General features: G+C 64.7%; 83 protein-coding genes and 2 tRNA genes. 41 read left to right on the forward strand and 44 right to left on the reverse strand.

Annotated features, from left to right (window positions below; all coding sequences use genetic code 11):
* Positions 1 to 9 precede the first annotated feature (9 nt).
* Entirely contained in the window at positions 10 to 762 is a 753-nt protein-coding gene (locus tag BH95_RS02985; protein ID WP_037180918.1) for a maleylpyruvate isomerase family mycothiol-dependent enzyme, read from the reverse strand.
* 128 nt (positions 763 to 890) lie between these two features.
* Between BH95_RS02985 and BH95_RS02990 the strand changes: the two genes are divergently transcribed.
* The gene (locus tag BH95_RS02990; RefSeq protein ID WP_020111680.1) at positions 891 to 1697 is read left to right on the forward strand and encodes a hypothetical protein; all 807 of its coding nucleotides are present in this window, start codon (positions 891 to 893) and stop codon (positions 1695 to 1697) included.
* Positions 1698 to 1739: 42 nt separating this feature from the next.
* Here the strand turns inward: BH95_RS02990 and BH95_RS02995 are convergent, their stop codons facing one another.
* Entirely contained in the window at positions 1740 to 2537 is a 798-nt protein-coding gene (locus BH95_RS02995) for an Fpg/Nei family DNA glycosylase (RefSeq protein ID WP_020111681.1), read from the reverse strand.
* A 3-nt stretch (positions 2538 to 2540) separates the two neighbouring features.
* Entirely contained in the window at positions 2541 to 3032 is a 492-nt protein-coding gene (locus BH95_RS03000; protein ID WP_019664755.1) for a ribose-5-phosphate isomerase, read from the reverse strand.
* A 16-nt stretch (positions 3033 to 3048) separates the two neighbouring features.
* Here BH95_RS03000 and BH95_RS03005 point away from each other — a divergent pair, with 16 nt between their 5' ends.
* Complete coding sequence (locus tag BH95_RS03005) at positions 3049 to 3726, forward strand: DUF429 domain-containing protein (RefSeq protein WP_080737940.1); 678 nt, start codon at positions 3049 to 3051, stop codon at positions 3724 to 3726.
* 72 nt (positions 3727 to 3798) lie between these two features.
* On the opposite strand, the gene BH95_RS03010 is transcribed toward BH95_RS03005, so the two are convergent.
* Entirely contained in the window at positions 3799 to 4416 is a 618-nt protein-coding gene (locus BH95_RS03010) for a mycothiol-dependent nitroreductase Rv2466c family protein (RefSeq protein ID WP_026347738.1), read from the reverse strand.
* 162 nt (positions 4417 to 4578) lie between these two features.
* Here BH95_RS03010 and pepN point away from each other — a divergent pair, with 162 nt between their 5' ends.
* Positions 4579 to 7155, forward strand: coding sequence for an aminopeptidase N (gene pepN / locus BH95_RS03015; RefSeq protein ID WP_094725838.1), 2577 nt, complete (start codon positions 4579 to 4581; stop codon positions 7153 to 7155).
* A gap of 75 nt (positions 7156 to 7230) precedes the next feature.
* Here pepN and BH95_RS03020 read toward each other — a convergent pair whose 3' ends face one another.
* The 3 genes from BH95_RS03020 to BH95_RS03030 all read right to left on the reverse strand — a co-directional run bounded on the left by BH95_RS03020 (position 7231) and on the right by BH95_RS03030 (position 8548).
* Positions 7231 to 7707, reverse strand: coding sequence for a DUF5130 family protein (locus BH95_RS03020; RefSeq protein ID WP_019664759.1), 477 nt, complete (start codon positions 7705 to 7707; stop codon positions 7231 to 7233).
* Positions 7694 to 7948, reverse strand: coding sequence for an aa3-type cytochrome oxidase subunit CtaJ (gene ctaJ, locus BH95_RS03025; RefSeq protein WP_019664760.1), 255 nt, complete (start codon positions 7946 to 7948; stop codon positions 7694 to 7696). The genes BH95_RS03020 and ctaJ overlap by 14 nt, the downstream gene beginning before the upstream one ends.
* A 72-nt stretch (positions 7949 to 8020) precedes the next feature.
* Positions 8021 to 8548 (reverse strand): HNH endonuclease, encoded by a 528-nt coding sequence (locus BH95_RS03030; protein WP_020111685.1) that lies wholly within the window; start codon positions 8546 to 8548, stop codon positions 8021 to 8023.
* Positions 8549 to 8879: 331 nt separating this feature from the next.
* Between BH95_RS03030 and BH95_RS03035 the strand changes: the two genes are divergently transcribed.
* Entirely contained in the window at positions 8880 to 9854 is a 975-nt protein-coding gene (locus tag BH95_RS03035; RefSeq protein ID WP_037180921.1) for a mechanosensitive ion channel family protein, read from the forward strand.
* Positions 9855 to 9906: 52 nt separating this feature from the next.
* Positions 9907 to 10302 (forward strand): globin, encoded by a 396-nt coding sequence (locus tag BH95_RS03040; protein ID WP_019664763.1) that lies wholly within the window; start codon positions 9907 to 9909, stop codon positions 10300 to 10302.
* A gap of 10 nt (positions 10303 to 10312) precedes the next feature.
* Here BH95_RS03040 and BH95_RS03045 read toward each other — a convergent pair whose 3' ends face one another.
* Positions 10313 to 10801, reverse strand: coding sequence for a cupin domain-containing protein (locus BH95_RS03045; protein ID WP_019664764.1), 489 nt, complete (start codon positions 10799 to 10801; stop codon positions 10313 to 10315).
* A 263-nt stretch (positions 10802 to 11064) separates the two neighbouring features.
* On the opposite strand from BH95_RS03045, the gene BH95_RS03050 reads away from it, so the two are divergent.
* Positions 11065 to 12648, forward strand: coding sequence for a glycoside hydrolase family 13 protein (locus BH95_RS03050; RefSeq protein ID WP_037180923.1), 1584 nt, complete (start codon positions 11065 to 11067; stop codon positions 12646 to 12648).
* A 7-nt stretch (positions 12649 to 12655) separates the two neighbouring features.
* On the opposite strand, the gene BH95_RS03055 is transcribed toward BH95_RS03050, so the two are convergent.
* The 7 genes from BH95_RS03055 to BH95_RS03085 all read right to left on the reverse strand — a co-directional run bounded on the left by BH95_RS03055 (position 12656) and on the right by BH95_RS03085 (position 23830).
* Complete coding sequence (locus BH95_RS03055) at positions 12656 to 13342, reverse strand: hypothetical protein (protein ID WP_037180925.1); 687 nt, start codon at positions 13340 to 13342, stop codon at positions 12656 to 12658.
* Positions 13335 to 13799, reverse strand: coding sequence for an acyl-CoA thioesterase (locus BH95_RS03060; RefSeq protein WP_051104874.1), 465 nt, complete (start codon positions 13797 to 13799; stop codon positions 13335 to 13337). Before BH95_RS03060 ends, BH95_RS03055 begins: the two co-directional genes overlap by 8 nt.
* Positions 13800 to 13845: 46 nt before the next feature.
* Positions 13846 to 18714 (reverse strand): NAD-glutamate dehydrogenase, encoded by a 4869-nt coding sequence (locus BH95_RS03065; RefSeq protein WP_037180927.1) that lies wholly within the window; start codon positions 18712 to 18714, stop codon positions 13846 to 13848.
* Positions 18715 to 18850: 136 nt separating this feature from the next.
* Positions 18851 to 20530: an energy-dependent translational throttle protein EttA gene (ettA, locus tag BH95_RS03070; protein ID WP_019664769.1), complete on the reverse strand. Its 1680-nt coding sequence runs from the start codon at positions 20528 to 20530 to the stop codon at positions 18851 to 18853.
* 152 nt (positions 20531 to 20682) lie between these two features.
* Positions 20683 to 21219 (reverse strand): single-stranded DNA-binding protein, encoded by a 537-nt coding sequence (ssb, locus tag BH95_RS03075; RefSeq protein WP_019664771.1) that lies wholly within the window; start codon positions 21217 to 21219, stop codon positions 20683 to 20685.
* Positions 21220 to 21390: 171 nt separating this feature from the next.
* Positions 21391 to 22014 carry an IMPACT family protein gene (locus tag BH95_RS03080; RefSeq protein ID WP_037158226.1) on the reverse strand — a complete coding sequence of 208 codons (624 nt, stop codon included), beginning with the start codon at positions 22012 to 22014 and terminating at the stop codon, positions 21391 to 21393.
* 52 nt (positions 22015 to 22066) lie between these two features.
* A complete protein-coding gene (locus BH95_RS03085; protein ID WP_037180929.1) occupies positions 22067 to 23830 on the reverse strand; it encodes an ABC transporter ATP-binding protein in 1764 nt (587 codons plus the stop codon).
* Between the two features lie 117 nt (positions 23831 to 23947).
* Here BH95_RS03085 and BH95_RS03090 point away from each other — a divergent pair, with 117 nt between their 5' ends.
* On the forward strand, positions 23948 to 24376 hold the full coding sequence (locus tag BH95_RS03090) for a MarR family winged helix-turn-helix transcriptional regulator (RefSeq protein WP_020111695.1): 429 nt from the start codon (positions 23948 to 23950) through the stop codon (positions 24374 to 24376).
* 18 nt (positions 24377 to 24394) lie between these two features.
* Here the strand turns inward: BH95_RS03090 and BH95_RS03095 are convergent, their stop codons facing one another.
* The 3 genes from BH95_RS03095 to BH95_RS03105 form a co-directional block, all read right to left on the reverse strand.
* Positions 24395 to 26428, reverse strand: a complete 2034-nt coding sequence (locus BH95_RS03095; protein ID WP_037180931.1) for a cytochrome c oxidase assembly protein — start codon at positions 26426 to 26428, stop codon at positions 24395 to 24397.
* A 92-nt stretch (positions 26429 to 26520) separates the two neighbouring features.
* Positions 26521 to 27672 carry an XdhC family protein gene (locus BH95_RS03100; protein ID WP_037142065.1) on the reverse strand — a complete coding sequence of 384 codons (1152 nt, stop codon included), beginning with the start codon at positions 27670 to 27672 and terminating at the stop codon, positions 26521 to 26523.
* 121 nt (positions 27673 to 27793) lie between these two features.
* Positions 27794 to 27866, reverse strand: a tRNA-Arg gene (locus BH95_RS03105).
* Between the two features lie 220 nt (positions 27867 to 28086).
* Between BH95_RS03105 and BH95_RS03110 the strand changes: the two genes are divergently transcribed.
* The gene (locus BH95_RS03110) at positions 28087 to 29205 is read left to right on the forward strand and encodes a N(5)-(carboxyethyl)ornithine synthase (RefSeq protein WP_051127759.1); all 1119 of its coding nucleotides are present in this window, start codon (positions 28087 to 28089) and stop codon (positions 29203 to 29205) included.
* A gap of 90 nt (positions 29206 to 29295) precedes the next feature.
* Here BH95_RS03110 and BH95_RS03115 read toward each other — a convergent pair whose 3' ends face one another.
* The 4 genes from BH95_RS03115 to BH95_RS03130 all read right to left on the reverse strand — a co-directional run bounded on the left by BH95_RS03115 (position 29296) and on the right by BH95_RS03130 (position 33303).
* The gene (locus BH95_RS03115) at positions 29296 to 30474 is read right to left on the reverse strand and encodes a PucR family transcriptional regulator (RefSeq protein ID WP_020111699.1); all 1179 of its coding nucleotides are present in this window, start codon (positions 30472 to 30474) and stop codon (positions 29296 to 29298) included.
* A 216-nt stretch (positions 30475 to 30690) separates the two neighbouring features.
* Positions 30691 to 30918, reverse strand: coding sequence for a hypothetical protein (locus BH95_RS03120; RefSeq protein ID WP_033190614.1), 228 nt, complete (start codon positions 30916 to 30918; stop codon positions 30691 to 30693).
* 46 nt (positions 30919 to 30964) lie between these two features.
* Entirely contained in the window at positions 30965 to 32143 is a 1179-nt protein-coding gene (locus BH95_RS03125) for a fatty acid desaturase family protein (protein ID WP_019664781.1), read from the reverse strand.
* A gap of 47 nt (positions 32144 to 32190) precedes the next feature.
* Complete coding sequence (locus tag BH95_RS03130) at positions 32191 to 33303, reverse strand: ferredoxin reductase (RefSeq protein WP_052059962.1); 1113 nt, start codon at positions 33301 to 33303, stop codon at positions 32191 to 32193.
* A 199-nt stretch (positions 33304 to 33502) separates the two neighbouring features.
* On the opposite strand from BH95_RS03130, the gene BH95_RS03135 reads away from it, so the two are divergent.
* Together BH95_RS03135 and BH95_RS03140 are read left to right on the forward strand one after the other, a co-directional pair.
* Positions 33503 to 34129, forward strand: a complete 627-nt coding sequence (locus BH95_RS03135; protein WP_019664783.1) for a TetR family transcriptional regulator — start codon at positions 33503 to 33505, stop codon at positions 34127 to 34129.
* A gap of 42 nt (positions 34130 to 34171) precedes the next feature.
* Positions 34172 to 35005: an alpha/beta hydrolase gene (locus BH95_RS03140; protein WP_019664784.1), complete on the forward strand. Its 834-nt coding sequence runs from the start codon at positions 34172 to 34174 to the stop codon at positions 35003 to 35005.
* Positions 35006 to 35007: 2 nt separating this feature from the next.
* On the opposite strand, the gene BH95_RS03145 is transcribed toward BH95_RS03140, so the two are convergent.
* A complete protein-coding gene (locus BH95_RS03145; RefSeq protein ID WP_033190415.1) occupies positions 35008 to 36330 on the reverse strand; it encodes an MFS transporter in 1323 nt (440 codons plus the stop codon).
* 94 nt (positions 36331 to 36424) lie between these two features.
* Here BH95_RS03145 and BH95_RS03150 point away from each other — a divergent pair, with 94 nt between their 5' ends.
* From BH95_RS03150 to cmrA, 3 genes are read left to right on the forward strand one after another with little or no spacing between them, the layout of a single operon-like run.
* Complete coding sequence (locus BH95_RS03150; RefSeq protein ID WP_019664786.1) at positions 36425 to 36952, forward strand: PadR family transcriptional regulator; 528 nt, start codon at positions 36425 to 36427, stop codon at positions 36950 to 36952.
* Positions 36922 to 38985 (forward strand): NADPH-dependent 2,4-dienoyl-CoA reductase, encoded by a 2064-nt coding sequence (locus BH95_RS03155; RefSeq protein ID WP_052059946.1) that lies wholly within the window; start codon positions 36922 to 36924, stop codon positions 38983 to 38985. The genes BH95_RS03150 and BH95_RS03155 overlap by 31 nt, the downstream gene beginning before the upstream one ends.
* Positions 38986 to 39037: 52 nt before the next feature.
* Positions 39038 to 39841, forward strand: a complete 804-nt coding sequence (gene cmrA, locus BH95_RS03160) for a mycolate reductase (RefSeq protein WP_019664788.1) — start codon at positions 39038 to 39040, stop codon at positions 39839 to 39841.
* A gap of 4 nt (positions 39842 to 39845) precedes the next feature.
* On the opposite strand, the gene BH95_RS03165 is transcribed toward cmrA, so the two are convergent.
* The gene (locus BH95_RS03165) at positions 39846 to 40457 is read right to left on the reverse strand and encodes a hypothetical protein (protein ID WP_037180935.1); all 612 of its coding nucleotides are present in this window, start codon (positions 40455 to 40457) and stop codon (positions 39846 to 39848) included.
* Between the two features lie 113 nt (positions 40458 to 40570).
* On the opposite strand from BH95_RS03165, the gene BH95_RS03170 reads away from it, so the two are divergent.
* Entirely contained in the window at positions 40571 to 41083 is a 513-nt protein-coding gene (locus BH95_RS03170) for a DUF3558 domain-containing protein (RefSeq protein WP_019664790.1), read from the forward strand.
* A gap of 31 nt (positions 41084 to 41114) precedes the next feature.
* On the opposite strand, the gene BH95_RS03175 is transcribed toward BH95_RS03170, so the two are convergent.
* A complete protein-coding gene (locus BH95_RS03175) occupies positions 41115 to 42881 on the reverse strand; it encodes a helicase HerA-like domain-containing protein (RefSeq protein WP_019664791.1) in 1767 nt (588 codons plus the stop codon).
* Positions 42882 to 42986: 105 nt separating this feature from the next.
* On the opposite strand from BH95_RS03175, the gene orn reads away from it, so the two are divergent.
* From orn to BH95_RS03190, 3 genes are all read left to right on the forward strand, one after another.
* Positions 42987 to 43589 (forward strand): oligoribonuclease, encoded by a 603-nt coding sequence (gene orn, locus BH95_RS03180; RefSeq protein WP_026347744.1) that lies wholly within the window; start codon positions 42987 to 42989, stop codon positions 43587 to 43589.
* Positions 43590 to 43676: 87 nt separating this feature from the next.
* Positions 43677 to 43752: transfer RNA gene (locus BH95_RS03185), tRNA-His, on the forward strand.
* A gap of 304 nt (positions 43753 to 44056) precedes the next feature.
* A complete protein-coding gene (locus BH95_RS03190) occupies positions 44057 to 44797 on the forward strand; it encodes a M23 family metallopeptidase (protein ID WP_019664793.1) in 741 nt (246 codons plus the stop codon).
* Here BH95_RS03190 and BH95_RS03195 read toward each other — a convergent pair.
* The 8 genes from BH95_RS03195 to uraD form a co-directional block, all read right to left on the reverse strand.
* Positions 44794 to 45987, reverse strand: coding sequence for a L,D-transpeptidase (locus BH95_RS03195; protein WP_371828027.1), 1194 nt, complete (start codon positions 45985 to 45987; stop codon positions 44794 to 44796). The two genes, BH95_RS03190 and BH95_RS03195, sit on opposite strands and share 4 nt — an antisense overlap.
* A gap of 189 nt (positions 45988 to 46176) precedes the next feature.
* On the reverse strand, positions 46177 to 47658 hold the full coding sequence (locus BH95_RS03200; protein WP_019664795.1) for a flavin-containing monooxygenase: 1482 nt from the start codon (positions 47656 to 47658) through the stop codon (positions 46177 to 46179).
* 28 nt (positions 47659 to 47686) lie between these two features.
* On the reverse strand, positions 47687 to 48547 hold the full coding sequence (locus BH95_RS03205) for an SDR family oxidoreductase (RefSeq protein ID WP_019664796.1): 861 nt from the start codon (positions 48545 to 48547) through the stop codon (positions 47687 to 47689).
* A gap of 105 nt (positions 48548 to 48652) precedes the next feature.
* Positions 48653 to 49402, reverse strand: coding sequence for an IclR family transcriptional regulator (locus BH95_RS03210; RefSeq protein WP_019664797.1), 750 nt, complete (start codon positions 49400 to 49402; stop codon positions 48653 to 48655).
* Positions 49403 to 49467: 65 nt separating this feature from the next.
* Positions 49468 to 50901, reverse strand: coding sequence for a nucleobase:cation symporter-2 family protein (locus tag BH95_RS03215; RefSeq protein ID WP_157773031.1), 1434 nt, complete (start codon positions 50899 to 50901; stop codon positions 49468 to 49470).
* Between the two features lie 11 nt (positions 50902 to 50912).
* On the reverse strand, positions 50913 to 51803 hold the full coding sequence (gene pucL, locus BH95_RS03220) for a factor-independent urate hydroxylase (RefSeq protein ID WP_020111709.1): 891 nt from the start codon (positions 51801 to 51803) through the stop codon (positions 50913 to 50915).
* A gap of 2 nt (positions 51804 to 51805) precedes the next feature.
* Complete coding sequence (gene uraH / locus BH95_RS03225; RefSeq protein ID WP_019664801.1) at positions 51806 to 52138, reverse strand: hydroxyisourate hydrolase; 333 nt, start codon at positions 52136 to 52138, stop codon at positions 51806 to 51808.
* Positions 52139 to 52669 (reverse strand): 2-oxo-4-hydroxy-4-carboxy-5-ureidoimidazoline decarboxylase, encoded by a 531-nt coding sequence (gene uraD / locus BH95_RS03230; protein ID WP_052059947.1) that lies wholly within the window; start codon positions 52667 to 52669, stop codon positions 52139 to 52141.
* Positions 52670 to 52889: 220 nt separating this feature from the next.
* Between uraD and BH95_RS03235 the strand changes: the two genes are divergently transcribed.
* Genes BH95_RS03235 through allB form a run of 6 tightly spaced genes read left to right on the forward strand, consistent with a single transcriptional unit; the run spans position 52890 to position 59177 of the window.
* Positions 52890 to 53282, forward strand: coding sequence for an allophanate hydrolase-related protein (locus BH95_RS03235; protein WP_019664803.1), 393 nt, complete (start codon positions 52890 to 52892; stop codon positions 53280 to 53282).
* A gap of 14 nt (positions 53283 to 53296) precedes the next feature.
* Complete coding sequence (locus BH95_RS03240; protein WP_037180939.1) at positions 53297 to 54124, forward strand: hydroxypyruvate isomerase family protein; 828 nt, start codon at positions 53297 to 53299, stop codon at positions 54122 to 54124.
* A 9-nt stretch (positions 54125 to 54133) separates the two neighbouring features.
* Complete coding sequence (locus BH95_RS03245; protein ID WP_033190409.1) at positions 54134 to 55033, forward strand: 2-hydroxy-3-oxopropionate reductase; 900 nt, start codon at positions 54134 to 54136, stop codon at positions 55031 to 55033.
* A 1-nt stretch (position 55034) separates the two neighbouring features.
* Positions 55035 to 56825 (forward strand): glyoxylate carboligase, encoded by a 1791-nt coding sequence (gene gcl, locus BH95_RS03250; protein ID WP_020111714.1) that lies wholly within the window; start codon positions 55035 to 55037, stop codon positions 56823 to 56825.
* Between the two features lie 11 nt (positions 56826 to 56836).
* On the forward strand, positions 56837 to 57889 hold the full coding sequence (gene alc, locus BH95_RS03255; protein ID WP_019664807.1) for an allantoicase: 1053 nt from the start codon (positions 56837 to 56839) through the stop codon (positions 57887 to 57889).
* Entirely contained in the window at positions 57879 to 59177 is a 1299-nt protein-coding gene (gene allB / locus BH95_RS03260) for an allantoinase AllB (protein ID WP_037180941.1), read from the forward strand. The genes alc and allB overlap by 11 nt, the downstream gene beginning before the upstream one ends.
* 66 nt (positions 59178 to 59243) lie before the next feature.
* On the opposite strand, the gene BH95_RS03265 is transcribed toward allB, so the two are convergent.
* From BH95_RS03265 to BH95_RS03290, 6 genes are read right to left on the reverse strand one after another with little or no spacing between them, the layout of a single operon-like run.
* On the reverse strand, positions 59244 to 60320 hold the full coding sequence (locus BH95_RS03265) for an XdhC family protein (protein WP_037180943.1): 1077 nt from the start codon (positions 60318 to 60320) through the stop codon (positions 59244 to 59246).
* Positions 60320 to 61756, reverse strand: a complete 1437-nt coding sequence (locus tag BH95_RS03270; RefSeq protein WP_019664810.1) for an NCS2 family permease — start codon at positions 61754 to 61756, stop codon at positions 60320 to 60322. The genes BH95_RS03265 and BH95_RS03270 overlap by 1 nt, the downstream gene beginning before the upstream one ends.
* Positions 61757 to 61764: 8 nt before the next feature.
* Positions 61765 to 64119 carry a xanthine dehydrogenase family protein molybdopterin-binding subunit gene (locus BH95_RS03275; protein WP_244164791.1) on the reverse strand — a complete coding sequence of 785 codons (2355 nt, stop codon included), beginning with the start codon at positions 64117 to 64119 and terminating at the stop codon, positions 61765 to 61767.
* A complete protein-coding gene (locus tag BH95_RS03280) occupies positions 64116 to 65459 on the reverse strand; it encodes an 8-oxoguanine deaminase (protein ID WP_037142056.1) in 1344 nt (447 codons plus the stop codon). Before BH95_RS03280 ends, BH95_RS03275 begins: the two co-directional genes overlap by 4 nt.
* A gap of 8 nt (positions 65460 to 65467) precedes the next feature.
* Complete coding sequence (locus tag BH95_RS03285; RefSeq protein WP_019664813.1) at positions 65468 to 65941, reverse strand: (2Fe-2S)-binding protein; 474 nt, start codon at positions 65939 to 65941, stop codon at positions 65468 to 65470.
* 4 nt (positions 65942 to 65945) lie between these two features.
* Positions 65946 to 66812: an FAD binding domain-containing protein gene (locus BH95_RS03290; RefSeq protein WP_037141548.1), complete on the reverse strand. Its 867-nt coding sequence runs from the start codon at positions 66810 to 66812 to the stop codon at positions 65946 to 65948.
* A 112-nt stretch (positions 66813 to 66924) separates the two neighbouring features.
* Between BH95_RS03290 and BH95_RS03295 the strand changes: the two genes are divergently transcribed.
* Positions 66925 to 68445, forward strand: a complete 1521-nt coding sequence (locus BH95_RS03295; RefSeq protein ID WP_244164794.1) for a PucR family transcriptional regulator — start codon at positions 66925 to 66927, stop codon at positions 68443 to 68445.
* Between the two features lie 52 nt (positions 68446 to 68497).
* Complete coding sequence (locus BH95_RS03300; RefSeq protein ID WP_037180947.1) at positions 68498 to 69145, forward strand: TetR/AcrR family transcriptional regulator; 648 nt, start codon at positions 68498 to 68500, stop codon at positions 69143 to 69145.
* Between the two features lie 13 nt (positions 69146 to 69158).
* On the opposite strand, the gene BH95_RS03305 is transcribed toward BH95_RS03300, so the two are convergent.
* On the reverse strand, positions 69159 to 69800 hold the full coding sequence (locus tag BH95_RS03305; RefSeq protein WP_037180949.1) for a pyridoxamine 5'-phosphate oxidase family protein: 642 nt from the start codon (positions 69798 to 69800) through the stop codon (positions 69159 to 69161).
* A gap of 70 nt (positions 69801 to 69870) precedes the next feature.
* Between BH95_RS03305 and BH95_RS03310 the strand changes: the two genes are divergently transcribed.
* A complete protein-coding gene (locus BH95_RS03310; protein WP_037158209.1) occupies positions 69871 to 70596 on the forward strand; it encodes an SDR family NAD(P)-dependent oxidoreductase in 726 nt (241 codons plus the stop codon).
* Positions 70597 to 70603: 7 nt separating this feature from the next.
* On the opposite strand, the gene BH95_RS03315 is transcribed toward BH95_RS03310, so the two are convergent.
* The gene (locus BH95_RS03315; RefSeq protein WP_037180951.1) at positions 70604 to 71236 is read right to left on the reverse strand and encodes a TetR/AcrR family transcriptional regulator; all 633 of its coding nucleotides are present in this window, start codon (positions 71234 to 71236) and stop codon (positions 70604 to 70606) included.
* A 152-nt stretch (positions 71237 to 71388) separates the two neighbouring features.
* Between BH95_RS03315 and BH95_RS03320 the strand changes: the two genes are divergently transcribed.
* Entirely contained in the window at positions 71389 to 72849 is a 1461-nt protein-coding gene (locus tag BH95_RS03320; RefSeq protein WP_020111724.1) for an MFS transporter, read from the forward strand.
* Here BH95_RS03320 and BH95_RS03325 read toward each other — a convergent pair.
* A complete protein-coding gene (locus tag BH95_RS03325) occupies positions 72810 to 73937 on the reverse strand; it encodes a cellulase family glycosylhydrolase (RefSeq protein WP_037180953.1) in 1128 nt (375 codons plus the stop codon). The genes BH95_RS03320 and BH95_RS03325 overlap by 40 nt on opposite strands.
* A gap of 117 nt (positions 73938 to 74054) precedes the next feature.
* Between BH95_RS03325 and BH95_RS03330 the strand changes: the two genes are divergently transcribed.
* The 10 genes from BH95_RS03330 (at position 74055) to BH95_RS03375 (ending at position 86572) form a co-directional block, all read left to right on the forward strand.
* Complete coding sequence (locus BH95_RS03330; protein ID WP_019664822.1) at positions 74055 to 74762, forward strand: GAF domain-containing protein; 708 nt, start codon at positions 74055 to 74057, stop codon at positions 74760 to 74762.
* Positions 74763 to 74952: 190 nt separating this feature from the next.
* Complete coding sequence (locus BH95_RS03335; RefSeq protein ID WP_020111726.1) at positions 74953 to 76407, forward strand: sugar transferase; 1455 nt, start codon at positions 74953 to 74955, stop codon at positions 76405 to 76407.
* Positions 76408 to 76456: 49 nt separating this feature from the next.
* A complete protein-coding gene (locus BH95_RS03340; protein WP_019664824.1) occupies positions 76457 to 77857 on the forward strand; it encodes an O-antigen ligase family protein in 1401 nt (466 codons plus the stop codon).
* The gene (locus tag BH95_RS03345) at positions 77749 to 78822 is read left to right on the forward strand and encodes a glycosyltransferase family 4 protein (RefSeq protein WP_019664825.1); all 1074 of its coding nucleotides are present in this window, start codon (positions 77749 to 77751) and stop codon (positions 78820 to 78822) included. Before BH95_RS03340 ends, BH95_RS03345 begins: the two co-directional genes overlap by 109 nt.
* Positions 78819 to 80369, forward strand: coding sequence for a flippase (locus BH95_RS03350; RefSeq protein ID WP_033190401.1), 1551 nt, complete (start codon positions 78819 to 78821; stop codon positions 80367 to 80369). The genes BH95_RS03345 and BH95_RS03350 overlap by 4 nt, the downstream gene beginning before the upstream one ends.
* Positions 80366 to 81454, forward strand: a complete 1089-nt coding sequence (locus BH95_RS03355) for a glycosyltransferase family 4 protein (RefSeq protein WP_020111729.1) — start codon at positions 80366 to 80368, stop codon at positions 81452 to 81454. Before BH95_RS03350 ends, BH95_RS03355 begins: the two co-directional genes overlap by 4 nt.
* 277 nt (positions 81455 to 81731) lie before the next feature.
* Positions 81732 to 83012, forward strand: a complete 1281-nt coding sequence (locus BH95_RS03360; RefSeq protein ID WP_230593918.1) for a hypothetical protein — start codon at positions 81732 to 81734, stop codon at positions 83010 to 83012.
* Positions 83002 to 84111 carry a glycosyltransferase gene (locus tag BH95_RS03365; RefSeq protein ID WP_037158206.1) on the forward strand — a complete coding sequence of 370 codons (1110 nt, stop codon included), beginning with the start codon at positions 83002 to 83004 and terminating at the stop codon, positions 84109 to 84111. Before BH95_RS03360 ends, BH95_RS03365 begins: the two co-directional genes overlap by 11 nt.
* Positions 84098 to 85375, forward strand: coding sequence for a hypothetical protein (locus tag BH95_RS03370; RefSeq protein ID WP_230593898.1), 1278 nt, complete (start codon positions 84098 to 84100; stop codon positions 85373 to 85375). The genes BH95_RS03365 and BH95_RS03370 overlap by 14 nt, the downstream gene beginning before the upstream one ends.
* A gap of 6 nt (positions 85376 to 85381) precedes the next feature.
* Complete coding sequence (locus tag BH95_RS03375) at positions 85382 to 86572, forward strand: lipase family protein (RefSeq protein ID WP_020111733.1); 1191 nt, start codon at positions 85382 to 85384, stop codon at positions 86570 to 86572.
* A gap of 5 nt (positions 86573 to 86577) precedes the next feature.
* On the opposite strand, the gene BH95_RS03380 is transcribed toward BH95_RS03375, so the two are convergent.
* Both BH95_RS03380 and BH95_RS03385 read right to left on the reverse strand, forming a co-directional pair.
* Complete coding sequence (locus BH95_RS03380; RefSeq protein ID WP_020111734.1) at positions 86578 to 87762, reverse strand: PP2C family protein-serine/threonine phosphatase; 1185 nt, start codon at positions 87760 to 87762, stop codon at positions 86578 to 86580.
* Positions 87759 to 88559 (reverse strand): alpha/beta fold hydrolase, encoded by an 801-nt coding sequence (locus tag BH95_RS03385; RefSeq protein ID WP_019664833.1) that lies wholly within the window; start codon positions 88557 to 88559, stop codon positions 87759 to 87761. Before BH95_RS03385 ends, BH95_RS03380 begins: the two co-directional genes overlap by 4 nt.
* Positions 88560 to 88594: 35 nt before the next feature.
* On the opposite strand from BH95_RS03385, the gene BH95_RS03390 reads away from it, so the two are divergent.
* From BH95_RS03390 to BH95_RS03405, 4 genes are all read left to right on the forward strand, one after another.
* The gene (locus BH95_RS03390) at positions 88595 to 89509 is read left to right on the forward strand and encodes an aldose 1-epimerase family protein (protein ID WP_037158200.1); all 915 of its coding nucleotides are present in this window, start codon (positions 88595 to 88597) and stop codon (positions 89507 to 89509) included.
* Positions 89510 to 89537: 28 nt separating this feature from the next.
* Entirely contained in the window at positions 89538 to 90557 is a 1020-nt protein-coding gene (locus BH95_RS03395; RefSeq protein WP_019664835.1) for an LLM class flavin-dependent oxidoreductase, read from the forward strand.
* 166 nt (positions 90558 to 90723) lie between these two features.
* Positions 90724 to 91821, forward strand: coding sequence for a ferredoxin reductase (locus tag BH95_RS03400; protein ID WP_167336891.1), 1098 nt, complete (start codon positions 90724 to 90726; stop codon positions 91819 to 91821).
* Between the two features lie 20 nt (positions 91822 to 91841).
* On the forward strand, positions 91842 to 93266 hold the full coding sequence (locus tag BH95_RS03405; RefSeq protein WP_037180954.1) for a fatty acid desaturase family protein: 1425 nt from the start codon (positions 91842 to 91844) through the stop codon (positions 93264 to 93266).
* Positions 93267 to 93326 lie beyond the last annotated feature (60 nt).

A 93326-nucleotide genomic window follows, 5' to 3' on the forward strand; every position in this document is an offset into this window, starting at 1 on the left:
CCGAAATCTCTACAGCCGAACACCGTCGTACAGCGCCTCTGCCACCGACCGGTCGCCGACGACGTCGAGCACATTCAGCGGGCGCCTGCGCCACACTGCGAGCATCAGATTCTCTGCCGAACCGCGCAGGGCGACGTCGCCTTTGCGGTGCTCGTGCGTGACCGTCACCCGGTCACCGCCGAAGTCGAGGAACAGTTCCATGGCAGTGTCGTCGACGGTATGCAGATGGACGGTGCGGCCCGCGAGTTGTGGAAGTTGTTCCAGCGGAACCCTTGTCAGGAAGTCCTCGGCCCATTCGACTACTCCGTCGGCCGCGCTCTCGGGATCGAGTGGATCGGGCTCTGCTCCCCCACGGATGTGAATTCCGTTCTGCGCATCGAATCGATGCACGACGATTTCGTGCAACTGGCGCCGAATCCAGTAGTCGGCGGTGCCCGGGCCCGCCCACGTCGGGACGGCGCGATCGAGAGGCGCGTCGCGGTAGGCGTCGAGCGCGAGGGAGGCGGACTCGCGGTACTCGTCCACTACCCGAGGTCCGCGTTCGGGCTTCTTCACCGCAGCAAGCACATTCGCCATTCCGCCGTCGGCAGGCGCATCCAACGCGGACCTCGCCATTCGATGGACGAACGTGACGTGTCGAATCAACTTCTCGACGGTCCAGTCCGGCATGGTCGGGACGTCGGCGCTGACGTCGTCCAGCGACACCGCCCCCATCCTCGAGCATTCGAGTTCCAGCACTTCCAACTGACGTTCGGGGGTCATAGTCTCGATCGAAGCACGTCGGACGGTACGCCCGCGCATCGATCGGCACGCGTATCGTGAAAAGTGTCCGATTTGTCCTGAGGCGATCGGGCACGTGCCTGAAAAATTCCCACAAGGAAGCGGTAACAGTGGAAGCTCTCTTACTCGTCGTCGTCATCGTCGCAGCAGTCGTGTTCCTGGTCGTCCGCAGTCAGAAGAACGCGGCGGCGAAGTCGGCCAGCACACTGGAGGACGCCAAGGCAGATGCTCGCCAGTCCATCGAGCGGCTCGGCGGGCAGGTCTACAACCTGATCGGCAGCGACACCGCGTCCAAGCAGGCACTCGCCGACGCGTCGGAGCGCAACATCGCGGCCGGATCGCAGATCGACCAGGCCAAGACGGTCGAGCAGGCACGGCTGGCCAAGCAGACTGCGCTGGAAGGTCTGTACTACATCCGCGCGGCGCGGATCGCGATGGGCATGGACCCCGGTCCGGAAATTCAGGGCATCGACGGCCAGAAGTCCGCGGGTCAGGTCACCGAGGACCGCAAGGTCGAGTTCGAGGGCCGCAACGTCGAGGCCTCGCCCAATCCGTCGGACCGCACGCCCAACTACTACCCCGGCGGCAAGGTCGCCGGCCGTCCCGTGCCGGCCGGCTGGTACTCCGAGCCGTGGTGGCGCCCCGCCCTCGTCGCGGGCGCCTGGGGCGTCGGATCGATGTTCCTGTTCTCGGCGATGTTCTCGGGAATGGCAGGAGTCGGCTACGGCGAACAGGAGTTCGCGAGCGGAGCCGGTGACGGTTCGGAAGGCGGCGGCGCCGACAACGGCGAGTTCGGCGACTCGGGTGACGCCGGTGGCGAGGAGTACGGCGCCATGGACGGCGGCGGCGACTCGTTCGGTGGAGATTCGTTCGGCGGGGACGGCGGCGGAATGTTCGACGGCGGGTTCGACTTCTGACGTCCCGGCTCGCTCGCCCTACCGTCTAGCTCGCCTGACCGTCTAGCTCGCCTGACAGACAGGGCACCAGAACAGATTTCGCGCCTGCATCACCGAATGCAGAATCTCGGCTCCACAGATTCGACACGGACGCCCCGCCCTGCGATACACGTAGGTGCGGGGTCGTTTCGGAGCGTAACCGGAATCTCCGTGGTCGTCCTCTGGTCGGATCGTGATGATCCTGCCGCGTCGTACACCGATCTTCATCAGGTCGACCAGGTCCAACCAGATCGCGTCCCATTCACTTCGATCCACGTCCTTACCCGGACGCATCGGGTTGATCTCGTGCCGGTACAGGATCTCCGCTCGGTACACGTTGCCGACTCCGGCGAGGACCTTCTGATCCATCAGAAGTGTGCCGATCGGCGTCCTCGATCTGGAGATGCGATCCCACGCTCGATCGGGATCGGCGTCCTTCCGGATCGGATCCGGACCGAGTCGACTCAGCAGAGCGTCGACCTGCTGCTCCGTATAGATTTCACAGGCTGTCGGCCCGCGCAGATCGGTACCGAAAGCCTCGCCCACCATCCTCAATCGAACGGCACCGACCGGTTCCTTCATCGGCAGCGTCTGATCGGTGAACTTTCCGTACAGACCGAGGTGGATGTGCACGATCAGGTCCGACTCGTAGCGATGCAGCAAGTGCTTGCCCCAGGCCTCGGCCCTCACGAGCACCAGGCCGTCGACCAACGCGGCCCCCGAGGTGAACCGCCCTTGCGGGCTGCTCACCTCGACGGGCGCGCCGGCGAATTTACGCTGATGCAGCCGCGCGAGGCGGTGCAGCGTATGCCCTTCGGGCATCGATCAGGAGCCGTCGAACTTCTGTCCGCCCGGGACGTCGGGTGCGTCGCCGCTCCGCTCGTACTCCGACAGAATGTCGATACGACGCTGGTGACGCTCCTCGCCGGAGAACGGGGTTCCGAGGAAGGCATCGACTATCGCGAGGGCCTCTGGAAGGGTGTGCATGCGTCCGCCTATACCGATCAGCTGAGCATCGTTGTGCTCGCGCGCGAGCTGCGCGGTCTCGACGCTCCACGCGAGTGCGCACCGGGCACCGGGGACCTTGTTGGCCGCGATCTGCTCGCCGTTGCCGGAGCCTCCGAGGACGAGGCCGCGGCTACCTGGATCGGCGACGACCCGTCGTGCCGCGTCGATGCAGAAGGCCGGGTAGTCGTCGACGGCGTCGTATTCGAAAGCGCCGCAGTCGACGGGCTCGTGCCCGGTCGCGGTGAGGTGTTCGATGATCTGGTTCTTGAATTCGAGGCCGGCATGGTCCGCACCCAGGTATACGCGCATGCATAGAGTCTGACAGGTGGGATTTCAGGGACGAAAAACGGTCGCCGGAGTCGACGGCGCCAAAGGCAAGTGGGTTGTGGCACTGTTCGACGGCCAGGATCTGCAGATGTCCGTCGAGCCCGACGTGCAGGCGGTGCTGGTCGCGACACGTCGGTGCGACGTCGTCGGGGTCGACATGCCGTTGTCGTTGCCCGAGAGCGGGTACCGGGCCAGTGAGCTGGAAGCGAAGAGTTTTCTCGGGCGGGCGCGATCGTCGATCTTCCATACACCGGTACGCGCTGTTCTCGACACGACGACCTACGAGGATGCGTGCGCAGTGTCCAGACGAATCACCGGCAAGGCGATCAGCAAACAGACGTGGTATCTGATGTCCTCGGTCCGGCAGTGGCAGGACGTGTCCTTCGTCCCCGAACGGGTGGTGGAAGTGCACCCGGAATGCTCGTTTCGGCACATGGCACCGGATACGTCGTTCGTGTCGAAGAAGTCCGCGCGTGGCGTCGGCCAGCGTCTGAGCGCACTGTCCACGTGGCTCGATCCGGTGTCCGTACACGACGCCATGGCATCACTGCCGGTCGAGCCCGCAGCCGACGACGCGCTCGACGCCGCCGCGGCTGCCTGGTCCGCGTGGCGTTTCAGCCGTGGGAAGCACCGATACTTCGGTACGTCCGACGGCGTCGATCGCATCGTCGCCTGACCCGCTGTGAGCGAAAATGCATGTCCTGATTTCGAGCAGTAAGTCCTGACCTACATTTCCGCTCACCTGGGGTCAGTCGAACTCGGGGTCTTCGTGACGGGTGCGCTTGAGCTCGAAGAAGTGCGGATACGACGCGAAGATGACCGAGGCGTCCCACAACTTTCCGGCTTCCTCGCCGCGCGGGATGCGGGAGAGGACGGGCCCGAAGAACGCGACACCGTTCACGTGAATCGTGGGCGTTCCGACGTCGGGACCGACCTTGTCCATGCCCGCGTGGTGGCTGGTGCGCAGCGCTTCGTCGTACTCGGTGCTGTCGGCTGCCTTCGCCAACTCAGCAGGCAGACCCAGTTCCGCGAGGGACTGCTCGATCACCTCGGGAAAATTCTTGTTGCCTCCGTTGTGGATACGGGTACCGAGTGCCGTGTAGAGCGGCGACAGAATTTCGTCGCCCTTCTCCTGGGCCGCGGCGATGGCGACTCGCACGGGTCCCCATGCCGTCTTCATCATCTCGGCGTACTGCTCGGGGAGGTCGCGGCCCTCGTTGAGGACTGCGAGCGACATGACGTGGAAGTTGACGTCGATGTCGCGGACCTTCTCGACCTCCAGAATCCACCGCGACGTGATCCAACACCATGGGCACAGGGGGTCGAACCAGAAATCGGCGGTGTCCTTCTGTCCGCTGCCGCTCACGTGAAGCTCCTTCGTGTCGAGATACGAGTGGGTGTCGACCGAGAACAACCCAGGATGCGGCAGAACAATTCCGCGCCGCGTCCCTACGCAAGCATGCCCGACCCGCGCCGTGATGGGATGGTGTCATCACACGATCCCTACTCGAGAAGGTGCATGACTGACGTGGTTGCTCCCAACCTGACACGCGATCAAGCTGCCGCACGGTCGACCGTGCTCGGCAATTCCACCTATTCGATCGTCCTGGACCTCACCGACGGGTCCGGCAATCCCAGCGAGAAGACGTTCCTGTCGACGACGACCATTGCGTTCGCGGCACAGGCGGGCGCATCGACGTTCGTCGACATCGTCGCCGACGGCATCAGATCCGCCACTCTGAACGGGGTGGACCTCGACGTTTCGGGCTACGACGAGGAGACGGGGATAGCGCTCGACGACCTCGCCGAGGACAACGAACTCGTCGTCGTCGCAGACTGTGTCTATTCCCACACCGGTGAGGGTCTGCACCGGTTCGTCGACCCGTCCGACGGCTCGGTGTATCTCTACTCTCAGTTCGAGACGGCGGATGCCAAGCGGATGTTCGCCTGCTTCGACCAGCCGGATCTGAAGGCGACATTCGATCTGAAGGTCACCGCTCCGGACAGCTGGAAGGTCATCTCCAACGCTGCGCATGCCGCGGAACCCGCTGCCGGAGAACACGTTTTCGACACCACCCCACTGATGAGCACGTATCTGGTGGCGCTGATCGCCGGCCCGTACGCGGAGTGGACGGATTCCTACACCGACGAGCACGGCACCATCCCGCTCGGAATCTACTGCCGCGCATCGCTTGCCGAGCACATGGATCACGAGAGGTTGTTCACCGAGACCAAGCAGGGATTCGGTTTCTACCACGCCAACTTCGGCACCCCCTACGCGTTCGGCAAGTACGACCAGTTGTTCGTGCCCGAGTTCAACGCGGGCGCAATGGAGAACGCGGGCGCCGTCACCTTCCTGGAGGACTACGTCTTCCGCTCCAAGGTCACCCGGTACTCCTACGAACGCCGCGCCGAAACGGTTCTGCACGAGATGGCGCACATGTGGTTCGGCGACCTCGTGACGATGACGTGGTGGGACGACCTGTGGCTCAACGAGTCGTTCGCGACGTTCGCATCGGTCCTGTGCCAGTCCGAGGCCACCGAGTACACCAACGCATGGACCACGTTCGCCAACGTCGAGAAGTCGTGGGCCTACCGGCAGGATCAGCTGCCGTCGACACACCCCATCGCAGCCGACATTCCCGATCTGGCCGCGGTCGAGGTCAACTTCGACGGCATCACGTACGCCAAGGGTGCGAGCGTTCTGAAGCAACTCGTCGCCTATGTCGGCAAGGAGGATTTCCTCGCCGGCTTGCGTGCGTACTTCGTCGACCACGCGTTCGGCAACGCCACGTTCTCCGACCTCCTCACCGCACTGGAGCGGTCGTCCGGTCGGGACCTGTCGGATTGGGGCAGCCAGTGGCTGCGCACGACCGGACTCAACACCTTGAGCCCTGACTTCGACGTCGACGCGGACGGCAAGTTCACCCGCTTCGCGGTGAAGCAGAGCGGCGCGGCACCCGGCGCAGGCGAGCATCGAGTGCACCGGATCGCAATCGGCATCTACGACGACGGAGACGACGGCAAGCTGGTGCGTACCGAGCGTGTCGAGATCGACCTGGAGGCGTCGGACAGCACCGACGTTCCGTCACTGGTGGGTGTGTCGCGGGGCAAGCTGGTCCTCGTCAACGACGACGACCTCACCTACTGCGCCGTGCGTCTCGATCCGGAGTCTCTCGACGTTCTGCTCGCCCGTATCGGCGATATCGCGGAATCACTCCCCCGCACCCTTGCGTGGTCCGCCGCGTGGGAAATGACTCGCCAGGCCGAGATGCGTGCACGCGATTTCGTCGCGCTCGTTCAGCGCGGTATCGGTGCGGAGACGGAGGTCGGCGTCGTGCAGCGTCTGCTCCTCCAGGCGCTGACGGCCATCACGAGCTACGCCGAGCCGCAGTGGGCGCAGGAGCACGGTCAGCCCGAGTTCGCGGACACGCTCCTCGAGCTCGCGCGCGCCGCCGACGCAGGCTCGGACCACCAGCTGGCGTTCGTCAACTCGCTGACCGGTTCGGCCTTGTCCGACAGGCATGTCGCGGTGTTGCGCGGCCTCCTGGACGGCGACGTCGACGGCCAGGAGCTCGGCGGCCTCGAGGTGGATACCGACCTGCGTTGGCGTCTGGTGTCGGCGCTCGCTGCAGCAGGTGCGATCGACAGCGACAGCATCGAGTCGCCCGAGATCGACGCCGAGGCCGCCCGCGACAACACTGCGGCCGGCGCTCGTTCGGCAGCCGCTGCGCGTGCCGTTCGGCCGAGCAGCGAGGTCAAGGAACACGCATGGACGACGGTCGTCGACGACGATTCCGTCCCCAACATCACCGCACGATCGATCATCGGCGGGTTCGCCGGACCGGGACAGGGCGAGCTTCTCGAGCCGTACGTGTCGCGGTACTTCGACTCGATCGAGGGCGTGTGGTCGAGGCGGTCCAGCGAGGTCGCGCAGACCGTGGTGGTCGGGCTGTACCCCTCCTGGTCGATCAGTGCGGACTCGGTCGCGGCTGCGGATGCGTTCCTGGAGAAGGATCTGCCTCCCGCGCTGCGGCGTCTGGTGATCGAGGGACGCGCGGGCATCGTGCGCTCGCTCGCGGCCCGCGAGTTCGACGTGACGTAAGCACCGCGCTGGAAACAAGAAGAAGGCGCCGCCCGCGGTTTCGGGCGGCGCCTTCTTCGTGTCGATTCGATACGGCTACGGGCTCACGATGGCGGCGGCCATGACACGAACCGCGCTGACCAGTCCGTCGATGAGGTTGCCGTCACGGAACGGCCCCGTTGCGGCAGTGATGCCGAGCTGCGCCACCCGGTCGGTCGCGCGATCCGAGACACGGCGTCCGGTGCGGATCTCGATGCCCTTGTGGTTCGGGTCCACGGCGATCAGCACGGAACGAATTGCGTCCGGTGTTCCGGGGAAGACCGCGTCTGCACCTGCGGCGACGTCCTCACCCAGGTCTCCGAGGTAGACGTTGAAGCGAATCTGCGTCGCCCGGGTCGCCTCGGTCAGTGCGACGTCGAGGGACACGAGGTCCTGCGTGGCGAACGGAAGGTGCGCCGGGCTGGCCGTTCCGAACTCGTGAGCACCCGACACGCGTCCGCTGGACGTCAGAGCCGAGCCGTAGGGCAGGTCCTCCGCGTCGATGTCACTCTTGACCAGTTCACCACTTGCCACTTGCCGACCCTCCGATCGAATCTGCAGCGGATGCATGCGAATCGCCGTGGCCGCCACCGTGCGGTGTCACCTCGTCGGTCGCGCTCCACAGAATTGGTTCACGTGTCCATTCGTCGGTCAACCGGTACGGGGTGATGTCCAGACCCGGCTGCCTTTCCCCCACGTAGGACAACGCTCCGATGATTCCGATGATCGCAGCCGGAATCACCCCGAAGATCAGGATCGTCTCGAGAATGCTCACAGGGTGTGAGATTAGTCGACTTTTCACCCCGAAGCGACAGCGGGGCCGGTCGGATCGATTCGAGACCGGCCGCTACGCCGCGCCCTCACCCAGGTACGCCAACCAGGACGGATCGAGTTCCTTGTTGCTGGCGAGCAAACGCCAGTGCGGCCCCTTCGGTGGAACGAGTTGCGCGCGCAGAGTCCATCCCAGCTCACTGAGCATTTTGTCTGCTTTGCGATGGTTGCACGAGGCGCAACACGCAACGCAGTTCTCCCACGAGTGCTCGCCCCCACGACTCCGCGGGATGACGTGGTCCACGGTTTCCGCTTTGGCGCCGCAGTACGCGCACCGGAAACGATCTCTGTGCATCAGCGCAGCCCTCGTCATCGGCACGCGAGCCCGGTACGGCACTCGAACGAACGTCCTCAGACGAATAACCGAGGGCACTTGAACGGAGAAGTCGGCGGATCGAATGTATGGACCGGAGGGGTCGTCGTGGACGACGTCGGCCTTGTTGCACACAAGCAGTACCACTGCGCGACGCATCGGCAGCGCGGTCAAGGGCTCGAAAGTGGCGTTCAGAAGCAGCACTCGGCGCTTGACCCAGGCAGGAACCATGTTGTCGCTGGGAGACACCGTCTCGCCAGGAGAAACGACATGTAGTGGAGACGCCCCCGATATCCGTTCCCGCTGGTCTGCGGTGTCATGGACATCGATGGGCGGGAGTTGTCGGTGTCGGTGTTGCTTGTTCTTCACTTCGGTTCTCCCAAAAGCGTCGGCGTCCGCGCATGGCTTGCGCGGAACACGTGTCACAGTGGAACACGAAAACGCCGGGTCTGCACACCCCTTTTCCGGATCGCGGTGATGACCGATCGGTGAACTCACAGCCAACGAGCAGGTCCGCTACCAGCACGGTGGCGAGAATCCGCGCCTTCCGTAGACTCTGCAAGTGTCTGTATTCGAATCGAACTCATCGACCTACCTGACGGGCTCGTCTCTCGACACACGTGCCTTCGAACTGACCGAAACCGGTCGAGACTGGCTGGTGGACAGACCTTTACAGGTTCTCGGCTACCTTGCGCTCGCGGTGATCCTCCGACTCGTACTGCACAAACTGATCGACCGTTTCACCAGTCGCAGCGGATCGGCGTCGGACAAGGCGCCTGCGCTTCTTCGACCACTGCGCGAGCGTGCACCGTCGACGCTGCAGAGCTCGATCCTCTCCGAACGCCGTCGCCAACGCGCCAAGACCATCGGCTCGGTCCTCAAGTCCGGCGTGTCCGTCGTCATTCTGACGTGGTTCGTACTGTCTGTGCTCGACGTGGTCGGAGTGAACGTCACCCCGTTCATCGCCTCCGCGGGCATCGTCGGAGTGGCGCTCGGCTTCGGTGCGCAGAATCTCGTCCGCGACTTCCTCTCCGGAATCTTCATGCTGCTCGAAGACCAGTACGGCGTCGGTGATGTCGTCGATCTCGGCGAAGCAGTGGGCACGGTCGAAAGCGTCGGACTGCGCGTGACGACGATCCGCGACGTCAACGGCACCGTCTGGTACTGCCGCAACGGCGAGGTCCTTCGCGTGGGAAACATGAGTCAAGGTTTCGCGGTGGCGGTTCTCGACCTGCCCGTCGCGCACACTGCCAATCTCGACGAGGCCTGCGAGGTGGCCGAGAAGGCGACGCTCGACGTCGTCGAATCGGGGGCGTTCGCGGAGGATTTGCTCGGGGATCCCGAGATGCTCGGCGTCAACGCCGTGAGCGCCGACACGGTCACCATCCGCATCACCGTCAAGACCAGGCCCGGGATGCAGTGGGCGGTGCAGCGACGGCTCCACCGCGAGATTCTCCAGGCCTTCGACGACGCCGGAATTCAGGCCCCGTACCCGCAAGGCCGACCGGCCGGCGCGATCGTCGACCTGGCAAAGTAGGCACCACCCGGCCGCACCCCGCCCGACCTCGAACGACTGGAGAGAAGCACCGATGACCGAACCGCAACAGACCTTCTACGACGCGGTCGGTGGTGCGGACACGTTCTACAAGCTGACGGCCAAGTTCTACGAGGAAGTGGCGAAGGACGACGTCGTGCGACCGCTCTACCCCGAGGAAGACCTGGGGCCTGCGGAGCGACGCATGCGAATGTTTCTCGAACAGTACTGGGGAGGACCGCGCACCTACTCGGACGAACGCGGGCACCCTCGCCTCCGCATGCGGCACTCGCCGTTCCACATCGGCCCGATCGAGCGGGACGCATGGCTGCGGTGCATGCACAGTGCCATCGCGTCGATAGACGATTCCGTCCTCGACGCCACGCACCGGGCACAGTTGGTCGACTACATGGAGATGGCAGCCAACTCCATGGTCAACTCGTCGTTCTAGGAACCGGTCCTCACAGACGAGGCGCAGATCCCTCGCGCTGCGCGGTCGTCGGCTGGGCGGCGCTGCGCCCGAGTCCCTTCGCCCGTCGGAGTGCGCCACGCACGTTGCCGGCGAACTTCAGGGCGAGCAGGAGCGAGCCGGGAAGATGCTGGCGAAGAATTGCGTGCTTGCGGACGTAGTCCTGGACGTGCCACTCGGACCAGGTGCCGGCGCGGAACAGCGCCGCATCGCCGGCCACCAGCGTGCGTTCAGGATGGTCGTCGGACGAGACCGTCACCGAGCCGTCCATGATGTGCACGATCTCGTCGACCGAGAAGTACCAGCGGAAGCGACCGGCCGTGCAGTCCCACACGTTGGTGGTGGTCGTCCCGTCGATGCTGCGTGACCACTCGGCCACGCGGGCGCGGGGTTCGCCCTCGAGGATCCAGTCCGGATCGATGGGACTGTCCTGCAGAAGCACTTCACTCAAACGGACTGCTTCGATCGACTGCTCGGCCATGTGATTCCTCGTGCTCCTCGTTCCGGTTCGACGGGTACGGTACCTCATCAATCGGACAAAGCGGCTGTTTTCGGGAGAGAAACCGGGGAAACGGTATGCCTTCCTGAGCGTCGCTCGCACGTCCGCCCGGGCGTGAGCCCGCATCTTGGCCGGGCGTGAGCCCGCATCTTGGCCGGTCGTGAGCCCCCAGCCTTACGAGGTGACGAAGATCAACCCGGTCCCTGATCGAGGTCGAGCGTCCGCGTTTGGCAGACTTGACCGTTGTGACCGATCGACTCGAACCTCAGCCCGAACCGTGGTGGAAGGACGCGATCTTCTATCAGATCTACCCGCGTTCGTTCGCCGATTCCAACGGCGACGGCGTCGGTGATCTCGGCGGCGTTCGGGACAAGCTCGGCTACCTCGAACTACTCGGAATCGACGCGATCTGGCTGAGCCCGATCATGAAGTCGCCGATGGCGGACCACGGGTACGACGTGTCCGACCCGAGAGCGATCGACCCCCTGTTCGGTGACCTCGCGGTGATGGATTCGCTGATCGAAGAGGCACACGCGCGCGACATCAAGGTCACCATGGACCTGGTGCCCAACCACACGAGCGACCGACATCCGTGGTTCGTCGCAGCGCTCGACTCGGCTCCCGGAAGTCCGGAACGAGCCCGCTACATCTTCCGCGACGGCAAGGGACCCGGCGGCTCCGAGCCGCCGAACAACTGGCCGAGTATCTTCGGCGGCCCCGCATGGACCCGCATTCGCGAAGCCGACGGAACGCCGGGACAGTGGTATCTGCACATCTTCGCGGCCGAACAACCCGATCTCGACTGGACCAACCCCGAGGTTTCCGAGGACTTGGCCACGACGCTGCGCTTCTGGTTGGACCGGGGAGTCGACGGCTTCCGGATCGACGTCGCACACGGAATGGCCAAGCCCGAAGGCCTTCCGAACATGAGCCTGGAAACGAACGAGCTCATGAAGAACGACGACACCGATCCACGGTTCAACAATCCGGCCGTGCACGAGATACACCGTGGTATCCGAAAGATCATAGACGAATACCCGGGCTCGACGACGGTCGGTGAAATCTGGGTGCAGGACAACGTCAGGTTCAGTGAATACATTCGCCCCGACGAGCTGCACCTCGGCTTCAACTTCCGCCTGGCCGAAGCCGAGTTCGACGCAGCAGCCATTCGAAACGCAGTGTCCAACTCGTTGGACGCGGTGGCCCTCGTCGACGGCACCCCGACGTGGACGCTGTCCAACCACGACGTCGTCCGCGAAGTCACTCGCTACGGCGGAGGCACCCGCGGCACAGCCCGCGCCAGGGCGATGATTCTGCTCGAATTGGCGCTGCCAGGAACGGTGTTCGTCTACAACGGCGCCGAACTGGGCCTTCCCAACGTCGACCTGCCCGACGAATCCTTGCAGGACCCGGTGTGGGAGCGCTCCGGCCACACCGAGCGTGGCCGAGACGGATGCCGTGTTCCCCTCCCGTGGGAAGGAACCGAGCCGCCGTTCGCGTTCAGTTCGTCCCCGGCGACCTGGCTGCCGATGCCCACGGAATGGTCGTCGCTCACGGTGGAAGAACAGCTCGAAGACGTCGACTCCATGCTGAGCCTGTACCGGTCGGCCTTCGAACTCCGCGCACTGCGGCCGGAATTCGCCGGAACCGGAGTGGATTGGTACGGCAGCCCACCCGGATGCCTTGCGTTCCGACGACCGGGCGGGCTGATCTGCGCCCTCAACGCGACCGACGTTCCGATCCCCCTCCCGCCGGGCGAGGTCCTGATGTCCAGCGCGCCTCTCGTCGACGGGCAACTTCCCGCCGACGCCGCAGCGTGGTTGGTCTAGAACCGTTTCAGCGCTCCACCGTGAGGGAGAGCGCGTTCTCTCGGCGGCAGAAGACCGAGCCGTAGCGCGCGTCGAGGCGTAGCCACACCTTGGTGGCGCGCACGCGCACGATCTCGTTCGAGTCGATGCGCGCGAGGTCGACGCCGGCCTTGAGCGGGTCCTCCCCCGTGTGCGGCACGAAACCCATTGCCGTGAGGGCGAATACCGTTCTCATCGTGACCGACACTCCGCCCGCGGCGCCGTCGACGTGCAGGACCTGCTGATCGAGCAGCGACACCGGCGGACCGTGGCTGCTCCCGTGCTCCTTCGCCAGCGCAGCACCGCGCTGAGCGAGGTCGATCAAGACCCGAGCAGGTACGTCGTCGACATGCTCGAATCCCTGGTCGGGAGGCAACGCGCCCTTCCATGCCGAATCCATCGAGAAGCCCGGGTCGACTCTGCCGTCGACGGCCGACCCGAGAGCCGCGATCAGCTGATCGGCTGCCGCCGAGGTGTCGTCCGGAACGATCGATCCGGCGACGACCCGCACGGCGAGCGCGTCGAAACCCGTCGATGCCCAGGCCGACAGCCGCCCGTCGGTACGCGTCCTCAAGCGCACCACCGCAGCTTCGTCGAGGCGCAGCGCCTTGCCGAGGAACGCAGTCAGATTCTCCCGTTCGACCGGGTCCGGAATGGTGAGTACACGCTCAAACACGCTGCCAGCTCTCGAGATACTCGCGCTCTTCAGCGGTGAGGCGTCGCAGCTTCTGAGTGTCGATGTCGAATGCTGCAATCTGAGTCGACGCGATGATGGCCGCCGGAGTGTCCAGCGACGCACCGTTGGCGCGCACCTCGTAACCGGCCACGAAATCCACGGCCCGCACCTTGTCGATCCACATGAAGACGTCCAGGGGGCCGTCCTCGTGTCGAAGCTGACCGCGGTACTTCACGTGCAGATCCGCGATGACCGCGCCGTGCCGCAGGTTCGCCGTCGGTCGTCCGTCGACGAGAAGCCACGGTATCCGCGCCTCCTCCAGCAACGTCACCATGCGGGCATGGTTGATGTGCTGGTACACGTCCATGTCCGACCAGCGAACATCCACGCTGGTATGAAAACCGATGCGTTCCTCCGGCTCTCGATGGTCGGACAGATGGTCGGCGGGCACACTCACAGCAGTCGTCCTTCTTTCGTCGATGGCACGCTACGGGCAGAAAATGCTACGGAACCATACTGCGCACCTGCCGCGCAGCGACGGACAGTGTAGCGAGGTCGAGGGTTCCCGAGTCCGAGATCTCGCGGAGCGCAGCGCGAGCACGTGCGAGGCGGGACGAGTTGGTCGATTCCCACTCCGCGATTTTCTCCGAGGCACTTTCGTGCGGTTCGCCGCCCAGGAGAACTTCTTTGGTGATCGCCCGCAGGGAGGAGTACAGGTCGTCGCGAAGCGCCAACCGCGCCAACGAATGCCAGCGATCCCCTCGGGCAAGTCCGGACACCGATGTCAGCAACCAGTCGATGCCGATGTGCGCGTCCAGTGCGAAGTACAGCTCGGCGACTTCGGCGGGGTCGTGTTCGGTGATGTCCGCGACGTCGATGATGTCGAGCAGACTGTAGTTGTCCAGCAGTCGATACACCGCGGACGCGAGCTCCCTCGGAGCACCACGTTCGACGGCTGCCTGCACGCGGGCCTCGACGTTGCGTGCCTGATAGGTGTCGATGTACTCGCCGACGACGGCACTCAGGGATGCGACTTTGCCTGCGTACCGGCTGATCTCGGCGCCGACGGCAAGGGGTTGCGGTCGATTGGTCAACAACCACCGGGCGACGCGGTCGAGTACCCGTCGGGATTCGAGCAACAACTCGTCGGACGACGCCGTCGGCATACCCGCCGTCCGGATGTCGTTCCACAGCTCGTCCAAACCGAAGATCGCCGTCGCAGCCGCGAACGCACGCACGGCGTCGGTGCCCGTTGCGCCTGCGTCCTCGGCGAGTCGGTAGACGAAGGTGATGCCGCCCCGATCGACGGTCTCGTTGGTCAGCGTGGTCGCCACCAACTGCCTACGCAGTGGGTGCGAGGTGATCTCGTTCGCGTAGGGCTCGCGAAGAACGTCCGGGAAGTACTTCGGCAGCCGCGAGGCGAACACGTCGCTGTCCGGCAGTTCGCTGGCCAACAGATCACTTTCCAGGCTCAGCTTCACGTGAGCCATCAACGTCGCGAGCTCAGGGGAGGTAAGTCCGCGGCCCTCCGACTTCCGCGTGCGGATCTCCTGTTCGCTGGGCAACGCTTCGAGTTCGCGGTCGAGCCCTCGTCGTTCCTCCAGGTCCTCGATCACCCGTCGGTGCACGGTGAGCAACGACGGCGCGTCGAACCGAGAGGTCCCCAGCAGTTCGTTCTGCATGAAGTTGTCCCACAGCACCAGTCGGCCGACCTCGTCCGTCATCGACGCGAGGAGTTCGTCGCGATCGTCTCGGTCCAGCACACCGTCGGAGATAGCCGACTCGAGGAGGATCTTGATGTTGACCTCGTGATCGGAGCAGTCGACGCCCGCCGAGTTGTCCACGGCGTCGGTGTTGATCCGTCCGCCTGCGAGGTCGTACTCGATGCGTCCGAGCGCCGTCGCACCGAGGTTTCCGCCCTCGCCGACGACCGTGGCCCGAACCTCGTTGCCGTTCACCCTGACAGCGTCGTTCGATTTGTCGCCGACGTCGGAGTTCGATTCGGTGGACGCCTTGATGTAGGTACCGATTCCGCCGTTCCACAGCAGGTCGGCTGGAGCAGTGAGGATGGCACGAACCAGCTCCGGGGGCGACAACGACGTCACGGTGTCCCCCAGCCCCAACGCCGCGCGCGCCTCGGGGCTGATCGGAACGGATTTCACGGTCTTGTCCCACACTCCGCCGCCCCGCGAGATCAATGCCGAATCGTAGTCCGCCCAGGAGGAACGAGGGAGTCCGAACAGGCGCTCACGTTCGGCGAACGACGCCGCCCTGTCCGGGTTCGGATCGAGGAAGATGTGCCGGTGGTCGAACGCCGCCAACAGTCCGATGTGGCGGCTGAGCAGCATTCCGTTTCCGAACACGTCGCCGCTCATGTCGCCGACGCCGACGACGGTGAAGTCCTCGGTTTGAGTGTCGACGCCGATTTCACGGAAGTGCCGCTTGACGCTCTCCCACGCACCCTTCGCCGTGATTCCCATCGCCTTGTGGTCGTACCCTGCCGAGCCGCCGGACGCGAAAGCGTCGCCGAGCCAGAAGTCGTACTCGGCGGCAACGGAATTGGCAAGGTCGGAGAACGTCGCAGTTCCCTTGTCCGCGGCGACGACGAGGTAGGTGTCGTCGCGGTCTCGGCGTACGACGCGGTCGGGTGGGATCACCGATCCGCTTGCACGGTCGAGGTTGTCGGTGACGTCCAGTAGCCCGGCGATGAACAACCGGTAGCAGGATTTGCCCTCGTCCAGCGCCGCAGTCCGATCCGCGGCAGCATCCCCGGTGGTCGCGGGCGGACGCTTGACGACGAATCCGCCCTTCGCGCCCACCGGAACGATGACCGCATTCTTGACCATCTGAGCTTTGGCGAGTCCAAGGATTTCGGTGCGGAAATCCTCGCGACGGTCCGACCAGCGCAACCCGCCTCGGGCGACGGCTCCGAACCGAAGGTGAACACCTTCGACGCGAGGGGAATAGACGAAGATCTCGAATGTGGGCTTGGGCTTGGGCAGTTCCGCGATCTTCTGCGGATCGAACTTGATCGAGAGGAACTCGCGCCGAGTGCCGTGCGCATCCACCACGTAGAAGTTGGTGCGCAACGTCGCGCGGACCAGCTCGAAGATCGATCGCAGAATCCGGTCCGCGTCGAGGCTGATGACCTCGTCGATCAAGGACTGGAGCTCGTCGCTCAGTTCCTCGGAACGGGATTCCGACGCCCGCTCGGGGTCGAACTGCGCCTCGAAGAGCCCGACCAGGAGTCGTGCGGTCCGCGGGTGCGACAGCAGGACACCCTCGATGTTGAACTGACTGTACGGAAAATTGGCCTGGCGAAGATATTTTGCGTACGCCCGAAGGATCATCGCTTGACGCCAGTCGAGGGCCGCCCGCATGACCAGTTCGTTGAACCTGTCGGCCTCCGCCCGACCCTCCCACACGGCCGTGAAGGCATCGGTGAAGCGCAGCTGGACCCTCGATTCGCGATCGGTCGCACCGGCACCCTGCAACTCCGAATCGAGATCGCCGTCGATCGCCGCGTTCAACATCTCGCGCGATGCGGACACCCCGAAATCGTATATCCAACACTGTAATCCGTCGGGACGGACCACCGGATAAGGACGCTCGTCGTCGACCTCGACACCGAGGCTCTGCAGCACGGGCAGCACCTGGCTGAGCGATACTCCCCTGCCTCCGATGTAGAGACTGAACCGCCAGCTACCGACCTCGGAGTCGGCGTTTCGGTAGAGCTGCATGTCGATGGCGCCGTCGGACAGGGCTTCGAAACGAACGATGTCGAAGACTGCACGCTCGGGCCGGAAGTCCTGCTTGTAGGCCTCGGGCAACGCGTCCGCGTAGCGCGAGGCAACGACGTTATCCGCCGAGTCGATACGCGAGACCGCCTCCGACAGCGCGTCTTCCCAGGTTCGGATGGTCTCGGTGAGCAGAGCTTCGATCCGGTCGACGTTGTCCCGCGAGAGATCGAGCGCGGACGCCTGCTCGTCGTCCCGGCGGACCGTGACGTGCAGCAGTGCCAGGTCGGATTCCGTGACGCGGGCGGTGTAGTCGATACCGGACCCGGCCAACTCGTCGAGCAGGCACTTCTGCACCGCCAGTCGCACCCGTGTGGTGTAGCGATCACGCGGCAGGTACACCAGCGCGGACACGAACGATCCGCCCGCGTCTTCGCGCAGGAACACCTTCACCTTGCGCCGACGTCCCAGGGCAAGTACGGCCGTCGCCGTTTCGTACAGGGAATGCGCATCGGTGGCGAACAGCTCCGACCGCGGCATGGACTGGAGAACTTCCAGCATCGCCTGGCCCGAGAACGATTGCAGGTCGTACCCGGCGCGATCGACAGCGGAACGGACGCGCCGCTCGATCACCGGGATGTCGAGAACGTTCTCGTGCAACGCGGTCACGGTGAACACACCGACGAAGCGATGTTCCCCCAGCTCCGGATTCGACGGGTCGAACAGCGTCACGAAGTAGGGATAGACGGCACGGTGCACCGTCGCTGGGCTGGAACCCTGAACGAGGGTGACGATGTCGCTACGATCATCCAAAGAGCTTGTATCGGAAGCGATTCGGTGATCGTCCCGCAACACACCCAAACCACTGTCCGCGACCGGTACCGCGGTCAGGGATCCGTCGGAGGATTTCTCGGCCGAGTAGCGACGGTAACCGAGCAACGTGTAGTGACCGTCGGCGAGCCAACGCAGCAGGCCGGCGGCATCTCGCTGCTGAACAGCGGAAGAGTCCGTGGAATCGGCGGCGGCGGCCTCGAATGCGTCCGCGATCTCGCTCTGCACGCGGCGCATCCCGTCGGTGTCCGCGATGACCTCGCGGACATCGGTCAAGACCGCGGCCACAGCGCCTTCCACCGTGTCCGCGACGTCGTCGGGCACCGCGGGATTGAGTTGCAGATGCATCCAGGATTCGCGGATCGTCCCGTCCGAACCGGGCCCGTTGCTCGATCCGGCGGACAGCAACCTGTCGTCGCCGTCGCGTGTGACGTCGAGGATGGGATGGACGACGTCGCTGACCTCGACTCCGATCCGAGACAGCTGCGACACCACGGACTCGACGAGCAGCGGCATGTCGTCGGTGACGATCTGCAGTGCGAGCCCTACCGCACCCGACGTCCCGTCGGAGTTGTCGGCACCGGGGCGATACAGGCGGATGTTCGCGGTCCCCGCGGTACGCCGCGCAGCGAGTAGCACGTGACGCCGGAACATCGTTCGTTCGGCCTGCTCGATCGATCCGTCCTGATCGGCCGAGTCGACGTGCGCGAAGTACGCCGCCTTCACCTGCGACAGGGATGTGACCAACTCCCCCGGCAGTTCGCTCGTCCAGTCGATGTCCGTCGTACCCGCCGAGTTCGGCATGTGTTGAACCACTCCCTTGTGAGGACCTTCTTCGTCGTAACGACGAGCCTATAGGGGAAGGCGTCACTCGATGGGCGTGTGGTCCGGCCTGTTTCGCGTACTCGTCGGTAGGCGAAACAGGCCGGACAGCTCGCGGCTAGTCGCGGGTCAGCTTGCGGTGCGTCACCCGGTGCGGGCGAGCGGCATCGGGTCCGAGGCGCTCGACCTTGTTGGCCTCGTATCCCTCGAAGTTACCCTCGTACCAGTACCACGCGGCTTCGTTGTCACCGAACCCGCCTTCCCACGCGAGGATGTGGGTACACGTCCGGTCGAGGAACCACCGGTCGTGCGAGATGACCACCGCGCAGCCCGGGAACTCTTCGAGCGCGTTCTCGAGCGAACCGAGAGTCTCGACGTCCAGGTCGTTGGTCGGCTCGTCGAGCAGAATCAGGTTTCCGCCCTGCTTGAGCGTCATCGCCAAGTTGAGACGGTTGCGCTCACCACCGGACAGCACGCCCGACGGCTTCTGCTGATCGTGGCCCTTGAACCCGAACGAGCTGATGTAGGCGCGCGACGGAAACTCGGAGTTGCCGACGGTGATGAAGTCGAGGCCGTCGGAGACCGTCTCCCAGACCGTCTTCTTGGGGTCGATACCGGATCGGTTCTGGTCGACGTAGCTGAGCTTGACCGTCTGCCCGATCTTGACCTCGCCGCCGTCCGGCTCCTCGAGTCCGACGATCGTCTTGAACAGCGTCGTCTTACCGACACCGTTGGGGCCGATGACGCCGACGATGCCGTTACGCGGGAGCGTGAAGGACAGGTCCTTGATCAGCACGCGACCGTCGAAGCCCTTGTCGAGATTCTTGACCTCGACGACGACGTCGCCCAGACGCGGCGGGTTGGGGATCTGAATTTCGTCGAAGTCGAGCTTGCGAGTCTTCTCGGCCTCCGCGACCATCTCGTCGTAGCGCGCGAGACGGGACTTGCTCTTGGCCTGACGCGCCTTGGCGCCGGAGCGCACCCAGGCGAGCTCGTCCTTGAGTCGCTTCTGGAGCTTCTGGTCCTTCTTGCCCGCGACTTCGAGGCGCTCTGCCTTCTTCTCCAGGTACGTCGAGTAGTTGCCCTCGTACGGGTAGAGGTGGCCGCGGTCGACCTCGGCGATCCACTGGGCGACGTGGTCGAGGAAGTACCGGTCGTGAGTGACGGCGAGGATGGCGCCGGCGTAGGCAGCGAGATGCTGCTCGAGCCACAGCACCGATTCTGCGTCGAGGTGGTTGGTCGGCTCGTCGAGCAGCAGCAGGTCCGGCTTGCTCAGGAGCAGACGGCACAGCGCGACACGACGCTTCTCACCTCCGGAGAGGTTGGTGACGGGCGATTCCGGCGGCGGGCAACGCAGTGCGTCCATCGCCTGCTCGAGCTGCGAGTCGATCTCCCATGCGTCCGCGTGGTCGAGCTTCTCCTGGAGCTCACCCATCTCCTCCATGAGCTCGTCGGAGTAGTCGGTTGCCATGAGCTCGGCGATCTCGTTGTACCGCTTGAGCTGGACCATCACGTCGCCGAGTCCGTCTTCGACGTTCTCTCGAACGGTCTTGGCGTCGTCGAGCTCCGGCTCCTGCATGAGGATGCCGACCGACGCGCCTGGCGCGAGGAATGCCTCACCGTTTCCTGGCTGGTCGATCCCGGCCATGATCTTCAGGATGCTGGACTTGCCGGCGCCGTTGGGGCCGACGACGCCGATCTTCGCTCCCGGATAGAAGCTCATCGTGACGTCATCGAGGATGACCTTGTCGCCGTGCGCCTTGCGCACCTTCTTCATGGTGTAGATGAATTCCGCCATGTGGGCCAGCTTATCGGTCCGAGGGCTCACCGACACCATCGCCGTCGCGGACCGACTCGCGCGACCGACGACGGCCGTATCCAGCCGCGATGCAGGTCCGGACCCGATCGACCCTCGAATCGAGTCCGGACACGCGCATCGCAGGAAGGCCCCTACGAGACAGCGGCGGCGGTCCGCTCGCCTCCGGATGCGTCCGACGAGTCGAAGTCGGGCTCGTCGTCCATCTCACGTCCGTCCGCTTCCTCGGTGTCGCTGCTGTCTCGGAGGTCGCCGGGATCTCCGGATTCCGTGGCCCCGCTCTGTTCGTCCGACTCGCCACCGATCACGGTCCTGGCTCGTTCGACCTTGACGATGCACCGGGCGAGGTCGGGTCCGATTGCGCTCGCCGTCATTTCGACCGCGGACCGTTCGATTCCTTCCCTCGTCGTGTATTCGTTCGTTCTGAGTTGGCCGTACGCGATGACCGGATCGCCCTTCATGAGCGATCCTCCGACGCCTTTGACCAGCCTGCGCCAGCAGGTCACCGTCAGGAACAGCGTCCCGCCGTCGGTCCATTCGCCCGTCGCGCGATCCTGACGGCGCGCGTTGCTCGCCATCCGGAAGCTCAGTACTTCGTCGCCGGATGCGGTCGATCGTTTGACCGGGTTGGTGATCACGGTCCCCACCACCGCACATTGTGCCTCGTACATGTTCGTCCCCCTTGCTTCGGTGTTCGGCCGAGCACCACTCGACCCACGTCGAACTGTGCCGCGAAAATCGACCCTGCGGTGCCCCGAAACGAAATCTGTGGATGGGGCCTGTACCTGTGGACAACCGACTCTCGAACGCCGGTTCACGGTGAGGGGTGTCGGGGTGCCGTGTTATACGGCTGCGTCGACGTAGTCGGTGCCCAGTCGTACCGGTTCGGCACTGCCCGCGGTGGAACCCGCGAGGGCACTTTCGATCATGGCGTACTCCGCTGCCGCGAGCGTCAACACCGCCGTGGAGAGATAGTCGACGGACACGATGTCGATCCCTCGCGCACGCAGGTCGGCTTCGATCCTGCCGACGTCGGCGTGATCGAGTTCCACTCTCACACGGCGTCTTTGGACCCTGCGACGCACCGTGGCCGTCGCCAGAGCTTCGACGACCGCCCCGGCGTACGCGCGCGCCAGCCCTCCAGTGCCGAGTTTCGTTCCGCCGTAGATTCTGCTGACGACGGCGACCACGTTGGTGAGTTCGCGTCCGGTCAACACCTCGAGGATCGGTGTTCCGGCGGTACCACTGGGCTCACCGTCGTCGCTGGCCCGCGTGATTCGGCTACCGGGGAGGTCGCCGACGACGAATGCCGAACAGTGATGCCTCGCAGCGCTGTTCGATTGTCGAGCGGCCGCGATCACGGCTCGTGCGCGGTCCTCCGTGTCCGCCCGCGCCACGACTGCGAGAAATCGCGACTTCTTCACCTCGATCTCGGCGGTAGTTCGATCGACGACGGTCAAGAACATCGTCGGTCTCCTCTCACCGGTGTCGCGAGGGTAGCTCCTCGGCACGAGAAGTTCACGCCGCGACCGATTCCGAGACGTCGTTGTGCGCGGAGTCGCCGGATGCGTGTACCAGGTCGGCGTATCGACCACCCTTGTCGACGAGCTCGGTGTGGTTACCGATCTCGACGACGCGTCCGCCGTCGAGGACGGCGATGCGGTCGGCGGCCCGGACCGTCGAGAGCCGGTGGGCGACGATGATGGTCGTGCGCCCCACCATCAGCTCGTCGAGGGCGGTTTGCACGGCGCGTTCGGTCGAGTTGTCCAGCGCACTGGTCGCCTCGTCGAGTATCAGGATCGGCGGGTTCCGCAGTACCGTGCGCGCGATCGCGAGACGCTGCTTCTCGCCGCCTGAGAATCGGTAGCCGCGTTCCCCGACTACGGTGTCGTATCCGTCGTCGAGGCCCACGACGAAATCGTGAATCTGCGCGATCCGTGCGGCGCGCTCGATCTCGGCGTCCGTTGCGTCGGGTTTCGCGAACCGCAGGTTGTCTCGAATGCTGGCGTGGAACAGGTACGTCTCCTGCGACACGACGCCGACCAGGTCTGCGACGACAGCTGTCGGCAGGTCTCGGATGTCGATGCCGTCGATGGTGATTCGGCCGTGGGTGGGGTCGTGCAGCCGCGCGGCGAGATATCCGAGCGTGGTCTTGCCGGACCCCGTCGATCCGACGAGCGCCAGGGTGCTGCCCGCGGGGACGTCGATGTCGATGTCGGACAACGCGGGCCGCGAGGCGTCGGCGTAGGAGAACTCGACGTGTTCGAACCGTACGTGCCCCGACACGTCCTCTCGGGCGAGCAGGGTCGGAGCGATCGGTTCGTCTATGTCGACCGGCAGGTCCAGGTACTCGAAGACGCGCCCGAACAGTGCCAGGGAACTCTGTACTTCCACGCCGGTGCTCAGCAGCTGCATCGTCGGCCTGAACAGCTGAGTTTGCAGGGTCGTGAAGGCGACGAGTGTGCCGACGGTGAGCGCACTGCCGTTCCCGATGGTGATTCCAGCGAACCAGTAGACGAGCGCGGGCATGATGGCGAAGCTGATCTGCATGCTTGCCATGCGCCACTTACCGGCCATCATGGCTTTGAGTTCGACGTCGGCGACTTCGTCGGAGCGCGCTGCGAATTGCTGCGTGAGAACGCCCGACGACCCCGTCGTCTTGCCGAGCAGGATGCCGCTGACGGACAGCGATTCCTCGATCTGAACCGACAGCTCGCTCAGCAGCTTCTGCCGAGTCGTCGAGATCTTTCGTCTCTCGTTGCCGATCTTTCGAGCGATGCGGACGAACACCGGCAGGATGATCAGCGAGAACAGCGCCAGCCGCCAGTCGAGCAGGAACAGCGCCACGACGGTCGCTGCAACCGTCGTGGCGTTCTGGGCGATCGACGTGGCGGTATTGGTGACCACGGATTGCATTCCGCCGATGTCGTTGGCGATTCTGGACTGCACCTCGCCGGTGCGGGTGCGCGCGAAGAAGCCGAGAGATTGACGTTGCAGGTGACCGTAGACGGCGACACGAAGGTCGTGCATCAGCGTCTGACCGACGCTGTTGGACATCCAGGTCTGGAGTACGCCGAGGGTGTTGGTGACGACGGCGACTGCGATCATGCCCAGCGCGATCAGCGTGACGAGCGTGACGTCGCGATCAGGGATGGCGTGGTCGAGCAGTTCACGAAGGAGCAGTGGTGAAGCGAGCGCGACGACGGCACTGACGACGATGATCGAGGTGACGAGTGCGATGCGTGCGCGGTAGGGACGGAACAGCGCCAGAACCCTACCCACAGGGGCCGGGTCGGCGACTTTCGATTGATTGCGTACCAAGAAGACCTCCTGGGTCGACGAACATAAACGAGAGGTTACCTCACTATGAGGTTGCGATCAAGCGGCTATGCTGTCGACATGCACACGGGAGACACCCCGAACCTGGCCGATTCCTTCATGGCCGTCGCGCGGCGGATCCGCCATACCCACATGAGCGCGCTCGAACCGTTCGGACTCAATCCGTCACAGAGCCGTGCGCTGCACGTGCTGGCTCGAGAAGGGCGCCCGATGCGACTGCGCGCCTTGGCGGATCACCTGCGCATCGTGGCCCGGTCGGCCACCGACATCGTCGACTCACTCGAAACCGCCGAGCTGGTGGCGAGGGAGAACGACCCGGCCGACCGACGGGCTGTCCTCGTCTCGCTCACCGACACCGGCCGGGTCCGACTACGTGACATCGACGCGGCCCGCGCGAAGGTGGCCGTCGAGTTGTTCGACACCCTCGACCCGTCGGAGCGCCACGATCTTCAGCGCATTCTCGCCAAGATCACGGCCGATCCGCTCTGACCTGTCGGAGAAATGCAGTTACCGCCCGTTGTCCCGATCGCGTCGTGCCAGCTCGGCGAACATTGCGTTGTGTGCAGCCAGGTCTGCGTCGTGGTCGCGGTCCGCGGCGCGGTCCGAGCGCTTGGCGTTGCGATCGTCACTGCGCGACCACTGAATGAGCAGGGCCAACATCACCAGGACGAGTGGAATCTCGCCCGTGGCCCAGGCGATACCACCGCCCAACTTCTGGTCGCCCATGAGATCGCCGTTCCAGTCCAAGCCGAGCGTGCGGTAGTACCAGCCACCCATGACGGTGTTCATGCTCATCAACGCGACGCCGAAGAAGGCGTGGAAGGGAAGCGACCCGAAGACCATGGCCAGTTTGGTGATGGGTTCGATGTGCCGCGGCGACGGGTCGACACCGATCACGACCCAGTAGAAGAGGTAACCGCTGAGAATGAAGTGCGCGTTCATCAGCAGGTGCGCCGAATGGTTGTCCAGCACAGCACCGAAGATGCCACCGAGATACAGCACGTAGAAGCCGCCGACGAACAGGACCGCCGCGACGACGGGGTGCGTCAGGAATCGCGAGACCGGGCTGTGCAGCGCCTGCAGAAGCCACTCACGCGGACCGGGAATACCGTCCTTGCCCGCTACCGGCAATGCACGCAGGGTGAGCGTGAGGGCGCCGCCGAGTGCGAGCAGAACGGGCACCAGCATCGACAACGCCATGTGTGCGCCCATGTGCACGCTGAAGGTCGCCGGCGAGTACTTGCCGACACCGGAGGACGTGGCCACGAGCATCGTCGCGCACCCGAGGAGGAACGCGATCGTCCGCCCGACAGGCCATGCGTCGCCTCGTCGACGGAGACGCCGAACACCGAGCAGGTACACGACGGCCAGCACGATCGAGGCCGTTCCGAAGATGAGGTCGAACCGCCAATCGAACATCAGCCGGGCGAAGGTGGGCGGATCCGGGAGGTCGTACCCGAGGGCTGCTTCGGACAGCGAGAGATCGGGGTCGACGTCCGACGGCGGCGGAGTCCGACCCAGACCGACCGCGAGGCCGATCGTGGCCGCGAGAACGAGAACTTCTCCCCCGGCGAACCTGATCAGCGCACTTCGGGACGACGGGTCGGATGCGAGAGCAGGTAGTGACCTGCGCCGCTGGATCCACCCGAAGAATCCCAGCGCGACCAGGGCGAGAACCTTGGCCAGAATCAACCGACCGTAGAGCGTCGTGAACAGGTCCCCGACGGACACACGAACCAGAGCGTTGATCACACCGGAGGCTGCCATCACGACGAAGCAGACGGTTGCCACGGCCGAGAATCGCCTGGCCGCGACGTCGGTGTGTGCGCCCCGGCGTCGGGCGTGAGCAAGAACGGCGAAGAGGCCGCCGGCCCACAGCGTCGCACCGACGAGATGCAGGATCAGACTGTTGGTGGCGACGTCGTGCGAACCTCCCGACGAGGAGTGTCCGGTCAGCGCGATGGGCATCAACGTACCGAGCGCGAAGAGCAGAAGCAGCGGCGTCCACGACCACCGCAGTACCGCCCGCGAGACGATCGCGAGCACCACGGCCAGAATCGCCGTCCAACGCCAGGCTCCGGCGATTTCCACCTGATCGAGGGCAACCCACAGGTTGCTGGGTTGGATTGCGACGGTGAACGGCTGACCCGACGTGTCCGACAAGGTCAGCGGGACGAGTACCAGTGCGCACGCAGCCCACACGATCGCCGCAGCCGATCCGGTGCGCACGGCGCGGTATCCGCCGACATCGAGCACTCCGGACTTCTGCGGAGGCACCAGGAATGCTGCGAGCAGGAAGGAACCGATGGCGATGGACGCCGCTATCTCGCCGATGGCACGGATGGCGGGAAGCCCGTACGTGGTGGCCGGACCGGGGTCGGGAATACCGAGGAGAACGAGCGCGTCCGACGCGGACAGACTGATGACGAGCGCTGCAACGACAGCACCGATCAATCCCGCCGTCACGAACACGGAGGTCGATGCGGTCCCCGGAGACTCGGCCGGTGGTGTCTCGACGGTCTCGACGTCTGGTGCTGCCATGACAACCAGAGTAAGAGGTGTCGAGTGCTCCCGTAGCCGGCGCCCTGCCGGATTCGAGCCTGGTGAAGGCGCGAGCGCCGGAAAGTCCTACGCTACGTCGTAGATCGTGTGACCTCGCCCACCGGAAGATCGTGATGAATCCGTCCGCTTCCACCGGCGAGAGGGGCGCCACTGCCGCCCCACCGCTTGGCAACGATTTCGGCCGCGATGGAGACCGCCGTCTCCTGGGGAGTACGCGCCCCCAGGTCGAGCCCGATCGGACTGGACAACCGGGCCAGTTCGGCCTCGGTCAGCCCCGCGTCACGCAACCTGGCGACGCGATCGTCGTGGGTACGACGGGACCCCATCGCTCCGACGAACGCGAACTGTGGCCGACGTAACGCGACCTCGAGCAACGGCACGTCGAATTTGGCATCGTGGGTCAACACACACACGATGGTGCGTTCGTCGACTCTTCCAGCGGCAATCTGGTCGGCGAGATACCGATGCGGCCACTCGACGACGACCTCAGCCGCCGCCGGAAATCGCTGCGCCGTGGCGAACCGTGCCCGTGCGTCGCACACCGTCACTCGATATCCCAGAAACGCGCCCTGCTGGGCGACGGCAGCCGCGAAGTCGATGGCACCGAACACGAGCATTCTCGGCCGCGGGGCGTAGCTCGACACGAAGACCTCCATGCCGACGCCGAGACGTTCCCCCTCCGGTCCGTACGTCAGCGTCTCCGTGCGCCCGGACGCCAGAAGTCCACGCACGTCGTCGATCACGGCTGCATCGAGTCGGTCGGTTCCGAACGTGCCCGACGATGCGTTCTCCTCGATCACCAGGTGCCGTCCGAGGCGAGCCGGATCCGGATGACCGACAATGGTTGCGACTGCGATCGGCCGCTCGGCAGCGATCGCGTCGGCGACGGCTCCCAGTTCGGGGAACGTCGTCCGCGATATGGGCTCGATGAACACATCCAGGGTGCCGCCACAGGTCAACCCCACCGCGAACGCGTCGTCGTCGCTGACACCGTATCGCTCGAGGACCGGTGCGTCCGATGCGATCACAGCCGTCGCGGCCTCGTACACCGCGCCTTCGACGCATCCACCCGACACCGAGCCGCTGACTGTTCCGTCCGGTCCGACGACCATCGACGCCCCCGCTGGTCGCGGAGCGGAATCGAACGTGCGAACCACGGTCCCGACGCCTGCGGTGACCCCGGCACGCCAGAGCGCGATCACCTCGTCGAGGACATCTCTCATCGACAGAATCCTCTCGTCCGAGCACGGACCCGGGCGCTCGCGATGTAGAAGCGCCACGGTGTTCGTGTTCCACCGACTATGCCCGTTGCAGCGGGCGACGAATCGTCGATCGTGTTCTCGGTGCCCCCGGCAGGATTCGAACCTGCGACCAAGGGATTAGAAGGCCCTTGCTCTATCCCCTGAGCTACGGAGGCGTGGCCCGGACGGGTCCGAGCACGGTGAATCAGTCTACCTGCTCGGTCGGCGGGTCGACGAAGGGCAACGGGTACGACCGGAAATCCGGTCCGAAATCCGGTGCGAGCCCGGTCGATCCTGCGCCTACGGGCAGCATCACGTGCGAATGCGCACTGCCGAACGTGTGGTTGACTGAGCACAACCGAAGGGGCCACCGTGCACCAGCTCACCCTCGGCGTCATGTCTCGGTCGTCGAAGCCGAACGAACGTCGCCTCCCGATTCATCCGCATCATCTCGAACGCATTCCCGACGAGCTACGACGCCGCATGTTCTTCGAGGCGGGGTACGGACTTCCGTTCGGGATCTCCGACGACCACATCGCCGCGTCGACCGGAGGCATCCGTTCGCGCACGGAGCTGATCGCCGAGTGCGATGTCGTTCTGTTGCCGAAACCGCAAGCGTCGGACCTGGAGTCGCTTCGCCCAGGTCAGATCCTGTGGGGTTGGCCGCATTGCGTCCAGGATGTCGAGCTCACTCAGGTGGCCATCGACCGCAAGCTGACGCTCGTGGCCTTCGAAGCGATGAATCATTGGTCCGCGGAGGGCTCGTTCAATCTCCACGTGTTCCACAAGAACAACGAGTTGGCCGGTTACTGTTCGGTGCTGCACGCGTTGCAGTTGATCGGGTCGACCGGAGACTACGGGCGCCGGTTACGCGCGGCGGTGATCGGCTTCGGTGCGACGGCGCGGGGTGCGGTGACGGCTCTGAACGCCCATGGCGTGCACGAGGTCGACGTACTCACTCAGCGCGGTGTCACTGCTGTCGGTTCGCCCATTCACTCGGCACGCATCGTCAATTTCGATCTCGACGGCGAACACCCACGGCGCAGCCGTGCATTGACCGACGAAGGCCGAATTCCGTTGTCGCAGTTCCTCGGCGACCACGACATCATCGTCAACTGCGTACTGCAGAACACGAATGCCCCGCTGACGTTCCTGCGCACGGAGGATCTCGACTCGATCGATCCGGGCACGTTGATAGTCGATGTCTCGTGCGACCAAGGAATGGGGTTCGAGTGGGCCCGCCCCACGTCCTTCGACGCTCCCATGTTCACTGTCGGCGACAACGTTCGGTACTACGCGGTCGACCACAGCCCGTCTTACCTGTGGGACTCGGCGACCTGGGAGATCAGTGAGTCGCTGCTGCCGTACATCGGCACCGTCCTGGGCGGACCGACCAGCTGGGACGCCGACGCGACCATTCGTCGATCCATCGAGATCCGCGACGGCGCGCTGGTCAACCCGGACATTCTCGCCTTCCAACACCGAAGCGCCGAGTACCCCTACCTGGTGGCCTGAGCCAGGCGCACGTTGGCGGTGCCGGACCGAGAAATCGGCACCGCCCTGGCGATCGACCCCGCGCACGACGCTCGTCGGTGCGGGTGCGGATCAGGATGCCTCGGCAACCATGTCCGACATGGCCCCGCCCGGTTCGTTTGCCCGCGACAGACAATCGACGACGAGTGCAGCATGCAACGACATGAGGCCCGCGGAACTGAGCGGGTCCACGCCGGTCAGCTGCTCGATCCGCTTGAGGCGGTAGTCGACCGTATTGGGGTGTACGTACAGCAGTTTCGCACTTGCGCGCCTGTTGGCCTCGCTGCCGACGAAGGTCTTCAGGGTATGCATCAACTCCGGAAAGCCGTCGAGAGGCGCGATCACCGAACGCAACCGCGAACGGCCGGGGCCCGGCCGCGAGAGCTGGTACTCCAGAGCAAGATCGCTCGTCCGGTACAGACGGGGTTCCATGCGCAGCGACCTGGCCAGATCCACCAACTCGCGGCAATGTCCGAGTACGCCGTTCAACGAACCGAGAGTGCCCCGTGCCGTGGCCGCGACGGTATCGACGTGCAGAGTCGCGGCGAGCCTGGTCAGGCAATCCTCGACGACGCTTGCGGGCGACGACGGAACGAGGACGACTCCCCCGCCCGTGGTCAGCGACAGCAGTGGTCCGCGAACGCCCGAGGCCGCAGCCATCGTGCTTTCCGCCGCCGCCAAGGCCGCGTTGTCGACGGAGCGTACGTCGGTCCTGGCGGCGCCCGGCCTATCGGCGTCCGACGCCGCGGTGACGAACCGTACGAATATCACGTCGTATTCCGTGGCCACCTCGATTCCGTTACGTTCCGCAATCCCACGGGCTTCGGGGTCGTCCGCGACGAGCAGGTCGACCAATTGGGCAACGCGCTCGCCGTTGGACCCTGGGTCCTGACGGCAGAACTCCATGTACGCGGCCGAGACTGCGTTGCCGAGAGATTCGAGGACTCGCATCATGAACACTGCGTTGTCGACCACGCCGGATCGATCGACCTCGGCGACACTGCCTTTGAGTCCAGCGGTGGCCGCGGCGTGGACGAATCGCTGCGCGTCCCGTAGCGGCACCCCCTCGCGCGCAAGGTCTTCCGCGGCGCGACGGACAGGTTCGAGCTCGGCAGGGGCCGGGAGCCGGCCGGCGCGAAGGCAACGGTCGACGACAGCACCGCTGCGCCCTTCCAACGCGGATGACCGTCCGCGAGGGACCTCGGTGACAACAGTGCCGGGGGAATGCGTGAACGAAGTGTCCAACCGCATGTCGAGCCGCCTTTCCTACCGCTTGTGTGGTTCGTGAAGTAACGGTAACTCATCGAGCGGTCCGAAGGTATGAAAATGGAGGTGCAAACATTCTTGAAGTTTGTTTTTTCCGGAACGTTCTACCCGAGACAGCGAACAGCCGGGCCGCTCGCCCCGGTGAAGGGCGAACGACCCGGCGTCCGAGACTCGGTCGATTGTGCCGCCGCGGCCGAGTTGCTACCTGTTCTCGAACTCGCCGTTGATGACCTTGCCTGCAGGAGTGTCCTCGCGGGCCTTCTTCGCAGCCTCCCGCATCTCGATGCCGTCCGAGATGAGATCCCCGATCTCCCGGGTCACGTCCCGCACCGCCCCGGCGATGATGACGGCGATCCGGCCGACGTGCGTAGCCGCGGACTCCGTCAGTTCCTGCACGGTGTCCTTGTTGCGTTCGAACTTGCCGACCACGACGTTCACCCCTGATTCGGTATTCGGTCCGCTGGCGCCGGCCACGTCAGGCCGCGACCTTCTTGCGCTCGACGATAACACCGACCGTCGGCTTCGATCCGGTCAGAGAATCCGGCAATGCGAGCTTGAAGATCTTGCCCCACACGGTACCGATCTGCTTGAAGAAACCGCCGGTGTTGTACGGAAGGCCGTATTTGCCGCACAGTGCCTTCACCTCAGGGGCGAGCTCCGGGTAGCGGTGCGCAGGCAGATCCGGGAACAGGTGATGCTCGATCTGGTGCGACAGGTTGCCGGACATGATGTGGAACAGCGGCGATCCCTCGATGTTCGCCGATCCGAGCATCTGACGGACGTACCACTCGCCACGCGACTCGTCTGCGGTCTCGTCCTCGGTGAAGGTCTGCACCCCCGTCGGGAAGTGTCCGCAGAAGATGATCGAGTAGGTCCACAGGTTGCGGATCAGGTTGGCGCCGACGTTCCCCACCAGTGTGGTGACGAAGAAGGGGCCGGACAGCGCCGGAAAGATCACGTAGTCCTTGAGTACCTGACGACCGGCCTTGCGCCACATTCCCTGCAGCAAAGGCTTGACGTCGTGCCACTTGCGCTTGCCCTGGACGATGTTCTCCGCTTCGAGGTCGTGCAGCATGACGCCCCACTCGAAGAACGTCATCAGCAGGAACGCATAGACGGGGTTGCCCAGGTAGTACGGATTCCACTTCTGGCCCTCGTCCATCCGCAGGATTCCGTAACCGATGTCGCGGTCCTTGCCGACGATGTTGGTGAACGTGTGGTGCATGTAGTTGTGCGAATGCTTCCACTGGTCGGCCGGGCAGACGGTATCCCATTCGAACACTTCGGAGTTGAAGCCGGGCTCACGCATCCAGTCGTACTGGCCGTGCATGACGTTGTGGCCGATCTCCATGTTGTCGAGGATCTTGGAGACGCCGAGGGCGCCGACTCCGGCGAGCCACACCGGAGGCAAGAACGGCAGGTACATCATGGCCCGACCGGCGATTTCGAGGCCGCGTTGAGTCTTGACGATGTTGTAGATGTATTCGCGATCCTCCTCGCCCAGCTTGGCGACGGTGCGAGCACGGAGCTCGTCGAGCTCGCGGCCGAGGTCTTGGACCTGCTCGTAGGACAGGACCGTCGGTGGCAGCGCCTCGGGCTTCTCCGCGGATCCGAAGAAGGGCAAAGACAGTGAGGGCAGTGGGATTCCGAACATTTGAAACACTCTCCGTTTCGGTTGTCGAAGATTGTCGGTCGGGTCGGTCAGATTTCGATTTCCACGTCACCGACAGGTACCGACACACAAATCTGGATCTTCTTGTGCGGTTCGGTGTCGGTCTCCCCGGTCTTGACGTTCCGGGTGCATCCCGAGGTCTTCACCGACGTGCAGGTGAAGCAGATGCCCATCCGGCAGCCGTAGGACGGCGTCAGGCCCGCGTCCTCCGCCTGTTCGAGGAGGGTCTTTCCCGAGTTGGTTGCGACGACGTCACTGCCGGAGAAGTTGACGTCTCCGTCTGCATCGGCGTCGGCGGTCGGTGCCGGCGCGGCGAACTCCTCGAAATGGAGTCGGTCGGCAAGTCCGAGATCGTCGTAGACGCCCCGGACCGACCGCATCAGTCCCGGCGGACCGCACAGGAACGTCCGAGCCTCCGCGAACCACGGTGCCACGGCGTTCAAGTGCTCGGTTCCGAAGAACCCGTGAAGGTCTCCCCCACTCGTCTGGTCCGTGTACGCCAGGACGATTCGGACTCGATCGTGCTCGGCTGCGATCTGCTCCAACTCGGCGCGGTACGAGACGTCCTTTTCCGAGTAGGCGTAGTGCAGGAAGGTGAGGTCGCCGCTGTACCCCTCGTCCAGCAGCGACCTCAACATGGACAACACGGGCGTGATCCCGCTTCCGCCACTGATCAGCAGAACCGATTCCGGACGAGGCGTCGGCAGGTGAAACACGCCGTCGGCCTGCGACAGGCTGACGACGAGGCCAACCTGCGCGTTCGCGTGAAGATACTGCGAGACAAGGCCTTCCGGATGCGCCTTGACGGTCAGTTCGATGAGACCGTCGGCGCGGTACTGCGAACATGCAGGCGAGTAGCACCGTGTGTGGCGCACCCCGTCGATGACGACGCCGACCTGCACGAACTGGCCGGCCTCGAAGCCCCTCCACTGGTGCGTCGGGCGCAACGTGAGGGTGACCGTGTCGGCAGTGGACCGGTGTACATCCGTCACTTCTGCCCGAAGATCCCTTACCGTGGTCATCGGGTCGACGAGCTCGAGGTAACGGTCGAGCGCGTGAGGCGTTGCCATGGCCTCGAACAGGGAAAGCAGCGAAAACTTGCGGCGAATGCCTGACTGTCGAGACTTCTGCTGAATTGCCATCTCGCCTCCCGGTTCGAGGAACTTCTTCAGTGTACGTCTGTGCACTAGAATCCCAGTGTGGCAGATCCGTACCGGAATCTGTCAACGTGAAAGTGATGGCACCGACATAGCACGGCGCACGTGTCCTGGATCACACTCACCCTGAGACGACGTCGAGACCGGAGGAGGTCACAGAGTGGACAGCAATAAACTCGAACATGTGACAGAACCGGGTACGCGTGCGGAACGCAAGGAACGCACACGACAAGCGCTCATCGACGGCACCCTGGATCTGTTGCGCGACCGGTCGTTCGCGAGCGTCAGTCTGCGCGAGGTCTCACGATCGGCCGGCATAGTGCCGACTGCGTTCTATCGACACTTCGCGTCCATGGAAGATCTCGGCGTAGCTCTGGTCGAGGACTCGATGCGGACGCTTCGTCAGATGCTGAGGGACGCGCGCAAGGATCCCACGGTCAAGAACGCAACCGAATCACTCCGGATCCTCGTGCGCGCCGTTCGCTCACACGAGGATCAGTTCCGATTCATCGCCCGCGAACGCTACGGCGGAGTCACCGAGGTACGACGCGCATTCGCGACCGAGCTCCGCATGTTCGTCAGCGAACTGACCATCGACCTCGCCCGCATGCCAGGGCTCGAATCCTGGGACATCAGCGATCTGGAGATGGCCGCGGATCTGATCGTCTCGACCATGCTCACCGCCACCGTCGGCCTGTTGGAGATCGACCGCCCCGGCAGCTCGAGCGAACGCGAACTCCTGGCACGCACCGAGCAGCAGGTCCGCCTCGTGGTGTTGGGCATGGGAGCCTGGAGATCGAACCACGGTTGATTCGACCCGAGGTGCACTCGACCTCAGCTGAGAGGACCGAACATGACGATGACCGAAGTAACCGTCGACGATCTGGTGTTCGACGTGTCGATCGCCGGCGAGGCGAACGCGGAACCGGTGGTGCTGCTGCACGGGTTCCCTCAGACTCACGCGTGCTGGGATCGGGTCGCGCCGACGCTCGTGGAACACGGCTTGTTCACCATCGCACCCGACCAGCGCGGATACTCACCGGGCGCACGTCCGCTCGGCACCGATGCCTACCGCGTGGAGAATCTCGTCGGCGACATCGTCGGGATACTGGACGCACTCGGCCTGGAGTCGGCGCACGTCGTCGGACACGACTGGGGTGCCGCGGTGGCGTGGCAACTCGCAGCGCGGCACCCGGAACGCGTTCGTTCGCTCGTCGCGGTGTCCGTGCCGCACACGGCTGCGTTCAATCAGGCTCTCCGCGAGGACGCGGACCAGCGTGAGCGCTCGACCTACATGGGGCTGTTGCGACAGGCAGGCAAAGCCGAGGAGGTGCTGCTCGAAGACGATGCACGTCGGCTGAGGGCCATGTTCTCCGAACGCAGCCCGGACGACCGTTACGTCCGGCACCTGCAGGAGCCGGGGGCGCTGACCGCGGCGTTGGAGTGGTATCGGGCGATGACGAACGAGTTCGGACGCCTCGCACCGGTGACCGTTCCCACGACCTACGTGTGGAGCAATCAGGACTCGGCCATCGGCCGTGCGGGCGCCGAACGGTGCGGCGAACACGTGGACGCCGACTACACATTCGTCGAACTCGACGGAATCTCGCATTGGATTCCGGAGGAGGCCCCGGACCGACTGGCCGACGAGATCCTGCGGCGGGTCGCCCAGTCGAGGGTGTCGTGAGATCAGACCTTGTCGGGCGCTTTCACTGCGAGCAACGCGAGTAACCCGACGAACAACACGACGAGCAGACCACCGATGCCCGCACGGTCCGCGTCGAACAGCCACACGAACAGCCCGAACAATGTGGGTGCGAGGAACGAGACTGCACGGCCGGTCGTGGCGTACAGACCGAAGAACTGACCCTCGCGCCCCGGTGGTGCCAGACGCGCCAGGTAGGTCCGCGACGACGACTGCGCCGGCCCGACGAACAGACACAGCACCAGGCCGAACACCCAGAACAGCACCGGGCCGGACACGAACAGCAGCACGATTCCCGCGACGATCATCGACACGAGTGAGAACACGATGACGGATTTGGGTCCGGATCGATCGTCGAATCGGCCGGCGGTCACCGCGCCCAGACCGGCGACGACGTTGGCGGCGACGCCGAAGAGCAGCACGTCTGCCGAGCTGATGCCGTAGACACTCACCGCAAGAACAGCACCGAACGTGAACACCCCGGCCAGACCGTCGCGGAACAGCGCGCTCGCGATCAGGAAGTAGACGCTGCGCCTGTCGGCAGTCCACAGCTCACGCAGGTCGCGGAACAGCACCTTGTAGGATTCCAGCATTCCGGCCTTGGCGGCGCCTGGATCCTGGTCGGTGGACGGCAGTTCGGGAACGGTGAGCAGGACGGGAATCGCGGAGACTGCGAACCACACCGCGGCCAGCAGGGCGACGAGCCGGATGTTCATGCCGCCGTCGGTGGTGATGCCGAACAGTCCTCTGGTGTCACCGTCACCGGTGATGAAACCGAAGTAGCAGATCAACAGCAGAACGATGCCGCCGAAATACCCCATCGACCAACCGAATCCGGACACGCGGCCGATGTTGGCCGGCGTGGAGACCTGACGAAGCATGGCGTTGTACGGAACACTGGCCAGTTCGAACAGGATCGAGCCTGCGGCGAGCAGCACCAGGCCCAGCCACAGGTAGTGATAGTCGTCGGCGACGAAGTACAAGCCGGCCATCGACGCGACAGTGAGTCCGGTCAACAACGCCAACGAGCGCTTTCGGCGGCCACGGGCGTCGAAGCGTTGGCCGGAGACAGGCGCAAGTATCGCGATGACGACGCCTGCTGCTCCGATCGCCCAACTGAACCACGACGTCGCCGAGATCGACCCGGGCAGATCGTCGCCCACCGCATCGGTGAGGTACACCGAGAACACGAACGTCAGAATCACCGCGTTGAACGCGGCCGATCCCCAATCCCAGATACCCCAGGCGAATACCTGCTTTCGGGTCGTTGCGACGCCTACGACGGCAGTGTCGGCCGGAGTGTTCATGGGCAAAGCCTAAGCCAGCACGTGCAGCACAGCATTGTACTGCGGTATATGCACCTGGTTGCATAGTCACCCTGTTGCATACATACTGGCTGTCGTGGCACTCGAGCACGCGATACTCGTTTCCCTGACCGAATCGAACGGCTCCGGGTACGAACTGGCGCGCCGATTCGACAAGTCGATCGGCTTCTTCTGGAGTGCAAGCCATCAGCAGATCTACCGGGTGCTGACGCGTATGGACGCGGCCGGATGGATCGTGGGCAACTCCGTCGTGCAGGACGGCAGGCCGGACAAGAAGGTCTATTCGGTCAGCCGGAGCGGGCTCGACGAGCTGGATCGCTGGATCGCCCGACCCACCGATCCGAGTGCGCTCCGGGAGGAACTGGCCGTCAAGATCCGGGGCGCAGCACACGGTGACGTCGAGGCATTACGCACCGAGGTCCGCCGACACCGGGATGTCCATGCGGACAGGCTCGAGCTCTTTCGACTCATCGAGAAACGCGATTTCCCATCACCGTCCTCCCTCTCGGGTACCGCACTGCATCAGTACTTGGTGCTGCGCGGCGGAATCCGTGTCGAGGAGGGCTTCGCCGAATGGTGCGACGAGATATTGGAGCGATTGTGACCGGTACCGAGAACTACCCGATTCTCCTGTCGCCGTTGAAGGTCGGCAACACGACGTTGAAGAATCGCGTCATCATGGGATCCATTCACACCGGTTTGGAGGACCGAGCGCGTGACACCACTCGACTGGCGGCCTATTTCGCCGAACGCGCGCGCGGTGGCGTCGCGCTGATCGTCACCGGTGGCTATGCACCCAACCGCACCGGATGGCTCCTCCCGTTCGGCGCCAAGCTCACCAACCGAGTCGAGGCGCGGCGGCATCGCACGATGACGGACGCGGTGCATGCGGAAGGCGGCAAGATCGCTCTGCAGATCCTGCACGCAGGTCGGTACTCGTATCAGCCGTTCAGCGTGTCGGCGTCGTCGATCAAGGCCCCCATCAATCCATTTCGCCCGCGGCGCCTCACTGCACGAGGTGTCCGGTGGCAGATCCGCAATTTCGTCAGGTGTGCGCGGCTCGCTCGGTCCGCCGGGTACGACGGCGTCGAGATCATGGGCGGCGAGGGATACTTCATCAACCAGTTCCTCTCCGAGCGCACCAACAAGCGGCGCGACGAGTGGGGCGGTAGCGCAGAGAACAGGCGTCGTATCGCGGTCGAGATCGCCCGTCGTATCCGTGCGGAGGTCGGCACCGACTTCCTGGTGATGTTCCGATTGTCCATGGCCGATCTCGTCGAAGGCGGACAGAGCTGGGACGACATCGTCGCCCTGGCACAGGATTTGGAGAGCGTCGGTGTCGACGTCATCAACACCGACATCGGCTGGCACGAATCCCGCGTGCCCACCATCGTCACGTCGGTTCCGCGCGCAGCATTCGCCGACATCACCGGAAAGCTCGACAAGCATGTCGACATCCAGGTGGCGGCGTCGAATCGAATCAACATGCCCGACATCGCGGAAGGGATTCTCGCACGCGGGGACGCGCAGCTGATCTCGATGGCGCGGCCGATGCTCGCCGACCCGTTCTGGGTGCGCAAGGCCGAAGCGAACGCAGCGGACTCCATCAACACGTGCATCGCGTGCAACCAGGCGTGTCTGGACCACGCGTTCGTCCACAAAACAGTCTCCTGCCTGGTCAACCCCCGCGCGGGACGTGAAGTCGAACTGCAGTTGCTGCCTGCCCGCAGAACCAAGAAGGTCGCGGTCGTGGGCGGCGGTCCGGCAGGGCTGTCCGCCGCGCTCGAAGCTGCCCGACGCGGCCACGCCGTCAGCCTGTTCGAGTCCAGGCCGGCATTGGGTGGCCAATTCGGTATCGCACAACGCATTCCGGGCAAGGAGGAGTTCTCCGAGACCATCCGATACTTCACGACAGCGCTGCGCGACGCCGACGTGGCCGTCCACCTCGGCTGGCGCGTCACCGCCGCCGAGCTCGTCGCAGGCGACTTCGACGAGGTGATCGTCGCGACCGGCGTGATACCGAGAATCCCGTCGATACCCGGAATCGATCATCCGTCGGTGCTGTCCTACGCCGACGTCGTCGAACACGGAAGACCGGTGGGTGACCGCGTGGCCGTCATCGGTGCGGGCGGCATCGGCATCGACATCTCGGAATTTCTGACGACCGATGCCTCCCCCACGCTGGACCTGAAGGAATGGAAGCAGGAGTGGGGTGTCACCGAACCGGAAGCGGCGCCGGGAGCGCTCACCACACCCGTCCCCGCGCCGTCGCCGCGTGAGGTCTACCTGTTGCAGCGCAAGAAGGGACGAATCGGCGCGGGGCTGGCGAAGACGACGGGATGGGTGCACCGCGCGGCTCTGAAAGCCAAAGGCGTGCACGAGCTCTCCGGTGTGAACTACGAACGCATAGACGACGAGGGTCTGCACATCACCTTCGGCGAGCGCCACGAGCGTCCACGCACACTTGCCGTCGACACCGTCGTCGTGTGCGCGGGCCAGGAACCCGTCCGCGATCTCGTCGACGACCTACGAGCCGCGGGAACGACGGCCCACGTCATCGGGGGCGCGGATGTCGCTGCCGAACTCGACGCCAAGCGCGCCATCGAGCAAGGAACACGCCTCGCCGCGTCCATCTGATTCCCACCGGGTGATTCCAGCCGGGTCGATCCATCCACTACCCTGTCTCAGCGTGAGCCTGCCCAGTCCTGCGCCCGAAGCCCGTGCTGTCGTCACCGGAGCGTCCTCCGGAATCGGCGAGGCACTGGCCACAGAACTCGCCGCCCGCGGTCATTCGCTGATCGTCGTGGCGCGGCGCGGGGAGTTGCTCGAGGCACTTGCCACCGAGCTCCGCGCCGCGCACGGAGTGACCGTCGAGGTCCGAGTTCTCGATCTCTCCGACCGGGATGCCCGCGTCTCGTTCGCCGACGAGTTGGCGCAGCGGGAGATCAGCATTCTGTGCAACAACGCGGGTATCGCCACGTTCGGGCCGGTCGCGAACCTCGACCCCGCGTACGAACGGGACCAGGTGGAATTGAATGCAGTCGCCGTGCACGACCTCACGCTCGCAGTCATTCCAGGGATGGTGGCGCGCGGCAGCGGCGGAATTCTGATCACGGGTTCGGCGGCCGGGAACATGGCCATCCCGAACAATGCGACCTACGCGGCGACGAAGGCGTTCGTCAACACGTTCTCCGAGTCGCTGCGGCTCGAACTCAAGGACAGCGGAGTGAACGTCACCCTGCTGGCCCCCGGCCCCGTTCGCACCGAGACTCCCGATCCCGCCGACGCGTCCATAGTGGACAAGCTGGTCCCGGATTTCCTGTGGATCGACAGCGCCTACACGGCCAGGCTGTCACTGGATTCGTTGGCGAAGAACAAGATGCGGGTGGTGCCGGGTCTGTTGTCCAAGGGCATGTCGATCGCGGGCCAGTACAGTCCGCGGGCCATCTCGGCCCCCATTGTCGGAAGCTTCTACAAGAAGCTCGGCGGCTGAACACTCACCGCGGGCGGAAGTGATCCAGCGAATCGGACACGATCGACAACGCGGTGTCGGTATCCACCGACGGGGCCAGTTCCGGGATCAGCACCGTCACCCCGTCGCGGACGCCTTGGCACCGCAGCACCGTGGAGTCCGGTCGCGTCGGGCCTGTACTCCTGCCTGATTCGGTCGATTCCCCAGGCCCCACTCCGGCCGACACGGGCGAGTTCACCGTCACCAGGCACTCGGCGTCACCCGAGGTCTCGATACGTTCTGGCGGCGACGGCAACCGAAGCCGTTCGGCACTGGCATCGCCCGCCCGTGTGCTCCACAAGCGAGGACTCGGCGCCTCGACGGCATAGACCGTCACCAGAACCCGGAGCGACTCGTCCGCGTAGCCCTGCGCGGCGGCGTCGGCCCCGTCGTACGCGGCGCTGAGCCCCGCGACGGCATCCTCGCGCTGCGGGCCGGAGTCGTCGTCTCGTTCGAATCGCTCCATCTGCTGCTGCATCGTCCGGAGCCCGGCGACGGAATCCGGGAACTCCAGAGCCTGCTGCGCATTCGCCGAACCCGAACTGCAGCCGACGACGGCCGCGATCGCAACGGGTGGTACCAACCAGGATTTCTTCATGCAGTCGATCCTCTCGCTGACGCGGGGCGGCCGATATGAGTAGTTCTACCGGTTTCGCGGGGTGAAACCACCTCCTAGGCTAAACGGACAAACCGCCCGGGAGGACTTGTTCGATGATCGACCGCACACCCATCGTGTCCATCGCTGTCGTGGCTGCCGCCGTGCTGATCGGAGGATGCAGTCGGTCCGAGGTCACCCACACGGTGAACGGCGAGACGGTGCAACCCGATCCACCGGCCGGCGCAGCCGCCGAGGTGGACCCCTGCTCGGTCCTGTCCGAGAACACGCGCACCCGTCTCGGATTGGCGGACATCGAGCCGGTCGAACTGCCGAAGACACCGGACGGGGGCTGCACCTGGGACGGCAACAGCCGCTACCTCCTGCCGAATCTGACGCTGTGGGTGAGCGGGCAGACCGACGCCGATCCGAACGACGACGTCGTCGACATCGCGGGCGTTCCGGTCAATGTGTACAACATCGCGGGCACGTCGGGGCGACTCATCGCGTACTTCGACGACCTGACGCTCAGCCTGAACTACATCAAGGCAAAGGTGGAGATCGACACCTTCGATGCACTGGAGGCCGCGATGACCGACGTGTTGGACGGGTACTCCCGCACCGCGTGAACCAATCGCTCACGCGGCTGCGGCCGTACCCTCACCGTCGACGCCGACGACCTGTGCCGAAAATGCTGCGTGAAATCTCCCGTCCGGCAGCCGAAGCCGCAGAGCGGAGGAAACTCTTGACTGCGGGGTTGCCCATGATTCGCTCCGCCGCCGAGGGCCCTTCAGGTTCCGATGGCGGTAGATCGGGCAGGTCCGCAGGCAACGGCGGCAGATCGAACGTTTCGGTCGGCGCGGGCACATCGGTGACCCGGGCCTCCAATTTCTCGTAGGCCGACTCACGATCGATGGTCTCGCGATACTTGGGTCCGAGAGTGCTCGCCGAGGCCGCAGCACCGATGGCGTCGTTGCCTATGGTGTCCATCAGCGAGCGCGGCGGGCGGATCTTGGTCCATGCCACCGGCGTCGGCGCGCCCTTCTCCGACAGTACGGTGACGATGGCCTCGCCGGTGCCGAGCGAGGTGAGCGCCTTCTCGAGGTCGTACGCTTCGGTTTTCGGATAGGTGCGGACGGTCTTGTTCAGCGCCTTCTGGTCGTCGGGCGTGAATGCCCTCAGCGCGTGCTGAATTCGCGCGCCCAGCTGTGACAGCACTTCGTTCGGCACGTCCGTCGGGAGCTGTGTACAGAAGAACACACCGACGCCCTTCGAACGGATGAGCTTGACGGTCTGTTCGACCTGCTGCAGAAAGGCTTTGGAGGCGTCGGCGAACAACAGGTGAGCTTCGTCGAAGATGAACACCAGCTTGGGTTTGTCGATGTCACCGACCTCGGGCAGGGTCTGGAACATGTCGGCCAGGACCCACATCAGGAACGTCGAGAACATCACCGGCCGGGCGGCGTGGGCCCCCAGCTCGAACAGCGTGATGATGCCCTTGCCGTCGGCGCCGACCCGGAGCAGATCCTCGGTGTCGAGCTCGGGTTCGCCGAAGAAAGTGTCCCCTCCGTCGGCTTCCAGGTTGACCAGGGAACGCAGGATGACGCCCGCGGTCGCAGCCGATACTCCTCCGATGCCCTTCAGATCCGCCTTGCCGTCGTCACTGGTGAGATGGGTGATGACGGCACGCAGATCCTTGAGGTCCAGCAACGCCAAGCCTTGCTTGTCCGCCCAATGGAAGATCAAGCCGAGTGTCGATTCCTGAGTGTTGTTGAGACCCAGCACTTTGCTCAGAAGTATCGGACCGAACGCGGTGATGGTCGCGCGCACGGGGATACCGATGCCGTCGGTGCCGAGCGAGAGGAATTCGACGGGGTGACCGGTCGGACTCCACTCGGAATCTCCGGTCTCCACTGCACGCGCCCTGATCTTCTCGTTGTCCGCCCCTGCTGCCGACAACCCGGACAGGTCGCCCTTGATGTCGGCCATGACCACGGGAACGCCTGCACTCGACAACTGTTCGGCGATCCCCTGCAGTGTCTTCGTCTTTCCGGTACCGGTCGCTCCCGCGACCAATCCGTGCCTGTTCAGCGTCGCGAGGGGAATACGAATTCTCGCGGCTGGATCCGTCACGCCGTCCAGGACGACGGTCCCGAGCTCCAATGCGGCTCCCGACGACTGATAACCCGCAGCTATTTCGGCTGCGACACCAGCCGGTACCGCGGCGCCCTCGGTTTCGGTGCCGTCGGCTTCGATGACCTTGGTTTCGGCGGCTTCGGCGTCCAGCGCTTCCTTCTCGGCCGCCTCTGCTGCAGCCAGGGCCTCGGCGGCAACTCGAGCCGCTTCGACGGCAGCGGCCTTGGCAGCCTTCGCCTTCTCCGCGGGGGTGAGAGTGGTGGAACCTTCCGACGCCGGATCGACCGTCATGTCTATCGATGCTCCTTGGTTCTCTTTGCTTGCTGTCGTTCGGCTCGCACTGCGATCGCCACCGCAAACCTTAGCGGTGAGCATGGTCGCACTAGTCTGTGTCGTGTGCAGGACAAACTTGTGTGGATCGATTGTGAAATGACCGGCCTGGATTTGTCGAAGGACAAACTCATCGAGATCGCGGCGCTCGTCACCGACAGCGAACTGGAGATTCTCGGCGAGGGCGTCGACATCGTGATCCACGCCGACGACGACGCGTTGGCGTCGATGCCGGACGTGGTGAAGAAGATGCATGCCAAGTCCGGGCTGACCGACGAGGTGCGTGCGTCGACGGTGACGCTCGAGGAGGCGCAGCAGCAGGTGCTGGCGTACATCCGCGAGCATGTCCCGGTGGCCGGCACCGTGCCTCTGGCAGGAAACTCCATTGCGACCGACCGCGGTTTCATCTCGCGTGACATGGTCGAGCTGGACACGTACCTGCACTACCGCATGATCGACGTCAGTTCCATCAAGGAGCTGTCGCGTCGGTGGTACCCGCGGATTTACTTCGGGCAGCCACAGAAGGGGCTCGCGCACCGTGCCTTGGCCGACATCAAGGAATCGATCAAGGAGTTGAAGTACTACCGCCGGACGGTGTTCGTACCCGAGCCCGGCCCGTCGACCAGCGAAATTGCCGCGGTCGTCGAGGGGCTCGACACACCGTCGTAGGGGCGATTCGCAACTGACGAATCGAACCGCTAGTATTGTCGTCGCTGCTGAAACAGAGCCTGAACGGGCGAAGAAGATGTGGCTATGGTGGGTGTAGTTCAGCTGGTAGAGCACCAGGTTGTGATCCTGGGTGTCGCGGGTTCGAGTCCCGTCACTCACCCCATAGAAGCAAGAGAGCCGGTCTCCGCACGGAGGCCGGCTTTCTTGTCGTTCGAGGCGTCCTCCTCCTCCACGTCGACCGGCAGTCCGTAGTCCTGGCCGCCGAATTACGTTGTTGTAATTCAACTTTCGAGTTTCCTATGGGGTTCATGTGACGTACGGTTACAAATGGCACTTTTGGGGAAGAAAAGTACCAACGTGATAGCTGTGAACACGCAGCGTTGATTCAACGCGCCCCGAAACGCGCCACCAGCAGTTCTGAGCCCAGTTTTCGTTCGAGTCGGGCACTAGATCAGGAGGCAGTTCACGTGGGTCGAAGAGTTCACAAGGCGATTGCGGGTTCGATGTTGTCGGCGGCGCTGTGCCTCGGTACCACGGGTCTGATCAACCCGGCCGTAGCCACGGCGCAGCCGACCATCGAGCTGCCCGTCATCCCGATTCCACAGCCCGACGCGCAGCAGAGAGCGGCCATTCTCGCCGCGGTGCTGGACGCTACCGGGGTGCTGATCAACGAGGTCGCCTCCGTCATTCTCGACTCGGACTTCGGGCCGGCACCGGACACGGCTCCCGACGAGCCGGAGACTGCGGCCGCTCCCCCGTCGGTGGGTCTGGGTGGCTCGATCCTCCCGCTCCCCGCCAGAAGCTACGAAATCTCGTCCGGCTACGGCAGTCGCAACAATCCCACCGGAAACGGCGGCCAGTTCCATCAGGGCGTCGATTTCGCCGCGCCGTCGGGAACGCCGATCTACGCGGTGACAGGGGGAACCGTCGAACAAGCCGGAGATGCGGGTGACGGATACGGCACTCTCGTGCGCATCAAGAGTGGCAACACCGTCACGTACTACGGGCACCAATCGAGCGTGGACGTAGAGGTCGGCGACACCGTCGAAGCAGGCGACCGGATCGGGTCCGTCGGCAGTACCGGCAACTCGACAGGGCCGCACCTGCACTTCGAGGTCAGGAACAACGGATCGAGCATCGAGCCGGTGGCCTACCTGAAGACACTGGGCATCGATCCCGCTCGGTACGAGAAGCAGGGCTCCGACTAGACGCTCGACGCGTTGCCGGCTTTCCATTCCTCCCACGGAATGTTCCAGTCGCCGAGCCCGTCGACGCCGGACAGCGTGCCGCCCACGGTGTTCTTGACGACGACGATGTCGCCGCGCTTGGTGTTGTCGAAGACCCACTTGGCGTTGGACGGGCTCAGGTTGAGGCATCCGTGGCTGGCGTTGGAGTAGCCCTGCTGTCCCACGGACCACGGGGCGGAGTGGAAGAAGATGCCGCTGTAGGACATTCGGACGGCCCAGTCGACGGGGGTGCGGTAGCCGGCCGAGGAGTTGACAGGCACTCCGTAGGTGGACGAGTCCATGACCAGGTGATCGAAGCGGTCGCCGATGATGTAGACGCCGTTGTCGGTCGGTGTGCTGTCCTTGCCCATCGAGGTGGGCATGGTGATGACGTCCTGGCCGTTGACATTGAAGGTCACCTGCTTGGTGTTGTCGTCGGCCGTCGCGACGACGGCGTCGCCGATGGTGAAGGACGTCGACGCGTTCTCCTGGCCGTAGATACCGTCGCCGAGGTCACGGCCGTACACGTTGACCGCAACGTCGACGCGGGTTCCCGACGCCCAGTAGTTCTGCGGCCTCCAGCGGACCTCGCGGTCGTTGACCCAGTAGAACGCGCCCTCGACGGCGGGCGTCGTGGTCACCTGGATGGCGTTCTGAGCGGCGATCTTGTCGGTGATCGTTTCGTCGAACTGGACAGCGACCGGCTGACCGATGCCGACGACGGCGCCTTCGCTCGGCAGAACGTACGGCTTGGTGAAGTTACCGGGCTGACTGGTGGTGAACGAGCTGACGGTCGTGCTCGATCCGCCGAGCCCGTACGCGTCGGCCTGCACGCGGTACTTTCGGTTGTATCCGAGCGGCTCGGTGTTGGTCCAGCTCAGACCGTCCGGGGAGATGGCACCCGATACGGGCACGCCCTCCGGGTTGAGCATCGTGACGCCTGCGAGCTTGCCGTCGACGACGCTCACGGTGACCGGATCCGCCGGGGAGAATCCGACCGCTCCGTCGTCGACGGTGGAGGTCAGCTTGGGCTTGAGGAGTTCGGCGATCGGGTTGGAGTCGATCGGGGCAGCGTCGATCTTGCTGTCGTTCGTCGGTGCACATCCGGACAGAACGACGGTTGCCGCCACCGATGCGACAGCCGCCAACACGACTCCGCGCGAGATCCTCATGCGCCACTCCACTTCACGACCGACCGATTGCCGAGCACCCATCGAAAACGGACACTTCGACCACATAATGCCAGGCCATCACCTGCGCATCCAATTGAAATGCCGCTCCGAGAGTAACGTTCGAATACCAATCGGCCCGTTACCGACCTGTGTTACCTCACAGGCCGTGTCGGTGTCGCCGGTGACGCATCACCGGAAGCTCATGTTGTCGTCGACCAGCTTGCCGTACCGCAGAGCAGGCAGGTCGCGGAAGTAGTTCATGCGCAGTTTCCACGGAGCGGACGATCCCTGCTTGGGGAACGAATCGACCGAGCGGAGAACGTAACCGGCCGCGAAGTCGAGGAACGGTTCCTCCCCTATCGAGGCGTCCCGCTTCAGCCGCACTTCCCGCGCGCCGTTCCTGTCCATGTGTGCGAGCAGCCTGGCGACGTAGTCGGACACCAGGTCGGCTTTGAGGGTCCACGATGCGTTGGTGTAGCCGACGACGAACGCGAAATTCGGCACGTCGGTCAGCATCATGCCCTTGTACGCCATCGTGTCCGTGAGGTCGACGACGCGGCCGTCGACGGAGAGCGTCACGTTGCCGAACGCCACGAGGTTCAGTCCTGTCGCGGTGACGACGATGTCCGCGTCCAGATGCTCGCCGGACTTCAGATCGATGCCGGTGTCGGTGAACTTGTCGATGTGATCGGTGACGATGTCCACTTCGTTCTTGCGGATCGATCGGAACAGATCGTTGTCGGGAACCAGGCAGAGCCGTTGATCCCACGGGTTGTACCGAGGAGTGAAATGGGTGTCCAGGTCGTACCCCTTCGGGAGCCACCCTTCCTGGAGCTTCCTGATCTGCTTCTTCATGAACTTCGGGTAACGCTGGCACAGAACGTACAGTCCTATCGCGGTCACAGCGTTCTTCGTCCTGGTGATTCCGTACGCGGCACGCGCAGGCAGGTACTTGCGCAGACCGAGCGCAACCGGGTCCTCGGACGGCAAGGACATGATGTAGCTGGGTGAACGCTGCAGCAGCGTGACGTGCGATGCTTCACGAGCCAGGTTGGGCGCCAACGTGATCGCCGTCGCGCCACTGCCGATGACGACGACCTTCTTGCCGGAGTAGTCGAGATCCTCCGGCCATTTCTGCGGGTGGATCACGGTCCCACCGAAATTCTCGATGCCCTCGAACTCCGGAGTGAATCCCTTGTCGTAGTCGTAGTACCCACTGCAGCACATCAGGAACGACGCCTCGAACGTCACGATCTCTCCGCCGGAACGCTGAGCAGTCACCGTCCACTTGGACGTCGCGGAGGACCATTCGGCGGACACGACCTTGTGGTGGAACCGAATGTGACGGTCGATCCCCTCGTCCTTCGCGGTGTCCTCGATGTACTCACGGATGTCCTTGCCGTCGGCGATCGACTTGTCGCCCGTCCACGGTCGGAAGTTGTACCCGAGGGTGTACATGTCGGAGTCGGACCGAATTCCTGGATATCGGAACAGGTCCCACGTACCGCCGATCGCGCCGCGGCTCTCGAGAATCGCGTACGACTTGCCCGGCAGTTTCGCCTGGAGATGATGCGCCGCACCGATGCCGGACAGGCCTGCGCCGACGATGAGGAAGTCGACCGATTCCGTTTCGGTTCGCGATGAAGTGTCCGAGGGGGATGTCGTTGTCATCGGGTCTCTTTCGTCCGTGCCGTCTGGTCTACTTGTTGCGTGCGCTGGTCGAGCGCCCGAGAGCGGCGACTTCGGCGTCCATCTTGGGCAGCAATCTCGGTACGTGCTTCAACAGCGCCCTGTCCCCCACTGCCGAGTTCAGGACGGCACGGAACTTGCCCGCCACTCCGACCCAGCCGGGCACGTACACCTTCCGCTTGCGACCTTCGAGCCCCGCGACGAAGGCGTCGACGCATGTGTCGACGGTCATCGTTCGCCCGAACGGCCCCGGCATGACCTCGAGCATTTCACGGAACGCACCGAGATCGGATTTGGCGTCCTGAACGAGTGGAGTGTCGATCCAGGCCATGTGCGCAGATCCGACGCCAACGCCCTGGTGTGCGACCTCGAGCCGCAGCGCGTTCGCGAACTGCTCGACTCCGGCTTTGCTCGCGTTGTACGCCGCCAGGCCGGGGCACGCAGCGAATGCGGCGAGCGACGACACGACGAGGACATAGCCGTTGCGCTCGATCAACGACGGCAGCGCCGCCCGAACGGTGTGGAACACCCCGAGGACGTTGATGTCGATCACTCGCGCGAACGTGGCGGGGTCGACCTGGAGTACCGAGCCGTAGCTGGAGATGCCGGCGTTGGCCAGCACGAGGTCGATGCCGCCGAAGCGCGCAATGCCTGCGTCGACCGCGGCCTGCGTCGCGTCGAGGTCGCGGACGTCGGCCACGACGGTGACCGCGGCGTCGCCCAGCTCGACGCCCAGCGCGAGCAGTGGCTCCTCGTCGACGTCGGTCAACACCAGCTTGCTCCCCCGGGCCGCCAGTGCACGGGCTGTTTCCGCACCGATACCGCGCGCCGCGCCCGTGATGAAGACAACCTTGTTCGAGAGTGTGGGCATCGCCCGTCACCTCCAGTCTCCGTTCCCCCCGTATTGGGAACTGCTAGGTGTCACTTTCCATCTGATACGGACGGGTGTCAAGATTGGAACGAGCACACGGCGCCGTCAGCGAGGCTGGAGGTCCTTCGACAACCGTTCGGCTGCGGACACCAGAAGTGGAACGAACTGCTCAGCGGACTCCAGGGTCACCCGCGCGGTCGGCCCGGCGATGGACATGGCGGTGAGCGTCGGCGCTCCGATCACGGGAACTGCGAAACACCGAACACCCACCTCCTGCTCACCGTCGTCGATCGCATACCCGCGCGATCGGACGACGGCGAGATCCGCGAGCAGTGCGTCGAGGGAGTTCAGCGTGTTGACCGTCCGCGGGGCCATGCCGGTCCGCGAGACGAGGGCACGGACCTCGTCGTCGGGCAGCTGAGACAAGAGGGCCTTGCCCACCCCGGTGGAATGCGGAAGCACACGCTGACCCACTTCGTTGAACATCCGCATGGCGTGCTCCGACGGCACCTGAGCGACGTAGACGGCCATGTCGTCTTCCAGAAACGCCATGTTCGACGTCTCGTGCGTCTGCCGAACGAGCTCGGACAGATACGGTTTCGCCCATCCCCCGATCAATTTGGTTGCGCTGTCGCCCAACCCGATCAACTTGGTGCCCAACGCGTACCGGCGGGTGGCGAGACGGCGAACGTAACCGAGCGTCACCAGGGTTCCGATCAGTCGGTGCACCGTGGGCATCGGAAGATCTGCGGCCTCGGCGAGTTCACTGATACCGATCGATCCTCCCGAGGCCGCCATGATGTCGAGAAGCTCGAATGCCCGCTCGACCGACTGCACTCCGCCACCCACCGCCATGGATCACCTCTCGACTCGTTCGGTTACCGCTACCCTATTTCACCTGCCGACCTCCACCGCTCTACTCAGGTGGAGTGGTGTCGCGTGGCCACGGGCGGTGCCGCGGTGACCACGGACGGTGATGCCTTGTTTCCCTTGGTCAACACGTTGAAGGCGATGTTCAGAACCACGGCCACGATGCTGGCAGCGCTGATTCCCGAATCGAAGACCACGTGTACCCACTCGGGGAAGGCCGAGTAGAAGCCCGGCACCGCGATCGGAATGACGCCGAATCCCAGGGCGACCGCGACGATGACGAGATTCAGGTTGCCGTCGAAGTTCACTTTGGACAGTGTTCTGATTCCGCTGGCGGCGACCGAGCCGAACAACACGATCCCCGCGCCACCGAGCACGGGCAGCGGCACCGACGCCACCACCCGGCCCAACACCGGAAAGAGACCGAGGAACAGCAACACCGAACCGCCGGCAGCCACCACGTAGCGACTCTTGATCCCGGTGACGGCCACGAGTCCGACGTTCTGCGCGAAGGCACTCGCCGGGAAAGTCCCGAACACCGGTGCAACCGTCGTCGCGATCATGTCCGCCCGGAGCCCGTCCCCGACCCGCCGAGCATCGACGTCCGTGCCGACGATCTCGCCGACGGCAAGGATGTCCGCCGTCGTCTCGGTCATGATGACCAGAATGACGACGACCATCGAGATGATCGCGCCGATCTGGAAGACGGGCGCCCCGAATGCGAACGGCTCCGGCAACGCGAAGAAGCTGCCGGTCCCCACATCGGAGAAGTCGGCCTTGCCGACGGCGAACGCGAACCCGGTGCCGACGACGATTCCGATGAGTATCGACAGGCGAGAGAGCGTTCCCTGCACGAACCGGCTGACCAGGAGCACCACGGCGAGACTGAAGCCCGCGAGACCGATGTTGGACATCGACCCCCAATCGGCAGCGCCCTGATCGCCACCCATCGCCCACCGCACCGTCACCGGAAGAAGCGAAATCCCGATCACCGTGATGATCGTGCCCGTCACGACCGGAGGGAAGAACCGGACGATCTTGCTGAAAAACGGCGTGATCAGAATTCCGATCGCACCGGCCGCGATGATGGCACCGAACACCGAGTTCAAACCGTCGGGACCACTGGCAATCGCAACCATCGTCGACACGGAAGCGAAGGAAATACCCTGGACCAACGGCAGTTTCGCGCCGACGTACGGAAGCCCGAGGGTCTGGAGCATCGTCGCAGCACCACTGACGAACAGTGCAGCCGACACAAGAACCGCAATCTGGGTGCCGTTCAACCCGGCCGCACCACCGACGATCAAAGGCGGCGCGATCACCCCGCCGTACATCGTCAGGATATGTTGCAATCCATAGAGATACGACCTACCGATCGACAGGCGCTCGTCCTCCGGACGCCCCTGATCACCCTTGTCATCTCCACTACCGGCCTTACCCTGGTCACTCCCGCGGGCTCCGCTCCCGGCCTTCCTCAGCTTCATGGCCTTCGCTCCTAACAGAATCCGGGTACGGTGGCCCACACGTGCCCGGCGTCGGGAACGTCGTCGCGTTTCACCGTCGCCTCGATCAGTCCGTACGGCCGGTCGGCGACGTAGAACACTTCACCTGGGTTGTCGAGTCCGAACGGCTCGAGATCGACGAGGAAGTGGTGGATGTTGGGCATGGAGAACTTGATCTCGCCGATCTCCGGGTGCGCTTCGAGGACTTGGGTTCCCATCTGGAACAGACTCTGCTGCAACGCCAACGAGTGGGTGGATGCGAAGGCGTCGAGCATGATCGACCGGACGTCGTCGAAGACCTTGTCGAAATCGAGGTCGGTGGACAGGTACCGCCACCGCGCGCTGACCGATGTCGCGAGAATGCGGTCGGTCGTCTCCTTCAGCGTCGTGTACCGATCCTTGGGGTATCCCCAGAACTCCGATGCCGTGGAGTTCAGGACGACGAGATCACTGACGCCGGAGATCACCGTCGGGCCGGTTTCGTCGATGGTCACGACGGTGTTGCGCTTCTCGTCACTGCTCTTGACGAACGAGTGGTCGTAACCGTCGGTGCCCGACGGTATTCGCGCCCAGCTGTACTGCTCGATCTCCCACCTCCCGCCGTCGATCCAGTCGAAACTGTCGGTGAAGTGCCGGCCGAGACGCAGAGCGAAGTCCTCGATTGCGCCGAGTCCCTCCCGGGCGAAGGCGTACACGGTGTTCTTCTGGGTGTCCGTCGCGACGACGTGACTGTTGTCGCCGACGGTGTGGGCGGCTTCCAGATCACCCCGCAGCTGGGAGGTGACGCTGACGTCGGTGATGCGGTGACGCGGAGTGTCCCGATCGATTCTGACCAGGCGGCATTCGGCCTTTCCGTACTGATTTGCTCCGAGAACGATGCTCATGTCTAGCTCCCTCGATAGGTCGTGAATGCGAACGGGCTGAGAAGAAGTGGTACGTGGTAGTGCGAGGCGTCCGGGGCTGTCTCGAAGACGATCTCGACTGCGGGGTAGAAGGTGTGGACATCACGGTCGGCGTAATAGCGGCCGGTGTCGAAGGTGAGGCGGTATCGGCCTGGGTCGAGAGCGTCGGGGCCCAGGCTTTCGATGCGCCCTTCGGAATCGGTGACGCCCTGGGCGATCTCCTGCCGAGCATTCGAGAGTACGACCGAAACGCCCTGTGCAGGAGCGCCACTGGACGAGTCGAGCACGTGGGTGGTGACGAAGCTACGTCCGGGCATCTACGACTCCCTCGCCAATCGCACGGCGGCGATCTCACGGAGTTCACGCTCGACGACGCGCTCCTCGACATCCGGTTCGTTGCCGAGGCGATGCTCCAGCATGTCGACGATGTCGTCGATGCTCCGGCCGGCAGCGCGAACGAGAAACACCCGGTCGAAGCGCCTCTCGTAGGCGATGTTTCCGTCGCGCAGCCGTCGCCGGACGTCGGTGGCCGACATGTCGAGGCCCGCCTGCTCCGCCCGGGCACTGCGTGCGTGGTCGTCGTCGCCCTCCGGGCGTTCCCCGATGCGAGGGTGCACGTCGAGCGCTCGGTCGATCTCGTCGGTGGTCAGTGGGGCTGCCGCAGCGAACACGGCCCGGCGTAACTCGTCGTCGTCCTCGTACGGCAGGTGCCCGACAATGTGCTCGATCCAACGAGGAACGTCCAGTGCCGCTGCAAGCATCCTCTGCACGTCGGGTTCGGCGGCTGCGTTCAGACGCTGTGCCGCGCCTACCTCTCCCAATTCCGTAATGCGAAATGTCGATTCCATATATTGAGCGTGACAGCCATCACATATTGCTGTCAAGAGTTTGTGCCGACCAGTTTGCCGAGAAGTCATGCCCATTGGAACGCAACGGATTTCGCATCATGGAATTGTTACCGGCGGGGGTCCGCACGGTTGACAGATCGCCGTGCGGTGGATCACACTTTCCGTATCGCTGGAATTTCTATTCCACAATGCGAAATTCAATCGACCCGAGGAGGCATAGATGACCGAGCTGTTCTGCAACGGCGGAGCCATGCGCGGCGGCAACCTTCACCACAACGTCGCCGGCCACCCATTCGTCGGAACCGCCAGAACGACCGCCAAGTACCGCTTCTACTCGGTTCGCGACGAGTTCCCGGCACTACTGCTGGACGACGCTTCAGGAGCGGCGATCGACGGCGAGCTCTACGACATCCCACTGGACGACATCCGGACTGCGTTTCTGCCCGACGAGCCACCGGAGCTCGAGCTGACAGTCGTCGAACTCGAGGACGGGCGTTCCGTGCTGGGCGTAGGACTGCGCCCCTGGGTTCTCGAGGAGCATCCGGACGATCTGACCGACATCACTCACACTGGAGGTTGGCGACAATATCGCGGGCTCCCGGTCCCGAGATGACGAAAGGTACAGCAATGCAGAACAACTCGTACACGGTCAACTGCTCCATCCTGTTCACCGACGTTCCGCTGCTGGAGCGACCGGCTGCCGCGAAGGCGGCGGGGTTCGACGCCGTGGAATTCTGGTGGCCGTTTCCGACTCCGGTTCCCGGCGACAGCGACGTGGATGCGTTCGTCTCCGCCGTCCGGGATGCAGGCGTTCAGCTGACCGGACTCAACTTCGCCGCGGGCGACATGCCTGCGGGGGACCGTGGAATTCTGAGCGACCCCTCGCAGGTTCGTGCCTTCCGTGACAACATCGACGTCACTGTCGGCATCGGGAAGACGCTCGGCACCGGCGCATTCAACGCGTTGTACGGAAACCGAATCGACGGCATCGACCCCGCCGAGCAGGATCGTGTCGCGGCCGAGAACCTGGCTGCCGCCGGAGCCGCTGCAGCCGACATCGGCGCCGTCGTGCTGATCGAGCCGGTCAGCGGTGCACCGGCATACCCGCTCCTGACCGCCGACGACGCCGTGGCCGTCATTCGACGCGTCGAGCGCGACCACGACGTACACAGCCTTCGTCTGCTGGCCGATCTGTATCACCTCGACGTCAACGGGGACGACGTCGCCGCCGCACTCGACTCCTACTCCGACCTCATCGGTCACGTTCAGATCGCCGACTCCCCCGGCCGCGGCGAGCCCGGAACCGGAACGCTCGACCTGCCCACCTACCTGTCGCAACTGAGCGGCAACGGCTACGACGGCTACATCGGCGTCGAGTACAAGGCCACTCGCCCCGACACCTTCTCCTGGCTGCGCGACACCTCGTCCTGGGTCGCCGCCCCCACCTCCACGTAAGGAATCTCCATGAGCACAATCGCTTTCATCGGTCTGGGAATCATGGGAAGCCCCATGTCCGTTCATCTCGCCGAGGCCGGACACCATGTCGTCGGCTACAACCTGACGCCCGACCGCACCGGCCCACTCGTCGCCGCCGGTGGCACCGCCGCGGACTCCATCGCGAAGGCCGTCGCCGACGCCGACATCGTGGCGGTCATGGTCCCCGATTCCCCCGACGTGCAGGAGGTGCTGCTCGGTAAGGACGGCGTGTTCGACCATGCCCGCCGCGGCACCCTCGTCATCGACTTCTCGAGCATCCGCCCGGACGTGACCGCCTCGCTCGCCGAGGAGGCCGCGACCCGCGGGTTCCGTTTGATCGACGCGCCCGTCTCGGGAGGCCAGGCAGGCGCCGAGAACGCCACGCTGTCGATCATGGTCGGTGGAAGCGCGGAGGACTTCGCCTCCGCCAAGCCGGTTCTGGACGTGGTCGGAAAGACGGTGGTACACGTCGGTCCCAGCGGGTCGGGGCAGACCGTCAAGGCCGCCAATCAGTTGATCGTCGCCGGCAACATTCAGGTTCTCGCCGAGGCCATCGCATTCCTCGAGGCGTACGGAGTGGACCTCGCGGCGTCGGTCGAGGTGCTCGGCGGAGGCCTCGCCGGTTCAGCAGTGCTGAACCAGAAGGCACAGAAGATGCTGGACAGATCGTTCGAACCGGGTTTCCGAATCGACCTGCACCACAAGGACCTCGGCATCGTCACCTCCGCTGCCCGCGAGGCAGGCGTCGTCGTGCCGATGGGTGCTGTCCTGGCCCAGCTGATGGCGTCGGCCCGGGCCAACGGCGACGGCGGGCTGGATCATTCGGCTCTCTACCGCGGGGTCGCTCGTCTGTCCGGAACCCTCGACACAGAAACCACGGTGAACTGACATGCCCAAGATGCGCGCGGCCGATGCGGCCGTCAAGATTCTCGAACTCGAAGGCGCAACGACCGCGTTCGGTCTGCCCGGCGCGGCGATCAATCCCTTCTACGCCGCGATGCGTGACCACGGCGGCATTCGCCACGTCCTCGCGCGCCACGTCGAAGGTGCCTCGCACATGGCCGAGGGGTTCACCCGCGCCGCCGCAGGCAACATCGGAATCTGTATCGGAACGTCCGGCCCGGCCGGCACCGACATGATCACCGGCCTGTACTCCGCGATGGCCGATTCCATCCCGATCCTGGCCATCACCGGCCAGGCTCCCGTTGCACGGCTGCACAAGGAGGACTTCCAAGCCGTCGACATCGCCGCGATCGCCGGGCCCGTCACCAAGATGGCGATGACCGTTCTCGAACCGGCGCAGGTACCAGGCGCATTCGCTCAGGCATTCCACCTGATGCGGTCCGGCCGACCTGGGCCGGTCCTGATCGATCTGCCCATCGACGTACAGCTCGCCGAAATCGACTTCGATCCCGATACCTACCAGCCTCTGCCGGTGCACAAGCCGCTGTGCTCTCGGGCGCAGGCCGAGAAGGCGATCGACATGCTCCTCGCCGCCGATCGCCCGTTGATCGTCGCCGGCGGCGGCATCATCAACGCCGACGCATCCGACCTCCTCGTCGAACTGGCGGAAATCCTCGACGTCCCCGTCGTTCCGACCCTGATGGGATGGGGCACCATTCCCGACGACCACCGCCTCGCCGCGGGCATGGTGGGACTGCAGACCGCACACCGGTACGGAAACGCCACGTTGCTGGCGTCGGACTTCGTGTTGGGCATCGGCAATCGTTGGGCCAACCGGCACACCGGGGGCCTCGACACCTACCGCAAGGGGCGGAAGTTCATCCACGTCGACATCGAACCCACCCAGATCGGCCGCGTCTTCGCGCCCGACTACGGAATCATCTCCGACGCCAAGGCTGCCCTCGAGCAGTTCATCGCGGTCGCCCGGGAACGCAAGGCAGCGGGAACACTGCGCGATCTCGGTGACTGGGTCGCGGCGTGTGCCCACCGCAAATCCACCATGCACCGACGCACCCATTTCGACAACGTGCCGATCAAGCCACAACGCGTGTACGAGGAGATGAACAAGGTCTTCGGCCGGGACACCCGATACATCAGCACCATCGGTCTGTCGCAGATCGCGGGCGGACAGTTTCTGCACGTGTTCTCCCCGCGCAACTGGATCAACTGCGGGCAAGCCGGCCCGTTGGGTTGGACCATTCCGGCCGCCCTCGGTGCCGTCGCCGCCGATTCGTCGGCGAACGTCGTTGCCCTCTCCGGTGATTACGACTTCCAGTTCATGATCGAGGAACTGGCCGTCGGAGCGCAGTTCAACCTGCCGTACGTGCACGTCGTCGTCAACAACTCCTATCTCGGTCTGATCCGTCAGGCGCAGCGCGCCTTCGACATGGACTTCTGCGTCCAACTCGGATTCGACAACATCAACACCCAGGAAGCAGAGGAGACCCTGCCCAAGGGATACGGCGTCGACCACGTCCGTGTCGCAGAAGGATTGGGATGCAAAGCACTTCGCGTGACCGAGCCGGAGCTGATCGGTGAAGCACTCGTCCGTGCCCGGACCCTGGCGTCGGAACACAAGGTCCCGGTCGTCGTGGAGATCGTGCTCGAGCGCGTCACCAACATCGCTATGGGCACCGAGATCGACAACGTCGGTGAGTTCGAGGAACTGGCCGTCACGTCGGCCGATGCACCCACTGCCCTGCTGATGATGGACTAGGAAAGGCACAGATGACCATCAAGGATTTCACTCACCTCACCGATCTCGCCTCACGCGCCCTGGGCGGAAGCGTCTCGGCCGCCAACGACGAACTGTTCGCCCAGCGGGAGAACCTGATTCGTCCTGAAGCACCGTTTTTCGATCCCCACGATTTCGGACACAAGGGCAAGGTGTACGACGGCTGGGAGACGCGGCGGCGACGCGACGACGGTGGCCACGACTGGGCAATCGTTCGTCTCGCGGCGCCGGGCATCGTCCACGGTGTGGTGGTCGACACCGCGTACTTCAAGGGCAACTATCCGCCATTCGTGTCGGTCGAGGCCGCATTCGTCGACGGCTACCCGTCGATCGACGAGGTGATGAAGGCCGACTGGCAGACCATCGTCGCCAAGTCCCCGGCGGACGGCGACACTGCGAATCTCTACGAGGTCGCCGATCGACACCGCTGGACGCATGTCCGGTTGTCGATCTACCCGGACGGAGGTGTCGCTCGATTCCGTGTACACGGCAAGGTCGTCCAGGACCCTCGATTCCTCGGCGGCACAGTGGACTTGCTCGCCGCCGAGAACGGGGCCTCCCTGACCGAATGCTCCGACGCTTTCTACTCCTCCCCCGCCAACATCATCCTTCCGGGGCGCGCACGCAACATGGGCGAGGGCTGGGAGAACTCTCGTCGGCGCGGCGGCGGAAACGACTTCGCGATCTTCGAGCTGGCAGCGCCCGGCGTTCCCCGTCACGTGGAGGTCGACACCAGCTACTACGTCGGCAACGCGCCGGGATGGATCCGGCTCAGCGCGGTCGATTCTCGTCGGCGACACAAAGCGGACCACACCGCGTGGACCGAGATCCTCCCGCGCACAGCCGTACAACCGGATACCCGCCATCGTTTCCTGATCGATCGAGCCGAGTCGTACACGCACCTGCGCCTCGACGTCTATCCCGACGGCGGGCTGTCCAGGCTCAGACTCTTCGGCGAACTGGACGCCGAAGCGTTGGACAGCGTCGATCAGGCCTGGCAGGCGGCGTCCCCCTTCGAACTGGTCGGAGCCGACGGTGGCCGATAGGTTCGACCTGCTGATCAGGGCACCGCGCGCGATCGTCGACGGATGGGAGTGCGCGGTGTCGGTGGGAATTCGAGACGGGCGCATCGCTTCCCTCGATGCTCGGCACGCCGACGACGTCGTCGAACTCTCCGACGACGAAGTGCTGCTCCCTGGTCTCGTCGACACTCATGTGCACGTCAACGAGCCCGGACGCACCGAGTGGGAAGGCTTCGCCAGCGCCACCCGTGCCGCGCGGGCCGGCGGCATCACGACGATCGTCGACATGCCACTCAACAGCATTCCGCCGACCGTGGACGTGGACGCTCTCGAGATCAAGCGACGGGTGGCGGCCGATCGATCGGTGGTGAACGTCGGCTTCTGGGGTGGCGCAGTGCCGGGCAACGTCGACCAGCTTCGTCCGCTGCACGACGCCGGTGCCTTCGGGTTCAAATGTTTCCTGCTGCACTCCGGCGTCGACGAGTTTCCACCCCTCTCGGCACCGGAACTCGAGAAGGCACTCATCGAAATCGCGTCGTTCGACGGGTTGATGATCGTCCACGCCGAGGACGCGGGCGTGATCTCGTCCGCGCCCCCGCCGTCGGGCACCGCGTATTCGGGTTTCCTCGATTCGCGGCCCCGCGCAGCCGAGAACCTCGCCATCGCACAGGTCGTCGAGTTGTCCCGGCGCACGGGATGTCGCGTGCACATTCTGCACCTGTCGAGCTCGGACGCGCTGCCGCTGATAGCTGCGGCCAAGCAGGACGGAGTGCGCGTCACCGCCGAAACATGCCCGCACTACCTGTGTTTCGACGCCGAGGACATCCCGCCCGGTGCAACACAGTTCAAATGTTGTCCCCCGATCCGTGAGGCAGGCAACCGAGAACTGCTGTGGCAGGGCCTCGCCGACGGCATCATCGACACCGTGGTGACAGACCACTCCCCCTCGACCGTCGACCTCAAACGACTCGACACCGGCAATTTCGCCGACGCCTGGGGCGGGATCGCGTCGCTCCAGGTCTCACTGCCCGCAGTGTGGACCGAGGCGTCGCGTCGCGGACACTCGTTGGCCGACGTGGTGCGCTGGATGGCGGTGAACACCGCAGACCAGGTCGGCCTGCCGAACCGGGGGCGCATAGCCGTCGGCGCCGTGGCCGACCTCGTCGTCTTCGCCCCGGACCAGGAGTTCACCGTGGACGTCGCCTCCCTGCACCACAAGAACCCCGTCACCGCGTACGACAAGCTCGGCCTTCGCGGTGTGGTGCGTCGTACCTTCCTCGCCGCTCCGCAGCTCCTCTCCCGCAGGACCTGACCCGTCAATGCACACGAGTCCGCCCCGGAAGCCACATTCGGCCCCGGGGCGTCGACTTGTGTGCAGTCAGGACACGCGTGCGTTCTCGATGTCGCGGTGAATCGGACCTGTGGACTGCACGAGGGGCAGGCAACTGCCGTTCCGTCGGAGTGCGGTGAATTCCGCGGCGATGGACAGGGCTGTTTCCTCCGGGGTGCGGGCGCCGAGGTCGAGGCCGATGGGCGATCGCAGCCGCGACAGCTCGCGGTCGGTGAGCCCAACGTCCCTGAGACGGCTCAGCCGGTCGAGGTGCGTTCGCCGCGAACCCATGGCTCCGACGAACGCGACGGGTAACCGTAGCGCCACATCCAGCAACGGAACGTCGAATTTCGCGTCGTGCGTCAGGACGCAGACGACGGTGCGCGAATCCACCGGTGTGCGTGCGAGGTAGCTGTGTGGCCATTCCGCCACCACCTCGTCGGCGTCGGGAAAGCGGGCCTCGGTCGCGAAGACCGGACGAGCGTCGCACACGGTCACTCGGTAACCCAGGAACTTCCCCAGCCTGGCCAGTGCGCCCGCGTAGTCGATGGCACCGAAGATCAGCAGTCGCGGCGGCGTGGCGTGAGACTGGACGAACACCTCGGCGTCGGGGCGGCATCGTACCGAACGGATGCCGGACGACCCACTGTCCAGCATGGCGAGCGCTTCGCTGGAGACCACGGCGTCGACGTCCGCGAAACCCGTGGTTCCCGTCGTCCCGTGCGCGCCGACCATCAGCACCGCACCGGTGGCGTCCAGCAGCTGGGCCACCGCCACGTCGGCACCGGTGGCCACCGCGTCGACGACGGACGCCGGCGGCGCGGTGGAGACGAACACCTCGATGACGCCGCCGCAGGTCAGTCCGACCGCGAAGGCGTCGTCGTCGCTGTATCCGAAGCTCTCCCTGACGGGCACACCCGTTGCGAGAACGTCGCGGCACAGCTCGTAGACAGCACCTTCGACGCATCCGCCGGACACACTTCCCACTGCTTCGCCGTCGGCTGCGACGGCCATCGCCGCCCCCGGCAGGCGAGGTGCGCTGCCGGAGACGGAGACGACGGTGGCGATGGCGTACGGCATTCCGACGGAATTCCAGGTCGCCAGTGACGATGCGATGTCGCGCATCAGGAGATCCCGAGCGCTTCCTCGATGGGATGCAGTGCGAAGTAGACCAGGAAGACAGCGGACATCACGTACAGCAGCCAATGTGTCTGTCGCACTTTGCCCTTGGCCACGCGAACCAGGGTGTAGGCGATGACACCGGCTGCGACGCCGACGGTGATGGAGTAGGTGAACGGCATGAGCACGATCGTCAGGAACGCGGGGATCGCGATGTCGGTGTCCGCCCAGTCGATCTTGCGTACGTGGGTCATCATCAGCGCACCGACCAGCACCAGTGCGGGTGCTGCCGCTCCGACCGGCACCACTCCGGCCAACGGGGTGAAGAAGATCAGGCTGGTGAGCAGTCCTCCGGTGACGACGCTTGCCAGTCCGGTCCTCGCTCCTTCGGTGACACCGGCCGCGGATTCCACCACGGCGGTGTTCGCGGATCCGTTGAACGCGCCGCCGACGATGGCACCGATGCCGTCGACGGTGAGGATGCGGCTCAGTCCTGGCATCTTGCCTTTCTTGTCGACCAGGCCTGCTTCCTCGCCGACACCGAGGATGGTGCCCATGGCGTCGAAGAATCCGGACAGTACGAGGGTGAACAGGACCACCGAGGCGGTGACGACTCCGGCTCGGGCGAACCCGCCGAAGATGTCCACGTCGAACAATAGGCCGAATTGCGGTGTGGCGACGATGGAGTCCGGCACCTTGGGCACGACGGGCCCCCACGCCTTCGGGTCGATGTCGATCACCGCGTTCAGAACGATCGCCAGATTGGTGGCGACGAAGATCCCGATGAGCATGGCGCCGGGCACGCGTCGGACGAACAGCATGAGCATCACGACGAGACCGACGCAGAACACGAAGACCGGCCAGCCGGCGAGTTTGCCGAACGTCCCGAGAGTCACGGCGGTGGCGGCAGATTCGTGGTGTCCGACGAAGCCGGCGTCGACCAGTCCGATCAAGGCGATGAACGCGCCGATACCCACTCCGATGGCCTGCTTGAGCACCAACGGTATGGCGTCCATGATGAGCTGTCGAACTCCGGTGAGCGCGAAGATCACGATGACGACGCCTTCGAGTACGACGAGTCCCATTGCCTGCGGCCACGTCATGTAGGGCGCGGCCTGGAACACCACGATGGGGGTCACACCGAGGCCGGCGGCCATGGCCAGCGGTGCGTTGCCGACGACGCCCATCAGTATGGTCGTGAGCCCGGCGGACAGCGCCACCATCGTGGACAGCTGTGCCGGATCGAGGGTGGCACCGGTGACGTCCTTGGCGTCACCGATGATGAGCGGAATCAGGACGATCAAGTACGCCATGGCGACGAATGTGGTGATGCCGCCACGGATTTCTCGGGACACGGTGGATCCGCGCAGGGAGATCGAGAAGAACTTGTCCAGCGGCGAGGTACTGCGTTCGCGCGTGCCGGACGAATCGAGCTGAGTCATGTGCCCTCCTAGGGCGCGACGATGTGTTCGGGGCGGATGGGGACACGGGTCAGGGCAAGCCCGGTCGCGTCGCGGATGGCAGCGACGACGGCCGGCGTCGAGGACAGGGTGGGCGGCTCGCCCGCACCACGAAGGCCGTACGGCGCCAATGGGTCTGCATTCTCCAGGATGTCGAGTTTCATGGGCGGCATGTCGAGGATCGTCGGGATGAGGTAGTCGGTGAAGGACGGGTTCTTCACGAGTCCGTCCTTCACGACGATCTCCTCCATGACGGCCAGACCCAGGCCCTGCGCCGATCCGCCGTGGATCTGTCCTTCGAGCGAGAGCCGGTTGAGGATCTTGCCGACGTCCTGCACGGCGGCCATTTCGACGACCTTCACCAGACCCAGCTCCACGTCGACGTCGACGACCGCTCGGTGCACGCACAGTGCAAGCTGCGTGTGGCTCGCACCCTGACCGGTGACGGGGTCCATCCCGCTGGTCGGTCGGTGGTGAAATTCGCGTGTCTGCTCGATCACGCGGTCGCCCAACACATCCTCGATCGTCGCGAGTACTTCACCCGACGACACGATCTTTCCGCCGTCGAGGGTCAGTCCGCTGACGGCTCGTCCGAGGTGCAGGCTCGCAAGTACGAACACGGCGTCACGGACGGCCTCGCACGCGGCCTTGACGGCTCCGCCGGTCATGTAGGACTGACGCGACGCCGACGACGAACCTGCGTTCCCGACTGCAGTGTCGGCCGGATGAATGACCACCTTGGTCACGCCGAGCTCGGTGCGCGCGATCTGCGCCTCCAACGTGACCAACCCTTGACCGACCTCGGCCGCCGCGGTGTGCACCAGGGCGGTTGCCTCCCCGCCGATGACTTCGAGACGTACTCGGGCGGTGGAATAGTCGTCGTAGTTCTCGGAGAAGCAGATGTTCTTGATTCCGACGCCGTAGCCGATGCCGCGTACGACGCCTTCGCCGTGCGTGGTCTGGGAGGCACCGCCCGGCAGGTTACGGATGTCCGACGCGTCGAGCGGGGCCGGCAGTGCCATTGCCTCGGCGCGGGCGAGCATGTCCGCCAGTGGAGCGGGTGCTTCGATGACCTGTCCGGTCGCCAGGATCGATCCTTGGCTGACGGCGTTGATCTGCCGGACTTCGACGGGGCTGATTCCGCAGGCCTCGGCGAGTTTGTCCATCATCGACTCGTATGCGAAACATGCTTGTACTGCGCCGAATCCACGCATCGCCCCGCACGGTGGGTTGTTGGTGTACACGCCGTACGCGTCGATCTCGATGTTCGGGATCACGTAGGGTCCGACGCCGAGGGACGCCGCATTGCCTACGACGTTGAGCGTTGCCGACGTGTACGCACCTCCGTCGAGGATGATCTCGACGTCGGCGTACAGCAGCTTGCCGTCGCGGCTGGCGCCGTATTCGTAGTGCATCTGCGCGGGGTGGCGGTGGACGTGGCCGAAGAAGGATTCGTAGCGGTTGTAGACGATCTTCACGGGCTTGCCGGTGTACATCGCGAGCATGGCGGCGTGGATCTGCATGGACAGGTCTTCGCGTCCGCCGAATGCGCCGCCCACGCCGGCCAGGGTCATGCGGATCTTCTCGTCGGGCAGGCCGAGGCACGGTCCGATCTGGGCCAGGTCGTTGTGCATCCATTGAGTGGCGACGTAGAGGTCGACACCGCCGTCCTCGCCTGGAATCGCGAGGCCGGATTCAGGTCCGAGAAACGCCTGGTCCTGGATGCCGACGGAGAAATCGCTGGAGACGACGATCTCCGCGCGCTCTTTCGCCGAGGCGACGTCGCCCACGCGTACGGGCTGATGCCTGGCTACTCCCCCACGCTCCTGCACCTTCGGGTACGTCGGGTCGAGCGCCGCGCGCCGTGCATCCGTCAAGGGCTCGAGTATCTCGTACTCGACGGCGATCTTCTCCATTGCGCGGCGAGCGGTCTCGGGGTGGTCGGCGGCGATCAAGGCGATCGGCTCGCCTTCGTGGCGGACCTCGTCGAATGCGAGGACGGGCTGGTCCCACGTGTGATCGAGGCCGAAGCACTTGCGGCCCGGCACGTCCTCGTGCGTCAGTACGGCTTCGACGCCCGGGGTGGCCAGCGCCTTCGAGATGTCGATCGACAGTATTCGCGCACGTGGATGCGGACTCCGAAGCGTTGCGCCCCACAGCATCCCGTCGATGAACAGGTCCGACGAATACGCGAACTCTCCCTTGACCTTCAACGTCCCGTCGGGACGCAACGGGCTGTCACCGACGCGTCCTTGTCCCGGGGCTGCGATCTCGTGGGGAGCCCTGGTAGGAGCAGACCTGGCAGGAGCTGTCTTGGCAGGAGCAGTGTCGGTCGGGGAGCTCACAGTACATCCTTCGCAAGTGTCATGAGCCGACGGTGCGCGTCGGCGCCTTCTCGGGCTACCGCGTCCTGCGGTGCGCTGACGAGAACGTCGTCCTCGACGATCGTGCGGCCCCCGACCAGCAGCCGGGCCAACGGTGGGGTCTGTCCGTAGGCGAATGCGACGATCGGATCGTCGACCGCGGCGTAGAAGCCGTCGGTGCGCCACAGCGCCAGATCGGCCACCTTGCCGACCTCGATGGACCCGATCTCGTCCTGACGACCGAGTACTGTTGCGCCGCCGAGCGTCCCGATCTCCAATGCCTGGCGTGCGGTGAGCGCGGTCGGACCGTACTTGGCGCGCTGCATGTACATCGCCTGACGGATCTCTCCGGCCAGCGGCACCATCTCCGCGGACGCGCTTCCGTCGACTCCGAGGCCCACCGGAGCGCCTGCGGCGAGCAGATCCGAGATCCGCGCGATGCCTGCTCCGAGGCGTGCGTTGGAGCTCGGGCAGTGGGCGGCTCCGGTGCCGGTGGCCGCCATCTTCGCGATGTCGGAGTCGTGCAGGTGCACCGCGTGTGCGAACCACACGTCGTCCCCGAGCCAGCCGACCTGCTCCATGTACTCGACGGGGGTGCAGCCCATCTGAGCGACACAGTGCTCTTCCTCGTCCAGCGTTTCGGCCAGATGCGTGTGCAGCCGAACGTTCTTGCTTCTCGCCAGAGATGCGGACTCGACGAGCAGGTCCTTGCTGATGGAGAACGGCGAACACGGAGCGACGGCGATCCGCAGCATCGAGCCGAACGAGCTGTCGTGGTAGGTGTCGATCGCGTCCGACGTCGCGGTCAGGATGTCGTCGAGGCTCTCGACCACCTCGTCCGGTGGCAGACCACCGTCGGACACCCCTCGGTCCATCGAACCGCGACACGGCTGGAATCGCACTCCGATTCGGCTCGCGGCGTCGATCTCGGCGGCGAACAGGTCACCCCGCCCCTTCGGGAAGATGTAGTGGTGGTCGGTGGTGGTCGTGCATCCTGATTTGGCGAGCCAGGCGAGGCCGGCCGCGGCGGCTCCGCCGACCACCTCCGCGTCCATCTTCGACCAGGGCTTGTACAGCGCGACGAGCCACTCGAACAGGGTGTTGTCCTTGGCCAGCCCTTGTGACGCCCACTGGTAGAGGTGGTGGTGGGTGTTCACCAGCCCTGGCGTCAGAAGAGCTCCGCCCGCGTCGATGATCTCGGCTCCGTCGGACGCAGGTGCGTCTCCCGATCCGATCGCGGCGATGACGCCGTTCTCGATCACGACGTATCCCCGCGGGATCTCGTGCCCGACGATGGGTGCGATGTATGCGTTCCGAATCACTGTGCGTGTCACTGGGCTTCGGCCTTCCTGGTTGCGGCGAGACGCACTGCGTCGAGGATCTTCTCGTATCCTGTGCAGCGGCAGAGGTTTCCGGCGAGTGACTCGCGAATCTCCGCGTCGGACGGATTCGGTACCCGCTCGATCAGATCGTGAGCTTGCACGACGAGACCCGGAGTGCAGAATCCGCACTGCACCGCTCCGCATTCGACGAAGGCCTCCTGCATCGGGTCCAGCTTCTCTCCCTCCGCCAGTCCTTCGACGGTCCTGACCTCGCGCCCTTCGACCTGACCCGCCGCCACCAGGCAGGCGCAGGCGGGTACTCCATCGAGATACACCGTGCACGAACCACATTCACCCTGTTCGCATGCATTCTTCGATCCGGGCAAGCCCATACGTTCGCGGAGCAGGTACAGCAGGCTCTCTCCTTCCCACACGTCGTCCGCTTCGAGTTCCTTGCCGTTCACAGTGCAGTTGACTCGCATGAGATCACGCTGCCTTTCCGTTGTCGCCGAGCTCTTTCCAGGACCAGCCCAGAGTTCTCTTGGCCATGACTGCCAGTGCGTGCTTGCGGTACTGCGCTGTGCCGCGCACATCGTCGATGGGGCTTGCTGCTTCCGAGACCAACTCGCCGAAGCGGGCAGCGATCCGGTCGTCGAGCGGACCGGACCAGTCGAGCTCGCCCGCCAGAAATTCCTCGGCAGCGTAAGCCCGCCGGGGCGTGGGCGCAGCGGAGCCGAGCCCGGTTCCCACGCGCTGTTGCTCGGGGAACAGTGCGATGGAGAACGAGCACACGGCGATCACCATGGCGTTGCGAGTACCGATCTTGGAGAAGTACTGCGGGCCCGCCGCAGGCCGTACGTGAAACGCGCGGATCAGTTCGTCCGGTGCGCACGAGTTCCGTTTGACTCCGACGTAGAACTCGGTCGCAGGAATCATCCGAGTTCCGCGGGCAGCCGATTCGACCTCGACGACGGCACCGGCGGCCAACAGGGGTGCGTGAAGGTCTCCCGCGGGTGATGCGCCACCCAGATTGCCCCCGACGGTGCCGCGGTTACGGATCTGCGGGGAGCCCACTGTCCGCGACGCCTGCGCGATACCCGGAAGCCGGTCGCCGAGTTCGGCGATGATGCGCACGTACGGGACACCCGCCCCGACGCGCAGCGTCCCGTCGGGCAGCTGCTCCCAGTCGGCGAGTTCGGTCACCGGGTTCAGGTCCAACAATGCGCCCGGGCGATGCACGTCGAAGTTCATCTCGACCATGACGTCGGTTCCGCCTTGAATCGGCACCGCGTCGACGTCGTCCGCCTTGGCGGACAGCGCCTCGGTCCAGGTCTGAGGCCGTAAGAATTCCATGCACCAAGTACAGCCGCGGGCGTCCGAAGGATCGAGAGACAAGAACGACGAACTATGACGCCGATCACAGTGTAGGTTCTGGAGGTTCCTACAAGAGCAAGGAAGACACGCGGTGAGGCTGCACGATTTGATGGGTTTGTCGGACCTGAACCTGCAGCAGGTGGTTGCTCCCGAACATTTCGACCCCGTCATCAGATGGGTCGTCACGACGGACATGCTGGATCCGAGTCGCTACCTCAGCGGCGGTGAACTGGTGCTCACCGGACTCATGTGGCGTACGAGCCCGGGCGATTCACACGAGTTCGTGAAGGCCGTCGCCAAGGCAGGCGTCGCCGCGCTGGCGGCGTCCGAAGGTGGATCCGTCCCGGACGACCTCGTCGACGCGTGTCGCGCCCACGGACTTCCACTGTTCCGTGTCCCCGCGGACGTTGCGTTCGCAACGGTCACCGAGCGGGTGGTCCGGCAGTTGTCGGCGGCACGGGCGTCCGACGTGAAGGCGGTGTTGGAGCGGCACCGGAGATTGGTGGAGGGTACGGGAACAGGTGGGATCGGTGCGCTGCTCGATCTGGTCGCAGCCGAGCTGGGCATCGAATGCTGGATCCTCGCAGCGACGGGTCGCGTGGTTGCCGGCTCCGAATCCGTGCCCGACGCGGCACTGCTCGCACACGAGTTCCTGACCGCGCGTCGGCTTCCGCATTATTCGCCCGCGCTCGACATGTCGATGCTTCCCGTCGACAGAAATTCCACAGCCCGCGTCGTCGATTGGTTCGTGGCGGTCGGAAGCGATTGGCAGACGTGGCACCCCGAGCGCCGCGCACTGGCCGAGCAGGTCTGCTCGATCGTTGCCCTCGAACGAAACAGGTTCGACGACAGGCTGACCGGGGCCGGAATCCTCGCCCAGGAATTCATCCGTGCCCTCGGCGAGGGTGTCGATGCTTCGTTCGTGACGCAGCAGATGGGGCTTCTCGGCCTGCCCGTCGACTCGCACTATCAGGTGATCGCCGGCTCGGTGTCACCGTCTGCACACTCGAAGCAGGACGTGCTGCGCCCGAGCGAGGTTCGTCGTCTGGTACAGGAATTGTCGGTGCCCCACATGTCGGCGGTCGGCATCGTCGGTGGTGAGGTGCTGGCCGTAGTGGCAACCGACGTCGATGCGACCGCGTCGATCGGTAGAGGGGTGGACATTCTGTCGCCGGGGCTTGCCGGTACCGGGCTGGCCGTCGGAGTGAGCGCCCTGGTCGGTGCGCGGGACCTTCGCAGCGCCGTGGAGGAAGCGCGCCATGCGCGCAGGTTGGCCGCCGGGCGAACCGACGGTCGGTACGTCGTCGGGCACTCCGAGCTCGCGACTCTGGTGTTGCTGCTGGCAGGTGTTCCCGACGACGTTCGGCTCATGTTCAGGTCGAGGCTGCTGGCGCCGCTGACCGAGTACGACGAGGTCCACGGCAGTGACCTCGTCAGGACGCTGGCCGCATTTCTCGACACCAACGGTTCGTGGACGAAGTGCGCCGAGCAGATGCACCTGCACGTGAATTCCGTGCGCTACCGAGTCCAGCGAATCGAGGAGTTGACCGGCAGGGATCTGTCGCTGCTCGAACATCGTGTCGAGTTCTATCTAGCCCTGCGCTTGAGGTGACCGAAGTGTCTGTCACTTCCCATCTGATACCGATCGGTGTCAGTATCTTTCCGTGAGCTCTTCCGAAACCGAGATCGCTCCCGGCAGGCCCTACCGCGGGTCGAGCGCGGAGGCGCGACGTGATGCCCGCCGAGAGAGGCTGCTGGACGCAGCCGTGGACATCTTCGGCACGAGCGGCTACCGGTCCGCGTCGATCGATCGGATATGCAGCGCCGCCGGACTGACCAAACGCTACTTCTACGAGTCCTTCGACAGCAGCGAGGCACTTCTGGAGGCCGTGTACCGGCGAGCAACCACGACGATGCTGACCAGCATCCACGTCAGCAGCGACGCGCACACCACCGGCGCCGAGCACGTTCTGCAATCGGCGTTGTCGAACTTCTTCCGCACCATCGCCGACGACCCTCGATCCGCGCGCATCGTGCTGCTCGAGGTTCTCGGCGTCTCCGCCGAAGTGGACGCGCTGTACCGGCAGACCACAGGACTGTTCGTCGACGCCGTCCTCGCCGTCGCGGATTCGGTCGGAACCGCCCGCGGCCTGGCCGGGCCCAACCGTCGAACACTCGCGGTCGGTCTCGTCGGTGCCGTCCTCATGATGACCCAGCAGTGGTTGCTCGCACCCGACTCCGAGCCGTTGGACGGGGTCATCGCGAGCGCCCACACCATCCTCGGCGCCGTCGCATTCGGTCGGCTCGACTGACGCATCTATCCCGCTACTGGGGCTGTTGGCGCTGGTACAGCTGCTTCTCGTAGGACGGGCCGTAATACTGCTCCAGCTCGGCGAGAGTTTCGGGCGAATCCGGCATGACCGCTTTGGTGATCCGAGCGACTGTCGGGAGTGCCGACGGATTCCAGGTGTCCGGCTCCCAGAGCCGTGACCGCATGAACGCCTTGGCGCAGTGAAAGAACACCTGCTCGATGTCGACGAGCAGACACAGCATCGGACGATGCCCCTTGACCTTCATGTCGTCGAAGAACGGCGCATCCTTGAGCAACCGCGCTCCGCCGTTGACACGCAGAGTGTCTCCGCGGCCGGGGACGAAGAAGTTGATTCCCACGTGCGGGTTCAGCAGGACGTTGCGGTAGCCGTCCATCCGCTTGTTGCCCGGCCGTTCGGCTATGGCGAGTGTGGTCTCGTCGAGCACGTGAACCAGCGCCCCCGCCGGGTCCCCCTTCGGCGACACGTCGCATCTTCCGGTGTCGTCGGCCGTTCCGATGAGGCAGAACGGAGACATGGACAGCCACTCCCGGTGGATCGGCAACAGTGCATCGCGGTCCTTGTTGGCCGCCCGGTAACTCGGCGTGCCGAACAGTGCGGTCAACTCGTCGGTGTCGGTGATCTCGTCCCATGCCACGCAAGGAAGCCTAACAACGCCGGGGCACCGAGTCATCGGACTTTCGGGCGCATCTGGCACAGTGACGTGCATGACCGCTCGCACCACCGTCGTCACCGGAGGAAGCCGTGGCATCGGGGCCGCGGTGTGCAGACGGTTGGCCGCCGACGGCCACGACGTCGTCGTCACCTACGTGCGTGACCGCGCAGCCGCCGAGTCCGTTGCCGCAGACGTCGAAGCCGCGGGACGTCGTGCGTTGGTGTGCCGCGTGGACACGACCGACGAGGAATCCGTTGTCGCGATGTACGGAGAGGTCGCGGATTTCGGGACGCTCACCGGGCTGGTCACCAATGCCGGGGCCGCCTCTGCCGTGGGCGATCTCGTGGACAACGATCTCTCCGACATCAGGGCCGACATCGACCTCAACCTTGTCGGTGTTCTCGCCTGCATCAAGTACGCCATCGCGCCGATGACGCACTCGGGTGGCTCGATCGTCAACATCTCCTCTGCCGCAGCCACTCTCGGAAGCCCCGGGATGTACGTTCATTACGCGGCGTCGAAGGCGGGAGTCGACGCACTCACCGTGGGGTTGGCCAAAGAGTTGGCGGACAGAAACATTCGCGTCAATGCCGTTGCACCCGGGACCATCTGGACCGATTTTCATCGAGATCCGAACAGACCGGCGAAGGTCGCTCGGTCGGTGCCCATGAAGCGTGCGGGCACTCCGGACGAGATCGCGGGCGCCGTGTCCTGGTTGCTGTCGGACGACGCGTCCTACGCGACGGGTACGACCATCCGCATCGCGGGCGGTCAGTAGCCTCGAATCACGACCGCGACACCGGCGCCCGCCAGATCCCTACCGTCGCGTCGATGAGATCGGTGCCGCAGTCGGTCCAGTTGGGCGGGACGTCCGGATTCTCCGCGAACTCCATTTCCTTGTCGGCGCAGGTGTGCATCATCAGGTTGCGGGCCATGTCTCCGCGAATCTTTCGGACACTCACCGGTAACTCGGGCAGACAGCGCTCCAGTCCCGCGAGGGTGGGTTTCAGCGCCCTCAACTCGCCGGCACGGGCGTAGGCGACGGACCGCAGCACCGGGTCGGATATCAGTTGGACGCTGAATCTCCCGTACCAACTGGGCGATCCGAGAGAGTCGAGATGCGAGACGTAGGGCCTGATGAGGCACGCAACCCAATCCTGCAGATCATCCGAACCCTCCACCCGCGCGACCATCTGCAATCGAATCTCTTCGATCGATCGCGAATGTTTTTCCAGAATTGCTCGCACCAGATCCATCTTCGTCCCGAAGTGGTACGCGACAGCGGCGTTGTTGCCCTGGCCTGCCGCCTCGCTCACGTGCCGGTTCGAAACCGGATGGATACCTTCCTCCGCATACAACCTCTCGGCCGTGGCCAACAGCGCCTCACGCGTATCGAGGTTGCGGTCTGCACGCGTCATGTGGACCAGCCTTCCACAGTCATCACCGTCTGATTCGTCATCAATCGGACATACCGACCACAGTGAACAACGCCACTTTGACCTGCGTCAAGCAGTTGCTTTAAATTGATTCAGTCAATTGCTTTAAAGCTAACGCCGGGAGGCTCGAACCCATGTCGACCACTGCCCCACCACCCGACAACGCCACGGTGGCACCAGCAGGCGTCGTCGTTGCCGTGCTTGCGTTCACCGGAATCGTCGTCTCACTGATGCAGACGCTCATCATTCCGTTGATTCCCCAACTTCCGACCCTGCTCGACGCATCGGCATCGAACACCGCCTGGGCCATCACCGCCACTCTTCTCGCAGGCGCCGTCGCTGTTCCGGTGATGGGTCGTCTCGGCGACATGTTCGGCAAGCGATTGCTGTTGATGGTCAGCCTCGTCCTGATGATCTCGGGCTCGATCGTCGGCGCGCTCAGCGAATCACTGGTTCCGCTCGTCGTCGGCCGTGCGCTGCAAGGGCTGGCGGCCGGTGTCATTCCCCTCGGCATCAGCATCATGCGCGACGTTCTTCCACGAGAGAAGCTTGCCGGCGCGACAGCCACGATGGGCGCTTCCCTCGGTGTCGGCGGTGCGCTGGGGCTTCCCGCAGCGGCGCTCATCGCGGAGTACGCCGATTGGCATTTCCTGTTCTGGGTGTCCGCCGCACTCGGCGTGATCGTCGCGATCCTGGTGCTGACGCTCGTGCCCGAGTCCGAGGTGCGGACTGGCGGAACGTTCGACGCGGTCGGAGCGGCCAGTTTGTCCGTCGCTCTCGTGACTCTGCTGCTGGCGATCTCCAAGGGCGCGACATGGGGGTGGAGCAGTTCCACCACGCTGGGTCTGTTGGCCGTCGCCGTCGTCTCCCTCGGTTTCTGGGGATGGTGGGAACTGCGCACGAAGCAGCCACTGGTGGACCTCCGCGTGTCGGCTCGCAGGCAGGTGCTGTTGACCAACCTCGCATCCGTCGTGTTCGGCTTCGCGATGTTCGCCATGACGCTGGTCTTCCCGCAGGTTCTTCAGTTGCCCGTCGAAACCGGCTTCGGACTGGGCCGCTCGATGCTGGTGACCGGTCTCGTCATGGCCCCCTCCGGCATCGTCATGATGCTGGTCGCGCCGATCTCGTCCAAGATCACCACGACGAGGGGCCCGAAGACGACGCTGATGCTCGGCGCGATCGTCGTGGCCGTCGGCTATCTGTTCGGTGTCGTCACGATGAGCGCTGTGTGGCAGCTCGTTGCCATCTCCTGCATCATCGGCGCAGGCATCGGTCTGTCGTACGGCGCGATGCCCGCCCTCATCATGGGCGCGGTCCCGCCCTCGGAGACCGCCGCGGCCAACAGCCTGAACACGCTGATGCGTTCGCTCGGGACATCGACCGCGAGCGCCGTGGCAGGCGTCATCCTGGCACAGATGACGATCACGCTCGGATCGGCGGAACTGCCGTCGCAGCAAGGGTTCCGGGTGACGATGGCCGTCGCCGCAGGCGCTTCGCTGATCGCACTCGCGCTCGCCGCGTTCCTACCGAGATTCGCGCCGGCAGCCCCCAGCCGTCAGGAGTACGCCCCCGTGAAGGCCGCGACGCGCCCGTAGGCGGACTTCGGCGTGAAATCGCGCCGAAGCAGCCCGAAGTTCTGTTCCGGATCGGCCAGGTTCGTGCCTGCATCTCGCAGGCTGTACACGTAGGACGGCCCGATCCACGCATTACCGAGGACCGCATCCATCACGATGACGATCGAGTCCGCTTGGACCTGTTCGCTCACCGCGTTGGATGCGGTTCCCGTCGGCGCACCGAACTCCGTCAACCAGATCTGCTTGCCCGCATCGCCTCCGGCAACCATGGTGTCGCGCATCGGCCACAGCGCGAACGCTGTACTCCATTCCTGGGTACTCGGGTCGTTCGGCAGCCACGGGTAGGTGTACGGGTGAACGTTGAACGCGTCGAAGTACTTGTTCGCGCCGAGCTGGTACATGGCGGAGAGAAACGACTTGGGGTTCATGTTCGTGCCGTTGTCCGTTGCGGGAGCCAGCCCACCGCTGAGGACCGTCGACGCCGGCTGCACCTGCTTGATCGCCTGATAGGCCGCGCGCAGCATTATCGAGTACGCAGCCACGTCGGGCTTCGGTTTCCAGAATCCGACGATGTTCGGCTCGTTCCAGATCTCCCACAGATTCATGTGGTCGCGGTACCGGGTGACGACGGTACGCGCGAATGCGGCGTAGACGTCGGGGTCCGCGGGTCGTGAATGCGAGTCACCCATCGCCTCGGGTACGCGCGCCCACTGCGGTGTGTAGGCGATGACGCCGAGCGGACACATACCGTGCGCCACCACAGCGGCCAGCACACGGTCGGTGTTCGTCCAATCGAACTGCCCGCGATTGCGTTCGATGGTCGACCAATCGATGTCCACCCGAACCGAGAACAACCCGGCGTTGCGCGCCAGATCCAACTCCGCGTTCAGATCCGCGTTCGACGCCGCAGCCAGTGTGGCACCGGGCGAGGCACCGATGCGAGGGGAGCTGGTCATTCCGGAACACCGTCCGTCCGGTGACGAGGGCGCTGTGCGCCCGGGCGTCGTAGGTGACGCGTGCGCGGGTGTGATCACCGCAGCGATGGAGACAAGCAGAAGTGCAAGCGTGACCACGATCTTCGGCACGCTCAGCGTTGCGCGCCGAAACATCGGCAGAATATAACAGCAGTTCTGCCGAATACCATCATCTGTTCGAATTACTGCCACCGACACGACCTCGAGTGAATGAATACGCCGACTTCGTTCGACTGCATTACCATCGGCAAAATGACAGACGTTGTTTCCGGGTTCGACGACCGCTTACACGAAATTCTCGCGCAACAGGCGGAAAAAGCCGGGGAATCGGTCGAAGCGTATGTGCGCCGCGCGGTTGTCACGCGGCTGGTTCAGGAACTCACCGCCGACGACGATTCCGAACTCGGCCAACTGCTGCGCCATCTGCAGGCCGCACGGATCGAGGTACCGACCTCGGACGAGGAGCAGCCCGAGTCCGATCGCCCGTTGCACAACCGCGACCGCGTCAAGGCCGTCGAGAAGACGGGCCTGATGGACACACCGAAGGAAGACAGTTACGACCGACTGGTATCCATGGTCGCCGACGCCTTGATGGTCCCGTCCGCGGCCATTTCCCTGATCGACGACAAGCGCCAGTTCTACAAGAGCGCAGTCGGTTTGCCGGCCGAGATCGCCGAGTCGCGCCAGCTGCCGATCGACCAGAGCATCTGCCAGTACACCGTCGACGGCGGTGAACCACTCGTCGTCGAGGACGCCCGTCTGCACGAACTACTGAAGAATCACCCGGCAGTCCTCGGCAATCTCGCGGTGTCCTACATGGGCATCCCTCTCGACGACGGCCAGGGCCACACGGTGGGGACTCTGTGCGTCTGGGACGAACAGCCCAGGCAATGGACTATCGGCCATCAACAAACCCTTCAGGATCTCGCGTGGATTGTTCGCGAGCGAATATTCGGATGAGAACGCCTATCCAGAACTTTCACCCCGGTATTTCGATCGATAACGGGAAATCGGTCGCTTTTCCGTAACACGATCGATAAAGCAAAAGGGGGTTCGGGCCAAATGTCTGAGATAGCCTTTGACGGTGCTTGGAACACGAACTGGGTCCCGTACGGAGTAATGGCCCGTGTCTAAAACTCTCGAATCACCCTTGGCGACTGCCGACGCACTGCGCGAGGTCCAGTCACGTCCGCGAAGCCTGACGGACCGACTGCGCGTCGATCCACTGCACACGGTGGTGACGATCTCGGTCGACGTGATCGCCGCAACCATCGCCGTGATCGAGGGGGTGCTCTGGCGAACCGGAAGCCTCACCGAGTTGGGATGGCTGCCCTGGCTGTTCATCCCTCTGGTGATTGCTTTCCTCGGCGCCGGAGGAATGTACCGACGGAGCCTCCGGAAGAACTTCCTCGACGAGATCGGCCCGGTCGAGACAGCCATCGCGTTCGCGACTCTTGCACTGCTGTCGATCATGATCGTCGTCGACACCGAGTACCGCCCCGGCGCACTGATGGTCCGCATCTGGATCTGTGCAGCGGTGTCCATCGCAATAGGACGCTTGATCCGCGTGATCATCCAACGTCGCATCAGGGCGAAGTACAACTCGGCGGCACCGACGCTCGTCGTCGGTGGTGGACCGATCGGTCATCAGCTCGTCGCACGGATGCGTCAGTTCCCCGAGTACGGGCTGAACCCCATCGGTCTCGTGGACGTGACACCGGTGGCACCGGTGGATCCCACCGCGCCGGACTTCATCGACGTTCCCTACCTCGGCACACCGAGCCAGTTCGAGATGATCGCCAAGACGACCGGCGCCGAGGAAGTCATCGTGGCGTTCTCCTCCGTTCAACACGAGGAGCTCGTGGCTGCCGTCAGGTCCGCCCACAAGTTGGGTATCCGAGTCTGGGTGGTGCCGCGTCTGTTCGACACCGTCGGACTCAAGACGCGTGTCGAGCACATCGGCGGACTCCCCCTCATGGTTCTTCCTCACGTCGATCCCAAGGGATGGCAGTTCCTCCTCAAGGGACTCACCGACCGGGTGCTGACCAGCATCGGCCTGCTACTGATCTCACCGATCTTCCTGCTGCTCATGCTGCTGGTGAGGTTGAGTTCGCCCGGCCCCATCTTCTTCGCTCAGGAACGCATCGGACGTGACGGAATTCCGTTCGACTGCCTGAAGTTTCGGTCCATGCGTCCGCCACGGGCGTCCGATGCAGAGTTCGTGCGAGTCGAGGGCGCTGCGCCGGGCGGCGTGGAAGGCGTGGATCGCCGTACCAAGATCGGCAAGATCATGCGGCAGACCTCGCTCGACGAACTGCCACAGCTGCTCAATGTGATCCGCGGCGACATGAGCCTCGTCGGCCCGCGACCCGAGCGGCCCGAGTACGTGGACCTGTTCGCCATGCAGATCCGTCGCTACGGAGAGCGCCATCGAGTGAAGGCCGGTGTCACGGGCTGGGCACAGGTACACGGCCTCCGGGGACAGACGTCCATCGCGGACCGTGCGGAGTGGGACAACTACTACATCGAGAACTGGTCCATCTGGCTCGACATCAAAATCCTGTTCCTGACCGTTCTGGCCGTGCTGAAGCGGGCCGAGGACTGAGTGTGAACATCGCTTCAGGCCAACCACACTCACGAGCCCCGGGTCGTCCGTGATCGCGTACGTCGCGATCGCCTTCGCCGCCGTTGCGGTGGTGGGGGCGGGTCTGTTCGTTGCCCGGGCGATCCTGCACCGCCCCCAGCGAGGCCTGCTGCTTCTCGCGGCATTCGTGCCGCTCAACGGCCTGCTGGCCATCCTTCCCCTCCCCGGCGTCGTGTCCGGATGGAAGGAAGGCCTTGTGCTGTTCACCCTCGGCTGTGCGTGGTTGCGGCGGGTCAGGCCGCGACCACGGACACCGACACCACGCCCACATCCGCCACTGACCATGCCCTGGTGGCCCGCGGCCGCCTTGTTCGTCGTCTTCGGAGTCGTCTCGGCGCTCGTGTCGTTCGGGCTCATCGGATTCGTGGCCATCAAGGTGACGTTCTTCTACATGCTGCTGGTGGGGATCCTCTGGCTTTCCCCGTTCGACGCCCGTGACCGCGACAATCTGGTCAGCGTGCTCATGGGGATGGGCGTGTTCACCTCGTTGGTCGGCATTGCACAACTGGTGCTCGGCCCGGCTTTTCTGGTGTCGCTCGGATACGAGTACGGCACACAGGTCAGAACCTCCGGCGGTCTGCTTCGAACGTTCAGCACGTTCAACCTCCCGTTCCCGTTCGGCCTGTACGTGATGCTGGCGCTGCTCGTCGGCGGCGCCGTCGCACTGGCCGATCCGGCACGCCGTCGCAACGCCGCGTTCCTGTGGATGACACCGATCATGGTCGTCGCTATGGCAAGTTCGATCGTCCGAGGCGCAATCCTCGGCTTGCTGGTCGGTTTGATCTACCTCATTGCCATTCGTTTTCGCTTCCTGGCCGTGCCGCTGGTCGTATCCGGTGTAGCTGTCGCAGTGATCGTTCCGTTCGTGCCCAAGATCTCGTCCGTCTTCTTCTCGTCGAGCAGTCTGAACGAACGCGGTGACGGATGGAACGACATCATCGCGAGCATCCTGATCCACCCGTTCGGTCAAGGTCTCGGTGCGAGCGGTGCAGCAGCCGATCGTATTTCGACCGCCTCGGGCGTGACGTTCAGCGGCCTGTCCACCAACTACCAGCCGGACAACTACTACGTGAAATCTGCGCTGGAACTCGGCCCTGTCGGATTGTGGGCGGTCGTTGCGCTTCTCGTCACGGCTCTGCTGTGGTGCACGCGCCTGTCCAGATCTCTGCCCGAGGGCGACGACGCTCTTGCACTCGGTGTCGGTTCGTCGATCGTCGCGGCGATGTTCGCGAGCCTCGTCTCGACCTATTTCGAAATTTTTCCGATCGACGTTTATTTCTGGCTTCTGTTAGGAGTGGTGGGATGCGCAGCAGCGCAACACGAATCAGCAGCAACCCCCGGATCGTCTATGGGGCGCTCGCCCTTCGGCCGGGCGGCAGCGGGGTCCAGACCTACATCCGCGAGTTACTGAACGAGATTCCGGCGCTGCTCCCCACAGCAGATCTCGCGGCAGTCGTCCAACGCGATGCCGTGGCCGAACTCCCGGGTGACGTGCACCCACTCCCCCGCCGTGTGGCCGACGGCGCGGTGCGTGCCGTTCTGGGGGCACTGCCCGTCGGTGACTGCGATATCGTCCACGGCCTCGATGTCGACCTTCCTCTCGTGACCAAGGCAGCCACCGTGGCGACCGTCCACGACCTGTCCGTGATCGACATGCCGTCGGCGTCCAGCAAGTTCCGGGCGTTCGGTGAACAGAAACTCGTCCGGCGTGCGCTGCGGAAAGCCGATCTGTTGATCGCGGTGTCGCAGTTCACCGCAGATCGCATCAAGGCGGTCAGCGGCCGAGAAGCCGCCGTCGCGGAACTGGCGCCCGCAGCATGGGCGACGCCGCCGGCGGAATCCGCCCTCGACGCCGTCCGCGAGAAGTACTCCCTTCCCGAGAGATTCGTTCTCCAGGTCGGCACCGTCGAACCGCGCAAGAACGTGCAGCTCGTCGCCGACGCGGCCGAACGACTCGGCATCCCGTCGGTGCTGGCAGGCGCTGGATCGAAGGGGCCGAATGCTCCGACGTCGTCGATCGGTCTCGGATACATCGACGTCGAGGACCTGCCCGCTCTGTACGCCACCGCCACGGTCACCGCCTACGCCTCACGCTACGAGGGGTACGGACTTCCACCCGTCGAGGCGATGGCCTGCGGCGGGGCGGTCGTCGCCAGTGCCGTCGGCGCCCTGCCCGACGTCGTCGGCGACGGTGCTGTGCTTCTCGGCTCGGAGCGGGTGGACAACTGGGCGGACGCCATGCGTCCCATCGTGTTCGACGCCGATGCTCGCGCCGCCCTCGTGTCGAACGCCGCGGCAGTCTCCGCGGGCCTGACCTGGCGACGCACGGCCCAGCGCACGGTCGAGGCCTACCGAAAAGCGGGGATCGTCTCGTGACCGAGGACCCCTCGCTGGAGGGTACCGAACAACCGCCCGATTACCGTGCGATAGCTGCGGACCCTAAAGCGGCTGCCCGAGCCACCGCTGCGGTCCTGATGAGCCGCGTCGTCATTGCGGGACTGGGCTGGGTCGGCAGTGTGATCGTGGCCCGTTCGCTCAGCCCCGAGGGTTGGGGCCAGTTCAGTTTCGTGTTCGCCCTGCTGGGGCTGATGTCCGTCGTCACCGATCTCGGGGTCGGCCGAGTGGTGTTGGCACGCTTGATGGACGGCAGCCCGGAAGAGATTTCGAGGACCGCATCGTCGTTCCTGGCCTTGCGCACTGTTCTCGGCCTGGTCGGGTACGTGCTCGCAGTGGGGTACGTACTCGTGCTCCGGTACCCCACCGAGGTCGTTCTGGCGACAGCGGTGGGCGGTCTGGTCGTCGTCTTCGCCACGCCGAGTCATGCACTGTCGGTTCTGTTCCAGAGTCGCCACCGACTGCTGATGGTCGCCATCGCCGAGAGTCTGGGCCAAGCTCTTCAGCTGGCATTGACCATCCTCGCCGCGGTCTTCGCGCCGACGCTGCTCGTGTTCGTGCTGCCTGCCGTGATCAACGAGATCTTCAAACTGGTGTCGAAGTCGATCGGTATCAGGCGACGATCGCTCGGGTTGAGGCCGTCCCGGCACATCGATGTGCACCGGTGGGGCCCGTACCTGCGCGAAGCGATACCGCTGGCAATCGGTTTCGCACTGACCATCGCGATGCTGAAGATCGACGTTCTGATGCTCAGCCTGCTCGATACGTTCGACGCGGTCGGACTGTATTCGATCGGCTACAAGTTCTCGGACATGATGGACACCATCATTCTGGCCGCGGTCGCCCCCATCAGCACCCTTCTCATCGCCGCGTGGCCCGACGACCTCGCGACGTTCCGCAAGCGAACACGTTCGGCAGCAACTCTGTTCGCGCTGTTCGGAGCTGCGGCGGTTGTCGCGTTCTGGCCGTCGGCCGACCACCTGATCGAGCTTCTCTACGGCGAGCGCTTCGTGGCGGGCGCGGACGCTGCTCGACTTCTCGTCCTCGGCGCTGCCCTGATGTCACTGATCCTCCTCGGAATCTTCCTCCTCGCGTCGGCAGGCATGCAGCGCCACTACCCGGTCGTGGCGCTGTTCGGTCTCGCACTCAACGTGGGGCTCAATCTCGTTCTCATACCGCGCATGTCCTACGACGGAGCCGCCATCTCCACCGTCGCGACGCTGGGAACGACCGTCGTGCTGCTGTGGATCGTCATTGCCCGAACGGTTCCGGTGTCGACGTTGCTCCCGCTGGGGCCCATCGCACTGATCGTGGTCCTTGCGGCTGCGTTGTCCTTCGCCGGTTCGCTTGCCGTCTCGGCATTTCCATCCCTGTGGCTCGTGGTGTCCATCGCGTTCGCGCTCCTGCTGGTCGTCATCGTGTTCGGTGCCGCGAAACTCGGACTCGTCGAATCACCCTTGGGCAAGGACACTCCCCCCGGCGCGGCCACACCGCGGGCCGGCGGCCGACACCGAGCGGAGAAACGATGACCGACACGTCCACCGTTGTGTTCGTCGCCCACACCGGACAGGTGTCCGGAGCGGAGAAGATGCTGCTCGCGCTCGTCGATCGCGCGTCGGAAACGGGACACACCGTCGTGGTGGCCAGTCCCGGAGGCGCGCTGGCGACAGCACTTCCCGACGGCGTTCGGCACGTGACCATCCCGGAACTGGGGCTCGGTGGGCAGCGGGGCGTCGCACGGGTGATGGCGGCCGGCCAGATGCTGGCCCGCTGGTGGTCGGCGGGACGAACCCTGCGCCCCCTGGTGCGAGGAGCGGGTACGGCGACCGTCGTGAATTCCCTTTTCGCACTGCCGGCTACCCGCATCGCACGCCCACCTCGCGGTGCGTCGTGGCTTGTCCACGACGTGATGGCGAGCGGGCGGCAACGCGCGGTGACGAGGCTCGGGCGCGGTGTCGTACGCAGAGCAGTGGCGTGCACCGAGGCGGCCGCCGCTCCCGTCCGCGCTGCCGGTCTCGACGTCGAACTCGTGCCGTACGGCGTGCCCTGGCCCGTCGAGGATTTCGGCCGCGAGAGTGTCGGCACACCTCCTGTCGTCGGCATGCTTGCGCTGCTGACTCCGTGGAAGGGACACCGGGTACTCCTCGACGCGCTGGCGCTGACCCCTGGGGTGGAGGTCGAACTCGCCGGAGGCAGTTTTCCCAGCGACGAGACCTACGTCGCCGAACTGCGCGAGCGCGCAAGCGAACCGGATCTGTCCGGCCGGGTCAGGTTTCTCGGCCATGTGAAGCTCGACGATGCGCTTCGGCGATGGGATGTGGTGGTGTCGACGAGCGTTCTCCCCGAGGCCGGTCCGCTGGCCGTGCTGGAAGCGATGTCGCATGGACTGCCCGTGATCGCAACCGATCACGGTGGGCCGACCGAGTTCCTGCGCGACGGTGCAGGTGTTCTGGTCCCCCCCGGTGACCCGACGGCGTTGTCGCGGGCGGTTCAGGACGTGTTGTCGGACGGGACGCGCCGGGCCACGCTCGGGGCTCGCGCCCGCGCGAAAGTCGGCGCCGAACACAACATCTCCATCACGATGCCCGCGTTGCTCGAGGCTCTGATCGCATGACGCCGGTCTCGGGCTTCGTTCCGTCACGGACTCTCGAACCAGAATCCGTCCGGTTCTCGCCGGTCGAAACCGCGCCTCCGACTGCTTCCGGCCGCCCGAAAGAACTGCAATCCCGTTTCGCAGCAGCGATTTTCGCAAAGCTTCCGTTCATGCGCCACATCGGGCGTACCGAAGCACCGAGAGGCGGTTTGGGTATCATCGCACCTGTCCGGTCTTCACATTCGAGTGAAGGAATCTCTGCCCATGTAGGCGATCAAAGGAGCTTCGGTTGGCATCCGTGAACGATCCAGTGCACCGTAGCGACGTGCCGCCGCCGATCGACCTCGCCGGGCACATGAGAGAACTCGGTCGTGCTTTCCTTCCCGCGCTCGTCATCGGCTTGCTGGTGGGCGCTGCGGTGTTCTTCGCCCGAACCGAGTTGAGCGAGAAGCAGTACTCGGCATCGATCGTCACCGAAATCAAACCTGCGCAAGCTCTGGTGCCCGGTGATGCGTTCATCGAGCAGATGCGAGCACCCTTCATCGGTCTCGCGTCGGACAACGACGTGCTCGAACAAGTGGTTTCGGAGGTGGACACGGACTGGACCGCGGGCACGCTCGCGTCCAACCTGGCACTCGAGCCCGGCACCTCGCCTGCTCTGCTGGTCTTCACCGTCACGGCGCCGTCACCGGAACTTGCCCTCCAGTTGACCCAGTCGACGGTCTCGACGGTTGCGCAGGCCGCCAACGCGAACAGTGCACGCGACACCCAGAGCCAGCTCGAACAGCTCCAAGCAGCGGTGGCTGCGGAAGAAGCGCGGAACAACGCGCTTCCGGACGGGGACGCCAAGACTGCATCGAACGCCACTCTGAGTGATCTTCGAGGCCAGCTGGCACAGGTACAGAGCGGCGGTGGTGATCAGCTCGTCGTTCTGTCGACTCCCGAACAAAGCGATACCCCGGTCTCCCCCAAGCCGTTCTCGGAGGCGTCGGTTGCCGCGCTCGCGGCATTGGTCATCGCTGCAGAGCTGATCGTGCTGCTGCGCAGCAGAATCGGATCGCGGCCGACGCGGGCGTGGGCAAGCCGGGTCGCCAAGAAGTACCGTGCCAGTTTCGATCCTCAGGGCGGAGATGCGCTGCCTCCGTCGGTGGTCGGCAGAATTGCAGCACGCGAACGCGGGGGGCCCCGCACGTCGGGTTCGGCGCGGCATTCCGCTCCCGGACGCGACGGCTACGAGGCCGTCATCCTCATCGGCCAGGACGCCGAGTCCAACGCAGGCAGCACCACCCCGATCGCCGGATACGCGGTCGCCGAGGCGGTACCGCCCCAGGACGGGCGTGCGTTCATCGAGGGAGGTCTGGCGAGCGAGTGGTGGACGGTCGTCGATGTCGCGGACGTCGAGAGTGCCGTGGTGATTCTCTCGAAGGGCGGCAAGGACAGGAAGGCCGCCGAGCACGCACTTCGCCGCCTGCACGAGTTCGCCGTACCCACGTATCTCGTGCTGCAACAAGCCAGTAGCAAACGACGCAAGAAGTCTGCCGAGCCACAGAATGCGGAGGCCCCGAGCGATGACAACTGACCGGGTTGCAATCGTCCACGAGCGACTGACCGAGATCGCAGGTTCGGAACACGTCATCGAACAGCTCGCGCTGCAGTGGCCCGAGTCCCAGGTGTATGCCGCGGTTGCACGGGCACAGGGCATTCCGAAGGACCTGCCTCGCCCACCGAAGACGACGTTCCTCGACAGGGGATACAAGGCACTCGGCGAGCGCTCCTACGCCCCGCTGCTCCCGCTGATGCCCACGGCGTTTCGGCACTTGAAACTCGGCGACATCGACGCTGCCATCGTCAGCCACCACGCGTTCGCGACGCAGGCTGTGTTCGCCACCGACGCACCCGTCGTTGCGTACGTGCACAGTCCGGCGCGATGGGCGTGGGATCCAGCGCTGCGCGCGGGCGAGGGCGGCGGCAAGGCAGGTGCCGCGATTCTCACCGCGTTGTCCGCTGTCGCGCGCAAGTGCGAGATCGCTGCCGCCCCGAAGCTCCGCACCGTCGTGGCCAACTCGTCCGCGGTCGCCGATCGGATCTCCAACTGGTGGGGACGCGACGACGCCGTGGTCGTTCATCCCCCCGTCGACACCGAGGGATTCACACCCGACGCGTCGGTCGAGCGCGAGGATTTCTTTCTGCTGGCGGGCCGTCTCGTGCCCTACAAACGGCCGGACATCGCGGTGAAGGCCGCCGCGGCGGCCAACATCAAACTCGTGGTTGCGGGCGACGGTCGCGCGATGAACGCATGCCGAGAGCTCGCCGGGCCCAACACCACGTTCCTCGGTCGTGTGTCGCACGAAGACCTGCTCGGGCTTCATCGCCGCGCTCGCGGCCTGCTGATGCCCGGTGTGGAAGATTTCGGGATCGTTCCGGTGGAGACGATGGCGACGGGCACTCCGGTGATCGCTCTCGGTGAGGGCGGCGCGCTCGACACGGTCGTCCCCGGAGTGTCCGGTCGACTCGTCGCATCCGGTTCCGACGAGGAGGTGGTCGACGGGTTCGCCGCGGCGATGTCGTCGTTCGATCCGTCGGCGTTCGACCGGCACGAGATCCGGGCCTGGGCGGAAGGGTTCTCCCGGGCCAACTTCCGCGCCAAGATGCAGGGGGTCCTCGATGACATCGTCTGACCGCACGACAACGTATCGATCCACCGCGATGGATCGAGTGTTCGCCGAAGCCCGCACCATTGCCGTCATCGGCCCGTGCGTGACGTTGGACGAGGACGCCATCCGCAAGGCCCTGACCGTGGCAGAACAGAGCACGGCGACTCCTCGGCTCGCAGTGGAACCGGACACTCACACCGTCCAGTGGCGCTACCGTCGAAACCTGGGCGAGCGGACCCCGATCGCGCACCTACCCGCCGAGGACAGTCACGACCTGGGCCACCTGATGGGCGTGATCCGGCGTCGCCCGGGCGTTCGGGAGCCACTGGAGGTGGTCATCGCCGGCGACTACATCGCGGTGGACTACTCGCACGGCGTCGGTGACGGTCAGATGGGTGTGCTGTTGCTCGCCACTCTGGGCGGAAACATCGATTTCGGCCGCGCCCCGGCTCTCGCCAAAGGCTTGCCGAGCAACACCACGTGGACGGCGATTCGCCACCATTACTTGTCACGTCCTGCAGCACTCCGAGATTTCTGGCGTCTGCGCAAACAGAACAAGAAGCCGCCTCGCCTGGTAGCGGGTGCCACCAAGCGCATCGAGGACTGGGAGTCCGGAAAGACGTCGCGAGCGGACTTCATGGCCCCGGATCGTGTTGCCCAACTGAAGAAGTGGGCGTCCACCCAACCGGGCAAGGCGACGACCGCGTCGGTCACCATCGCGTTGTGGATTGCCGCACTGGAGGCAGAGGGCGTGACCGTCGACGAGTCGGTGATGATCCTCTTCAACAGCCGTCGCTACCTGCCGCCGAAACTTCAGGACGGCCACGGCAACTTCGCCGTCGGTATTCCCGTTCGGATTCCGCCGTCGCCGAGCGCCGCGGACATCGCGGCACTGATGCGGCAGGTGATCGATTCAGGTTGGCCCATAGCGATTCTGGGGATGTCGCAGATCAAAGCCGCTCTGAAGCGCTCGGCTCCGGCCGCGCACGCGTCGACCGAGTCCTCGATCGAGGTGAACGACCGCATCCGCCTCGCAGTCAGCGATCTCGGCAAACTGACCATGTTCGACGACGGACTGTGGATTCGCGACGAGCGGCCGCCGCGCCTGGCCGCGTTCCTCGAACCGGACGGGCCCGACGGTGCCACTCTGCTGGTGTCGGAGATCGACAACGGGCGTACGTTCACTGCGTCGTTCTGCGACAAGATGATCGACCCCGCGGTGATCGAATCCGCTCTGCGTCGGATGTGCGACGACCCCGTCGGGACCCTGCAGGCCGAACCGAAGTGATGACCGATGATCCGTGGAGCGCTCCGTGCACGAGCAATCGCCGCTGCACTCGTCGGCGTCCTTGCACTGGCGGGGTGTTCGAGCTCGTCCGGTGACGGACCGAACGACGACGCCACGGCGACGGACGGGTCACCGGGTCGGTTGTTGGCCGAGCCGGTCGAGTTCCTGGGGTATCCCGCGCTGGCGGACCTGACCGGCACGTCGGTATCGGTGCGTTATGCCTCGACGTCCGGTATAGACGGCTCCCCCACCGAGGTCACGGGAGTAGTGTTCGCGCCCAAAGGAACTCCGCCCGAGGGCGGGTGGCCGATAGCATCCATCGGACATGCAACGACCGGGGTGAACAGTCGATGCGCCCCGTCGACCCGTATCGGCCTGCTGGGCAGCCTCACGACGATCATTCCGTTCCTGTCCAACGGGTATGCCGTCACGATGACCGACTACCAGGGCCTCGGCACCTCGGAAGTGCACCCGTACCTGGAGCCGACGACGGCCGGTTACAACATCATCGACGCGGTGCGCGCGGCGCGGGAGGTGCTGCCGGAGAGTTCCACAGACTGGGTGGGGTACGGGGTGTCCCAGGGAGGGCAGGCCGTGTGGTCGGCCAACGAACTGTCCGACGACTACGGCCAGGGCCTCCAACTGCTCGGCACGGTGAGCATGTCCCCCGCCACCGACCTGACCGGGTTGGTGGACGAGATGCAGAACGGCACCTTGACCACCGCCCAGATCGCGGCTCTGCCGTCCATCCTGAGCGGTATCGCAGCCAAACATCCCGAACTCGAAACGAGCGACTACCTGCACGGAGTGCTCGAACGCAGAAGCGACGCGTTTCTCACCTGCCTCGGCGAGAACTCCGCACTGCAGTCCACTCTGGCCGACTCCGTTGTTCCCGCCGACTACGCTCCGGTGTCCCCGCAGGCAGCGGACCGGTTACGGACGTGGCTCGCCGAGTACAGCATTCCGAAAGGGCCCGCGCCCCAGCCGATGTTCGTCGGTTACGGTGACCAGGATCAGCTCGTGGCACCGCAGTGGACGATCGATGCCGTCCGCCGGGGATGCGCCATGGGCGATGTCATCGAAGTGCAGGTTGCAGCCAACCAGGGCCACGGCATCCTGAATCTCGGTGCACTACCGGCACAATGGCTCGACGGACGTGCGGCAGGCACTCCGCCGCCGAACAACTGCGGCGGTTGATGCCGCTACGCCAGGGGCTTCGGCGGCAACCCGAAGGACAGTATCGCGGTGTCGTCGGACAGCCCTTCGCCGAAGCCCGTCAACAGTTCTCGGAGATCGTCGACGAAGTCGAGGGGTGATGCGGGCGATCGGGCGGTGGCGAACTCCAGCAGTGCGCCCTCGTCGTCGTAGCGTTTCCGTCCCACTCCGGTCCGAGCCTCGGTCAGGCCGTCCGTGTACAGCACGAGTGTGTCCCCCGGCAGTAACTGCACGCGCAGCGACACGAACCGCGGCGCGGGGAGGATGCCGACCAGCTGGCCGCCGGTGGTGTCGAGATAGCTCGCGGTGCCGTCCGCTCGCATCAGCAGCGCAGGTGGGTGCCCGCCGCTGGCGAGTTCGACGTCGAGCCGGCCTTCGCGCACGGTCATGACGCCGAAGATCACGGTGCAGAATCGCGAGTCCTCGTGGCCGAATTCGTGGAGCAGAAGCGAATTGAGGTTGTGCAACACCTCGACCGGGTCCTGGGCGTACACCGCCGCCGTGCGCAGCGAGTATCGCGTCGCCGACGTGACGACGGCGGCGTCCGACCCCTTCCCACACACGTCTCCGAGGAAGAACCCCCATCGATCGTCGGACAGCGGGAACAGATCGTAGAAATCGCCTCCGACGTCGTCCTGCGACGCGAAGTGGTAGTACGCGGCGGAGTCGACGCCTGCGGGTGGTGACAGCGCAGGCGGCAGCAGCGAGCGTTGCAGTGTGCGTGCGAGCACCTCGACGCGCTCGCGCTCGAGCTCGGCACGCCGTCGTTCGGCGATCAGCTCCCGCTCGTACGCCCGCCGCTCGCCGGCATCGAGAGCGGTGATACGGACCAGAGCAGGAAGCCCGTCGGGTCCGCGACCGATGTTCGCCGTCACGAACATCGGGTGGCGCTCGCCGTCACGGGCTACGAGGTCGAGCGCGACGCTGTCCACCGTTCCGCGGGTGAACAGCAGGGGCACGAAGTGCGTTTCGTAATGGATCCGACCTCCCGCCGTCAACAACTCGGTGAAGCGCAGACCGAGCAGTTCCTCGCGCTCGAATCCGAGCCACCTGGTCAGCGTGGAGTTGACCTTGGCGATGCGGCCGTCCGGCCACGTCGAGAGGTAACCGCACGGTGCGTTCTCGTACAGATCCTCCGCGGATTCGACGAGGAGCGGATCGACGTCGCTCACGTGCGGCCGACGAAGGACAGTATCGCGGCCGCCGTCAGGTCGGGATGGCTCACGTGCGGACAGTGTCCACTGGCGTTCAACGTGATCAGCTCACTGCCGACGATGTTGTCGTGGACGAAGCGGCCGACCTCTCGCGGCGCCAACGCGTCGTGCTCGCACTCGATGACGAGCGTGGGGGTCACGACGCGCCCGAGGTCGGTGCGGTTGTCGGAGAGGAACGTCGCGCGGGCGAACGACCGGGCACAGGATGGATCCGTCCGACAGAACGTGTCGGTGAGTTCGGCCGCCAGTTCGGGACGATCGGGGTTGTCCATGATCATCGGTGCGATCGCTGCGGACCAACCGAGGTAGTTCGCATCGAGCGATTCGAGTAGTTCGTCGATGTCGCCTCGGGTGAAGCCGCCCTGGTAGTCATCGTCGTCGATGTAGCGCGGTGACGGCGTGACCAGGACCAGCTTGTCGAAGAGTTCCGGGCGCTCGGATGCGGCGAGCACCCCGATCATCGACGCGACGGAGTGGCCGACGTACACGACGGGACCGAAATCCAGATCGACGAGAAGATCGACGACGTCCGCTGCGTACGCGTCGAGTCCGGAGTAGTCCTCCTCGTTCCATGCGGCCAGGTCCGATCCGCCCGCCCCGACGTGGTCGAACAACACGACGCGGCAGGTGGAGGCCAACAGCGCGGTCACGCCGCGCCACAGATGCTGGTCGCATCCGAATCCGTGCGCGAGCACGACGGTCGGGCCGTCGGGAACCCCGGTGACCCTCACGTTGTTCTTCACACGCACATCCATCGGCACAGTCTCTCACCTGCTGCTACGTTCGGACGATGGTACCCACGACACCGGAGTCGCAGCCGCCGTCTTCCTCGGGTCCGCGCGGCGCGACATTGACCGGAGACGGCTGGACCGTGACCGTCGCGTCGGTGGGCGCGGAGTTGGTGTCCGTACGAACACCGTCCGGGCGAGAATTGTTGTGGGACGCGGGTCCGCAGTGGCGTCGGCACGCCCCGATCCTGTTCCCGTGCATCGGCCGATCGCCCGGTGATTCGGTCACCGTCGACGGGGTGGCGTATCCGATGCCGCAGCACGGGTTCGCCCGAGACATGGCATTCACACTCACCGCGTCGTCCGACGACACGTGCGAATTCGAGCTCGCCTCCGACGATCGCACTCGCCGTCATTACCCGTTCGATTTCGCGCTGCGGGTCCGTCACCGTGTGCGCGGCAGCGAACTGAGGTCCGACTACAGCATCGTCAACACCGGTTCGCGGATCATGCCCGCGTCCTTCGGGTTGCACACGGCGTTTCTGTGGCCCACCGAACCGGCTGCACGTGAAGCCAGCTCCGTCGTGTTCGCGGAGGCTCAGTCGGACCGTGTCCACCGCGTCGTCGACGGTGTCCCGCTGCCCGAGCCACAGCCGTCTCCGCTGTCGGGGCGAACCTTGGCCCTCTCCGACACACTGTTCGACGCAGGTGCCGTGGTGTTCGAGCGCGTCGCGGGGACCGAGGCCACATACAAGTCCGAAGCGACGGGAACGTTGACGCTGACGTGGGCCGGTTTCGAGCAATTCGCGGTGTGGTCTCCGCCGTCGCGTGCGGGTTTCGTGTGTCTGGAACCGTGGGCGGGGCTGCCCGCTCCGGAGACGTCGAACGGAGAGCTGGGCGCCGGACCGGCGAGTCTGGTGATACCCCCGGGGCAGGAACGCGTGTTCTCCTGCACCGTCGACCTGGACGCGGAATAGTCGCGACAGACGAACAGTTGAAGCAACAATGAAGAAGATCGGGTTCCTTTCCTTCGGCCATTGGACACCGTCGCCCCAGTCGCAGACACGCTCGGCCTCCGACGTTCTGCTGCAATCGATCGATCTGGCGGTCGCCGCCGAGGAGTTGGGTGCCGACGGCGCGTACTACCGCGTCCATCACTTCGCCAACCAGCTTTCGTCGCCGTTTCCGCTTCTCGCCGCCATCGGAGCGAAGACGAGCACCATCGAGATCGGCACCGGCGTCATCGACATGCGGTACGAGAACCCCTTCTACATGACCGAGGACGCAGGGTCTGCGGACCTGATCTCCGGAGGAAGACTGCAGCTCGGCATCAGCCGTGGATCGCCCGAGCAGGTCATCGAGGGGTACAAGTACTTCGGGTATTCCCCGAAGGAGGGATCCGATCATGCCGAGATGGCGCGCGAGCACACCCGCGTCTTCCTGGACTTGCTGGAAGGTAAAGGTTTCGCGCAGCCGAATCCGCGTCCGATGTTCCCGAACCCCCCGGGACTGCTGCGCCTCGAGCCGCATTCCGCGGGACTACGCGAGCGCATCTGGTGGGGTGCGGGCAATCGCGAGACTGCCGAGTGGACGGCACGGCAGGGTATGAACCTGATGAGCTCGACGCTCCTCACCGAGGACACGGGCATTCCGTTCCATCGGTTGCAGGCCGAGCAGATCGAACGGTTCCGCAAGACCTGGGCCGACGCCGGCCACTCGCATCAACCACGAGTTTCCGTCAGCCGCAGCATCTTTCCCATTGTCAGCGATCTCGACCGGGCTTACTTCGGACGTCAGGCCGACGGCCAGGATCAGGTCGGATACATCGACGGCGGCATCGCACGTTTCGGCAAGTCGTACGCAGGCGAGCCCGAGCAGCTGATCGAGGAGCTGGCGGGCGACGAGGCGATCGCGGCAGCCGACACCGTGTTGATCACCGTCCCCAACCAGCTGGGCGTGGACTACTGCGCACATGTCATGGAGGCTCTGCTCCGCGACGTCGCTCCCGCTCTGGGCTGGCGCTGACCGACGATGTTTGAGCCCCGGCCGGACCGGTTACTCGCGTAATCGGCTGCGGGGGCCCGGGCATTCGTATGCCCCCGAAATGAGCCAAACAATTTGAAATACAATTGATTTCGGCTCATTTTGCGGTTTCCCGACACAGACGCGGTGTTGGCGTTACGTTTCAGGTGTGGCAGAGCGGGGGGCCAAGCCCCAGGTATCTTTTGTGCGAAGAACAGCGCTTCGCGCGGTTCGAATGCTGTTCAACCCGTTGAGACCGGACGACTATCTTGCGTTGATCAACCCGTTGTGGACGACGCGGGAACTGCGTGGGCAGGTAGTTCGCGTCGCGCCGGAGGGCTCGGAGGCGGTGTCCGTCTTCATTCGTCCCGGCTTCGAATGGGCTGGTCACGTGCCAGGACAGTACGTCCGGCTCGGTGTTCTCATCGACGGTCGTTACCACTGGCGGGCCTATTCCTTGACGTCCGACCCGGACCCTGTCGACGGTCTGGTCAGCGTCAGTCCCAAACTCGTGCCCGAGGGGACTGTGTCGCCGTATCTCGTCGGCACCATCCGCACAGGCGACATCGTTCGACTCAGTGAGGTCGAGGGCGAGTTCACCCTCCCCGACCCGCTGCCGGAGAAGATGGTCTTCATCAGCGCGGGCAGCGGCATCACGCCGATCATCAGTATGCTGCGCAGCCTCGACCATCACGACCAGGTTCGAGACATCGTGGTGGTTCACTCGGTTCACACCCGCGAGCAGCTCATGTTCGCGGACACCCTCGACGAGCTGGAGGCCAAGCACGACGGCCTCGTCGTGAAGCTGCGCATCACCAGCGACGAAGGCCGCATGAAGGCGACCGAACTGGACGAACTCGTGCCCGACTGGCGAGAACGTGACGCATTCTGCTCCGGCCCGGGTGAGCATCTGGACGATCTGAAGTCCTACTGGAAAGACCAGGGCGATTACGACAGATTCCACCACGAGAGTTTCCAACCGGTCATCGGGGGGAACGCGGAGGAAGGTGAAGGCGGCGTGGTCGCGTTCACCAACAGCCAGAAGAAGGTCGAATGCGACGGTGGAACGACCATTCTCGCGGCCGGTGAGGACGCCGGTCTCGACCTCACCTTCGGGTGCAGGATCGGCATCTGCCACACCTGCGTGGGAACTCTGAAATCCGGACGGATACGGGACCTTCGAAACGGGGACGTCTCCGAACCGACCGGCCAGGCGGTACGCATCTGCGTGAACACAGCGGAAGGCGACATCGAAATCGAGCTTTGACATCTTCTGGGAGGACATAGATGACGATCGACGACGCAACCAGGACCGAACCGGTCAATCCTCTGGCACATCTGAGCGACGAGACCATAGCCGAGCTCGCCAAGGAGTTCGACGCCATTCACGACGAGGTGTACGCGAGCCTCGGCGCCAAGGACCGCAAATACATCACGTCCGTCATCGCAGCTCAACGGCAGTTGTTGGTTGCCGGCAGAGTTCTGCTTCTGGGCTCGACCAGCAAGCCCGCCTGGGTTGCAGGTACCGCGTGCCTCGGGATCGCGAAGATTCTCGAGAACATGGAGATCGGCCACAACGTCATGCACGGTCAGTGGGACTGGATGAACGATCCGGAGATCCATTCGTCCGTGTGGGACTGGGACACCGCGTCGACGGCCCAGTCGTGGAAGCACTCGCACAACTACGTCCATCACACGTACACGAACATTCGTGGCAAGGACAAGGATCTCGGTTACGAGATCATGCGCATCGACCCCAACCAGAAATGGCACCCCGTCTATCTCGCGCAGCCGTTCTACAACGTTCTGCTGATGGCGTTCTTCGAATGGGGAGTCGCGCTGCACGATCTGGACATCGAAGCGATCCGCCGGGGCGAGAAGCCCGTGAAGGAACTGGTCCGCGACCTCAAAGGAATTGCAGGAAAAGCACGCAGGCAGTTCGTCAAGGACTACGTGGGCTGGCCGACCATCAGTGCAGGCGCATTCGCTCTGGCGCAGCTGGCGAGCGGCGGCCGCCTTCGCGAGAGCAAGAAGTCGAGGCTCGCAGCGAAACTCCGTGGCTCCACCCGCTTCGGAAAGTCGAAGAGGACGACCGGTTTCCTCGACTCCCGGTTCAGCGGCGTCGAGAGCACGTTCCTGGCGACCCTGGCCGCGAACTTCACCGCCAACATCCTCAGGAACGTATGGTCGCACGGCATCATCTTCTGCGGTCACTTCCCGGATCAGGCGTACACCTTCAGCCAGGAGGAAGTGGAGAACGAGACACGGGGCGGGTGGTACGTCCGTCAGTTGGTCGGCGCCGCGAACATCGACGGCGGGCCGCTGTTCCACCTGATGAGTGGCAACCTGAGTTACCAGGTCGAGCACCATCTGTACCCGGACATGCCGAGCACCAGGTACTCCGAGGTGTCGCCCAAGATCAAGGACATCTGCGAGCGGTACCAGCTCCCGTACAACACCGGACCGCTCATCCAGCAGTGGACCATGGTGCATCGCACGATCGCGCGTCTCGCGCTACCGGGTGGCAAGGCTCGGCCGAAGCCCGGACCGTACCGACCGGAGGAAGCATGGCGTCGCAAGTTCGACGATGCTCCCTCCGAGAGCGAGGCCGCGCGGTCACGTAGCCGCGTTCCCGCAGGCCATCCGGACGCAGGTCCGGAGCACTCGTCCGGTGGCGTCGACGTCGAGCCGCCGCCCCGCGGCGACGACTGACGGTCTCGATTCAGAGCACACCACGTCGGGCGTCCTCGATTCATGGAACCGAGGACGCCC

It is taken from the genome of Rhodococcoides fascians A44A, assembly GCF_000760735.1.
Classification (GTDB): Bacteria; Actinomycetota; Actinomycetes; order Mycobacteriales; family Mycobacteriaceae; genus Rhodococcoides; species Rhodococcoides fascians_E.

Bases quoted from the DNA above. Each gene is read 5' to 3' on its own strand.
- BH95_RS03030 (WP_020111685.1), bottom strand. From the start codon at position 8,548: ATGGTTCCTGCCTGGGTCAAGCGCCGAGTGCTGCTTCTGAACGCCACT.
- BH95_RS03100 (WP_037142065.1), bottom strand. From the start codon at position 27,672: ATGAGAGATGTCCTCGACGAGGTGATCGCGCTCTGGCGTGCCGGGGTC.
- uraD (WP_052059947.1), bottom strand. From the start codon at position 52,669: ATGGAATCGACATTTCGCATTACGGAATTGGGAGAGGTAGGCGCGGCA.
- BH95_RS03110 (WP_051127759.1), top strand. From the start codon at position 28,087: ATGTCTCGGTCGTCGAAGCCGAACGAACGTCGCCTCCCGATTCATCCG.
- BH95_RS03320 (WP_020111724.1), top strand. From the start codon at position 71,389: ATGTCGACCACTGCCCCACCACCCGACAACGCCACGGTGGCACCAGCA.
- BH95_RS03205 (WP_019664796.1), bottom strand. From the start codon at position 48,547: ATGCCCACACTCTCGAACAAGGTTGTCTTCATCACGGGCGCGGCGCGC.
- BH95_RS03080 (WP_037158226.1), bottom strand. From the start codon at position 22,014: ATGTTCTTGACCGTCGTCGATCGAACTACCGCCGAGATCGAGGTGAAG.
- BH95_RS03095 (WP_037180931.1), bottom strand. From the start codon at position 26,428: ATGGCAGCACCAGACGTCGAGACCGTCGAGACACCACCGGCCGAGTCT.
- BH95_RS03395 (WP_019664835.1), top strand. From the start codon at position 89,538: ATGAAGAAGATCGGGTTCCTTTCCTTCGGCCATTGGACACCGTCGCCC.
- BH95_RS03310 (WP_037158209.1), top strand. From the start codon at position 69,871: ATGACCGCTCGCACCACCGTCGTCACCGGAGGAAGCCGTGGCATCGGG.
- BH95_RS02985 (WP_037180918.1), bottom strand. From the start codon at position 762: ATGACCCCCGAACGTCAGTTGGAAGTGCTGGAACTCGAATGCTCGAGG.
- BH95_RS03285 (WP_019664813.1), bottom strand. From the start codon at position 65,941: ATGCGAGTCAACTGCACTGTGAACGGCAAGGAACTCGAAGCGGACGAC.
- BH95_RS03365 (WP_037158206.1), top strand. From the start codon at position 83,002: ATGACAACTGACCGGGTTGCAATCGTCCACGAGCGACTGACCGAGATC.
- BH95_RS03165 (WP_037180935.1), bottom strand. From the start codon at position 40,457: ATGAAGAAATCCTGGTTGGTACCACCCGTTGCGATCGCGGCCGTCGTC.
- BH95_RS03265 (WP_037180943.1), bottom strand. From the start codon at position 60,320: ATGCGCGACATCGCATCGTCACTGGCGACCTGGAATTCCGTCGGAATG.
- alc (WP_019664807.1), top strand. From the start codon at position 56,837: ATGACCATCAAGGATTTCACTCACCTCACCGATCTCGCCTCACGCGCC.
- BH95_RS03170 (WP_019664790.1), top strand. From the start codon at position 40,571: ATGATCGACCGCACACCCATCGTGTCCATCGCTGTCGTGGCTGCCGCC.
- pucL (WP_020111709.1), bottom strand. From the start codon at position 51,803: ATGAGCATCGTTCTCGGAGCAAATCAGTACGGAAAGGCCGAATGCCGC.
- BH95_RS03155 (WP_052059946.1), top strand. From the start codon at position 36,922: ATGGTGCGACGAGATATTGGAGCGATTGTGACCGGTACCGAGAACTAC.
- BH95_RS03045 (WP_019664764.1), bottom strand. From the start codon at position 10,801: ATGGCCGAGCAGTCGATCGAAGCAGTCCGTTTGAGTGAAGTGCTTCTG.
- BH95_RS03235 (WP_019664803.1), top strand. From the start codon at position 52,890: ATGACCGAGCTGTTCTGCAACGGCGGAGCCATGCGCGGCGGCAACCTT.
- BH95_RS03130 (WP_052059962.1), bottom strand. From the start codon at position 33,303: ATGGCAATTCAGCAGAAGTCTCGACAGTCAGGCATTCGCCGCAAGTTT.
- BH95_RS03375 (WP_020111733.1), top strand. From the start codon at position 85,382: ATGATCCGTGGAGCGCTCCGTGCACGAGCAATCGCCGCTGCACTCGTC.
- BH95_RS03370 (WP_230593898.1), top strand. From the start codon at position 84,098: ATGACATCGTCTGACCGCACGACAACGTATCGATCCACCGCGATGGAT.
- ssb (WP_019664771.1), bottom strand. From the start codon at position 21,219: ATGTACGAGGCACAATGTGCGGTGGTGGGGACCGTGATCACCAACCCG.
- BH95_RS03405 (WP_037180954.1), top strand. From the start codon at position 91,842: ATGACGATCGACGACGCAACCAGGACCGAACCGGTCAATCCTCTGGCA.
- BH95_RS03195 (WP_371828027.1), bottom strand. From the start codon at position 45,987: ATGAGGATCTCGCGCGGAGTCGTGTTGGCGGCTGTCGCATCGGTGGCG.
- BH95_RS03245 (WP_033190409.1), top strand. From the start codon at position 54,134: ATGAGCACAATCGCTTTCATCGGTCTGGGAATCATGGGAAGCCCCATG.
- BH95_RS03210 (WP_019664797.1), bottom strand. From the start codon at position 49,402: ATGGCGGTGGGTGGCGGAGTGCAGTCGGTCGAGCGGGCATTCGAGCTT.
- BH95_RS03145 (WP_033190415.1), bottom strand. From the start codon at position 36,330: ATGAACACTCCGGCCGACACTGCCGTCGTAGGCGTCGCAACGACCCGA.
- BH95_RS02995 (WP_020111681.1), bottom strand. From the start codon at position 2,537: ATGCCCGAAGGGCATACGCTGCACCGCCTCGCGCGGCTGCATCAGCGT.
- BH95_RS03290 (WP_037141548.1), bottom strand. From the start codon at position 66,812: ATGGAATTCTTACGGCCTCAGACCTGGACCGAGGCGCTGTCCGCCAAG.
- BH95_RS03125 (WP_019664781.1), bottom strand. From the start codon at position 32,143: ATGTTCGGAATCCCACTGCCCTCACTGTCTTTGCCCTTCTTCGGATCC.
- gcl (WP_020111714.1), top strand. From the start codon at position 55,035: ATGCCCAAGATGCGCGCGGCCGATGCGGCCGTCAAGATTCTCGAACTC.
- BH95_RS03240 (WP_037180939.1), top strand. From the start codon at position 53,297: ATGCAGAACAACTCGTACACGGTCAACTGCTCCATCCTGTTCACCGAC.
- BH95_RS03345 (WP_019664825.1), top strand. From the start codon at position 77,749: ATGCGCAGCAGCGCAACACGAATCAGCAGCAACCCCCGGATCGTCTAT.
- BH95_RS03215 (WP_157773031.1), bottom strand. From the start codon at position 50,901: ATGAAGCTGAGGAAGGCCGGGAGCGGAGCCCGCGGGAGTGACCAGGGT.
- BH95_RS03090 (WP_020111695.1), top strand. From the start codon at position 23,948: ATGCACACGGGAGACACCCCGAACCTGGCCGATTCCTTCATGGCCGTC.
- BH95_RS03385 (WP_019664833.1), bottom strand. From the start codon at position 88,559: ATGGATGTGCGTGTGAAGAACAACGTGAGGGTCACCGGGGTTCCCGAC.
- BH95_RS03355 (WP_020111729.1), top strand. From the start codon at position 80,366: ATGACCGACACGTCCACCGTTGTGTTCGTCGCCCACACCGGACAGGTG.
- BH95_RS03115 (WP_020111699.1), bottom strand. From the start codon at position 30,474: ATGCGGTTGGACACTTCGTTCACGCATTCCCCCGGCACTGTTGTCACC.
- ettA (WP_019664769.1), bottom strand. From the start codon at position 20,530: ATGGCGGAATTCATCTACACCATGAAGAAGGTGCGCAAGGCGCACGGC.
- BH95_RS03325 (WP_037180953.1), bottom strand. From the start codon at position 73,937: ATGTTTCGGCGCGCAACGCTGAGCGTGCCGAAGATCGTGGTCACGCTT.
- BH95_RS03270 (WP_019664810.1), bottom strand. From the start codon at position 61,756: ATGACTCAGCTCGATTCGTCCGGCACGCGCGAACGCAGTACCTCGCCG.
- BH95_RS03315 (WP_037180951.1), bottom strand. From the start codon at position 71,236: ATGACGCGTGCAGACCGCAACCTCGATACGCGTGAGGCGCTGTTGGCC.
- BH95_RS03065 (WP_037180927.1), bottom strand. From the start codon at position 18,714: ATGCCGAACTCGGCGGGTACGACGGACATCGACTGGACGAGCGAACTG.
- BH95_RS03140 (WP_019664784.1), top strand. From the start codon at position 34,172: ATGACGATGACCGAAGTAACCGTCGACGATCTGGTGTTCGACGTGTCG.
- BH95_RS03390 (WP_037158200.1), top strand. From the start codon at position 88,595: ATGGTACCCACGACACCGGAGTCGCAGCCGCCGTCTTCCTCGGGTCCG.
- BH95_RS03040 (WP_019664763.1), top strand. From the start codon at position 9,907: ATGACCGAACCGCAACAGACCTTCTACGACGCGGTCGGTGGTGCGGAC.
- BH95_RS03000 (WP_019664755.1), bottom strand. From the start codon at position 3,032: ATGCGCGTATACCTGGGTGCGGACCATGCCGGCCTCGAATTCAAGAAC.
- BH95_RS03200 (WP_019664795.1), bottom strand. From the start codon at position 47,658: ATGACAACGACATCCCCCTCGGACACTTCATCGCGAACCGAAACGGAA.
- BH95_RS03330 (WP_019664822.1), top strand. From the start codon at position 74,055: ATGACAGACGTTGTTTCCGGGTTCGACGACCGCTTACACGAAATTCTC.
- BH95_RS03175 (WP_019664791.1), bottom strand. From the start codon at position 42,881: ATGACGGTCGATCCGGCGTCGGAAGGTTCCACCACTCTCACCCCCGCG.
- uraH (WP_019664801.1), bottom strand. From the start codon at position 52,138: ATGCCCGGACGTAGCTTCGTCACCACCCACGTGCTCGACTCGTCCAGT.